Origin of the sequence: Marinobacter sp. MMG032 (assembly GCF_040112695.1) — a bacterium.
In the GTDB taxonomy this organism is placed as follows: Bacteria; Pseudomonadota; Gammaproteobacteria; order Pseudomonadales; family Oleiphilaceae; genus Marinobacter; species Marinobacter salsuginis.
The window spans coordinates 3,892,094-4,007,436 of the sequence record NZ_CP157802.1 but is presented as its reverse complement, the minus strand read 5'-3'; the positions used below and the strand labels follow the sequence as shown (position 1 = coordinate 4,007,436).

97 protein-coding genes, 6 tRNA genes and 1 pseudogene (1 of these 104 cut by a window edge) are annotated in these 115,343 nt (G+C 57.7%); 36 read left to right on the top strand and 68 right to left on the bottom strand.

What is annotated here, in order from left to right; translation table 11 throughout:
• Window positions 1-86: 86 nt before the first annotated feature.
• The 4 genes from ABNF92_RS18420 (at window position 87) to ABNF92_RS18405 (ending at window position 6,445) form a co-directional block, all read left to right on the top strand.
• Window positions 87-959: a MurR/RpiR family transcriptional regulator gene (locus ABNF92_RS18420; protein WP_069183306.1), complete on the top strand. Its 873-nt coding sequence runs from the start codon at window positions 87-89 to the stop codon at window positions 957-959.
• Window positions 960-1,234: 275 nt separating this feature from the next.
• A complete protein-coding gene (locus tag ABNF92_RS18415) occupies window positions 1,235-2,563 on the top strand; it encodes a carbohydrate porin (protein WP_291907034.1) in 1,329 nt (442 codons plus the stop codon).
• A gap of 217 nt (window positions 2,564-2,780) precedes the next feature.
• A complete protein-coding gene (gene pulA / locus ABNF92_RS18410; RefSeq protein ID WP_349342950.1) occupies window positions 2,781-5,945 on the top strand; it encodes a pullulanase-type alpha-1,6-glucosidase in 3,165 nt (1,054 codons plus the stop codon).
• Between the two features lie 71 nt (window positions 5,946-6,016).
• Window positions 6,017-6,445 carry a hypothetical protein gene (locus ABNF92_RS18405; RefSeq protein WP_349342949.1) on the top strand — a complete coding sequence of 143 codons (429 nt, stop codon included), beginning with the start codon at window positions 6,017-6,019 and terminating at the stop codon, window positions 6,443-6,445.
• 79 nt (window positions 6,446-6,524) lie between these two features.
• On the opposite strand, the gene ABNF92_RS18400 is transcribed toward ABNF92_RS18405, so the two are convergent.
• The 10 genes from ABNF92_RS18400 to ABNF92_RS18355 all read right to left on the bottom strand — a co-directional run bounded on the left by ABNF92_RS18400 (window position 6,525) and on the right by ABNF92_RS18355 (window position 15,812).
• Window positions 6,525-8,369: a SurA N-terminal domain-containing protein gene (locus tag ABNF92_RS18400; protein WP_305967344.1), complete on the bottom strand. Its 1,845-nt coding sequence runs from the start codon at window positions 8,367-8,369 to the stop codon at window positions 6,525-6,527.
• Window positions 8,370-8,525: 156 nt separating this feature from the next.
• Window positions 8,526-8,798, bottom strand: coding sequence for an HU family DNA-binding protein (locus tag ABNF92_RS18395; RefSeq protein ID WP_008174603.1), 273 nt, complete (start codon window positions 8,796-8,798; stop codon window positions 8,526-8,528).
• A 238-nt stretch (window positions 8,799-9,036) separates the two neighbouring features.
• Window positions 9,037-11,454 carry an endopeptidase La gene (lon, locus tag ABNF92_RS18390; protein WP_349342948.1) on the bottom strand — a complete coding sequence of 806 codons (2,418 nt, stop codon included), beginning with the start codon at window positions 11,452-11,454 and terminating at the stop codon, window positions 9,037-9,039.
• A gap of 161 nt (window positions 11,455-11,615) precedes the next feature.
• The gene (gene clpX / locus ABNF92_RS18385; protein ID WP_008174598.1) at window positions 11,616-12,899 is read right to left on the bottom strand and encodes an ATP-dependent Clp protease ATP-binding subunit ClpX; all 1,284 of its coding nucleotides are present in this window, start codon (window positions 12,897-12,899) and stop codon (window positions 11,616-11,618) included.
• A 76-nt stretch (window positions 12,900-12,975) separates the two neighbouring features.
• Window positions 12,976-13,611 carry an ATP-dependent Clp endopeptidase proteolytic subunit ClpP gene (gene clpP / locus ABNF92_RS18380; protein ID WP_349342947.1) on the bottom strand — a complete coding sequence of 212 codons (636 nt, stop codon included), beginning with the start codon at window positions 13,609-13,611 and terminating at the stop codon, window positions 12,976-12,978.
• A gap of 171 nt (window positions 13,612-13,782) precedes the next feature.
• Window positions 13,783-15,087, bottom strand: a complete 1,305-nt coding sequence (gene tig, locus ABNF92_RS18375; protein WP_209396949.1) for a trigger factor — start codon at window positions 15,085-15,087, stop codon at window positions 13,783-13,785.
• Window positions 15,088-15,310: 223 nt separating this feature from the next.
• Window positions 15,311-15,395 (bottom strand) — tRNA-Leu (locus ABNF92_RS18370).
• Between the two features lie 79 nt (window positions 15,396-15,474).
• Window positions 15,475-15,550, bottom strand: a tRNA-His gene (locus ABNF92_RS18365).
• Window positions 15,551-15,626: 76 nt separating this feature from the next.
• Window positions 15,627-15,703, bottom strand: a tRNA-Arg gene (locus tag ABNF92_RS18360).
• Between the two features lie 32 nt (window positions 15,704-15,735).
• Window positions 15,736-15,812: transfer RNA gene (locus tag ABNF92_RS18355), tRNA-Pro, on the bottom strand.
• Between the two features lie 233 nt (window positions 15,813-16,045).
• On the opposite strand from ABNF92_RS18355, the gene folD reads away from it, so the two are divergent.
• Window positions 16,046-16,903, top strand: a complete 858-nt coding sequence (gene folD / locus ABNF92_RS18350; protein ID WP_069183299.1) for a bifunctional methylenetetrahydrofolate dehydrogenase/methenyltetrahydrofolate cyclohydrolase FolD — start codon at window positions 16,046-16,048, stop codon at window positions 16,901-16,903.
• 84 nt (window positions 16,904-16,987) lie between these two features.
• Here the strand turns inward: folD and ABNF92_RS18345 are convergent.
• From ABNF92_RS18345 to ABNF92_RS18335, 3 genes and pseudogenes are all read right to left on the bottom strand, one after another.
• Window positions 16,988-19,167 (bottom strand): annotated as a pseudogene (locus tag ABNF92_RS18345) (malate synthase G).
• 150 nt (window positions 19,168-19,317) lie between these two features.
• The gene (cysS, locus tag ABNF92_RS18340) at window positions 19,318-20,706 is read right to left on the bottom strand and encodes a cysteine--tRNA ligase (protein WP_349342946.1); all 1,389 of its coding nucleotides are present in this window, start codon (window positions 20,704-20,706) and stop codon (window positions 19,318-19,320) included.
• A complete protein-coding gene (locus ABNF92_RS18335) occupies window positions 20,703-22,382 on the bottom strand; it encodes a glutamine--tRNA ligase/YqeY domain fusion protein (RefSeq protein WP_349342945.1) in 1,680 nt (559 codons plus the stop codon). Before ABNF92_RS18335 ends, cysS begins: the two co-directional genes overlap by 4 nt.
• Window positions 22,383-22,520: 138 nt before the next feature.
• Here ABNF92_RS18335 and ABNF92_RS18330 point away from each other — a divergent pair, with 138 nt between their 5' ends.
• Together ABNF92_RS18330 and ABNF92_RS18325 are read left to right on the top strand one after the other, a co-directional pair.
• The gene (locus tag ABNF92_RS18330; protein ID WP_069183295.1) at window positions 22,521-23,021 is read left to right on the top strand and encodes a peptidylprolyl isomerase; all 501 of its coding nucleotides are present in this window, start codon (window positions 22,521-22,523) and stop codon (window positions 23,019-23,021) included.
• Window positions 23,018-23,743, top strand: coding sequence for a UDP-2,3-diacylglucosamine diphosphatase (locus tag ABNF92_RS18325; protein WP_136631966.1), 726 nt, complete (start codon window positions 23,018-23,020; stop codon window positions 23,741-23,743). Before ABNF92_RS18330 ends, ABNF92_RS18325 begins: the two co-directional genes overlap by 4 nt.
• Window positions 23,744-23,781: 38 nt before the next feature.
• On the opposite strand, the gene ABNF92_RS18320 is transcribed toward ABNF92_RS18325, so the two are convergent.
• The 8 genes from ABNF92_RS18320 to ABNF92_RS18285 form a co-directional block, all read right to left on the bottom strand.
• On the bottom strand, window positions 23,782-24,492 hold the full coding sequence (locus ABNF92_RS18320) for an amino acid ABC transporter ATP-binding protein (protein ID WP_227514516.1): 711 nt from the start codon (window positions 24,490-24,492) through the stop codon (window positions 23,782-23,784).
• A gap of 98 nt (window positions 24,493-24,590) precedes the next feature.
• Window positions 24,591-25,676 carry an amino acid ABC transporter permease gene (locus ABNF92_RS18315; RefSeq protein ID WP_069183293.1) on the bottom strand — a complete coding sequence of 362 codons (1,086 nt, stop codon included), beginning with the start codon at window positions 25,674-25,676 and terminating at the stop codon, window positions 24,591-24,593.
• A complete protein-coding gene (locus ABNF92_RS18310; RefSeq protein WP_153633560.1) occupies window positions 25,676-26,863 on the bottom strand; it encodes an amino acid ABC transporter permease in 1,188 nt (395 codons plus the stop codon). Before ABNF92_RS18310 ends, ABNF92_RS18315 begins: the two co-directional genes overlap by 1 nt.
• A gap of 88 nt (window positions 26,864-26,951) precedes the next feature.
• Complete coding sequence (locus tag ABNF92_RS18305) at window positions 26,952-27,977, bottom strand: amino acid ABC transporter substrate-binding protein (RefSeq protein ID WP_069183291.1); 1,026 nt, start codon at window positions 27,975-27,977, stop codon at window positions 26,952-26,954.
• 260 nt (window positions 27,978-28,237) lie between these two features.
• Window positions 28,238-29,047 carry a hypothetical protein gene (locus tag ABNF92_RS18300; protein ID WP_227549551.1) on the bottom strand — a complete coding sequence of 270 codons (810 nt, stop codon included), beginning with the start codon at window positions 29,045-29,047 and terminating at the stop codon, window positions 28,238-28,240.
• 111 nt (window positions 29,048-29,158) lie between these two features.
• Window positions 29,159-29,551 (bottom strand): thioesterase family protein, encoded by a 393-nt coding sequence (locus ABNF92_RS18295; RefSeq protein WP_136631969.1) that lies wholly within the window; start codon window positions 29,549-29,551, stop codon window positions 29,159-29,161.
• 68 nt (window positions 29,552-29,619) lie between these two features.
• On the bottom strand, window positions 29,620-31,200 hold the full coding sequence (locus tag ABNF92_RS18290) for a PQQ-dependent sugar dehydrogenase (RefSeq protein ID WP_349342944.1): 1,581 nt from the start codon (window positions 31,198-31,200) through the stop codon (window positions 29,620-29,622).
• Window positions 31,201-31,311: 111 nt separating this feature from the next.
• Window positions 31,312-32,082 carry a ferredoxin--NADP reductase gene (locus ABNF92_RS18285; protein WP_069183288.1) on the bottom strand — a complete coding sequence of 257 codons (771 nt, stop codon included), beginning with the start codon at window positions 32,080-32,082 and terminating at the stop codon, window positions 31,312-31,314.
• Between the two features lie 145 nt (window positions 32,083-32,227).
• Here ABNF92_RS18285 and ABNF92_RS18280 point away from each other — a divergent pair, with 145 nt between their 5' ends.
• Complete coding sequence (locus ABNF92_RS18280; protein ID WP_349342943.1) at window positions 32,228-33,112, top strand: LysR substrate-binding domain-containing protein; 885 nt, start codon at window positions 32,228-32,230, stop codon at window positions 33,110-33,112.
• Here ABNF92_RS18280 and miaE read toward each other — a convergent pair.
• On the bottom strand, window positions 33,104-33,712 hold the full coding sequence (gene miaE, locus ABNF92_RS18275; RefSeq protein ID WP_349342942.1) for a tRNA isopentenyl-2-thiomethyl-A-37 hydroxylase MiaE: 609 nt from the start codon (window positions 33,710-33,712) through the stop codon (window positions 33,104-33,106). The two genes, ABNF92_RS18280 and miaE, sit on opposite strands and share 9 nt — an antisense overlap.
• A gap of 257 nt (window positions 33,713-33,969) precedes the next feature.
• Here miaE and ABNF92_RS18270 point away from each other — a divergent pair, with 257 nt between their 5' ends.
• Window positions 33,970-36,564, top strand: coding sequence for a bifunctional aconitate hydratase 2/2-methylisocitrate dehydratase (locus ABNF92_RS18270; RefSeq protein WP_069183680.1), 2,595 nt, complete (start codon window positions 33,970-33,972; stop codon window positions 36,562-36,564).
• Window positions 36,565-36,654: 90 nt separating this feature from the next.
• Here ABNF92_RS18270 and ABNF92_RS18265 read toward each other — a convergent pair whose 3' ends face one another.
• The 13 genes from ABNF92_RS18265 to ABNF92_RS18205 all read right to left on the bottom strand — a co-directional run bounded on the left by ABNF92_RS18265 (window position 36,655) and on the right by ABNF92_RS18205 (window position 48,165).
• Window positions 36,655-37,401, bottom strand: a complete 747-nt coding sequence (locus ABNF92_RS18265) for a sulfite exporter TauE/SafE family protein (RefSeq protein WP_153633564.1) — start codon at window positions 37,399-37,401, stop codon at window positions 36,655-36,657.
• 125 nt (window positions 37,402-37,526) lie between these two features.
• On the bottom strand, window positions 37,527-39,017 hold the full coding sequence (putP, locus tag ABNF92_RS18260; protein WP_222464765.1) for a sodium/proline symporter PutP: 1,491 nt from the start codon (window positions 39,015-39,017) through the stop codon (window positions 37,527-37,529).
• A 291-nt stretch (window positions 39,018-39,308) separates the two neighbouring features.
• Window positions 39,309-40,088 carry an AraC family transcriptional regulator gene (locus tag ABNF92_RS18255; protein WP_349342941.1) on the bottom strand — a complete coding sequence of 260 codons (780 nt, stop codon included), beginning with the start codon at window positions 40,086-40,088 and terminating at the stop codon, window positions 39,309-39,311.
• Between the two features lie 113 nt (window positions 40,089-40,201).
• Window positions 40,202-40,834 carry a dTMP kinase gene (gene tmk, locus ABNF92_RS18250; protein WP_136631974.1) on the bottom strand — a complete coding sequence of 211 codons (633 nt, stop codon included), beginning with the start codon at window positions 40,832-40,834 and terminating at the stop codon, window positions 40,202-40,204.
• Window positions 40,831-41,895, bottom strand: a complete 1,065-nt coding sequence (gene mltG, locus ABNF92_RS18245) for an endolytic transglycosylase MltG (RefSeq protein WP_069183281.1) — start codon at window positions 41,893-41,895, stop codon at window positions 40,831-40,833. Before mltG ends, tmk begins: the two co-directional genes overlap by 4 nt.
• Before the next feature lie 5 nt (window positions 41,896-41,900).
• The gene (gene pabC / locus ABNF92_RS18240) at window positions 41,901-42,719 is read right to left on the bottom strand and encodes an aminodeoxychorismate lyase (protein ID WP_349342940.1); all 819 of its coding nucleotides are present in this window, start codon (window positions 42,717-42,719) and stop codon (window positions 41,901-41,903) included.
• Window positions 42,720-42,727: 8 nt separating this feature from the next.
• Window positions 42,728-43,975 (bottom strand): beta-ketoacyl-ACP synthase II, encoded by a 1,248-nt coding sequence (fabF, locus tag ABNF92_RS18235; protein ID WP_209396942.1) that lies wholly within the window; start codon window positions 43,973-43,975, stop codon window positions 42,728-42,730.
• 130 nt (window positions 43,976-44,105) lie between these two features.
• Window positions 44,106-44,339: an acyl carrier protein gene (gene acpP / locus ABNF92_RS18230; protein WP_008174976.1), complete on the bottom strand. Its 234-nt coding sequence runs from the start codon at window positions 44,337-44,339 to the stop codon at window positions 44,106-44,108.
• A 134-nt stretch (window positions 44,340-44,473) separates the two neighbouring features.
• A complete protein-coding gene (gene fabG, locus ABNF92_RS18225; protein ID WP_069183278.1) occupies window positions 44,474-45,217 on the bottom strand; it encodes a 3-oxoacyl-ACP reductase FabG in 744 nt (247 codons plus the stop codon).
• Between the two features lie 18 nt (window positions 45,218-45,235).
• The gene (fabD, locus tag ABNF92_RS18220; RefSeq protein WP_291906953.1) at window positions 45,236-46,174 is read right to left on the bottom strand and encodes an ACP S-malonyltransferase; all 939 of its coding nucleotides are present in this window, start codon (window positions 46,172-46,174) and stop codon (window positions 45,236-45,238) included.
• A gap of 112 nt (window positions 46,175-46,286) precedes the next feature.
• Window positions 46,287-47,318 carry a phosphate acyltransferase PlsX gene (gene plsX / locus ABNF92_RS18215; protein ID WP_222464770.1) on the bottom strand — a complete coding sequence of 344 codons (1,032 nt, stop codon included), beginning with the start codon at window positions 47,316-47,318 and terminating at the stop codon, window positions 46,287-46,289.
• Window positions 47,319-47,331: 13 nt separating this feature from the next.
• A complete protein-coding gene (rpmF, locus tag ABNF92_RS18210) occupies window positions 47,332-47,511 on the bottom strand; it encodes a 50S ribosomal protein L32 (RefSeq protein ID WP_008174968.1) in 180 nt (59 codons plus the stop codon).
• 99 nt (window positions 47,512-47,610) lie between these two features.
• Window positions 47,611-48,165, bottom strand: a complete 555-nt coding sequence (locus ABNF92_RS18205) for a YceD family protein (RefSeq protein WP_349342939.1) — start codon at window positions 48,163-48,165, stop codon at window positions 47,611-47,613.
• A 137-nt stretch (window positions 48,166-48,302) separates the two neighbouring features.
• Between ABNF92_RS18205 and ABNF92_RS18200 the strand changes: the two genes are divergently transcribed.
• Entirely contained in the window at window positions 48,303-48,920 is a 618-nt protein-coding gene (locus ABNF92_RS18200) for a Maf family nucleotide pyrophosphatase (RefSeq protein ID WP_209396938.1), read from the top strand.
• Here the strand turns inward: ABNF92_RS18200 and ABNF92_RS18195 are convergent.
• The 3 genes from ABNF92_RS18195 to rluC are packed head-to-tail and all read right to left on the bottom strand — an operon-like array spanning window position 48,917 to window position 51,709.
• Entirely contained in the window at window positions 48,917-49,960 is a 1,044-nt protein-coding gene (locus ABNF92_RS18195; protein ID WP_349342938.1) for a S49 family peptidase, read from the bottom strand. The genes ABNF92_RS18200 and ABNF92_RS18195 overlap by 4 nt on opposite strands.
• Window positions 49,961-50,006: 46 nt before the next feature.
• On the bottom strand, window positions 50,007-50,654 hold the full coding sequence (locus ABNF92_RS18190; RefSeq protein WP_136631982.1) for an HAD-IA family hydrolase: 648 nt from the start codon (window positions 50,652-50,654) through the stop codon (window positions 50,007-50,009).
• Window positions 50,651-51,709, bottom strand: coding sequence for a 23S rRNA pseudouridine(955/2504/2580) synthase RluC (gene rluC / locus ABNF92_RS18185; protein WP_228744342.1), 1,059 nt, complete (start codon window positions 51,707-51,709; stop codon window positions 50,651-50,653). Before rluC ends, ABNF92_RS18190 begins: the two co-directional genes overlap by 4 nt.
• A gap of 595 nt (window positions 51,710-52,304) precedes the next feature.
• Here rluC and rne point away from each other — a divergent pair.
• A complete protein-coding gene (rne, locus tag ABNF92_RS18180) occupies window positions 52,305-55,430 on the top strand; it encodes a ribonuclease E (protein WP_349342937.1) in 3,126 nt (1,041 codons plus the stop codon).
• A gap of 3 nt (window positions 55,431-55,433) precedes the next feature.
• Window positions 55,434-55,976: a YecA family protein gene (locus ABNF92_RS18175; protein WP_349342936.1), complete on the top strand. Its 543-nt coding sequence runs from the start codon at window positions 55,434-55,436 to the stop codon at window positions 55,974-55,976.
• Here ABNF92_RS18175 and ABNF92_RS18170 read toward each other — a convergent pair.
• On the bottom strand, window positions 55,973-56,851 hold the full coding sequence (locus ABNF92_RS18170; protein ID WP_349342935.1) for a PHP domain-containing protein: 879 nt from the start codon (window positions 56,849-56,851) through the stop codon (window positions 55,973-55,975). The two genes, ABNF92_RS18175 and ABNF92_RS18170, sit on opposite strands and share 4 nt — an antisense overlap.
• A 131-nt stretch (window positions 56,852-56,982) precedes the next feature.
• Here ABNF92_RS18170 and ABNF92_RS18165 point away from each other — a divergent pair, with 131 nt between their 5' ends.
• From ABNF92_RS18165 to ABNF92_RS18155, 3 genes are all read left to right on the top strand, one after another.
• Window positions 56,983-57,282: a YciI family protein gene (locus ABNF92_RS18165; protein WP_349342934.1), complete on the top strand. Its 300-nt coding sequence runs from the start codon at window positions 56,983-56,985 to the stop codon at window positions 57,280-57,282.
• A gap of 126 nt (window positions 57,283-57,408) precedes the next feature.
• The gene (locus ABNF92_RS18160) at window positions 57,409-58,080 is read left to right on the top strand and encodes a TIGR04211 family SH3 domain-containing protein (RefSeq protein ID WP_069183267.1); all 672 of its coding nucleotides are present in this window, start codon (window positions 57,409-57,411) and stop codon (window positions 58,078-58,080) included.
• Window positions 58,081-58,084: 4 nt separating this feature from the next.
• Window positions 58,085-58,375 (top strand): PilZ domain-containing protein, encoded by a 291-nt coding sequence (locus ABNF92_RS18155; protein ID WP_069183266.1) that lies wholly within the window; start codon window positions 58,085-58,087, stop codon window positions 58,373-58,375.
• 51 nt (window positions 58,376-58,426) lie between these two features.
• On the opposite strand, the gene rraA is transcribed toward ABNF92_RS18155, so the two are convergent.
• On the bottom strand, window positions 58,427-58,906 hold the full coding sequence (rraA, locus tag ABNF92_RS18150) for a ribonuclease E activity regulator RraA (RefSeq protein WP_069183265.1): 480 nt from the start codon (window positions 58,904-58,906) through the stop codon (window positions 58,427-58,429).
• Window positions 58,907-58,936: 30 nt separating this feature from the next.
• Window positions 58,937-61,309: a phosphoenolpyruvate synthase gene (ppsA, locus tag ABNF92_RS18145; RefSeq protein ID WP_069183264.1), complete on the bottom strand. Its 2,373-nt coding sequence runs from the start codon at window positions 61,307-61,309 to the stop codon at window positions 58,937-58,939.
• A gap of 170 nt (window positions 61,310-61,479) precedes the next feature.
• On the opposite strand from ppsA, the gene ABNF92_RS18140 reads away from it, so the two are divergent.
• Window positions 61,480-62,295 (top strand): pyruvate, water dikinase regulatory protein, encoded by an 816-nt coding sequence (locus ABNF92_RS18140; protein WP_069183263.1) that lies wholly within the window; start codon window positions 61,480-61,482, stop codon window positions 62,293-62,295.
• A gap of 116 nt (window positions 62,296-62,411) precedes the next feature.
• On the opposite strand, the gene ABNF92_RS18135 is transcribed toward ABNF92_RS18140, so the two are convergent.
• On the bottom strand, window positions 62,412-65,336 hold the full coding sequence (locus ABNF92_RS18135; RefSeq protein ID WP_069183262.1) for an insulinase family protein: 2,925 nt from the start codon (window positions 65,334-65,336) through the stop codon (window positions 62,412-62,414).
• A 99-nt stretch (window positions 65,337-65,435) separates the two neighbouring features.
• Here ABNF92_RS18135 and ABNF92_RS18130 point away from each other — a divergent pair, with 99 nt between their 5' ends.
• From ABNF92_RS18130 to ABNF92_RS18120, 3 genes are all read left to right on the top strand, one after another.
• Window positions 65,436-65,897: a hypothetical protein gene (locus tag ABNF92_RS18130; RefSeq protein WP_069183261.1), complete on the top strand. Its 462-nt coding sequence runs from the start codon at window positions 65,436-65,438 to the stop codon at window positions 65,895-65,897.
• Window positions 65,898-66,012: 115 nt separating this feature from the next.
• Window positions 66,013-67,332, top strand: coding sequence for a PEGA domain-containing protein (locus ABNF92_RS18125; protein ID WP_349342933.1), 1,320 nt, complete (start codon window positions 66,013-66,015; stop codon window positions 67,330-67,332).
• Between the two features lie 52 nt (window positions 67,333-67,384).
• Window positions 67,385-68,479: a response regulator gene (locus tag ABNF92_RS18120; RefSeq protein ID WP_153633568.1), complete on the top strand. Its 1,095-nt coding sequence runs from the start codon at window positions 67,385-67,387 to the stop codon at window positions 68,477-68,479.
• Here ABNF92_RS18120 and ABNF92_RS18115 read toward each other — a convergent pair.
• A complete protein-coding gene (locus ABNF92_RS18115; RefSeq protein WP_349342932.1) occupies window positions 68,439-69,194 on the bottom strand; it encodes a nucleotidyltransferase family protein in 756 nt (251 codons plus the stop codon). The genes ABNF92_RS18120 and ABNF92_RS18115 overlap by 41 nt on opposite strands.
• Before the next feature lie 21 nt (window positions 69,195-69,215).
• On the opposite strand from ABNF92_RS18115, the gene ABNF92_RS18110 reads away from it, so the two are divergent.
• Window positions 69,216-70,067 carry a 6-carboxytetrahydropterin synthase gene (locus tag ABNF92_RS18110; protein ID WP_349342931.1) on the top strand — a complete coding sequence of 284 codons (852 nt, stop codon included), beginning with the start codon at window positions 69,216-69,218 and terminating at the stop codon, window positions 70,065-70,067.
• Window positions 70,068-70,190: 123 nt separating this feature from the next.
• Here ABNF92_RS18110 and ABNF92_RS18105 read toward each other — a convergent pair.
• From ABNF92_RS18105 to gltX, 3 genes are all read right to left on the bottom strand, one after another.
• A tRNA-Glu gene (locus tag ABNF92_RS18105) sits at window positions 70,191-70,266 on the bottom strand.
• Between the two features lie 7 nt (window positions 70,267-70,273).
• Window positions 70,274-70,349 (bottom strand) — tRNA-Ala (locus ABNF92_RS18100).
• A 113-nt stretch (window positions 70,350-70,462) separates the two neighbouring features.
• Complete coding sequence (gene gltX, locus ABNF92_RS18095) at window positions 70,463-71,947, bottom strand: glutamate--tRNA ligase (protein WP_349342930.1); 1,485 nt, start codon at window positions 71,945-71,947, stop codon at window positions 70,463-70,465.
• 187 nt (window positions 71,948-72,134) lie between these two features.
• Between gltX and ABNF92_RS18090 the strand changes: the two genes are divergently transcribed.
• A complete protein-coding gene (locus ABNF92_RS18090) occupies window positions 72,135-73,133 on the top strand; it encodes a zinc ABC transporter substrate-binding protein (RefSeq protein ID WP_349342929.1) in 999 nt (332 codons plus the stop codon).
• Here ABNF92_RS18090 and ABNF92_RS18085 read toward each other — a convergent pair.
• Window positions 73,110-74,024, bottom strand: coding sequence for an AEC family transporter (locus tag ABNF92_RS18085; protein WP_349342928.1), 915 nt, complete (start codon window positions 74,022-74,024; stop codon window positions 73,110-73,112). The genes ABNF92_RS18090 and ABNF92_RS18085 overlap by 24 nt on opposite strands.
• A 110-nt stretch (window positions 74,025-74,134) precedes the next feature.
• Between ABNF92_RS18085 and ABNF92_RS18080 the strand changes: the two genes are divergently transcribed.
• The 6 genes from ABNF92_RS18080 (at window position 74,135) to ABNF92_RS18055 (ending at window position 79,238) form a co-directional block, all read left to right on the top strand.
• Window positions 74,135-74,566 carry a BLUF domain-containing protein gene (locus tag ABNF92_RS18080; RefSeq protein WP_291906887.1) on the top strand — a complete coding sequence of 144 codons (432 nt, stop codon included), beginning with the start codon at window positions 74,135-74,137 and terminating at the stop codon, window positions 74,564-74,566.
• 121 nt (window positions 74,567-74,687) lie between these two features.
• Complete coding sequence (gene dusA, locus ABNF92_RS18075) at window positions 74,688-75,722, top strand: tRNA dihydrouridine(20/20a) synthase DusA (RefSeq protein WP_349342927.1); 1,035 nt, start codon at window positions 74,688-74,690, stop codon at window positions 75,720-75,722.
• A 128-nt stretch (window positions 75,723-75,850) separates the two neighbouring features.
• On the top strand, window positions 75,851-76,816 hold the full coding sequence (gene tal, locus ABNF92_RS18070; protein ID WP_349342926.1) for a transaldolase: 966 nt from the start codon (window positions 75,851-75,853) through the stop codon (window positions 76,814-76,816).
• Window positions 76,817-76,858: 42 nt separating this feature from the next.
• The gene (locus ABNF92_RS18065; RefSeq protein ID WP_291906878.1) at window positions 76,859-77,308 is read left to right on the top strand and encodes a TerB family tellurite resistance protein; all 450 of its coding nucleotides are present in this window, start codon (window positions 76,859-76,861) and stop codon (window positions 77,306-77,308) included.
• 11 nt (window positions 77,309-77,319) lie between these two features.
• Window positions 77,320-78,447: a 3-deoxy-7-phosphoheptulonate synthase gene (locus ABNF92_RS18060; RefSeq protein WP_349342925.1), complete on the top strand. Its 1,128-nt coding sequence runs from the start codon at window positions 77,320-77,322 to the stop codon at window positions 78,445-78,447.
• Entirely contained in the window at window positions 78,444-79,238 is a 795-nt protein-coding gene (locus tag ABNF92_RS18055; protein ID WP_136629788.1) for a glycerophosphodiester phosphodiesterase, read from the top strand. Before ABNF92_RS18060 ends, ABNF92_RS18055 begins: the two co-directional genes overlap by 4 nt.
• 72 nt (window positions 79,239-79,310) lie before the next feature.
• Here ABNF92_RS18055 and sthA read toward each other — a convergent pair whose 3' ends face one another.
• The 10 genes from sthA to ABNF92_RS18005 form a co-directional block, all read right to left on the bottom strand.
• Window positions 79,311-80,702: a Si-specific NAD(P)(+) transhydrogenase gene (sthA, locus tag ABNF92_RS18050; RefSeq protein ID WP_136629789.1), complete on the bottom strand. Its 1,392-nt coding sequence runs from the start codon at window positions 80,700-80,702 to the stop codon at window positions 79,311-79,313.
• 58 nt (window positions 80,703-80,760) lie between these two features.
• Window positions 80,761-81,009 (bottom strand): (Na+)-NQR maturation NqrM, encoded by a 249-nt coding sequence (gene nqrM / locus ABNF92_RS18045; RefSeq protein WP_349342924.1) that lies wholly within the window; start codon window positions 81,007-81,009, stop codon window positions 80,761-80,763.
• Window positions 81,010-81,021: 12 nt separating this feature from the next.
• The gene (locus ABNF92_RS18040; RefSeq protein WP_349342923.1) at window positions 81,022-82,071 is read right to left on the bottom strand and encodes an FAD:protein FMN transferase; all 1,050 of its coding nucleotides are present in this window, start codon (window positions 82,069-82,071) and stop codon (window positions 81,022-81,024) included.
• A 9-nt stretch (window positions 82,072-82,080) separates the two neighbouring features.
• Window positions 82,081-83,307, bottom strand: coding sequence for an NADH:ubiquinone reductase (Na(+)-transporting) subunit F (nqrF, locus tag ABNF92_RS18035; protein WP_136629792.1), 1,227 nt, complete (start codon window positions 83,305-83,307; stop codon window positions 82,081-82,083).
• Window positions 83,308-83,344: 37 nt separating this feature from the next.
• Entirely contained in the window at window positions 83,345-83,953 is a 609-nt protein-coding gene (gene nqrE / locus ABNF92_RS18030; protein WP_104320397.1) for an NADH:ubiquinone reductase (Na(+)-transporting) subunit E, read from the bottom strand.
• Window positions 83,953-84,618 (bottom strand): NADH:ubiquinone reductase (Na(+)-transporting) subunit D, encoded by a 666-nt coding sequence (locus ABNF92_RS18025; protein WP_153633578.1) that lies wholly within the window; start codon window positions 84,616-84,618, stop codon window positions 83,953-83,955. Before ABNF92_RS18025 ends, nqrE begins: the two co-directional genes overlap by 1 nt.
• Window positions 84,619-84,620: 2 nt before the next feature.
• Window positions 84,621-85,424, bottom strand: a complete 804-nt coding sequence (locus ABNF92_RS18020) for a Na(+)-translocating NADH-quinone reductase subunit C (protein ID WP_349342922.1) — start codon at window positions 85,422-85,424, stop codon at window positions 84,621-84,623.
• The gene (locus ABNF92_RS18015) at window positions 85,417-86,625 is read right to left on the bottom strand and encodes an NADH:ubiquinone reductase (Na(+)-transporting) subunit B (RefSeq protein WP_064228852.1); all 1,209 of its coding nucleotides are present in this window, start codon (window positions 86,623-86,625) and stop codon (window positions 85,417-85,419) included. Before ABNF92_RS18015 ends, ABNF92_RS18020 begins: the two co-directional genes overlap by 8 nt.
• A gap of 4 nt (window positions 86,626-86,629) precedes the next feature.
• Entirely contained in the window at window positions 86,630-87,976 is a 1,347-nt protein-coding gene (locus tag ABNF92_RS18010; RefSeq protein WP_069183241.1) for a Na(+)-translocating NADH-quinone reductase subunit A, read from the bottom strand.
• 269 nt (window positions 87,977-88,245) lie between these two features.
• Window positions 88,246-89,715, bottom strand: a complete 1,470-nt coding sequence (locus ABNF92_RS18005; RefSeq protein ID WP_291906853.1) for a glyceraldehyde-3-phosphate dehydrogenase — start codon at window positions 89,713-89,715, stop codon at window positions 88,246-88,248.
• Between the two features lie 221 nt (window positions 89,716-89,936).
• Here ABNF92_RS18005 and mfd point away from each other — a divergent pair, with 221 nt between their 5' ends.
• Window positions 89,937-93,470 (top strand): transcription-repair coupling factor, encoded by a 3,534-nt coding sequence (gene mfd / locus ABNF92_RS18000; RefSeq protein WP_349342921.1) that lies wholly within the window; start codon window positions 89,937-89,939, stop codon window positions 93,468-93,470.
• Window positions 93,471-93,499: 29 nt separating this feature from the next.
• Window positions 93,500-94,327, top strand: a complete 828-nt coding sequence (locus ABNF92_RS17995; protein WP_349342920.1) for a CsiV family protein — start codon at window positions 93,500-93,502, stop codon at window positions 94,325-94,327.
• On the opposite strand, the gene ABNF92_RS17990 is transcribed toward ABNF92_RS17995, so the two are convergent.
• Genes ABNF92_RS17990 through ABNF92_RS17970 form a run of 5 tightly spaced genes read right to left on the bottom strand, consistent with a single transcriptional unit; the run spans window position 94,302 to window position 98,515 of the window.
• Window positions 94,302-95,090, bottom strand: coding sequence for an S-methyl-5'-thioinosine phosphorylase (locus tag ABNF92_RS17990; RefSeq protein ID WP_305967306.1), 789 nt, complete (start codon window positions 95,088-95,090; stop codon window positions 94,302-94,304). The two genes, ABNF92_RS17995 and ABNF92_RS17990, sit on opposite strands and share 26 nt — an antisense overlap.
• The gene (locus ABNF92_RS17985; RefSeq protein WP_069183236.1) at window positions 95,087-96,310 is read right to left on the bottom strand and encodes a mechanosensitive ion channel family protein; all 1,224 of its coding nucleotides are present in this window, start codon (window positions 96,308-96,310) and stop codon (window positions 95,087-95,089) included. The genes ABNF92_RS17990 and ABNF92_RS17985 overlap by 4 nt, the downstream gene beginning before the upstream one ends.
• A 24-nt stretch (window positions 96,311-96,334) precedes the next feature.
• Entirely contained in the window at window positions 96,335-96,829 is a 495-nt protein-coding gene (locus ABNF92_RS17980; protein WP_349342919.1) for a L,D-transpeptidase, read from the bottom strand.
• A 54-nt stretch (window positions 96,830-96,883) separates the two neighbouring features.
• Window positions 96,884-97,561, bottom strand: coding sequence for a TetR/AcrR family transcriptional regulator (locus ABNF92_RS17975; RefSeq protein WP_069183234.1), 678 nt, complete (start codon window positions 97,559-97,561; stop codon window positions 96,884-96,886).
• 60 nt (window positions 97,562-97,621) lie between these two features.
• Window positions 97,622-98,515 (bottom strand): hypothetical protein, encoded by an 894-nt coding sequence (locus tag ABNF92_RS17970; protein WP_222464836.1) that lies wholly within the window; start codon window positions 98,513-98,515, stop codon window positions 97,622-97,624.
• 156 nt (window positions 98,516-98,671) lie between these two features.
• Here ABNF92_RS17970 and ABNF92_RS17965 point away from each other — a divergent pair, with 156 nt between their 5' ends.
• On the top strand, window positions 98,672-99,292 hold the full coding sequence (locus ABNF92_RS17965; RefSeq protein WP_209396905.1) for a riboflavin synthase subunit alpha: 621 nt from the start codon (window positions 98,672-98,674) through the stop codon (window positions 99,290-99,292).
• 13 nt (window positions 99,293-99,305) lie between these two features.
• Here ABNF92_RS17965 and ABNF92_RS17960 read toward each other — a convergent pair whose 3' ends face one another.
• The 5 genes from ABNF92_RS17960 to ABNF92_RS17940 form a co-directional block, all read right to left on the bottom strand.
• Window positions 99,306-100,454, bottom strand: a complete 1,149-nt coding sequence (locus tag ABNF92_RS17960; RefSeq protein ID WP_349342918.1) for a methyltransferase — start codon at window positions 100,452-100,454, stop codon at window positions 99,306-99,308.
• Window positions 100,455-100,619: 165 nt separating this feature from the next.
• On the bottom strand, window positions 100,620-101,666 hold the full coding sequence (locus ABNF92_RS17955; RefSeq protein ID WP_349342917.1) for a class I SAM-dependent methyltransferase: 1,047 nt from the start codon (window positions 101,664-101,666) through the stop codon (window positions 100,620-100,622).
• A gap of 124 nt (window positions 101,667-101,790) precedes the next feature.
• Window positions 101,791-101,964, bottom strand: a complete 174-nt coding sequence (locus tag ABNF92_RS17950; protein WP_167352692.1) for a hypothetical protein — start codon at window positions 101,962-101,964, stop codon at window positions 101,791-101,793.
• Window positions 101,965-102,084: 120 nt separating this feature from the next.
• Complete coding sequence (can, locus tag ABNF92_RS17945) at window positions 102,085-102,768, bottom strand: carbonate dehydratase (RefSeq protein WP_349342916.1); 684 nt, start codon at window positions 102,766-102,768, stop codon at window positions 102,085-102,087.
• 65 nt (window positions 102,769-102,833) lie between these two features.
• Complete coding sequence (locus ABNF92_RS17940; protein ID WP_222464839.1) at window positions 102,834-107,720, bottom strand: NAD-glutamate dehydrogenase; 4,887 nt, start codon at window positions 107,718-107,720, stop codon at window positions 102,834-102,836.
• A 163-nt stretch (window positions 107,721-107,883) separates the two neighbouring features.
• Here ABNF92_RS17940 and ABNF92_RS17935 point away from each other — a divergent pair, with 163 nt between their 5' ends.
• The 6 genes from ABNF92_RS17935 to ABNF92_RS17910 are packed head-to-tail and all read left to right on the top strand — an operon-like array spanning window position 107,884 to window position 114,848.
• A complete protein-coding gene (locus tag ABNF92_RS17935; RefSeq protein WP_349342915.1) occupies window positions 107,884-108,846 on the top strand; it encodes a MoxR family ATPase in 963 nt (320 codons plus the stop codon).
• Between the two features lie 37 nt (window positions 108,847-108,883).
• Window positions 108,884-109,825: a DUF58 domain-containing protein gene (locus ABNF92_RS17930; protein WP_136629802.1), complete on the top strand. Its 942-nt coding sequence runs from the start codon at window positions 108,884-108,886 to the stop codon at window positions 109,823-109,825.
• Entirely contained in the window at window positions 109,822-110,292 is a 471-nt protein-coding gene (locus tag ABNF92_RS17925; protein WP_069183225.1) for a DUF4381 domain-containing protein, read from the top strand. Before ABNF92_RS17930 ends, ABNF92_RS17925 begins: the two co-directional genes overlap by 4 nt.
• Entirely contained in the window at window positions 110,286-111,317 is a 1,032-nt protein-coding gene (locus tag ABNF92_RS17920) for a VWA domain-containing protein (protein ID WP_349342914.1), read from the top strand. Before ABNF92_RS17925 ends, ABNF92_RS17920 begins: the two co-directional genes overlap by 7 nt.
• The gene (locus ABNF92_RS17915) at window positions 111,307-113,118 is read left to right on the top strand and encodes a VWA domain-containing protein (protein WP_349342913.1); all 1,812 of its coding nucleotides are present in this window, start codon (window positions 111,307-111,309) and stop codon (window positions 113,116-113,118) included. The genes ABNF92_RS17920 and ABNF92_RS17915 overlap by 11 nt, the downstream gene beginning before the upstream one ends.
• Window positions 113,112-114,848 (top strand): BatD family protein, encoded by a 1,737-nt coding sequence (locus ABNF92_RS17910; RefSeq protein WP_349342912.1) that lies wholly within the window; start codon window positions 113,112-113,114, stop codon window positions 114,846-114,848. Before ABNF92_RS17915 ends, ABNF92_RS17910 begins: the two co-directional genes overlap by 7 nt.
• Before the next feature lie 3 nt (window positions 114,849-114,851).
• Here the strand turns inward: ABNF92_RS17910 and ccmI are convergent, their stop codons facing one another.
• Window positions 114,852-115,343, bottom strand: partial view of a c-type cytochrome biogenesis protein CcmI gene (ccmI, locus tag ABNF92_RS17905; RefSeq protein WP_349342911.1) — the end only. It continues 777 nt past the right edge of the window; the window shows 492 of its 1,269 coding nt (coding positions 778-1,269); its start codon lies off the right edge, out of view; its stop codon occupies window positions 114,852-114,854.

Here is a 115,343-nt window from a genome sequence, read left to right as displayed (position 1 = left end):
TTTTACTACCCCAAAACCGGTAAAAAAGCGGTATAATCACCGCGTTTTCAAGACACCGACCGCCCATGATTCAGGGAGTACCATTGATGGCCGCGAACCAGGCGCACCGTGACGACAATCTGCTTGAGGACATCCAGTCCAGGCTGGACAGCCTTAACAAATCCGAGCGCAAAGTGGCCGAGGCCATTCTCCGCGACCCCAGCGCGGCCACCCGTTACAGCATAGCTGCACTGGCCAGAGCCGCCGATGTAAGCGAGCCAACGGTCAACCGCTTCTGCCGGGGTTTCTCTGCCACGGGCTTCCCGGATTTCAAAATCCGCCTCGCCCAGAGCATTGCCACCGGCACCCCTTACATCGGCCAGAATGTGGAGCCGGATGACACCGTTGCCGAATTCGCCGACAAGATCATGCTCAGTACCATTGCCAGCCTGGACAAAGCCCGGCAGGCGCTCGACCCGAAAGCCCTGGCCACCGCGATCGATTACCTGATCCAGGCCAAGCAGATCAATTTCTTTGGCATGGGCGGATCTGCGGCTGTGGCCATGGACGCTCAGCACAAGTTTTTCCGCTTCAATATCCCGGTGATGTCTTACGACGACGCCTTGATGCAACGTATGGTTGCGGCCGGCGCCAACGTCGGTGACGTAATCGTCCTTATTTCCTATACGGGCCGCACCCGGGAAACTGTCGATATCGCGCAACTGGCGCGGGCAAACGGCGCCACTGTGATTGGCATCACTAACCCCGACTCACCCCTGGCGGAAAGCTGCACGGTGGTACTGGGCGTGACCGCTCCGGAGGACACCGAGGTCTACATGCCAATGTCTTCACGCATCATTCACCTCAGCGTTATCGACATCCTGGCAACCGGTGTAACCCTCAAACGCGGCGCGGATTTCCTCGGGCACCTCAAGAAGATCAAGGAAAGCCTCAAACCAACACGCTTTCCGCCGAGCTGAATACAACCAAAAGAAAGATAGCAAAGCGAACAACAGAGGGGCTCCTCCTCCTACGCCCCTCCTCCCCCTGAAAACTCCCCCCCCAAATTCTTCGGGGCGGATGATGTACTACCTCCTAGGTTACAACACTATGAAATCCGGTTTCCCAATGTCTGATTGGCAGAAGCTGCAATCGCGGGAACCGGAAGCCTGATCCGGCCATTGCCAATCCAATCTCGGCATCCGGAGATTCCGCTTCCCTGACATTTAAAAAAGATAAAAAGCACAGGACACAGATGATGCAAAACAAAATGCGCTTTACCGCAAACAAGCTTCCCCTGGCTGCCGCAATCACCGCCGCAGTCCTGGCAACGCCAGCCGTTGCTGTCGATTTCCATGGCTATGCCCGGGCCGGCGTGTCCACCAATATTGGCAGCGGTGGCGAGCAAACCTGTTTCGGCAGCGGTTCCACCGGCCACTATGTTGGTCGCCTGGCCGATGAGTGCGACACCTATTCTGAACTGTCACTGGGTGATGAACTCTTCAGCCAGGACGGCAAAACCTTCCGTTTTGATTCCATGCTGGCCTACAGTGCCAACCGCCAGGGCAACGACTACCAGGCCCTGAACGGCTTCAACAACATCAACAACGTGGATTTTGGTAACCAGGAAACCACGTCGAACAGTTCCGACCCCTACGGCGGTGGTGATATTGCACTTCGCCAGCTCTATGTATCCGCCAATAACGTGATCGAATCACTGCCCGGGGCCACCCTGTGGGCCGGTAAGCGATTCTACAAGCGGAAGGATATCCACCAGCTGGACCTGTTCTATGTCAGTAACGCCGGCTACGGTGCCGGTGTCGAAAACATCACCGCGGGCCCCGGCCAACTCTCGCTGGCCTATACCAACTCCGATACCAGCGACGGTGACAACTTTGTCCAGAACAACAAGGTCGACGTGCGCTATTCCTTCCCTCTCGCAGGCGGCAACAATCTGGAGCTGATCGGCATCTACGCCATGGCCGACCTGACCGACGCCCAGGAGGACGCCGGAATAAATGATGAGAACGGCTATTTCTTCACTGCCGAGTTCTCTTCCGGCGTGATGGGCGGTTTCAACAAGTTCGCGGTTCAGTACGGCGCCGATTCCATGGGCTTTGCGCTGGCAGAGAATGCCAGTGGCGGCCGGGTAGACAACGGCAACGTGGCCGGCTACTTCGAATCCAGCTGGCGCGTACTCAACCACGGTGTGATCAAGCTTGGCAAAGGCTGGGACCTCGGCCACTCAGTTGTCTACGAGCAGGCTGAATCTCATGACCCGTCCGCCAAAGACGGCGAACGCCTGAGCATCGTTGCCCGCCCGATCTACAACTGGTCGCCAGTCATGAGCACCGCAATCGAAGTGGGCTACAGCGATACCGACCGCCCCTGGTTCACCGAATCCCAGGATCTCGGTAAATTCGCAATCGCCCAGCAGTGGCAAGCTGGCCCCGGATACTGGGCGCGCCCGGTCATCCGTGCCTACGCCGCAACCTTCTTTGGTGACGAAGCCGAAGGAGCCCGCGGTGGTGAAGGTGTCGATGGAGATATCCAGATCGGCGCCCAGATCGAAGCCTGGTGGTAAGGCTCTAAAACCCACACTCTCGTTGGACCTCCTCTGGGCCGGCTTTTGCCGGCCCCTTTTTTTGCCTGCTGAACCCTTTCTACTACCCCAGCACTATTCCATCTACGCCCCGAAAAATTGCCCGCCGAAGGATGTCCTTCCGGCCTTATCACGCAACTATGAATCTGACCCAAAAGGGTTCAAAGCCAAACAAAAACAATGGAAAAGGGGATTTCCCATGCCTGAGCAAAAACTGGTTGCAGGCAGCCTTGCACTGGCGTTTTCGCTGGTGCTGGCCGGCTGCAATTCCGGAAGCGACAACCCTGCGCCGGACGACGGCACCGGTGGTGGCGGCCAAACCGATGCACTCCTCGAGCCGGGCGAAAACGAAGCGCTGCTCTATTACAAACGACCTGACGAAAACTACAGCGGCTGGGGCCTGCACCTCTGGAACAACCCGGCGGACGGCTGCGACGGCCTTGCCGAAGGCGTTCCCACAGAATGGAGCAGCCCCCGGTTGCCCGATGGTATCAGCGACACCTACGGTGCCTGGTACCTGATCCCGATGCGCGAAGCCGGAGAGTGCATGAACTTCATCATGCACAAAGGTGATGAAAAAGACCTTGGCGGCATTGACCACCGCTGGCACTTCGGTTCCCTTGACGATCGCATCTTTACCCTGAGCGGCAGCCAGGAATTGTCGCAGACTCCGATTGAGGCAGAGGCTGTTACCATCGCCGGAGCCAAGGCTCATTGGCTTGATGAAACCACGGTAGTGATCAAGGACGCAGGCAGCCTGGCCCGGGTTGAACTGAGGCATGACCAGAATGCGCAAATCACCGTTACCGAAAACGAAACGCTTGACGGCGGACAGCCACTGGCACTCTCGGCAACCTCTCTTGCCCCTGCTCTTGCGGAGAAATTCCCGCACCTGAGTGACTGGCCGGCCTTTGAGGTTCAGGCAGGCAACTCTGACATCAAAGCGGCCCTGAAAGGCCAACTGGTCGCCGCAGGCTTTAACAGCAGCGACGATCTGGTTATGGCCACCGGCGTCCAGATCCCGGGGGTGCTGGACGATCTGTTTGCCTATAACGGAGAGCTGGGTGCCGTGATAAACGGCGCAGACGTGGACTTCGCCGTCTGGGCGCCCACCGCACAGTCATTGCGCCTGCATGTTTTCGACAATTCAGGCACGCTGCTTCCGGGCTATCCCGTCAGCATGTCTGAGGCCGATGGCGTCTGGACGCACAGCGGAAATTTTGCGGAACTGGACCAGAAGTTCTACCAGTACGAAGTGACTGTCTACCATCCCAGAACCGGCGCCATCGAGACCACGATGGTCTCAGACCCCTATGCACTCAGCCTCTCAACCAACGGCCAGTATGCCCAGATTGTGGACCTCGCGAGCAACCACAAGCCGGCAGGCTGGGACTCGCTGTCAACACCGGCCATGCTGGCTCCGGAGGACGTGGTTGTCTATGAAACCCACATTCGTGATTTCAGTGCCACCGATGAAACCCTCGATCCGGCACTGAGAGGCAAATACCGTGCATTCACCGCGCCCGCAGATGGCAGCGTCGACAGTGTCGCGCACCTGAAGTCCCTGGCCGATGCCGGCGTCACCCACCTGCATCTGCTCCCCGCTTTCGACATTGCCACCGTCAACGAGGACCCCACCGGGGTTGTCGACATCGACGATGACTTCAGCCGCCTGTGCGATCTGTCCGACGAGGCTGCCAGCGCCTATCAGGCATACTGCGCCAGTGGCAAAACCATTCGTCAGGTGCTGAGTGAATTCGATCCGCTGACTGGCGATGCCCAGGCCCTCTACAACACCTTCCGTGACTTGGACAGCTTCAACTGGGGGTACGACCCGGTTCATTTCACCGTTCCGGAGGGCAGCTATGCCTCCGATGCAGACGGCAGCCAGCGCATTCTGGAATTCCGGGAAATGGTGCATGCGGCCACTGCACTTGGCCTGAACGTGGTCATGGATGTGGTCTACAACCACACCAACTCATCCGGGCTCGCAGAAAATTCTGTCCTCGACAAGCTGGTTCCCGGTTATTACCACCGCCAGAATCCGGAAACCGGAGCGGTTGAACAGTCCACCTGCTGCGAGAATACCGCCAGCGAGCACGCCATGATGGAAAAGCTCATGGTGGACTCACTGGTAACCTGGGCGGACCAGTACAAGATCTCCGGCTTCCGCTTCGATCTTATGGGCCACCATATGCTCAGTAATCTGGAAAAAGCCCTCGCAGCGGTAAAGGCGGTCGATCCTGACACTTACTTTTACGGAGAGGCCTGGAACTTCGGCGAAGTGGCCAACAATGCCCGGGGCAAAAATGCCATCCAGTCGAATATGGCAGGCACTGGCATCGGGTCTTTCAACGACCGGCTCCGGGATGCCGTCCGTGGTGGCGGCCCGTTTGACGGCGGCGATGCCATCCGCGCCAATCAGGGCTTCGGCAACGGCCTCTTCACTTTTCCAAACGACCGCAACAGTGGCAGCGACGACGAAAAAAACCGCCTGCTTCAGGTCAGTGACTGGGTGCGCATCGGTATTGCCGGCAGTCTGAAGGCGTTCAGCTTTGAAACTGGCAACGGCGAAATCCTGAGTGGCGCCCAGATTGATTACAACGGGCAGAATGCTGGCTACACCGACGACCCAGAGGAAATCATCAACTACGTATCGAAGCATGACAACCAGACCCTGTGGGACAACAACCAGTACAAGGCAGATTTTGCCGCGACCACCATGGAGCGGGCACAAATGCAGGTGATCAGCCTGGCCGTGCCCATCCTCAGCCAGGGCATCCCGTTCCTGCACATGGGTTCGGAGTTGCTGCGCTCAAAATCCATGGAACGGGACAGCTACGACTCGGGTGACTGGTACAACGAAGTGGACTTCAGTTACCAGAGTTCTGCCTGGAACAGGGGTCTGCCTCGCCAGGACAAGGACGGCTCGAACTGGGATCTGATCACCGAAGTGATTCAGTCAACAGGGGCGAGTGCGGCGCCTACGCCTGAAGCGATTGCCTACACCAACGAACAGGTCCGCGAGCTTCTGACCGTCCGCACGGACAGCCCGCTGTTCCGCCTGCAAACGGCCGAGGCCATCCAGAACCGGTTGCGGTTTCTGAATACCGGCACGGGGCAGATTCCGGGAGTGATCGGTTACAGCCTGCTGGATGACACTAGTAACGGCCTCACCGACCTGGATGCCGCCAACGATGAGATTGTCGTTGTTATCAACGCCAGTAATAGCACCCAGACCCTGAGCACGGGGCTGAGCGGCACCTTTGCTGTTATGGCGGACACATCACCAACAGAGACTGCGAGCGCATCGGGCGGCGATTTCTCCGTTCCGGCGCTTTCCGTTGGCGTCTTTGCCCGCTAAGCGCGGCTGCTCAGACAACGATACAGCCGCCGGGCCAACCGGCGGCTTCTACAAAAAGAAGGAGAATACCCATGAACATGAAACTCCATACTCTCGCGCTGGCTTCCGTTCTGGCCGTCACCGGTTGTGCGACCACCGGAGGCGAGCGGGATTATAGCGAATCCCTCTATCTCAGAGGCCAGTTTGCCTGGTGGGACGCACTGCCCGAGTACAAAGTGAAGAAAGTCGACAGCGGACTGTACCGGACTGAAGTGGAACTGAAAGCGGACGGTCAGCCTTACGAGTTCAAGTTTGGCGATGCCAACTGGAGCAGTGGCACCAACTGCGGCTATCTTTCAGAGGCCGACGACAAGGTGGTTGAACTCGACAAGCCGGTTAACGCCAACTGTTCCGCCGTGTTCGAGAACTTCCGCTTCACGCCGCCGGAGTCGGCGGTCTACGGTTTTTACTTTGACACCACCGGCGAAGTGCCACAGGTTTATATCAAGAAGGCCGAATAACTAAAAAGCCCGGGCATGTGCACCGGGCTTTTCATCGCTCGCGGGGCGCCTTTCGGCGCCCTTTTTTATGGCAGAGAAATCAAGGTCTCTCGACTTCTGCCCGGTTCCTCAGAAACTGCTGGTAGGCGGCGTATTCACGCTGGCCTTCAAGCGACGCCAGGAACTCACGGAGCTGGTTCAGCTCGGTGCTTTCTTCGGCCACCTGACCGTCGGTAACCTCGTCCAAAGCGATCACTGCAGCTGAATTCGGCGTCACAGCCTTGCCGTAACGGGCATCGTCGGCAGGACGGGGCAGAGAGAAAACCTGTTGCATGATGGCAGGCCCAACATCCGAGGCGTTCCTGGCAAGACCCTCATAGCTCGCCCACTCTCCAATACCCTCGGGGGTATTGCCAGCTTCAAGCTCAGCGATAATCGTATCGGCCCTTTCGGAGAGCGCTTCACGGGTCTTGCGTTGCTCAAGCGTGGCACGGATCTGATCACGAACCTCGTCCAGCGGCAACTGCTCGGCCTCGTGGTACTCACGAACCCGCGCGACAACGGAGACGTTGTCACCCACATCAATCAGCTCGGTATTGTAGCCGGCCTCCAGGACATCCTCGGAGAACAGCTGTCGAACCAGGCCGGCATGATCAAATGGAGCCTGGCCACCGTCACGGGTGATGCCCGTGGCCTCTCGCACTTCCAGACCCAGTTCTTCCGCAGGGCCGGCCAGGTCATCGGCTGCATAGGCAGAGTCGGCAAGTTCGGCACGGACTTCCGCAAAACGCTCCCTGGCCTGTTCGCGAGCCAGTTCACGACGGAGTTGCTCTTCCATTTCAGCCAGAGACGGCACCTCGGACTCTCTAACATCTTCCAGACGGATCAGATGGACACCGAAGGACGTACGAACCGGCTCGGAAATCTCCCCTTCCTCAAGGGCAAACAACGCCTCCTCAAAGGCCTCGGCGTAAATACCGCGGCCAGCGTAACCTAGATCGCCGCCGTCCTCCGCAGAGACGGTGTCAATCGAATACTCCCGGGCCAGATCGGCAAAGGATTCACCGGCCGCCAGGCGCTCCTGGATCGTCGCCATGGTTTCGTCTGCTTCACTGCCGTCTTCGATCAGGATGTGCGACGCACGACGCTCCTCGCTCGCCAGATCAGCCGACCGCCGCTCGTAATAGGCCTGAAGCTCCGCATCGTCAATTTCGATGCTCTCAGCGAGGGCACCCTGGGACAAGGTAATATAAGCGGCATCGACCCGCTCCGGCTTCTGGAACGCCCCTGAATTCTCTTCATAGAAGGTTTCGATGTCGGCGTCCGTAACCGAGATGCTATCCGCCACGGAACTGGCGGGAATATCCAGTACCCGGAAGCTGCGGGTCTGATTCTGGATCTGGAGCAGTTGCTCGGCATTCTCATCCGCCACCAGACCACTCTGGACGATGCCTGCACGGATCTGATTTACCACATACTGCTTGCGCATGGCTTCGCGGAACTCACCGACACCCATACCCATGTTGCGCACTGTAGAAACGAAACGGTCACGGTTGAACTGTCCATCCACCTGGAACTGTGGCATCTGGGTGATCAAGGCATCGATATCCGCATCGTTGAGTTCCAGACCCTGGGCATTGGCGTCCTGGATCAGGACCTGCTCCTGGATCAGGGAATCCAGTACATCCGTGCGGATCTGGTCTTCATTGAGCATGGAAGGATCGGGGGTTTCCATTCTGGATAGCCGGCGCTGACTCTCCATCTGCACCACGCGGAGAAACTCCCGCTCGGTAATATCCTCGCCGTTGACCGTTGCCACCTCTGGCTCGCCAGAGAAGCCGCCAACAATGGCGTCCATTCCCCAGATGGATAGCGACACAATCAGAAGACCAATGATGATCTTGGCAATCGTGCCCTGGGCATTTTCCCGAATATCTTGAAGCATGTTTCTCCCGGATCCCTGTTCAAGGTCGTGCAGTGTTATTCGTTTCAGCGCGCTGTTACGGGCGGACCTAACGTAAAAAGGCGCACCCTGATTGGAATGCGCCTTGAATTCTTCTTGGGTGGCTCCCTGTGACAGGAGCCACCGGAGAAAGAACCGTTACTTAACGGCGTCTTTCAGGGCCTTGCCTGCTTTGAACCCAGGCACTTTGGAGGCCGGAATCTTGATCTCGGCACCAGTCTGCGGGTTACGACCAGTACGAGCAGCACGCTCTTTAACGGAGAAGGTACCAAAACCGATCAGAGTTACCTGATCGCCTTTTTTCAGGGCACCGGTGATGGAGTTGGTCATTGCGTCCAGAGCACGGCCAGCGGCGGCTTTGGAGATATCTGCGGACTCTGCAATTGCATCGATAAGTTCGGACTTGTTCACACTAAACCCCTTCGATTTCAGGTTGAAGATGTTATAGGTTGGTTTGTTTTTTCTCGGACGTTCTCGACTATCGCATAAGCGGTCAGAGAATTCCATTCTTCAGTTTTCTTATTCCTTTCGGCTTTATACCGGCATTCGGAATAGGCACTAACTGCGCGGGAGCCCTTGGTATTGGCTGCTTCACGGCGAAACAGTTATACCAATGGGCTCTCAGGCATGTCAACAACTCATCAAGGCTTTAATGTGTATTTATGCGTTCTGACGCGTCACCGTCTTCGTCACGCGGCTTACCAGACCCGGTTTCCGGGGACGAATCCTCGGCCCTGGGCTCGGGTGGATACGCCAGCGCAATATCCAGCACTTCGTCAATCCACTTCACCGGGCGAATCTCCAGCGATTCCTTGATGTTCTCCGGTATCTCTTTGAGATCCCGGACATTTTCATCAGGAATAATCACTGTCTTGATGCCACCCCGATGCGCCGCCAACAGCTTTTCCTTCAGACCGCCGATGGCCAGTACACGACCGCGCAGAGTGATCTCACCGGTCATCGCAACGTCGGCGCGAACCGGAATCTTGGTCAGTGACGAAACCAGTGCCGTGCACATACCGATACCCGCACTCGGACCGTCTTTCGGTGTAGCACCCTCCGGTACGTGGACGTGCAGATCGTGTTTCTCGTGGAAGTCATCCGCGATACCCAGACCGGGCGCGCGACTGCGTACCACCGTCAAGGCTGTCTGGATGGACTCCTGCATCACATCACCCAGGGAACCGGTCTTGACCACCCGGCCCTTGCCAGGCGTAAGCGCGCATTCAATGTGCAGCAGTTCGCCGCCCACCTGGGTCCACGCCAGACCGGTCACCTGACCAATCTCGTTCTTTTCCTCGGCGAGGCCGTACTTGAATTTCTTGACCCCGGAGTAGTCTTCAAGCATGTCCTTCGTGAGAGTCACAGACGCCTTATCGCCACTCTCCACGTGGTCACGCACCACCTTGCGGCAGATTTTCGCGATCTCGCGCTCCAGGCCACGCACACCGGCTTCACGGGTGTAGTAGCGGATCAGGTCGCGAAGGGTATCCTCAGGCAGCTTCAACTCGTCCTTGCGCAGCCCGTTTGCCTTGATCTGCTTGGGCAACAGGTACCGCAGCGCAATGTTGACCTTCTCGTCCTCGGTGTATCCGGGGATACGGATGATTTCCATCCGATCCAGCAGCGCCGGCGGAATGTCCATGGAGTTGGAGGTGCACACGAACATCACATCGGAGAGGTCGTAATCAACTTCCAGATAGTGATCGTTGAACGTGTGATTCTGCTCCGGATCCAGAACCTCAAGCAGCGCTGATGCCGGGTCACCACGGTGATCCATGCCCATCTTGTCGATTTCATCGAACAGAAACAGCGGGTTTTTCACCCCCACCTTGGACAACTTCTGCAGAAGCTTGCCCGGCAGCGCACCGATGTAGGTTTTCCGGTGACCACGGATTTCAGCTTCATCCCGAACGCCGCCCAGGGCCATGCGGGTGTATTTCCGATTGGTAGCGCGGGCGATGGACTGCCCGAGTGAGGTCTTACCGACACCAGGAGGTCCCACCAGGCAAAGCACCGGGCCTTTGACCTTCTTCACACGACTCTGAACCGCCAGGTATTCCAGAATACGCTTCTTGACCTCATCCAGGCCGTAGTGATCTTTATCGAGGATCTCCCGGGCTTTCTCGATGTCGTGACGGACACGGCTCCGCTTTTTCCAGGGAATGGCCAGCATCCAGTCGATATAACCCCGAACGACGGTCGCCTCCGCAGACATCGGCGACATCATCTTGAGCTTGTTCAGTTCAGTTTCGGTTTTCTTGCGGGCCTCCTCCGGAAGACCGGCTTCCTCGAGCTTCTGTTCCAGCTCTTCGAAGTCGTTATTGCCTTCGCCCAGGTTACCCATTTCCTTCTGGATAGCCTTCATTTGCTCGTTCAGATAGTACTCGCGCTGGCTGCGCTCCATCTGCTTCTTGACGCGGCCACGGATGCGTTTCTCGACCTCGATCAGATCGATTTCGCCGTCGAGCTTGCCCAGCAGAAGGTCCACACGCTTGCGGATATCCAGCGCTTCCAGGAGCTCCTGTTTTTCAGGAATACGCATTTCCAGATGCGCGGCCATGGTGTCGGCCAGTCGCTCCAACTCTTCAATACCGGTAAGCGCATTGGAGACTTCAGAGGGTACCTTCTTGGAGAGTTTTACGTACTTTTCAAACTCATCCATCAAAGTCTTTACCAGAACCTCCTGCTCGCGCTCGGGCAAGCCTTCTTCATCCATAAGGACTGCGCCACCGGACAGGAATTCGCCCTCGGTGATGTCGCTGATGGTGGCTCGGGCGTTGCCCTCTACAAGCACTTTGACTGTGCCATCGGGCAGACGGAGCATTTGCAGGACCGTGGCCAGGGTGCCCATCTCGAACACATCCTTCGGGCCGGGTTCATCGGTGGAAGCGTCTTTCTGGGCAACCAGGAGGATTTCCTTGCTTCCTTCCATTGCGGCTTCCAGAGCCTGAATGGATTTTTCTCGGCCCACGAACAGCGGGACCACCATGTGCGGAAACACCACTACGTCACGCAGCGGAAGCAGCGGGTACTCTTGCACAGCATTTTCGGGTATACGGGTCATTGGGAATCCTCTGACGGTATTTCTTTCAGCATATCACCCTTCATTGGGGCGCCCGCAAAAATTGCAATCTTTTTACCAAACGAAACAGGGCAGGAAACTCGGGATACAAAACGCGAAAAGGGGCGTCACCGCCCCTTTTCATTTGAACCACTGAACAACGCTCAGTCTTCAGGCACAGCCTTGGCGTGATCACTGCTCGCGTAGATCTTGAAGGGCTCGGAATCCCCGCTGATTACGCTCTCGTCGATCACCACCTTGGTGACGTCATGCTCCGAGGGAATCTGGTACATGGTATCCAGCAGCGTCGCTTCCATAATGGAACGTAGACCACGGGCACCCGTCTTGCGCTCCATGGCCTTACGGGCAACGGCCCGCAACGCGTCTTCGCGAAAATCGAGCTCGACCCCTTCCATATCAAACAGCTTCTGGTACTGCTTGGTCAGGGAGTTCTTGGGCTCGGTCAGAATCTGCACCAGCGCTTCCTCGTCCAGTTCGTTGAGGGTTGCCACCACAGGCAAACGGCCCACGAACTCTGGAATCAGGCCATATTTCACCAGATCCTCAGTCTCCACGTCCTTGATGACGTCGCCCGTGTTCTTGGCATCATCCTGACTGGCGACAGATGCAGAGAAACCAATACTGTTCTTTTCAGTACGCTCGCGAATCACCTTGTCGAGGCCCGCGAAAGCGCCACCGCAGATAAACAGCATGTTGCCGGTATCAACCTGCAGGAATTCCTGCTGCGGATGTTTGCGACCACCCTGCGGCGGGACCGACGCAACCGTGCCTTCGATCAGCTTCAGAAGTGCCTGCTGAACACCCTCGCCGGAGACATCCCGGGTAATAGACGGGTTGTCTGACTTGCGGGAAATCTTGTCAATCTCATCGATATAGACAATACCGCGCTGGGCCTTGTCGACATCGTAATCGCACTTCTGCAGCAGCTTCTGGATGATGTTCTCGACATCCTCGCCCACGTAACCGGCTTCCGTCAGCGTGGTAGCGTCGGCAATGGTAAAGGGAACATTCAGCATCCGCGCCAGGGTCTCTGCAAGCAGCGTCTTACCACTGCCGGTCGGGCCGATCAGCAGAATGTTACTCTTGCCGAGCTCGACATCACCCTTGCCCTCGCCGTAACGAAGACGTTTGTAGTGGTTATAGACCGCAACAGACAACACAACCTTGGCCCGGTCCTGACCGATGACGTATTCATCAAGGGTATTGCGGATCTCGGCCGGTGTAGGAAGGCGATCGCTCGGCTCTTCCTGCGCGTTCTCCTGGATCTCTTCCCGGATAATGTCGTTGCACAGGTCGACGCACTCGTCGCAGATGAACACCGAGGGCCCTGCAATGAGCTTTCGGACTTCATGCTGGCTCTTTCCACAAAACGAGCAGTAAAGCAACTTGCCGTTATCGTCGCCCCTGCCGTTTCTTTCATCTGCCATTGAAATACCTCTGATCTCGTTTTGCCGGCGTCACTGCCTGATACGCCGGCCAAGTATGATGCGATTACTTCCAGTATTATTTATTCGGTACGCGCTTATCAAGTATTGAATCAATCAGCCCATACTCTTTTGCCTGGCCCGGATCCATAAAGTTGTCACGGTCGGTATCCTTGGCGATCGTCTCCAGATCCTGCCCGGTATGGTGGGCCAGGATGGAGTTCAGGGTATGCCGGATCTTCAGGATTTCCCGGGTGTGAATCTCGATGTCCGTTGCCTGCCCCTGGTAACCACCCAGCGGCTGATGAATCATCACGCGGGAGTTGGGCAAACAGGCCCGCTTTCCGGCCGCACCGCCGGCGAGCAGGAATGCACCCATGCTCGCAGCCTGACCTACACACAGGGTCGCGACGTCCGGCTTGATGAACTGCATGGTGTCGTAGATGGACATACCCGCAGTGACCGAACCGCCCGGGCTGTTGATATAAAGATGAATGTCCTTGTCCGGGTTCTCAGACTCGAGGAACAGGAGCTGGGCCACGATCAGGTTCGCCATGTGGTCCTCTACCGGGCCCACCATGAAGATTACCCGCTCCTTGAGCAAGCGGGAATAAATGTCGAACGACCGCTCGCCGCGAGCTGTCTGCTCGATAACAATCGGCACCAGTCCTGAATTGGTAACCATTGCGGGACCATCGATTGATTTCTGCGTCATGATGCGCCTGAACTCCTTATGGACAATGGGTCGTGGACTCGCTCCACGGCAGTTTCAAAAGTATTGCACCTTATACTTTGCCAGCAGCGGCCCCAGATGAAAACAGCCGGACATGCCGGCTGTTCTCTGGGTCGGCCATCGGGACCGGCTTTTGACCGATCCCGGGCAAAATCAGCGCTGGGGCTGACCGGCCTGAACGGCCTCTTCGTACTTGACCTTCTTCTCTTTGACCTTCGCCTGCTCCAGCACATGGTCAACAACTGCATCCTCCAGAACAGAAGACTCGATCTGGCTCTTCTGCTCCGGGTTGCTGTTGAAGTGAGCAACAACCTCTTCAGGCTGTTCATACGTAGACGCGATTTCCTGGATCTTTTCGTCTACTTTTGCCGGATCGGCCTTAAGGTCGTTCTTCTTGACCACTTCCTGGAACAGCAGGCCGGTCTTCACGCGACGCTCCGCCTGCTCCTGGAAAATTTCCTTCGGCAGCTGCTGGAAATCAACCTGGCCGCCAAAGCGCTGAACGGCATCCTGACGCAGGCGATCGATTTCCTGGTCAACCAGAGCAGACGGAATATCCAGCTCGGTGGTTTCCAGCAGTCCGTCAACAACGTCGTTCTTGACCTTGTTAGAAACCGCCTGCTTGAGCTCACGCTCCATGTTCTTTTTGACTTCTTCGCGGAAGGTCGCTTCGTCTTCAGCATCGATACCGAACTTCTTGAAGAATTCGGTGTCTAGTTCGGGCAACTGCGGCTCTTCGACCTTGTGAATCTTGATCTCGAACTTGGCCGGCTTACCTGCCAGCTCTTCGTTGTGGTAATCCTCCGGGAAGGTCACCTCGATTTCCATGTCTTCGCCGGCCTTTCCACCAACGATGGCTTTCTCAAAGCCCGGAATCATCTGGCCGGAGCCCAGAGTCAGGCGATGGCCTTCAGCGGCGCCGCCTTCAAACTCTTCACCATCGATGAAACCCTTGAAGTCAATGGTCAGCACGTCCTTGTTCTTGGACTTGCGCTTGACTTCTTTCATGGTGGCCTGCTGACGACGCAGGTTGTCGATCATGTTGTCGACGTCTTTGTCGGTAATCTCGGAAGTGAGCTTCTCAACAGAAATCTTGCTCAGATCGCCCAGTTCGATTTCCGGCAGCACTTCGAAGATGGCAACGAATTCCAGATCCTTGCCCTCTTCCATCGTCTTGGGCTCGAACTTTGGCCAGCCCGCCGGGTTGATATCCTGCTCCTGCAGTGCCTTGATGTAGTTGTCGCGCATAACCTCGCCAACGATTTCCTGGCGGACGCTGTCACCGAAACGACGCTTGACGACGCTCATGGGCACCTTGCCCGGGCGGAAACCGTTCAGGCGCACGGTACGCGCGGTTTCCTGCAGGCGTTTCTGGACCGCCTGGTCGATTTCCTGGGCGGGCACACCAATCGTCATGCGACGCTCGATGTTGGAGGTCGTTTCAACAGACACTTGCATGGAAGATCCTCAAATTACAGGTTCGGTATGTGAATGAAATTAAACCCAAAAGTCCGATTTCGGGGCAATGCCCGAGAAAGGACCGAAAATTAAAAGCCGGTAGTTTATCATGCTTTGCACCGCCGAGAGAATCACCCCGCAGCGCAGTTTGGTATCCCTTGCACACACGGCCTACGAATCCAATGGGAAGAGGTATGGGGACGAAAAGGCAAAAAGAAAGGGGTGGTGCGCGAGGAGAGACTCGAACTCTCACGGGTTGCCCCACTGGAACCTAAATCCAGCGCGTCTACCAGTTCCGCCACTCGCGCACAACAGAATGAAGAATGCCCGATGGCCAGACTGCCATCAACCTATTCAACAAACGCGGAATCAACTCTGAAAGAAAAGTGGGGTGGACGAAGGGGTTCGAACCCTCGACCGCAGGAGTCACAATCCTGAGCTCTACCAACTGAGCTACGTCCACCACATCGGGACATGCCTTTTACTTTTCAACTTTGCTGGTTACGGTCGCTCCGGCGCGGACCAAGCCGACGACTTGATGGCGCGCCCGGCAGGACTCGAACCTGCGACCATCCGCTTAGAAGGCGGATGCTCTATCCAGCTGAGCTACGGGCGCTTGACCGTTCGCCCACCTGAACATTCAGAAAATGGTCGGGGTAGAGAGATTCGAACTCCCGACATCCTGCTCCCAAAGCAGGCGCGCTACCAGACTGCGCTATACCCCGTTTGAACTGAACAACAAGTGCCTCAGCAAAGTTGGCGCGCATATTACCGGCGCCGGAGGGTTCCGTCAACACGGATTTCCAAATTCCCTGAAACAACAGCCTCTTCAGTGACAAAGTGCGGTGCCGAAAGTTCCTCCGCGCCCGGTCAGGCGCCCGTTCAATTGGAGTTCGCCTGGAAGCATGAGACAATGCCCCACCTCCAATTTACCGATGCCCAACCGACAAGACGAGACATGACCGCCAAACTGATCAACGGAAAAGAGATTGCCGCCGAAGTAAGACAGCAAGTCGCCGCAGGGGTGGAAGCACGAACCCAGCAAGGCCTGAGAGCCCCCGGGCTGGCCGTGGTACTGGTCGGCAACGATCCCGCATCCCATGTATACGTAGGCAACAAACGCAAGGCGTGCGACCAGGCCGGAATTCTCTCCCTCTCATACGATCTGCCGGAAGACACTTCCCAGGAAGCACTCGAGGCGCTGATTGATGAGCTGAATGAAAACCCGACCGTAGATGGAATCCTGGTACAGCTTCCATTGCCTGCTCATCTGGATGCAGACCCGATTCTGGTCAAGATCCGCCCGGACAAAGACGTCGACGGCTTTCACCCGTATAACATCGGCCGCCTGATGCAGCGCAAGCCCACCCTGCGCCCATGCACACCGGCTGGCATTATCACCCTGCTCGACAGCATTGATACGCCTTACAAGGGCCAGCATGCCGTGATTGTCGGCGCTTCCAATATTGTCGGTCGCCCCATGAGCATGGAGCTGCTATTGAAAGGTGCCACGACAACGGTTTGTCACCGCTTCACACCAGATCTTGAGAAGTTTGTCCGGGAAGCCGACATCCTGGTCGCTGCAGTCGGCAAGCCCGGCCTGATCAAGGGCGACTGGGTAAAGCCGGGAGCAACTGTGATTGATGTGGGCATCAACCGGATGGAAGACGGAAAGCTGCATGGCGATGTAGATTTCGCAGCGGCTTCAGAGCGCGCCGCCTACATCACACCGGTTCCCGGTGGCGTCGGGCCGATGACCATTGCCACCCTGCTGCAGAATACACTGTATGCCGCGGATGTTCTGCACAAGGACTGAGCCGAGGTGTTGGATTACGGCTCCGCCTAATCCAGCAAGCCACAAAAAACCCCGCCGAGGCGGGGTTTTTTTTATGCTTAGCGCTTACTGTCCGTACTTGGCTTTCGCCTTCAGACGGTAGGCGTGCAGCAGCGGCTCGGTGTAGCCGTTGGGCTGCTCGCGGCCCTTGAGAACCAGATCCAGCGCTGCCTGGAAGGCGACACTATCATCAAAGTTCCCGGCCATTGGGCGGTAGGCCGAATCACCGGCGTTCTGCTTGTCGACCACCGCAGCCATGCGCTTCATGGTTTCCATGATCTGCTCTTCGGAGCAGATACCATGATGCAGCCAGTTGGCCAGCAACTGGGAAGCGATACGCAGCGTGGCGCGGTCTTCCATCAGGCCCACATCATTGATGTCAGGTACCTTGGAGCAGCCAACGCCCTGATCGATCCAGCGAACAACGTAACCGAGGATACCCTGGGCATTGTTGTCCAGTTCCTGCTGGATATCTTCAGCACTCAGAGAGGCCGGATCATCCATTACAGGCACTGTCAGAATGTCCTCCAGTGCTGCACGAGTGCGGCTTTCCAGCTGCTTCTGGACATCAGCCACGTTCACCTGGTGGTAGTGAGTTGCATGCAGCGTGGCCGCCGTGGGAGACGGAACCCAGGCTGTGTTCGCGCCGGCCTTCGGATGGCCGATTTTTGCTTCCAGCATGCCGGCCATCAGGTCAGGCATGGCCCACATGCCCTTACCAATCTGGGCAACACCACGGAAACCGGTTTCCAGGCCAATGTCCACGTTCCACTGCTCGTAGGCGTTGATCCAGGTTGCCTGCTTCATCGGGCCCTTGCGGATAAACGGACCCAATTCCATGGAGGTATGGATCTCGTCACCGGTGCGGTCCAGGAAGCCGGTATTAATGAATACGGCGCGCTCTTTGGCGGCATGGATACAGGCTTTCAGGTTAACCGTGGTACGACGCTCCTCGTCCATAATGCCAACCTTCAGGGTGAAGCGCGGCAGACCAAGCGCATCTTCAACACGGCCGAAGAATTCGTTGGTGAACGCCACCTCTTCCGGTCCGTGCATCTTCGGCTTCACGATGTACATGGAGCCTTTGGTGCTGTTCTGGAACTTGCCGTTGCCCTTCATGTCGTGAATGGCGATCAGCGAAGTGATCAGACCGTCCATCAGGCCTTCCGGCACTTCGTTGCCGTCCTTCAGCAGGATGGCGGGGTTGGTCATCAGGTGGCCGACGTTACGGATAAACATCAGGCTTCGGCCTTTCAGGCTCAGCTCACTGCCGTCGGCTGCCGTGTAGGTGCGGTCAGCGTTCATCTTGCGGGTCAGCTGCTCGCCACCTTTTTCAAAGGTTTCCTGCAGATCACCCTTCATCAGGCCAAGCCAGTTGCGGTAAGCCAGTGCCTTGTCGTCAGCGTCTACGGCCGCTACCGAATCTTCGCAGTCCATGATGGTGGTCAGAGCAGACTCCATCAGCACGTCTTTGACGTTAGCGCCGTCGTCTTTGCCAATCGGGTGGCTGGCGTCGATCTGGATTTCGAAGTGCATGCCGTTCTTGACCAGCAGCACGCCCGTGGGCGCGTCGGCAGCACCGGTGTAGCCAACAAAGCCGGCTTCGTCTTTCAGACCGGTGGTCTCACCGTTCTGCAGCTTGACGACCAGCTTGCCACCTTCAACCAGATACTTGGCAGCATCTTTATGGCTGCCAGAGGCAAGAGGCGCGGAGCTGTCGAGCAAGTTACGGGCCCATTCGATAACTTTGGCCCCGCGAACCGGGTTGTAACCACGGCCTTTGTCGGCGCCGCCTTCTTCGGAGATCGCATCGGTACCGTAAAGGGCATCGTACAGGCTACCCCAGCGCGCGTTCGCCGCGTTGAGCGCAAACCGGGCGTTCATGATCGGAACCACCAGCTGCGGGCCGGCCATGGTGGCCACTTCCGGATCCACATTGGAGGTGGAGATCTTGAATTCGGAAGGCTCGTCAACGAGATAGCCGATGTCTTTCAGGAAGGACTTGTACTCGGCCATGTCCAGCTTCTACCCTTGTGATCACGGTTCCAGCTGTCCATTTTTTCCTGGATCGCATCACGCTTGGCCAGCAGCTCGCGGTTGCGTGGCGCCAGCTCGTTCACGATCTTGTCGAATTCTGCCCAGAATTTATCGGCATCGACCCCTGTGCCCGGGATCGCTTCATTGTTCACGAAATCATACAGATTCTTTGCGACCTGAATGCCGCCGATTTGTACGCGTTCTGTCATCGTTGTCTGCCTCAGTGGGTTACGTTTCCCGACTCCCCCTTCATCTTGAGGGGGCATTCTAATTTGAGCGCCGCATTGTAAGGGAAAATCCTTACAAGATCATGCCTGCACGCGCAAAACTGGTCTGACCAACCAGCATCTCCCGGAAATTCAGGCTTTACGCCAGCTCGTCCCCTCTCGGGAATCGTCCAGAATAATACCCTTCTCGAGTAGCTCGTCGCGGATCCGGTCGGCCTCGGCAAAATTCTTCGCCTTTCGGGCATCGGCCCGGGCCTGGATCATCGCTTCAATGTCTTCGGCGCTGAGCTCACCACCGGTGTCCGCCTGGAAAAACGCCTCGGGGTCCTGTTGCAACAGCCCCAGGACACCGCCGAGCCTCACCAGAATCGCCGCAGTACGTTTGGCATCCTCTTCGCGACCATCGCGACGATGCTGGTTGATTTCGTTGGCAACCGCGTGGAGGACAGCAATGGCGCCCGCAGTATTGAAGTCATCGTCCATCGCCTCGGCAAACCGCTCATCATGCTCGGATTCCGGCACATCGGCGGCCTTGGCGGGCACGATGCCTCTAAGGGCATGATACAGCCGAGTGAGCGTGCGGCCGGCCTCGGCCAGATTTTCCTCGGAGTAGTCCACCTGGCTGCGGTAATGGCTGGACACCAGGAAGTAACGGACCACTTCCGCCGGGTACTTCTCCATGATCTCGCGGATGGTGAAGAAGTTGCCCAAAGACTTGGACATCTTTTCCTTGTTCACCCGGATGGCGCCCGCGTGCATCCAGGTGTTCACAAAGGTGTGGCCAGTGGCACACTCGGATTGGGCAATCTCGTTCTCGTGGTGCGGGAACAACAGGTCCGGCCCGCCGCCGTGAATGTCAAACGTATCCCCCAGGCAGCATGTGGACATCGCCGAGCACTCAATGTGCCAGCCGGGACGACCATCGCCCCAGGGCGAGGGCCAGCTGACCTCCCCTGCCTTGGCCGCTTTCCACAACGCAAAATCCGCCGGACTGCGTTTGGCTTCCTGCACGTCAACTCGCGCGCCCGCCAGCAGATCCTCCAGTTTTTTCTTGCTGAGCTTGCCGTATTCCTCGAAGGAATCAACGGCAAAATAGACATCACCGTTATCCGCCGCATAGGCGTGGCCACTGGCAATCAGCTTATGGATCATCGCGATGATTTCGTCAATGTACGCAGTCGCCCGGGGCTCTTCGTCCGGAGACAGCACACCAAGACGAGCTTCATCTTCGTGCATCGCCCTGATCATCCGGTCGGTAAGCTCGTTATAGGGCTCACCGTTCTCATCCGCACGGCGCAAGATCTTGTCGTCAATATCGGTGATGTTGCGAACGTAGTTTACGTCGTAGCCGCGATGGCGCAGGTAACGGGTAATCACGTCAAAGGCCACCAGCACCCGTGCATGGCCCAGGTGGCAGTAGTCGTAGACGGTCATACCGCAGACATACATCCGCACCTTGCCCGGCTCAATCGGCCGGAACTCTTCCTTTTGCTGGGTCAGCGTGTTGTAGATGCGGATCACTTGCCCCCCTTACCCCAGGAATCCCTGAGCGTAACCGTGCGGTTGAACACCGGCCGACCGGCAGACTCGGTATGGGCCTGATCGCAGAAGAAATAGCCTTCCCGCTCGAACTGGTAGGGAAGATCTGTGCGGGGCGCGGCAAGACTCTTCTCTACCCGGGCACCCTTCAGGACCACCAGTGATTCCGGGTTCAGGTGATCCATCAAATCACCTTCCTTGTCACTGTCCGGGGACTCATGGTTGAACAGGCGGTCGTACAGATTAATGTCCGCCTCCACGCTATCGGTGGCAGACACCCAATGAATCACGCCATTGGGTTTGTAGCCTTCGGGATTGACACCCAAGGTGTTGGGATCGTACTCGCATTTCAGCTCCACGATCTCACCGTTGTCATCACGAACCACTTCGCGGCAGGTCATCACGTAACCGCCCCGCAGACGCACCGCCTGATCCGGCGCCAGCCGCTTCCATTTGCGCGGCGGCTCCATTTCAAAATCTTCCCGATCGATAAAAAGCGTCTGGGTCCAGGGCACTTCCCGCTCGCCCATATCGGGGTCCTGCGGATGAACCGGCAGGATCAGGGTTTCACTCTTGTCGGCCGGGTAATTGGTCAGTGTGACTTTCAGCGGGCGCATGACACACATGGCTCTCGGTGCGCGAGTGTTCAGATCTTCGCGAATAGCGTGCTCCAGCATGCCCACATCCACGGTACCGCCAGCCTTATTCACGCCAATCATGTCGCAGAAGGTGCGGATGGACTCCGGCGTATAACCGCGCCGGCGCATGCCCGAAATGGTTGGCATCCGGGGATCGTTCCAGCCATCAACCACGCCCTCATCCACCAGTCGCTTGAGCTTGCGCTTCGAGGTGATGGTGTAATTCAGGTTCAGACGGGCAAACTCGATCTGGCGTGGGTGACAGGGGCCGGAGATGTTATCCAGAACCCAGTCATACAGCGGCCGGTGATCCTCGAATTCCAGGGTGCACAGGGAATGGGTAATCCCCTCCATGGCGTCTGAAATCGGATGCGTGAAGTCATACATCGGGTAGATGCACCATTTGTTACCGGTCTGATGGTGCTCTGCGTAACGGATACGATAAAGAATCGGATCCCGCATGTTGATGTTCGGCGAGGCCATATCGATCTTGGCCCGCAGCACCAGCTCACCGTTCTGGTACTTGCCATCCCGCATGTCGCGGAACATCTGCAGACTCTCTTCCACCGGGCGGTCCCGGTAGGGGCTGTTTCTGCCAGGCTCTTTCAGGCTTCCGCGGTACTCAGCCATTTCGTCGGCTGTCAGGGCGCACACATAGGCCTTGTCCCGGGTAATCAGTTCCTCGGCAAATTCATAGAGAGCATCAAAGTAATCCGAGGCATAACGGACGTCCCCGGCCCACTCGTAGCCAAGCCACTCCACATCCTGTTTGATGGCGTCGATGTATTCCTGGTTTTCCTTTTCCGGGTTGGTGTCGTCAAACCGCAGGTTGCAGTCGCCGGAAAAGGTCTCGGCGATGCCAAAATTCAGGCAGATCGATTTGGCATGACCAATATGCAGGTAACCGTTGGGCTCCGGCGGGAATCGGGTGACCACCTTGCCGGTATGCTCTCCGCTGGCGATGGCGTCTTCGATCAGGCTCTGGATAAAGTTGTGGGCTTTCTTCGACTCGGCGCTCATACAATCTCTGTTAAAAGGGGAGTGAATCTTAAACCGCGTATTATACTCACAAATCCTTGCCGGACTCATGCATAGCAGGAAACTCTTGAGTACAATGGGCCCTGTAACGTACCTAACCTTTCTGAACAGGAAAACCTGATGATTCTGCTGACAACCAACTACGGTGACATCAAGCTGGAACTGGACTATGACAAGGCACCGGAAACCGCCAAGAATTTTGAACAGTACGTTCGCGACGGTTTTTACGATGGCCTCATTTTTCACCGTGTGATCAGCAATTTCATGATTCAGGGCGGAGGCTTCGAGCCCGGCATGACGCCGCGCAAAACCCGCGATTCCATCCAGAACGAAGCCGATAACGGCCTGAGCAACATGCAGGGCACCATCGCCATGGCACGCACCATGGACCCGCATTCCGCTACCGCCCAGTTCTTTATCAACGTTGAGAATAACGGCTTCCTCGACCACACCGCCAAGAACGCGGAAGGCTGGGGCTACTGCGTGTTCGGCAAGGTTGTCGAGGGCATGGACACGGTCAACGCAATCCGTGCGGTCCGCACCACCATGCGAGCGGGCCACCAGGACGTGCCTGCCGATGACGTGGTTATCGAAAAGGCTGAGGTTCTGGAGGACGCGTGACCACGCTGTTTATTTCAGACCTTCACCTTGAGGAATCCCGCCCGGATATTACTGAGGCATTTCTGGGGTTTCTCGACGGGACAGCCAGCGGCGTTGATCAGCTCTATATCCTCGGTGATTTCTTCGAGGCCTGGATCGGCGATGACGAACGCACGCCGCTCCAGGAACAGATTGCTGCTGCCCTGCGCAAACTGAGGGATAGCGGCACCGACATCTTCCTGATGCACGGCAATCGGGATTTTCTGATTGGTGAGGATTTCTGCAAGCGGGCCGGCGCAACCCTTCTGGACGACCCCACGGTAATCGATCTGCACGGCACCCCTACCCTCCTCATGCATGGCGACAGCCTGTGCACGGCCGATGTGGAGTACCAGAAGTTCCGGGCCAACATGCGCAACCCTCAGTGGCAACAGATGATACTCCAGCGTCCTCTTGAGGACCGCCAGCAGATGGCCCGCCAGCTGCGGGAAATCAGCATGGCGAAAAATCAGGGCAAGGAAGAGTTCATCATGGACGTAACGCCGGAGGAAGTGGTCAAGGACATGGAAGCCCACGGTGTCCAGCGCATGATTCATGGCCACACCCACCGCCCCGCCGTGCATGAGCTCATTGCCAACGGCTTGCCGGCAAAACGGATTGTCCTGGGCGACTGGGACAAGAACGTCTGGTGGCTCGAGGCGGAACCTGGCAAAGAGCCCGAGCTGAAGAAACAACCGTTATAAAAAAACCGGGCAAATGCCCGGTTTTTTTAGCCTTGGCTTCAGTGCGCCAGTATCTGCTGGAGAAACTTCTGGGTCCGAGCTTCCTGCGGGTTTGTAAAAAACTCGTGCGGTGGTGCTTCCTCCACAATCTCACCACCATCCATGAAGATGACTCTATCGGCCACGGTTTTGGCAAAGCCCATCTCATGGGTTACACAAAGCATCGTCATGCCGCTGCCGGCGAGCTCAATCATTACATCGAGCACTTCCTTGATCATCTCGGGATCCAGCGCCGACGTTGGCTCATCGAACAGCATGATTTTCGGCTTCATGCACAGCGCCCGGGCGATCGCAACCCGCTGTTGCTGGCCACCGGACAACTGTCCGGGATATTTGAGAGCCTGGTCGGGGATCTTTACCCTCTCCAGATACTCCATGGCCGTCGCTTCCGCCTCTTTGCGAGGAATCTTGCGGACCCAGATTGGCGACAGGCAACAGTTCTCCAACACGGTCAGGTGCGGGAACAGGTTGAAATGCTGGAATACCATGCCGACTTCCCGGCGAACCGTATCGATCTGGCGCACATCATCCGTCAGCTCAACGTCGTCGACGATGATTTTGCCTTGTTGATGCTCTTCCAGCCGGTTAATGCAGCGAATGAACGTCGATTTACCGGAGCCGGACGGCCCGCAGATAACAATTCGTTCGCCCTGGGCCACTGTCAGGTTCAGGTCCTTCAGTACGTGAAAATCCCCGTACCACTTGTGCATCCCTTCCACGCGGATGATATCGGGTTTCTTGTCGGTGCCACCCTGCCCGGAGGACGTCACGTTGGATGTCTGGGTTTGTTCTGTCATTGGATTACCCATCAGGTTTTATGACCGGTGTCGAGTTTGCGTTCAAGGTTCTGACTGTAGCGGGATATGCCGAAGCAAAAGACCCAGAAACAGAAAGCGACAAAGACATAGCCTTCGATGGCAACGTTTTGCCACGCGGGGTCAGTCACAGTGGACTGGACCGTACCAAGCACATCGAAGAGGCCGATAATCAGAACCAGCGTGGTGTCCTTGAACAGTGAAATGAAGGTATTCACGATTCCCGGAATCACCATTTTCAGCGCCTGGGGAAGAATAACGAGCCCCATCTTCCGCCAGTAGCCGAGCCCGAGTGCATCAGCTGCCTCATACTGGCCCCGCGGAATGGCTTGCAGACCACCCCGGATGACTTCCGCCATATAGGCAGACTGCCAGAGTGTGATACCAATCAGGGCCCGTGCCAGTTTTTCGAAGTTGACGCCTTCAGGGAGGAATAGCGGCAGCATCACCGAGGCCATAAAAAGCACTGTGATCAGGGGCACCGCCCGCCAGACCTCGATGAACACCACGCTCAGACCACGAATGATCGGCATCTCCGAGCGCCGTCCAAGGGCCAGTAGAATGCCAATAGGCAGAGAGGCGAGGATGCCGATGTATGCGAGAATCAGGGTCAGCATCAGGCCGCCCCATTTTGTGCTCTCGACAACCTCAAGGCCGAACGTGCCGCCGGGTATCAGGAAATACCCGATGATGGGCAAGCCGGTCATGCCGAAAATCCCGAGCCATTTGCGGCCAGGGAACCGCTCGATGAACTGGGGTACAAACGCAATGGCCAGCAGCAGGAACATGGCGTCCACACGCCACTGCAGCTCATCGGGGTAGAACCCGTAAATGAAGAAATTCAGACGCTGACTGATAAACAGCCAACAGGCGCCCGCGCCAGTACAGTCACTCGCATCCTGGCCCTGGAAGTTCGCTTCGAACAGCAACCAGTTCAGCAGGGGGCCTACACTGGTCACCAGCAAATAGCCAACCGCCAAGGTCAGCAAGGCGTTGTACCAGGTTGAGAACAGGTGCTCTCGCATCCACTTGATCGGACTGAGCGCCTTCTTGGGTGGTTTCATGGTTGACTCAGTCATCATCGCTCCTTAATCGCCACAGCCCGGTTGTAGATATTCATGAACAGCGAGATCGAGAGGCTGATCGTGAGATAAACCGCCATGGTGATCGCTACAACCTCGACCGCTTGCCCGGTCTGGTTAAGGGTCGTGCCCATGAAGACTGCAACGAGATCCGGATAGCCGATGGCCGTCGCAAGGGATGAGTTCTTCGCCAGGTTCAGGTACTGACTGGTTAATGGCGGGATGATGACGCGCATTGCCTGCGGTATCACAACCAGGCGCAACGTAAGTCCGTTAGGGAGTCCCAGCGCTTTGGCCGCTTCCGTCTGGCCCTTGCTCACTGACAGGATACCGGACCGAACTATCTCTGCGATAAAACTGGCCGTGTACAGCGACAACGCCACCCACAGGGCGGCAAGCTCGGGAATGATGGTAATACCACCACCAAAATTGAAGCCCCTCAGTGCGGGTACTTCCCATTCGAGCGGGCTGCCTGCGGCGAAGTAGGCAATTGCCGGCAACAGGACCAGTAGTGCAACACCAACCTTGAAGGTGGGAAAGATCTGGCCAGTAGCGAGCTGCCGCTTTTTGGCCCAGATTCGAATGCCAACAACTGCGGCAATGGCGATTGCCAGAGCCCCCCAGACCAGCCCAAAACCGTCCTGTGCCAGGGGTTCCGGGACATAAAGCCCGCGGTTGTTGAGAAACATGGTACCGCCCACATCGATACTCTGGCGCGGCGAAGGCAAGGCGCCCAGAACGGCGAAATACCAGAAAAAGATCTGCAGCAGTAACGGGATATTCCGGATGACCTCGATGTAAACGAGGGACACCTTGGCAACCAGCCAGTTACTGGACAGACGGGCCACGCCGATGATGAATCCGAGAATCGTTGCAGCAACGATGCCCATTGCGGAGACCAGGAGGGTATTGGTCAGGCCAACCCAGAAGGTTCGGCCATAGGTCATGGTGGCATCGTAAGGGATCAGGCTCATGATGATGCCGAAACCGGCAGTCTCATCAAGAAAGCCGAAACCGGTGCTGATGCCCCTGCTCTCCATGTTGGCGAGCGTGTTTTCTACCAGTGTCCAGCCAGCCCAGAAAACGAGGGCTATGGCGACAACCTGGAAAAAGAGTGAACGTACCCGGGGGTCATACCAGGGCTTGGGCCCCGCAGGTCTTGAATCAATTGTTTGTTTTTTCATGCAATGTTCCGAAAGGCTTCCCTGCAGCTGACTTCATCAGAGATCACCGGAGCGCCGCTTGCGAGGCGCCCAGGTGTGCTTTCAGGTGTTACCGGACTGGCGGGGCATACATGATGCCGCCATCGGTCCACAGGGCGTTGATACCCCGATCCAGACCGAGCGGTGTGTCCGGACCTACATTGCGGTCGTACATTTCGCCGTAGTTACCCACGAGTTTCACAACCTTGTGACCGAAGTCGTCAGGCAGACCAAGCTTGGCACCCATGTCGCCATCCGTGCCCAGCAGGCGCTGAATGTTCGGATTATCAGACTTCAGCATGTCGTCAGCATTGGCGCTTGTGACGCCCAGTTCTTCGGCGTTGATCTGCACTGAAAGCACCCACTTGACGATGTTGAACCACTGGTCATCGCCCTGACGGACGACCGGACCGAGAGGCTCTTTGGAAATGGTGTTCGGGAGGATCGTTGCCGCGCTCGGGTCCGGCAGTTTGGAGCGCAGTGCCGCCAGCTGGGAGCGGTCAGACGTCAGAACGTCGCAGCGTCCCGCAGAGAAACCCTGAACGGTTTGCTCGGATGTGTCGAACACGATCGGCTTGAATTCCATGCCCTTGGCACGGAAGTAGTCGGACAGATTGAGTTCTGTGGTGGTGCCCGCCTGGATACAGATTGAGGCACCGTCAAGCTGGGTTGCATCGGTAACCCCGATATCCTTGTTGATCAGGAAACCCTGGCCGTCGTAGTAGTTCACGCCCGCGAAGTTGAGACCCAGCGAAGCGTCACGGGTCAACGTCCAGGTGGTGTTCCGGGAGAGCATGTCGATTTCACCGGACTGCAGTGCGGTAAAACGCTCTTTTGCAGTGAGGGGCGTAAATTCGACTGCGGAGGCATCACCAAAGATCGCTGCAGCTACGGCGCGGCAGGTATCAACGTCGATACCGGTCCAGTTGCCTTTTTCATCAGGCTGGGAGAATCCCGGAAGACCGGTGGTAACACCACACTGCAGGTGCCCCTTCTCCTTGACGTTCTCCAGAGTCGTGGCGGCCATCGCACCAGTAGCCGAGAAGGTACCTACGGCCAGAGCAATCCCCAGGGCAATCGATTTCGTCTTTCTCATTGTCTTTTCTCCGAACATCAGTTGGTTTTTCGAGACGCATGGACTCAGCAATTTGCGAGCCATACATCTTAAACCCATGATTTGTATTGTTTTTATCCGCCACCAGGGCGTTACAGACAGATCTGAAACGAGGTGACGCTGCTTCATGCACTGATACAGTGCCCTCATTGCGACTCCATGCGCCAGAAAAAGGCAGCATTGGAGCCGTGCCCCTTAAAAGTAGAACAAGGTTCGGTAAATGAACTAGTTTTTATGCAAATTTATTCGGAAATTTTGAAGACGGGTGGCTCTTCATAGGTTTCGAGGCGTTTCAACCAGCCTGGCAGCCAGCGCTCTCGTTCGATGGGATCTTTTGCGTTCTCAGCTCTACGCGTGAGAACAGTAGCGGCCGCCTCCCGAAGCTGCTCGAGGGCACTGCGGTCAGGCGAGCCCGACATTTCCAGCAGCACCTGCAGTAGCCCCCAGCCCTGATCGTTGTAGCGTTCCGTGGGTGAGAGCCCCTCTCCCTTGAAATTCACATAGTCGATGATGGCGTAGACGCCGCCGGGGGTCTGACTGAGCGCTTTCACCCTGTTAGCCACTTCTGACTTTCGATCGTCCGGAGCGGACTCAATGATTTTTCCAAGCGACTGCCTGGCCCGCCGGAATATAAATTCAGCCTGGATCCCCTGGGTGCCGGCCAGAAACTCCCGCAGTTCCGCCAGCCGGGGCGAGTCTTCGACGGCCACGAATTCCGCTTTTTCGCTCCAGGGAGCGTCGAACGGCTCCAGAGCCAGCAACCATTCGGGAATATTGACTTGCCGTTGCTCCATGTATTCCATCAGCGCGGGAAAGCTCTCGACAAACCGACCTTCAACGCCCTTCGGATACCAGATGAAGTGCCCGATACCGAGCGAAGGGAACGCTTCACCATCGTTCCAGTGGACCAGGCACTGGAAACGACCTGCGCATTCGTTCCGGAAAATCTGTTGACCGACCCAGTCCAACTGCGCGGAGGTCAGCGCCAGGGAAACATCTACATCGGGACTCTCCGACGCGGACAGATCCTGGGACTCAGGACCGGGATCCATAGCCTCATTCGCAGAGTCACAACCAACGAGTGCGAAAGCCGTGATCAAACCAAATAATGCAAACGATCTACCTAACACCAGCGCCTCCGGGAAGGTCAAAATTGCTAGCGATCACTCTACAGCATGTTCGGCCAGTCTTGCTTTGATGTCCTCTGGAATCGGCAAGGCTTTCTCTGTTTCATAGTCAAAATGGATCAGCACGGCGACGCCCCGCGCTATCTGCTTATCGCCCTGCCAGGCTTCCTGAACCACATGGAACGAGGAATTGCCGATTTTGCCGATACCCGTTTTGATCTTGACCGGAATATGCCAGTAGCTCTGGGCCAACAGGTCGATTTCCAGGCGCGCAATGATCAGCGGCCAGGTCTCCGCCTCAAGGGTGGGATGGAAAATCCGGAAAACCGGCGTTCTGGCCTGCTCGAACCAGACTGGCAGACTGGTATTGCTGATATGCCCAAGGGCATCGGTATCGCTGAAACGTGGTTCCAGTTCCAGATGAAACATGGTGGCTTCCCCTTTTCTGAAAACCGCCTACTATACACCGGCCACACGCAAACAACCCAGATCTCCGACTAAGGAACGATACGCAGAAGCTGCCCGTCGGCGCTGTCGGTAAGCAGATACACTGCGCCCTCAGGTCCGGTGGCAACATCCCGAATCCTCTCGCCACGCTCATGGAGCATCGTTTCCACGTCGCTTGCTTGCCGTCCGGAGAGCCTCACCCTGTGCAGACTTTTCTCCGCCAGCGCTCCGACTAGCAGGTCACCCTGCCAGCCCGGAAACAGTTCGCCCCGGTAGCGGGTCATCCCTGAGGGCGCGATAGAAGGCGTCCAGTGCAGCAGAGGTTGCTCCATACCCTCCCGTTCAACAAAGGGCGTGATCATTGCACCGGTGTAGTCTATGCCGTGAGTGATCACCGGCCAGCCATAGTTTTTTCCCGGCTCTATCAGGTTAATCTCATCCCCACCGCGCGGGCCGTGTTCATGGGCGATCAGCAGGCCCTCAACGGAATCGTAGACCAGCCCCTGAACGTTGCGGTGCCCGTAACTGTAGATTTCTGGTAGAGCGCCTTCCTGGCCGACGAAGGGATTATCCGCGGGGGCGGAGCCATCCGCATGAAGGCGGACAATTTTGCCCAGATGACTGGAGAGGTTCTGCGCCTGCTCACGGTAGTCGAAACCGTCGCCCAGAGTCACAATCAACGTACCATCGGGAAGCCAGGCCATACGGCCGCCATAGTGCGCACTTCCCTGTTTGGCGGGTTGAGCCCGGAATATCTCGACAACATCCGTCAGCGCGGACCCCTGCAACCGACCCCGGGCAACGCAAAGGTGATTCGCAGAGGCGGTGCCGCAGGCATAGGCGAGAAAAACCTCCCGGTTGATCTCGAAGTCTGGCGACAGCAGGACATCAAAAAGGCCAGCCTGGGCATCATTGTAAACCGGCGGCACTCCCGTAATCGGCTGCTCGCTCAAGGCCCAATTAGCGGCGATTCGCCGCAGTCGCCCTGCCCGCTCGGTTACCAGGGCGCCACCGTCTGGGAGAAATGCCAGGGACCAGGGATGTTCAAGGCCCGACACCAGGGTTTCAACGGAATAGCCGTCGGCAGACTCGGCCTCAACCGGCCCCGACTGCCAACCAAGGCCAACGGTCAGAAAGCAGACCGCGACAACGGGAACTGAGAAGCCGCCGGTCGCTGCTCTGCGAGGTTCCGTCAAACGGGCAAAGAGCCAACCGGCGAATGCCGCTGTCAGCAGCATTGCGAACAGTCCACCGGTGGTTCGGGTTGCCGCAACGAGCGTCGGCATTGGCAAGAGTGCGTTGACAGTTGCAAACGCAACCCACAAACCGGCGCCTCCCGCCAACACAAAAAGCGGAGATCGCGAACCCGGCCCCACCAGACGGGCAAGGCCTGCCGCAGTCATCTGGGAAACCAGGAAACTCACTCCAAAGAGGATCCCGTAGACAGGCGCGAAGGATCCCAGGTCATGAATCGTGGCGGAGAGTCGTGCCTTGGCGTCGATCTGAACCCCCAATTCCTGAAGCGCCAGCAGGTTGAGCTGAGTCTGCACCAGGGTCCCGATAACGACACCGACCACGAGCGCAATGACAAAGCTCACCAGGTTTCTTTTGTTTTTGTGTGTGCCAGCCATCCTGTCGCCTCCGGAGTTTTACCCTTTATACGAACCATTCTGTCAGATACAAACACAAAAAAGCCGGAGCATCACGCTCCGGCTTTTTGGCGGCAGGTTCACCCTGCACATTTACTGCTCCACAAAGGCCCGTTCAATCACGTAATGCCCCATGTCGCCGCCCCGGGCTTCCTTGAAACCCATATTGTTCAGGATGGCGCAGGTGTCCTTGAGCATGCTCGGGCTGCCGCAGATCATGAACCGATCGTTTTCCGGATCGAAGTCCGGCAAGTCCAGATCACGGGTAATCTTCCCGGTTTCCATGGCATCGGTCAGCCGGCCCCGGTTGCGGAACTCTTCGCGAGTGACGGTGGGATAGTAAACCAGCTTGCCCTTGACCATTTCGCCGAAGTATTCGTTCTCCGGCAATTCCTCAATTTCCTTCTGATAGGCCAGCTCGGACACGTAACGAACGCCATGGGTCAGGATCACCTTATCGAAGGCCTCGTAAACCTCTGGATCCTTGATGATGCTCATGAAGGGGGCAAGCCCGGTACCGGTGCTGATCAGCCAGAGGTTCTTGCCCGGCAGCAGGTTATCCAGAATCAGGGTACCCGTTGGTTTGCGGCTTACCAGAATTTCGTCGCCCACCTGAATCTTCTGTAGACGGGATGTGAGTGGGCCGTCCTGCACCTTGATCGAGAAGAACTCAAGCTCTTCCTCGTAGTTCGCACTGGCAATACTGTAGGCGCGCATCAGCGGCTTGCCCTCGGTCTCCAGACCGATCATGACGAAATGACCGTTTTTGAAACGAAAGCCCGGATCACGGCTTGTGGTGAAGCTGAACAGGGTATCGTTCCAGTGATGGACGCTGGTAACTTTCTCTTTGATCAGGTTGCTCATGTAAACCTCTTGCCTGTTCGATACGCTGTTTTAAGGCGAATGATTTAACTTTGGATTGCGCTCAGTCTAACCCGGCACTAACCTATCGGGAAAATGGGATATTCTCATAACCTTATTCGAGTAAACCGATTAAGAGCGAAAAGTTATGAAATACAGTTTCCGACAGCTGGAGGTTTTCCTTGCAGCGGCACACTTCCAGAACATTACCCGGGCCGCCGAATCGCTGGCCATGTCGCAGTCAGCAGCCAGTAGTGCACTTAAAGAACTGGAGAATCAGTTCGATATCCAGCTCTTCGATCGCGTTGGCAAACGGCTTCAGTTAAACGAACTCGGGCGACTTTACCGCCCCAAGGTGGAAGCCGTCTTGGCCCAGGCGAACGAACTGGAACAGGCCTTCAGCAAGCACACGGAAGTGGGTGCGCTCAAAGTAGGTGCCACGCTTACTATCGGAAACTATCTGGCCGTGGGTGTCATGGCCCAATACATGAATACCCCTACACACCCCAGAGTCTCTCTGGAAGTGGCCAACACAAGCACCATTGCCAGACGAGTCAAGGACTTTGAGTTGGACATCGGGTTGATTGAAGGCGAATTACAGTCACCTGAGCTGGATGTGTTGCCCTGGCGAGGTGATGAACTGGTGGTGTTCTGCTCTCCGAGCCATCCTCTTGCCGGCAAGAACTCTCTCTCCGACGAGGACCTGCGCAGCGCCACCTGGATCATGCGGGAGCCAGGGTCAGGAACCCGTCAGAGCTTTGAACGTGGCATGCACGGGCTGCTGCCGGACCTGAACGTCCTGCTGGAACTTGAACATACGGAAGCCATCAAGCGGGCGGTAGAAGCAGACCTGGGCATTGGCTGCCTGTCTGAAGTGGTGCTGGCCGATGCCTTCAAGCGAGGCAGCCTGGTACCACTGACCGTGCCCGAACACCGGCGATTCGATCGGCAGTTCTACTTTATCCTGCACAAGCAGAAATACCGCAGCGCCGGCATTGACGCCTGGATAGAGCTCTGCCGGCAGTTACGCTGAAACCGGCCCACTGTGGAACCGGAACTCCGTATCCGGCTCTTCAACCAATGCTTTCTCAAGCGCCAGAAAATCCCCCACGCGCGCCTCAATCGGCCCACCTGCAGCCTGCTCGGCCAGCGCGAGGTAATCCTGATAATGGCGGGCTTCGGATTTCAGCAGGCTGGTGTAGAAGTCCGCCAGCTTCTCATCCAGAAATGGCGCCAGGGCAGCAAACCGCTCACAGGAGCGCGCCTCGATGATTGCGCCCACGATCAATACATCCACCAGACGTCCGGGATCTTCGGTGCGAACTGCCTGTCTCAAACCGGCAGCGTAGCGGGCCGGCGTCAGGTGACAATACTCCACGCCCCGCTTTTTCATGATCGCCAGCACCTGCTCGAAATGCCTCAGCTCCTCACGGGCCAGCCGGGACATCTTGTTCAACAGGTCGGTGTTGTCGACATAACGGTACATCAAACTCAGCGCTGTGGAGGCGGCCTTTTTCTCGCAGTGGGCGTGATCAATCAGCATCAGATCCTGATTCGCCAGGGCGTTGTCGATCCATTGTTGCGGGGTCCGGCACGGCAGGAAGTTGTGAATCTCTTGCAGGGCGTCGTTCATGGCTAAGCACATTGGTTAATTGGCGGCGGGCGAGTATATCGCACTTAACAGATTCCTCCGACCTCTGTCCAACTTAACTTTATAAGGGGTTTCCTATAGAATGCAGCGCCAGATTGAGGAGTCTCTGAATAAACCCTGAAACCCCATCGGTGATTTGAGGCATTATTCAGAGGCTCCTGCGGCCTTTCCGCCAAAAACCGCCCGCCAAGGCATGAAGCCAACGGCGCGGGACATTCCAACTGATGAGGGTCCATATCGTGTTAGAAGCCTATCGTGAACACGTTGCTGAACGTGAAGCTCTGGGTATTCCTCCCAAGCCCCTGAACGCCGAGCAAACCGCTGCTCTGGTCGATCTGCTGAAAAACCCGCCGGCCGGCGAGGAAGATACCCTGGTGTATCTCCTGGAAAACCGTGTGCCGCCAGGTGTGGATGAAGCCGCCTACGTGAAGGCCGCTTTCCTGACCGCCATTGTGAAAGGCGAAGCGTCTTCTCCGCTGCTGGACAAGCAGACAGCGGTCAAGCTGCTGGGCATGATGCAGGGTGGCTATAACATCGCGACTCTGGTCGACCTTCTGGATGACTCCGAACTGGCCGAACTGGCCGGTGAGCAGCTCAAGCGTACCCTGCTGATGTTCGACGCCTTCAACGACGTGAAGGAAAAGATGGACGCAGGCAACCCCGTTGCCAAGGCAGTCATTGAATCCTGGGCCAACGGCGAGTGGTTCACCAACAAGAAGAAGGTACCCGAGAGCACCAAGATGGTGGTGTTCAAGGTTACTGGCGAAACCAACACCGACGATCTGTCACCGGCTCCGGACGCCTGGTCACGCCCCGACATCCCGCTGCACGCCCGCGCTGCCTACAAAATGGAGCGCGACGGCCTGAAGCCGGAAGAGCCCGGCGTTACCGGCCCCATGAGCCAGATCGACGAAATCAAGTCCAAGGGCCTGCCCGTTGCCTTTGTTGGTGATGTTGTCGGTACCGGTTCTTCCCGTAAGTCCGCCACCAACTCTGTTCTGTGGTTCTTCGGTGAAGACATCCCGGGCGTGCCCAACAAGCGTGCCGGTGGTGTCTGTATCGGTAACAAGGTTGCTCCGATCTTCTTCAACACCATGGAAGATGCCGGCGCCCTGGTTTTCGAGGCTCCCGTTGACAACATGAACATGGGCGACGTGATCGAGATCCGTCCGTACGAAGGCAAGATCCTGAACGAAGCCGGTGAAACCATCTCCGAGTTCAAGTTCAAGTCTGATGTGATCCTGGACGAAGTTCAGGCCGGCGGCCGTATCCCCCTGATCATTGGCCGTGGCCTGACTGCCAAGGCTCGTACAGCACTGGGCATGGGCGCGACCGACCTGTTCCGCCTGCCGAAAGATCCCGAAGCCGGCACCAAGGGCTTCACCCTGGCCCAGAAGATGGTCGGTAAGGCCTGTGGCCTGGAAGAAGGCAAAGGCGTTCGTCCGAACACCTACTGCGAGCCGCACATGACCACCGTAGGTTCCCAGGACACCACCGGCCCGATGACCCGGGACGAGCTGAAAGATCTGGCATGTCTGGGCTTCCAGGCTGATCTGGTTATGCAGTCCTTCTGTCACACCGCTGCCTACCCGAAGCCGGTTGACGTGGAAATGCAGCACACCATGCCGGACTTCATCCGCACCCGTGGCGGTGTTTCCCTGCGCCCGGGCGACGGCATCATCCACTCCTGGCTGAACCGCATGCTGCTGCCGGACACCGTCGGCACCGGTGGTGACTCCCACACCCGTTTCCCGATGGGCATCTCCTTCCCGGCCGGTTCCGGCCTGGTTGCGTTTGCCGCTGCCACCGGCGTAATGCCGCTGGATATGCCGGAGTCTGTTCTGGTTCGCTTCAAGGGCGAAATGCAGCCCGGCATCACCCTGCGCGACCTGGTACACGCCATTCCGCTGTACGGCATCAAGCAGGGCATGCTGACCGTTGAGAAGAAAGGCAAGATCAACGAGTTCTCCGGTCGCATCCTGGAAATCGAAGGCCTTGAGCACCTGACCGTTGAGCAGGCGTTCGAACTGTCTGATGCCTCTGCCGAGCGCTCCGCAGCCGGTTGTACCATCAACCTGTCTGAAGACTCCGTAGCCGAGTACCTGCGCTCCAACATCACCATGCTGCGCTGGATGATTGCCGAAGGTTACGGCGACCCGCGTACCCTGGAGCGTCGCGCCCAGCAGATGGAAGAGTGGCTGGCTGATCCGAAGCTGATGCGTGCCGACAAAGATGCCGAGTACGCCCACGTTATCGAGATCGACCTGGCTGACATCAAAGAGCCGATCGTATGCTGCCCGAACGACCCGGACGACGCCAAGTTCCTGTCCGAAGTGGCAGGCGACAAGGTGGACGAAGTCTTCATCGGTTCCTGCATGACCAACATCGGTCACTTCCGTGCCGCTGGTAAGCTACTTGAACAGCACAAGGGTCCGCTGAGCACCCGCCTGTGGATGTCTCCGCCGACCAAGATGGATCAGGCCCAGCTGATGGAAGAAGGCTACTTCAACACCTACGGCACTGCCGGTGTTCGCACCGAAATGCCGGGCTGCTCCCTGTGCATGGGTAACCAGGCGCGTGTAGCACCGAAGTCGACGGTTCTGTCCACGTCCACCCGTAACTTCCCGAACCGCCTCGGTGATGGTGCCAACGTGTACCTGACCTCTGCGGAACTGGCAGCTGTGGGTGCGGTTCTGGGCAAACTCCCCTCCCCTGCGGAGTACATGGAGTACGCCAAGGACCTGAACAGCATGTCGAAAGAGATCTACAAGTATCTCAACTTCGACCAGATGGAGAACTACACCAAGAAGGCTGCCGAGGCGAACGTTGCCTAAGCGCTGACCTTCAGGTCTAGCTCCACAAAAACGCCAGCCCTCGGGCTGGCGTTTTTTATGCCTGCTTACATACCCGGGACGCCCACATACTCAGTCGATAATAAGCCTCACCAGAATCGCAGCCACCATAACGAGGGTAATCCCCTTGATCCAACGTGCGCCGCGTTTGCTCATATTGACCCGGGTAGCGATAAACGCACCGGTAACGTTGCCCAGTGCCAGGGTCAGGCCCACGCCCCAGCGCACCTGATCGTTAAGGGCGAACACTACCAGTGCTGCAAAAGTAAATGGCAGCACGATCGAGACCTTGAGAACGTTCACCTGGCGCAGGTCGATCTTGAGCATGTGGTAAAGCACCACAAGGAAAAGCACTCCGACACCAACCTGAATGAATCCGCCGTACATGCCAACCACGAACATCGCCAGGTAGACAGCCGGACCCAGGCGCTCAGGCGTCAACGGACGGGTATTGAGAACGGGCTGCGGCAACAGCATGAAGACAGAGGCGCAAATCATGGCCGCCACGAGCACCCATTCGAACACCGTATCGGAAACCCAGGTAGCGACCCAGGCACCCACAAGGGAGCCCAGAACCGCTGGAATCGCCAGGTGCAGGCTGACAACAAGGTTGCCATGCCCCATGCGGTAGAAGCTGCCTACCGCAGTGACACTCTGCAAGGTTATCGCCACCCGGTTCGTGCCGTTGGCCACCTGGGGCGGCAGACCGAGAAACATCAACAGGGGCAGGGTCAGCATGGAACCGCCGGCTGAGAGAACATTAATAAAACCGGCAATGCCGCCGATCGTCAGCAAAGCCCCGATTTCCAGAACAGTCACTCAGCGCGCTCCATCCAAGCTTGGGGGATACGACAGTAGACCCCTCGATAAGGAATCATTATGACTAAAAAAAGGACTCCCGAAGGAGCCCTTTTCACTTCTGATAACGCTTTTCAAGCGTTTTTTTACCGTTCGATGTGCTGGTACTCACCGGCATCGGCGGTTACCGAGCTCACTACCAGGATTGCGATGAACGCCGCAATGAAGCCCGGAATAATTTCATAGACACCCGGGCCACCCATGAACGAGCCGTTCCAGCCCAAGGAGATCCAGATAATGACCGTGGCGGCACCGACAACCATACCCGCAATCGCTCCCGCACCATTGGTGCGCGGCCACATCAGCGACAGGATGATCAGCGGGCCGAATGCAGCACCAAAGCCTGCCCAGGCGTTGGCAACCAGCGCAAGAACCTGAGAGTCCGGGTCGGAGGCGATGAAGGCTGCGACGAGACCGACGAGGACAACGCACACCCGACCAATATTCACGCATTCCTTATCGGTTGCTTCCTTACGCAGGAACAGGCGATAGAAGTCTTCTGTCAGCGAGGAGGAAGACACCAGCAGCTGACTGGAAATTGTACTCATAACCGCCGCCAACAAGGCTGCATACAGGAAGCCAGTAATCAGGGGATGGAACAGCATATCGGACAGAATGATAAAGATGGTCTCAGGATCCTGGATGTCCATACCATTGCGAATGGCGTAGGCGCGACCAAAGACACCCAGTGAGATCGCACCGATCAGGGAGATCAGCATCCAGCTCATGCCGATGTTCCGGGCAACCGGCACATCCTTCAGGGTACGGATGGCCATAAAACGCACGATGATATGGGGCTGACCAAAGTAACCCAAACCCCAGGTAACCGCAGACAGCCAACCTATGAAGGTCAGGCCTTCCGTCCAGGACAGCAGTGTCGGATCGACTTCATTCAAAGTTTGTGACGCCTGGGCAAAACCACCGCCACCTTCGCCAAACAGCACAACGGCCGGCATAATCACCAGCGCCAGCATCATGATGCAGCCCTGCACAAAGTCCGTCATGCTCACGGCCAGGAAACCACCTACCACGGTATAGGCCAAAACCACACCCAGGGTGATGACGATACCAACTGCGTAATCACTCAAGCCACCGAAGTTGAAAATCCCGGAGAACGCGCTTTCGAACAGCTTGCCACCGGCAACCAGACCTGACGCCGTGTACACTGCGAAAAAGATAACAATGACGATCGCAGATACTGTTCTGAGGGAAAGTGCCTGCGTCGGGAAGCGGTTCGCCAGGAACGATGGAATGGTAATGGCATTTCCGTAGTGAACGGTCTGCTCACGAAGCCGTGGCGCAACCAGCGTCCAGTTAAAGAATGCCCCCACGAGCAGGCCAATACCGATCCAGGCCGATCCGAGACCGGAAGCAAAAAGCGCCCCTGGCAGCCCCAGAAGCAACCAGCCACTCATATCAGAAGCGCCGGCTGAAAGCGCAGCAACCTTCGGACTGAGGGCTCGACCGCCCAACATATAGTCCTCGGATGAAGAGGTAGCTCTGCGCATGGCATAAACGCCAATGGCGATCATGAGCGCAAAGTAAGCAAATAGACTGATCCAAACACCAATAGCCATAAGGGCTCCTCCGGTTTAATGAGTCGGAATAGATCCGCTCGCAAAGCACATGGCTGACCTTCTGCCAACTCGCTGCACTATTCTTCTTTTGTTCCCGAATTCCATCTCAATTGAAGCAGGGATTTTTCCTTGTGGTAATTCCCTGAACCTGAGTGCGCAAAGGGCATTTGCGACTCTCACCCCGCACCGGGCTTCAGTCGCTATAAGTTAGTATTAGTGCGGATTTCAGGCTTACGAAATCCTACGATTCTTTTGCACAATCCTACGGGACTAATGAACTGAGGGGCCAAATCAGGCCACACTCTCGCCAACCTGTAATCGTGACGGCGTGGTCCCCTTGTATTTCCGCAAGGCATTTGTCAGCGCGCTTTGCGACGAGAAACCGGTTCGATAACTGATTTCAGACACCGTAAGGGTCGTTGTTGCGAGAAGGTGCGCCGCCTGATCCAGGCGCGTCTGTAACAGAAACTGGTGCGGCGTTATGCCTGCCAGGTCCCTGAACACCTCATGGAACCGGCTGACACTGAGGCAAACCTCTCCAGCCATGTCTTCAACGGTGATCTTCTTATGGAGATTTCTGAGGATGAAGCGGCGGATTGCATCAGGGCTGATCGCATTCCGGTTTGACGTGAAGGACTGGCCATCCGTGATCCGGTCAGCCATGCAGTAAAGAATGCTTGAAGCCAGGTGCTGCTGGAGCGTTACATGATTGGGCGCGCGATCAAACTCGCCAGCGGCGAACTGGACAAGACCGTGCAGGCGACTATCCATCTGCAAGGTTCGCGGCTTTTCAAAGACCCGCATCATGCGCTCATAGTCGGCGTGAGCCGGAGAATTAACGGCGGGTGCAAGCGGATCCAGATTGATGACCAGAACATGGTTCTTGTCATTACCACGATAATCGTGTCGGGCCTCCGTAGGCACCAGATAAGCCCGCCAGGTGTCCAGGTAGGCCCCTGCTCCATCAACGCTCAACTCGGCTTCTCCACGCACCCCGATGACAATCTGGTGGTGCTCATGCCAGTGCTGATGCGCGGCCGTGGGAAGCTTCAGAAGTTTCGCGTTAACCATTAAAACTGCCAGCGTTTAACTGAGAATGTTCCTCAATTAAAGCAGAACATTACAGAAAGTGCACGAATGGAACAAAAACGGCGGCAAAACCAGAGCATTTGTCGGACTTGAAACTATTGACCATTGACCCACCGGTTCAAAAGGCCCGACACCTGATCAGACACCTCTGAGAGCGGACGAGCGGCATCAATCACGTGATACCTGGCGGGCTGTGCCGTCGCCCTGGCAAGATAGGCATCCCTTATTCGCTGGAAAAAATCCAGATCTTCCTGTTCAAAGCGATCCAGTTCACCCCGCTTGCGAGCTCGGGCCATGCCTGTGTCCACGGGGGCATCCAGAACGATAACGTGGTCCGGACGAATGTCACCCTGAACAAGGGTTTCAAGCAAGGCGATTCGTTCTTCGGGAACGCCCCGACCACCACCCTGATAGGCAAAGGTCGCATCGGTAAAACGGTCGCACAGGACCCACTGGCCTCGCTCCAACGCTGGAAGGATCCGCGTGTGGAGATGCTGCGCTCTGGCCGCGAACATCAGCAGCAGCTCGGTAATTTCATTCACCGGCTCGTCCCGGGGTGCCAGTAGGAGCTCGCGGATGGCCTCAGCCATGGGCGTGCCTCCTGGCTCACGGGTAACAATATAATCAAGACCCATCTGATCCAGTGTGCTGGCGGCGTTGGTCAACTGGGTCGACTTGCCAACGCCCTCGGTGCCCTCAAATGTTATGAACTGTCCCCGCGACTTCATCCGGCATCCTCATCAGAATCGGCATCCTGTGGCGCCGGCGAGGAACGGTAATCCTCACGTCGGTTTAGCTGAAACTCTCGCACCGCCTTCTGGTGCTCCGAGAGTGTGCGAGAGAACTTGTGGGTGCCATCACCCCGGGCGACGAAGTAAAGTGCATCGCCTTTGTCCGGGTGTAGCGCTGCGTGAATGGATTCACGCCCCGGGAGGGCTATGGGCGTGGGAGGTAATCCATTGATTCGGTATGTGTTGTAAGGCGTATAGGTACGCAGATCCTTACGACCAATCCTGCCCTGATAGCTGTCACCCATGCCGTAAATGACCGTGGGATCGGTTTGCAGCCGCATCCCCTTCTGAAGACGACGAACAAATACGCCCGCAACCTGATCCCGCTCATGGGGCGCCCCGGTTTCGCGCTCCACGATCGAGGCCATGATCAAAGCTTCATAGGGAGTGTCGTAAGGGAGCCCTTCTTCCCGCGCTGCCCACTCTTCGGCCAATACGGTTTCCATCCGGTTGAAGGCCCGCTTCAGAAGATCAAGATCCGATTCGCTACTGGTGAAAGCGTAGGTATCGGGAAAGAACCGACCCTCGGGATGCTCGCCTTCGGCGCCAACAGCCGCCATGATCTGCTCAGTGGTCCACTGGCCGGTCACTTTCTCCAGCCGCTCGGCCCGGGCCAGTGCTGCTCGCATATCCTTGAATGTCCAACCCTCGATAAACTGCACATACCAGTGTTTGGTATCGCCGGACACCATGGCACCGATCATGTCCCTGGGGCTCATGCCGTCGACAAATTCGTACTCGCCAGCCTTGATCCTGGTTTGTCCAGGCTCAAGCCGACCATAGAGCCTGAGCCACAACCGGTCTGAAACCAGTCCTTTAGACTCAAGTCGGCCAACTACTTCAATAAAAGAACTGCCCTGGGGAACGTTAAAAAGCAGCGGCTCTTCGAGCATCACCGGCTTGTTCAGGCCTTGCAGACCCTGCCACACCCAGAGACCGGTTCCTGCCGAGGCAAGGACGGCGACACAAACGCACGCAAGCAATAACTTCTTGAGCAAACGATTTATTCCAGTGTTTCGAGAGGATTGAAGATTGTCGCAAGTCCGCCATCGACAGGCAAATCATGACCGGCGATAGTGCGAACCGGAACAATACCCAGCACGCTGTTGAGCAGAAACAGTCCCTGGCAATCTGGACCAAGCACATCGTTTACTGTTACTGGACGCTCTGTCACCGTATCCCCTCTTTGCCTGAGACGCTCCAGAAGCCACTGTCTGAGCACACCGGCAACCGCCAGGCTCGATGCTGGCGGTGTCACCCAGCAACCACCCCGGCGAAGCAGAAGATTGGTGCGGGTGCCTTCGACCAGATTGCCGTCGCGGTCCGCCATGATCACCTCGAATAGAGAAGGCCCGAGATCAGAGGCCGCCAGGACCTGTTCTATCCGGTTCAAAGACTTGATCCCCGCCAGCAATGGATTAACGGTCAACGGCACTTTGGAGACATCAACCGCAACACCGGCTGGATCAGGCACAGGTGGCAAAGGTGAGGCAGAAACCATCAGGTTAGGCTCCATGCCAGGGTCCGGGCGATACCCTCGCCCGCCACTGCCGCGGGTCAGCGTCAGTTTCAGAACCCAGTCTTCCGAATTGAAACGATCAGCGAAACGTTGCGCCGCCTCGACGCAAACGTTGGCGAGTTCCTTCCGGGAAACCTCGATTCCAAGGCGCGCGGCGTCACGAACCATTCGCTCCAGGTGGCGGGATAAAAGTACACCCCTGTGCTTGGACATCCGGATAGTTTCGAACAGCCCGTCACCATAGGCCAGACCACGATCACCGGCAGGCAGGCCGCCCTCATCTGCCCAGTAAAGACGAAACACGACGAGTGTCAGCCTTCGTAGCGACGGAAAATCAGGGTTCCGTTGGTACCACCGAATCCGAACGAGTTGGACAGCGCCACTCGAACATCGGCCTGACGACTCTTGTGGGCCACAAGATCCAGATCGCATCCTTCATCAGGATTATCCAGATTGATGGTGGGCGGCAGCACGCCATCGCGTATGGCCAGTACCGAGAAGATCGCCTCAACAGCACCGGCTGCGCCAAGAAGGTGCCCGGTCATTGATTTGGTACTGCTCATGGCCAGCTTTTCAGCATGTGCGCCGAATACTCTCCGAACAGCAGCCACTTCGGCGACGTCTCCGACCTGGGTGGAGGTGCCGTGGGCGTTGATATAGTCAATCTCGTCGGCGTCGAGGCCAGCGTCACGCACGGCATTGGCCATGGAACGGGCCGCGCCCTCGCCATCCTCCGGCGGCGCGGTGATGTGGTGGGCATCATCGCTCATGCCAAAGCCGACCACCTCGCCGTAGATCGTGGCGCCCCGCTGTTTCGCGTGCTCAAGTTCCTCAAGAACCACCACGCCGGCACCGTCACTGAGTACGAAGCCGTCCCGATCTTTATCCCACGGTCGACTGGCCTTTTCCGGCTCATCGTTTCGCGTGGACAGGGCCCGGGCGGCGGAGAAGGCAGCCATGCCGGTTCGCGTGGTCGCCATTTCAGACCCACCAGCCAGCATGACTTCGGCGTCACCGTAAGCAATCGTACGGGCAGCGTAGCCAATGTTGTGGGTGCCGGTGGTGCAGGCGGTGACAATCGCAATGTTCGGACCGCGATAGCCAAAGCGGATGGCAGCATTACCGGAGATCATGTTGATAACAGAGGCCGGCACGAAAAACGGGGAAACCTTTCGAGGACCGGACTTGTCCATGGTAAGAACGCTTTTCTCGATGTACTCGAGGCCACCGATGCCAGAGCCAATGGCAATACCGACGCGCTCGCGGTCAAGCCTGTCAAAAGATTCGAGGCCACTGTCGTCCACCGCCTGTTGGGCGGCAATCAGGCCGTAATGGATAAAGGCGTCGAGTTTCCGAGCATCCTTGGGGGACAGGTAGGGCTCCATATCCAGATCCCGGATGGCCCCTCCAATCCGTGTGTTGTACGCCGATGCGTCAAAGCGGTCGATCATACCAATCCCGCTACGTCCGGCCTGGATGGCTTGCCAGGACGACTCCACGCTATTGCCGACCGGAGACAGCATGCCCATGCCTGTGATGACAACTCGCCGTTTAGTCATAACCTGTTACACCTGATCTTGTCCGAATGAATCTGAACGCAGATTGAACCTGATTTTCAGCCAATAAAAAAGCCGTCCCTCGCTGTTTCACAAGGACGGCTTTTTGCCTGGCTTTCTTAAATGCAGAGTATCAGGTGTGCGCGACGATGTAGTCGATCGCGTCCTGAACACTTGTCAGCTTCTCGGCTTCCTCGTCAGGGATCTCGGTTTCGAATTCCTCTTCCAGTGCCATAACCAGCTCAACGGTGTCCAGTGAGTCAGCGCCAAGATCCTCTACAAAAGAAGATGAGTTCTGAACTTCGGACTCTTTAACGCCCAACTGTTCACAAACGATCTTCTTCACGCGCTCTTCAACTGTACTCATAATGTCCTCACTTTGTGTGTCAACCAAGCAACTCAAGTGCTGCCAGTTTAGTTTAAACCCTACCTGCAAACAAGCAGGGATTCTGATAAACATGTTGTGCGACAAGGAGTTGCGCACAGACCCCCACAGGGGGTTTATCCCATGTACATTCCGCCGTTCACGTTGATGGTTTCACCCGTCACGTAACCGGCTGCATCGGATGCCAGGAAGGCGACCACGGCGGCCACCTCTTCCGGCTCACCCAGACGACCCGCGGGTATGATTTCCAGCATAGCCTCGCGCTGCTTGTCGTCCAGTTTTTTTGTCATATCAGTGTCAATAAATCCCGGAGCCACGCAATTCGCGGTGATACCCCGATTCGACATTTCTTTGGCCAGGCTTCGGGTGAATCCTTCAACGCCGGCCTTGGCAGCGCAATAATTGCCCTGCCCCGGATTGCCCATGCCGGCAACCACGGAACTGATGTTAATGATCCGACCCCATTTCGCCTTGGCCATGCCGCGCAGAACAGCCTTGCTGGTGCGGTAGACGCTGGACAGGTTGGTTTCCAGAACCGACGCCCAGTCCTCGTCTTTCAAACGCATCAGCAGGTTGTCGCGGGTAATACCGGCATTGTTGACCAGAATCAGAGGCGCACCTGACTTCTCCGTCAGCGCCTTGAGGCCTGATTCAATGCTGGCAGGATCTGCAACGTTCATGACCATGCCATAGCCTTTGAAACCGGCCGACTGGAGGTCTTTGGTGATGGACTCGGCACCGGCCTCGCTGGTTGCGGTGCCAACAACTTCAGCGCCCTGCTCGGCCAGCGCACGGGCAATCGCCTGGCCAATGCCACGGGTCGCACCGGTTACCAGTGCAGTTTTACCTTCCAGAGACATGAATAACTCCCTTTCGTTTCAGGACTGACCGAAGGCGTCCAGCGCCTTAGTCAGCGAGTCCGGATCTTCGATACCGTGTACGGCCAAAGTCCGGTCGATGCGTTTGGCAAGTCCCGCCAGCACTTTGCCGGTGCCGCATTCAACAGCGACCTCAACACCATTGGCAACAAGAGTACGTACAGAATCCGTCCATAGTACCGGTGAATAAAGCTGCTTGAGCAGATTGGACTTCAGTGTAGCGGATTCGGTCTCGGCGGCAGCGTTAACATTTTGTATGACCGGGATGACAGCATCATTAAAACGCACATCTTCCAGGGCTTTGGCCAACTCTTCAGCAGCGCCTTTCATGAGTGCGCAATGGGATGGCACGCTTACAGGCAATGGCATGGCCTTCTTCGCGCCTTTTTGCTTGCAGGCTTCAATAGCCCGATCGACTGCGGCTGCCGAGCCAGCAATAACCACCTGACCAGGGGCATTAAAGTTTACCGCAGATACCACATCGCCCTGCGCCGCATCCTGACAGGCGGCCACAACGGCATCATCCTCAAGACCAAGGATGGCTGCCATCTTCCCTTCTCCGGCCGGCACAGCGTCCTGCATGAGCTCACCACGCAGGCGAACCAGTTTGACCGCTTCAACAAAATCGAGGCTCTCTGCCGCCACCAGGGCGCTGTACTCTCCCAGACTGTGACCGGCGAGAAAATCGGGAGAACCACCGCCGGCAACAAACCACTGCCGCCAGAGGGCAATACTGGCAGTCAGGAGCGCAGGCTGCGTCACCATGGTTTTATTCAATTCCTCCGCAGGCCCCTTCTGGCAGAGATCCCAGAGGTCATAGCCGAGAACATTGGAGGCTTCGGAAAAGGTTCTATCGATAATGGGCCAAGCTTCAGCGGCTGCTGAAAGCATACCCACCGATTGCGACCCTTGTCCTGGAAAAATAAAGGCTGATTTCATAAGCGGGATCTTATCGTCATTGGGTGGTTACGTGAGATTAGCCAATAGTACAAGTTAGGCCAATTATCCGCGAATGCGTGGCCAAACCGGGACAGACTTTAGTCTCAGGCACTCAAAGCATGAGATCGTCGAGACGCTCGTTGATACGGCGGGGCACTTCCAGCTCAACCTCCCTGACAGCCTGACGAATAGCCGACAGCATGGCGCGCTCATTGGCATTTCCATGGCTCTTGATCACCACACCCTGGAGGCCGAGCAGGCTGGCACCGTTGTGCCGGGAAGGATCCATCAATTGCAGAAGCCGACCAACAATCGGCCGGGCCAGCAGGCCGACCAGCCTGCCGTAGAGGTTCCGGGTGAATGCCTGCTCCATCAATTCGATCAGCAGACCTGCAACGCCTTCCCCGGTCTTCAGGGCGATGTTGCCAACGAAGCCGTCGCAGACAACTACATCGGCCACATCGCGAAACAGATCACTGCCTTCCACATAACCAATGTAGTTAATGCTGTCGCACTGGGCCAGCATATGAGAGGCCAGACGGACCTGCTCATTACCCTTGATCTCTTCTTCGCCAACGTTCAGCAGTGCAACCCGCGGCTCTGCCTGGCTGCAGATGGCAGAAGCCATCAGTGACCCCATCAGCGCGTACTGATAAAGATTTTCGGCAGTGGAGTCGACGTTGGCACCAAGATCAAGAACATGGCAACGTCCACGAAGCGAAGGAATCAGTTTGGCAATGGCCGGGCGCTCGATACCCGGATACATTCGGATAATGGTGCGACCAAAGGCCATCAGCGCGCCGGTGTTACCGGCACTGACACAGCCCTGCGCCTCGCCGTCCCGGACAAGACCCAGCGCAATGGCCATGGAGGAATTTTTCTTGTGGCGAAGTGCGTGGGAGGGCCGCTCGTTCATTCTGACCACATCCGCCGCTTCGACAATGCGGATTCTGGCATGCCCTTCACGCAACAAAGCCTCAAGCTCGCTCCGGATTCCCACCAGAACGATGCTCAAGGCTTCGTTTTCACGCACCGCCTGCAATGACGCGGCAACCACAACGGCTGCGCCGCGGTCGCCACTCATGGCGTCAATCGCGATGGTGACCGGCTTCACCGTTCTGCCATCCGATTCCTGGCGATGCATAGCGGCAACGAGATTACTCGTCGCGTGCTTCGATTACCTGCTTGCCACGGTAAAAGCCGTCCGGAGACACGTGGTGACGACGATGTACTTCACCTGTGGTCGCATCAGTGCTCAGAGCAGCGGCGCTCAGGGCGTCGTGTGAACGGCGCATGCCACGCTTGGAACGGGTCTTACGGTTTTGCTGTACAGCCATGATTATGCTCCTGACCTGTTAACGTAAACTTTGTCTTGCTGAACAAGTAACGTCTGTTCGTTAAATGTGCGCCGGCTTCCCAAGGGAGACCGCGCCCGGTTAATGCTTTGTCTTTTTGAGTTCCGCCAGAACACTGAACGGATTCTCGCCCGATTTTCTTACCGGCTCTGCCTCGGAGCCATCAGGCTCAAATGCTTCCAGATCTTCCCGAGCAGGGCATTCATCCCGTTCGTGAAGCGGAAATGGTGGCAACACCAGCAACAACTCGTCTTCCACCATGGACCAGAGATCCGCGGTGAAGTCATCGGTCAAAAACGGCTCAAGCTCTTTCGGTAGCTGTTGGGCCTGCTCGTCACTGGAGACCAGCCCCAGGGTGAACCCGGACTCCAGAGTCACACTCATAGGACCCATACACCGCTGACATTCCAGATCCACGGGAGCGGTCAGCTCACCCGACACCACGCGACGCCGTTCACCATCCATAAAGAAAGACAGTTTTACCCGGCACGCGGCACCTTCCGAGAACCCGAGAACCGCTTCGCGAAAACGGCCTAGCCCGCTGATAGGAATCTCTCCCTCCAGTGTGCTGTTCTGTTCCGCTAACCGGTAAGGATCAACAGATTTGGGCAACTCGGCGTTGGACGCGTTTGACATAGGCGCGCAATTTTAGGGGCGCAGCCCTCTGGTGTCAAAGACTTCGTTGCTTTTTCACGGGGGTTCCCGTGCAGATAGGTGTAATTTACGATAACCGCATCTCAATTACTTGGGCCAGGCACTCAAAGGACCTATCGATGACCCGAAAACCGCTTCTACTCGCGTCTTCATCACCCTACCGGAAAACGCTTCTGGAACGGCTGGGCCTTCCGTTCACCTGCGCCAGCCCAGACATCGACGAATCGCCAAAACCAGACGAATCCGGAGAATCCCTGGCCACGCGCCTGGCCGTAAACAAGGCCCGTGCACTGGCGGACCGCTTTCCCGGGCACTGGATCATCGGCTCAGACCAGGTGGCTTGCCTACCGGACGGCTCGGTGCTGAGCAAGCCCGGCGGCCATGAACAGGCAGCGCACCAATTGCGTCAGAGCAGTGGCCACAGAGTCTTGTTTCTGACAGGCCTGGCACTGCTCGACGCCGATTCCGGAAAGCTCGAAAGTCTCTGCGAACCTTACAATGTCCGGTTCCGTGAACTGACTGACACGGAGATAGAAGCCTACCTGCAGCAAGAAAAACCCTACGACTGCGCCGGCAGCTTCAAGATGGAAGGCCTGGGCATCACACTGTTCGAAGCGCTTGAAGGCCGGGACCCTAACAGCCTGGTAGGGCTACCGCTGATCGCACTGAACGACATGCTTCGGCGCTGGGGCCGGAATCCCCTGCTGGAAAACCGGCCTGAGCCCGAAAAAACTTAACGCAGCTCGAGACGGGACTCGACCAACTGACTGGCGAACCCCTCGCCAAAGGCGACACCAAGCTGATCGACAATATCCTGGAATGGCGACTTGCGACGACTGTAGTCCACAAGCTTTTCCTGCCCGATGATCTGCCGAGCCACGTGTGAAGCACTGCCTAACCCATCGGCCAGACCAAGCTCAACGGCTTGCTCGCCACTCCACACCAGACCACTGAACAGTCTTTCGTCATCTGACAGGCGATCACCACGCCCCTGCTTTACGGCTGCAATAAACTGTTGATGGGTGTTTTCCAGCACGCTCTGCCAGAACGCCACCTCCTCTTGCTCCTCCGGAGAGAACGGATCCAGGAAAGCCTTGTTCTCGCCGGCGGTATAAAGACGGCGATCCACACCGATTTTTTCCATAACCCCGGTAAACCCGAAACCGCCAGCCACAACGCCAATGGAGCCAACGAGGCTGGCACGGTTGGCGTAAATTTCATCCGCTGCGGCCGCGATATAATAGGCTCCGGAGGCACCAATATCGGAGATCACGGCGTAAACCTTTTTCTCGGGGTATTCCTCCCGCAAACGCTTGATCTCGTCGTAAACATAACCCGCCTGAACCGGACTGCCGCCCGGACTGTTGATGCGCAGAATCACGGCCACAGAGTTCGGCTCCTCGAAGGCCGTTCGAAGGGAACCAACGATGTTATCAGCGCTTGCCAGCTCGCCCGCGGCGATCGGACCATTTATTTCAACCAGAGCAGTATGCTCCCCTGCCACACCTTCCAGAGAGTCGCCGATGGGAAACTTGAACATGAACAGCAGGGCGATCAGATAACCAAAGGTCAGAAATTTGAAAAAGATGCCCCAGCGCCGACTTCTTCGCTGCTCGGCCTGAAGCGACATCACCAGCTTTTCAATCAGCTTCCAGTCACGGCCGGATTCCGGCGGAAGTTTCGGCGATTTACGCCCGAACAGCGGCTTACCCTCCTTCTCTGGCTCTACCGGCTTATCCCCCCAATCGGCAGGCTTGTCAGATTCCCAGTCACTCATGCACGCATCCTGTCAGCAAATTCGATGAATTCGGTCTGTCTACAACCTACAACCCCAGCACCCGACGAAGGTCAGGCACCGAATCAACAATGGCGTGCGGCGAGTAATCGCCCAGCACGTCCCGCTTGTGGACACCCCACTCAACCCCGATGGAAGGCATGCCAATACGCCGGGCCATTTCCAGGTCATATCGGGTATCACCAATCATCACCGCCTCTTCCGGCTCAATGCGGTAGAACCGAAGGATCTCCTCAAGCATCGCCGGATCAGGTTTTGAGCGGGTTTCATCGGCGCATCGGGTAATTTCGAAGTGGTCACCCAGGCCACTGGAGACTAGAGCAAAATCCAGCCCGCGCCGGCTCTTGCCAGTAGCAACGGAACAACTTCGCCCGGATCCACGAAGATCTGCTACCACCTCGGCCATCCCTTCAAACACATTCTGGGGTGTTGTCACCTTGCTGAAGAAATAACGCGCGTAACCTTCCCGGATATTATTCATTTCCTCACGACTGATGCCCGGGTAGAGTTTTTCCAGCGCCTCGACCATGCCAAGGCCGATAATATCCCGGTAGGCCTCTCGCTCCAGGGCCGGATAGCCCAACTCGGTCGCAGCCTGGTGCAGACTGTCGGCAATGTGCTCAACCGAGTCCACCAGGGTCCCGTCCCAGTCAAAAATAACCACTCTGACGTTCATTGATCGGATCCTTTAAGACGCCCCGAAAGCTTCCTGAGCACGTCGTTGAATGCATCGTCGTAAGGCGCCTCCAGGCGCATCGACTCACCGGTGACCGGCAAGGTGAACTCCAGGGCGCGGGCATGCAGCATTAATCTCTGCCCGCCAATGGAGCGGAATGCTTTGAGGCTGACATCATCCATATACTTGTCGTCACCCGCAATCGGATGACCGGCCCAGGCACTGTGAACCCGGATCTGGTGTGTCCGCCCGGTAATCGGCGAGGCCTCCACCAGACTGTAGCCGGCAAAGCGTTCCAGGCAGCGAAAGGTCGTCAGGGACGCTTTCCCAGAGTCATCAACCCGAACCCGGCGCTCTCCGTTTGGCATTTCATAGCGCAGCAGGGGCACATCGACCCGGTCGATACTGGCTGGCCAGTCGCCGGCAACCAGCGCATGATAGTGCTTGCGAATGCGCTTCTGTCGCAGCTCATCCTGCAAGAAACGCAGTGCCGATCGCTTCTTGGCCACCATGACCAGGCCGGATGTATCGCGATCCAGACGATGAACAAGCTCCAGGAATTTTGCTGACGGACGAGCCGAACGAAGCACCTCAATCAACCCGAAGCTCAGCCCGCTGCCGCCGTGAACCGCAATACCGGAGGGCTTGTTGACCACCAGCATCTGGTCGTTCTCGAACACAACGGCCGCCTCCATGACGCCCTGAACCCGGGAACCTGGCGCCACCTGCTCCGGTTTTTCCTTGCGGGTAATCGGCGGTATGCGCACCTGATCACCGGTATTCACGCGGGTATCCGGCTTCACACGCCCCTTGTTCACCCGAACCTCGCCCTTGCGGATTATTCGATAAATAATGCTCTTGGGCACACCACGCAGCTGGGCAAGAAGAAAGTTATCCACCCTCTGACCGTCGTTATCCTCATCCACGGTAACCCACTGAACGCCCAGACGAACTTCGCCTCGGGCAGCAGCATTCCCACCGCCAACCTCACTTGTCCTGACCGGCTTATCGGGCCTGGTCCGGGGTGGCTTTTTGCTGGCTGACTTTCGGGACATGAAGTTCCTTGGATGATGGAGTAGCTACAGGATTGAACGGGTGCATGAATACTGTTATATTCCGGCGTGCTCTGCCGTTTGTCTACGGCCTGACCAACTCAAGTCAGAAGCCGGAGCGGCAGAAGTATACCGACACTATTCGAGAGTTTGAACGCCGTGCACCCAATCACTACCGGGAACGGCGAGAGAAATGCTCCCGGAGGACCAGGACAGATCTTCACAAGACTGCATCCTGTACCCGGGAGAAAGAAAAACCGCGCAGAAAACCGCGGGCGACATCGCGAAGAATCATTGCCACCCAGGGCCGGGCCGTCCAGCATACGAATACGACGTGAGACCCAGGCACCTGAGTGAACCTGAAAACGGATAACATGCGTCAACAGACACGAACCTTACACGACCTCTCCCTGCCTACAGGCAGACGGATCGTCGGCGTTGGTCTCAGACCGACAGGATCACACCCCCGAAGGGTCTGATTCGTCTGGCCGCCGGTCCGCCCTTGATGTAACAGGGCCCGCGGCACGCACATCCTGCTTCGCTGATGCGATCCACTCTGGTTTTCTGTCAAATTAAACGACAGGAACTCTTTCTTTCCATGAAAAGAATGCTCATTAATGCAACTCATCCTGAAGAGTTGCGCGTCGCCCTCGTTGACGGCCAGCGTCTGTTTGATCTTGATATCGAATCCAGCTCCCGCGAGCAGAAAAAGGCGAACATCTATAAAGGCCGCATTACCCGCGTTGAGCCCAGCCTTGAAGCCGCCTTTGTCGATTTCGGTGCCGAGCGCCACGGTTTTCTTCCGCTCAAGGAAATTTCCAAGGAATACTTCAAGAAATCTCCCGGCCAGATCGAAGGCAAGATCAACATCAAGGACGTAGTGTCCGAAGGCCAGGAAGTAATCGTCCAGGTGGACAAGGAAGAGCGTGGCAACAAGGGCGCGGCCCTGACCACCTTCATCTCCCTCGCCGGCCGCTATCTAGTGCTGATGCCCAACAACCCCCGTGCCGGCGGTATTTCACGCCGCATTGAGGGCGATGAGCGGGCCCAACTCAAAGAAGCCATGAACGATGTCCAGGTGCCCAAGTCCATGGGCATCATCGTCCGCACCGCCGGTATCGGCCGCAGCACCGAAGAACTCCAGTGGGATCTGGACTACCTTGTGCAGTTCTGGGAAGCCATCACCCAGGCCGCTGGTGAGCGCAAGGCGCCCTTCCTGATTCATCAGGAAAGCAACGTCATCATTCGCGCCGTTCGCGACTACCTGCGCCAGGATATCGGCGAGGTGCTGATTGACGCCAACGGGGTTTACGAGGACGTCCTGAATTTCGTCCGCGCCGTCATGCCCACGTTCGAAAACAAGATCAAGCTGTACAAAGATGAAATCCCCCTGTTCAGTCGCTACCAGATTGAAGGCCAGATCGAGACGGCGTTCCAGAGGGAAGTAAAACTGCCCTCCGGCGGCTCCATCGTGATTGACCCGACCGAGGCCCTGGTTTCCATCGACATCAACTCCTCCCGGGCCACCAAAGGCCAGGATATCGAGGAAACCGCACTCCAGACCAACCTGGAGGCGGCCGAGGAAATCGCCCGCCAGCTGCGACTGCGTGACATGGGTGGCCTGATTGTCATCGACTTCATCGACATGACGCCGGCCAAGCACCAGCGGGAAGTGGAACAGAAGATGCGGGAGGCCCTGGAAATCGACCGGGCCCGGGTTCAGGTCGGCAAGATCTCCCGTTTCGGCCTGCTGGAAATGTCCCGTCAGCGCCTGCGCCCCTCCCTGGGAGAGACCCGCAGCGAAGTCTGCCCCCGGTGCGAAGGACAGGGCACGATTCGCGGTATCGAGTCCCTCGCCCTCAGCATCATGCGGCTGATCTACGAGGAATCCTCGAAGGACAAGACCGGCGAAGTACGGGCCGTTGTGCCGGTATCAGTTGCCACTTTCCTGCTGAACGAGAAGCGTAAGCAACTGGCGGACATTGAAGCTCGCCAGGAAGTCAGTGTTGTCGTGGTGCCAGTACCACACATGGAAACGCCACACTTTGAAATCATCCGGATGCGTCAGGATGAGACCACGCCCGAGCATATCTCCAGCCACCAGGTGGCCCAGGAATACAGCGAGCGCGAAGAGGAAATCTTTGAGGCTCCGGCCCCTGAAAAGCCGGTTCGAGAGCAGGCCGCTGTGAAGGCCATCCGGCCCAGCGCGCCCGCGCCCACTCCGGCAGCACCGAAAGCAGAGGAAACAGCCGATCAGGAAGAAGGCCTGTTCCGCCGGCTCGGTCGTAAGATCTCCGCCTTCTTCAGCGGCGAAGAAGAGCAAAAGACCGAAATTCTCGACCAGGGCAAGAACCAGCGCGAAGACCGCCGAAACCAGGGACGGCAGGACCGTCGCAAGTCCCGGGTAGCCCGCGGTGACGAACAGCGCTCCGGTGGCAACCGCAGTGGTAACGACCGGCGCCAGGGCGGCCAACAAAGCCGTGGTGACGACAACCGCGGGCGCGGACGCAACCGCAGTGATGACCAGAGCCGCGGCAACCAGAACCGTCAGGGGGCTGACAACAAAGGCTCGGACAATCGCGGAGGCGATAACAAGGGCGGAGACAACAAAGGCTCTGATAATCGCCGTGATAACCGTCGCGATAACCAGGGCCGTGGCCGCAACAGGCCGCAGCGGGACCAGAAGGACAACCGCGACCAGAAGGACCAGAAGGATCAGGGCCCGCAGGATAACGCCACCAAGTCCGGCTCTGACGAAAAGCGTCGCAAGCCACGTCGCCAGCGTAATCGTGACGGATCGCCCGCTGAGACACCGGCCTCCTCACCGGCGGACCGTAAAGCAGCCCGCAGCGAGAAGCACCAGAAGGACACCCAACCTGAAAAAGGTCGGGACGAGAGCAAGGCGGAAGTAAAAGCCGAGCAACCGATGGAGCCTTCAAACAAGGCGCCCGCAAAGTCTGAGAAGTCCGAATCCCGGACTGATACAGCGTCAGCGGCCAATGAAGCGCCGAAACCAGCTGCAGCCCAGGAACAGCCCACAAAGGAGCCGAAGCCTGAGCAGACGCCTTCAGCCAGGGCACCCTCTGACAGCAAACCGCAGGCCCAGTCAGAAGAGACGGCAAAGGCCAGTGGCAAGCCAGTTGAAAAGCCTGAAGCTGATCAGTTGAACGCTGAAAAGGCCGAAAAGGGTGGGGCCGCCAAAACGGAAAAGAGCTCCGAACCTCGCCCGAAGCCGCAACAGGCTGGCGCAAAGGCCGCCGAGCAGGCTCAGCAAACAGACACCAAGCCAGAGCCGGAACCCAAGACCGCAGCCGGAAGCGAGCAGGCACCGGAAGCCAAAAAGCAGCCTGCTGAATCAAAAGAGGCAGCCGCGCCCAAGGCCAAACCCGAGCCGGCAGCCAAATCAGAGGCGGCAGCAGAGCCCGGAAAAGCTAAGGAGCCTGCGGAGGTGAAGGCGGCAGCCGGAGTCCAGGCCCCGGAAACCCAGCCGGAACCGAAGCAACCGGCACCGGCAAAAGCCGAGGAAAAGAAGGCCGAGCCTGAAAAGGCAGAAGCTGAAAAAGTCGAAAAGCCCTCTGCTCCGGAGCCTGCAGCGAAGGACACGCCCACCGAGACTCCGACAGTCGACGTGCCGGTGACACCGGGTCGCGCCTACAACGACCCCAGAGAGGTCCGCAAGCGTCAGAAAGCTGCGGAAGAGGCCAAGAAGGCCGGGAGTAACTAACTGATGCTATCGAACTCCGACATTGAAGCGCTGGAAGACATCCTCTTCGCGGAACCCTGGGGGGAGGATGCCCTGGACTTCTTCGGCTTCCACGGGGTGGTCTGCGCCAGCGTCGTCGGCCCGGCCGAACTGAGTGCGGAAGACATCTTCCGCCTCGCCACTGGCGCCGATCAGTTGCCCGACACCGGGGTTCCCGAGGTGTTCAGGCGCTGTTCCGCCCAGTTGGCAAATGACATGGCCCATGCCCTGGATATGGGGCAGGCCCTGGAATTGCCAGAGCCCGAGGACGGCGACCCGATGAACGCTCTGGAAAACTGGTGCGCCGGGTTTGTGGACACTTTCCTTGAACATGAAGAGGAATGGTTGGAGGCATCCAGCGAGGAAGAGACCGCCGATCTGATGGTGCCTATGCTGACCCTATCGGGACTGTTCGACGACGAGGACTTCCAGAAAGTTCGCAACAGTGAGAAGTTGTCCCGGCAAATGGCCGATGCCATTCCGGACTCACTGACCGACCTGTACCTTCTGTTCCACGCGCCGGATTAACACGTCGCAGACCTCGAAATGGGTTGCCTGAATGAATGCCAGACCGGCTCAAGCCCGTCTGGCATTTTCATGATGCGGCCAAGCTCACACCAGGGCGCACCCGGAAAGTGAAAATCACTGCCCTGGGACGCCAGTAACTTCTCTTTCCTGCACAGCTCTGCCAAAAAGCCCAGGTCGCCGCTGGACTGCCCGGAGGTGGACACCTCGATGGCTTGCCCCCCTGCCCTTCGGAAATCCGAGGTCAGCTCCCTCAGTTTGGTTGCCGTCAGCTGATATTTCCGGGGATGGGCAAGAACCGCAACGCCGCCCGCCTCGATAATCCAGCGAACGACCTCCGAAAGCTCCGGCCAGAAGGCCTTTACATCACCCGGCTTACCGGCGCCCAGATACCGTTTGAATGCCTGCCCGGTATTATTGACCACACCAGCCTCTGTCAGAACCTGGGCGAAGTGCGGGCGTCCCGGCACGTCCCCGCCGGCGGCCTCCGATGCCCTGGCCAGCAGATCATCAATACCAAGCTTGCCCAGGCGCTCGGCGATCATTCGCGCACGAGCCCAGCGATTCTCGTTCTGCCGCTCAAGCGCCTGCCGAAAACCCTCGGCAGCGGGATCAAAATCCAGGCCCACGATGTGGATCGTGCGGCTTTTCCAGAGGCAGGAGAGTTCAACGCCGGGGATCAGCTCGATGCCCTGTACCTGTGCAGCAGTTTGCGCTTCGGCAAGGCCGGCGATCGTGTCATGGTCGGTCAGGGAAAGATGGGTGACGCCGCGACCGGCAGCCCGCTCAACCAGCGCGGCCGGTGATAGCGCGCCATCGGAAGCCGTGCTGTGGCAATGTAGATCAATGCACAAATGCGGGTCTTGCGGTATAGTCACAAAATATCCTGAATCATCAGATAACTGGCGGCGTGCCGCGGGCTTACAGTGTACCAGCCAACCCTTGCGCGACACGACCGCTGATTGTCTGGCTGTTCACCCCGGTTATGAGTGTCATTACGGAGAGCTGAATGTACTACGCGATTATCAGTGAAGACGTCGAGAACAGCCTGCCGTTGCGTCAGTCCGCGCGACCTGCTCACATCGAGCGGCTGCAGGCATTGAAAGCCGAAGGCCGGTTACTTGTTGCCGGTCCTCACCCGGCGCTCGACACACCAGAGCCTGGAGATGCCGGCTTTACCGGCAGCCTGGTGGTCGCGGAGTTCGACTCCCTGGAAGCAGCCCAGGCGTGGGCAGATGCCGACCCTTATGTGGATGCAGGCGTCTACCAGAAGATTGTGGTGAAGCCCTTCAAGGCTGTTTTGCCGTAAGCGATGCCATGGGGCTCTATGAGTTTATTGTAATGATGGCTCGCTTGCACGGCGGGGCATCTGTGACAAAATTGCGCTTTTAATCACGCTCAGATTTCAATCGCAGAACTTCAGGGAACGTAACCAGTGACGCTTTTTCGTCTCGCCATCAGTGTCTTGTTCGCAGTGTCGTCCATTGCCGTTGCCCAGGCCAAAACTGTCTGGGTGGACGACCAGTTGTATCTTCCGGTGAGATCCGGCGCGGGCTCCCAGTTCCGGATCATCGAGAACGCGGTTCCCAGCGGCACACCGCTGGAAGTGATCGAGGCGTCCGATTCCGGGTATACCCTTGTTCGCACGCCCAAGGGCACTGAGGGCTGGGTTTCCAGCCAGTACCTGAGCGAAACGCCTATCGCGGCAGACCGCCTTCGGACAGCCAATCGCCAGCTGGAAGAAACCCGCGCTGAGTTGGCCCAGGTAAAGGAGCAGTTGTCCAACGTCGTCAATGAACGTAACGCCCTGGAAAGCTCTGAAGCCTCTCTTTCTGACCGCTCCCAGGAGCTCCAGGAAGAGCTCCAGCGGATCAAGAGTATCGCCGCAGATTCCATTAACCTGGAACGTCGCAATCGCGAGCTCCGTGAAGAAAACCAGAAGATTCGCAACGACCTTGAGGTACTGACGGCCGAAAACGAACGTCTTGAAGCCAGCAAGGAATACGACTTCATGTTGCTGGGCGCCGGCCTGGTTCTTGGTGGTGTGCTGCTGGCACTGATCATCCCCATGCTCAAACCGACAAGAAAAACCGACAACTGGGCCTGATGCCATGAAAGACTATTCGGAAAAACGCGACTTCCACCGTATGCAGGTAAACTCTGAGATTGAGATCACCGATAGCCAGGGCAATAGCTTCAAGGGGGTGTGTCGCGACCTGAGCGCCACCGGCATGCAGCTTTACGTCGATCGGGAAGTAGCCGTGGGAGAGGAGCTCCAGACGGTTCTTCATCCCAGCAGTGATCAATTCCCGCCGCTTGAGGCGGTTTGCGAAGTGATTCGCTGCGAGGCGGAAGGCGACGGATTCCTGCTGGGAACCAACATCAGCGAAGTTACTCGCTGAACGAAAAACGGCGGCCATTGGCCGCCGTTTTTGTCTGTGCCCGCAGAAGCCTCAAACCAGAGGCTTTTCCGAGACGATAATGCCGTTGTTGTCGGCATAGACATAGTGCCCGGGGTGGAAGGTAACGCCGTGGAAAGTGACCGGAACATTCAGGTCTCCCAGGCCACGCTTCTCACTTTTTCTGGGATGAGTGCCAAGGGCCTGTACACCCAGGGCGGTGTTGCCAATCTCATCCACGTCGCGCACGCAACCATAGATAATAAGACCGGCCCACCCGTTGCTCGCCGCTTTCTCTGCCAGCATGTCACCCAGCAGTGCGTGACGCTTTGAAGCGCCACCGTCCACGACCATCACACGACCGTTTCCAGGTTGGCCAACCTGCTCTTTCACCACGGAGTTATCTTCGAAGCACTTCACGGTGACAATCTCACCGCCAAAGGCCTTGTTGCCGCCGTAGTTGTTGAAACCGGGCTCTACCACCTGCACTTCCGGAAATTCGTCGCACAGGTCCGGGGTAATTATTGTCGTCACGTTGCCGCTCTCCTTATCCTGGAAATAAACTCAGTCGATTTTTTCGTCGGCCAGGAAGAACCAGGTATCCAGCACCGAATCCGGGTTCAGTGACACCGTATCAATGCCCTGATCCATCAACCATTTGGCAAGATCCGGATGATCCGATGGTCCCTGCCCGCAGATACCAATATACTTGCCGGCTTTCTTACAGGCCTGAATCGCGTTGGACAACAGGGCCTTGACCGCATCGTTACGCTCATCAAACAGGTGGGCGATGATGCCCGAGTCCCTGTCCAGGCCCAGTGTCAGCTGGGTCAGGTCATTGGAGCCGATAGAGAAGCCGTCAAAGTGCTCAAGGAACTGATCCGCCAACAGCGCGTTGGCCGGCAGCTCGCACATCATGATCACTCGCAGGCCGTTGTCACCGCGCTTGAGTCCGTTCTCCGCCAGCAGATTCACAACCTGCTCTGCTTCACCCACCGTGCGAACAAACGGAACCATGACCTCCACGTTGGTCAAGCCCATCTCGTTGCGCACTTTCTTCAGGGCGCGGCATTCCAGCTCGAAGCAGTCCCGGAAAGTGTCAGAGATGTACCGGGAGGCGCCCCGGAACCCGAGCATCGGGTTTTCTTCGTCCGGCTCGTAGAGGGTACCGCCGATCAGGTTGGCGTATTCGTTGGATTTGAAATCCGACAACCGCACGATCACTTTCTTGGGTGCAAACGCAGCCGCCAGAGTGGAGATGCCCTCAACCAGCTTGTCGACATAGAAATCCACCGGCGAGCTGTAGCCGGAGATGCGCTTCTCGACCGTCTGCTTGATATCCCGCGGCAGCCCGTCGAAGTTCAGCAGTGCCTTGGGGTGAACGCCGATCATACGGTTGATGATGAACTCCAGCCGTGCCAGGCCGACGCCCTCGTTCGGCAGCGCCTGGAAATCAAAGGCCCGGTCCGGGTTGCCCACGTTCATCATGATCTTGAACGGTATGTTGGGCATGGAGTCCACGGTGTTTTCCCGCAGCTCGAAGTCCAGAGCACCCTCATAGATCATACCGGTATCACCTTCGGCGCAGGAAACAGTGACTTCCTGGCCATCGGTCAACAACTCGGTGGCATCGCCGCAACCGACCACGGCCGGAATGCCAAGCTCGCGGGCAATGATCGCCGCGTGGCAGGTACGACCACCACGATCAGTCACGATGGCGGAGGCCCGTTTCATGACCGGCTCCCAATCCGGGTCGGTCATGTCGGTGACCAGCACATCGCCGGCCTGAACACGATCCATTTCCTTGATGCTGGTAATGATCTTCACGGGACCGCTACCAATCTTGTGGCCGATACTCCGGCCTTCCACCAGTACCTTGCCGGTTTCTTTGAGGAGATAACGCTCCATTACATTGGCGGAAGCACGACTTTTCACCGTCTCAGGGCGAGCCTGAACGATATAGATTTTGCCGTCGTCCCCATCTTTGGCCCACTCGATGTCCATCGGACGCTGGTAGTGCTTCTCGATGATCATCGCCTGGCGCGCCAGGTCTTCCACCTCGGCATCGGTGATGCAGAAGCGGTTGCGCTCTTCCTGCTCCACCTTGACGGTTTCAACGAATTCTCCCTCGCCGGGCTTGGTGTGGTAGACCATCTTGATGGCTTTGCTGCCCAGATTGCGGCGAAGCACAGCCGGACGGTCCGCTTCCAGTGTCGGCTTGTGTACGTAGAATTCATCCGGGTTCACAGCGCCCTGAACGACCGTCTCACCCAGGCCGTAGGAAGCGGTCACGAAAACCACGTCGCGGAAACCGGATTCGGTGTCGAGGGTAAACATCACGCCACTGGCTGCCGTTTCACTCCGCACCATTTTCTGGATGCCCGCTGAAAGCGCGACCATTTTGTGGTCAAAACCGTGATGTACGCGGTAGGAAATAGCGCGGTCATTAAACAGCGATGCGAACACTTCCTTCACCGAGGTGCGAACCTGCTCCAGGCCCACCACGTTCAGGAAGGTTTCCTGCTGACCGGCGAACGACGCGTCCGGCAAGTCTTCCGCGGTGGCAGAGGAGCGAACCGCAACCGCCATGTGTTCATTGCCATCCTGCAGGGCGGCGAACGACTCCTTCAGGGCATTTTCCAGAACGTCCGGGAATGGTGTCTCGATGATCCACTGGCGAATCTGCGCACCTACCCGGGCCAGCTCGTTTACGTCATTGATGTCCAGAGCGTCCAGAGCATTGTCGATCCGCTCCTTCAATCCGTCCGTGGCGAGAAATTCGCGATAGGCGTGCGCTGTGGTGGCAAAACCACCCGGAACGGTAACACCTGCGTTGGCGAGATTACTGATCATTTCGCCGAGTGAGGCGTTCTTGCCGCCTACCCGATCGACATCGGACATTCCCAGGTGATCAAACCAGATAATGTAATCTTCCAAAGCATGTCTCCCTTGAGTCTGTGAAGCTAAGAGCAAAATCGGGCCAGCGGTAAAAGTAGGCAATATCCACTGCGGAGTCTCGAACTTGGCGTGTATGATACTGTAACCTGCGGAAATTACCTAGGCCACCAGGCCAGGAATCAAGGAACCATGGAACCGGACGATACAGCATGAAACGCACTGCTTTTTTCATTTCTGATGGCACCGGCCTGACAGCCGAAGCACTGGGGCACAGCCTTCTGGCCCAATTCGAAAAGATCGAATTCGAACGGGTCACCGTTCCCTATATTGCGGACGAAGAAAAAGCCCGGGAAATGGTCAAACGGATCAACAAGGCGGCCGAGACCGATGGCGCACGCCCGCTGGTGTTCGACACCATTGTAAATAGCGATATCCGGGAAATCATCGCCACCGCCGAAGGCTTCATGGTGGATATTTTCGGGACCTTTCTCAAACCCATGGAGGAAGAGTTGCAGTCCTCTTCCTCATATACCGTGGGTAAATCCCATGCCATCAATAACGAAGGGAGCTACGAGCGCAGGATCAATGCGGTCAACTTTGCTCTGGATAATGACGATGGCGCACGCACGCGGCATTACGATGAAGCCGATCTGATCCTCGTGGGTGCCTCTCGTAGCGGGAAAACACCCACCTGCCTCTATCTGGCCCTACAATATGGCGTGAAGGCTGCCAACTATCCGATTACGGAAGAAGACCTGGCAGACCAACAGATCCCCAAAGCACTCAAACCTCATAAAGAGAAGATCTTTGGGCTGACCATTGATCCGGAACGCCTAGCGACCATACGCAACGAGCGCCGGCCAAACTCCCGCTACTCCTCCATCAAGCAGTGCATGCACGAAATCGAGGAAATCGAGTTGATGTACAAGCGTGAGCGGATTCCTTACTTGAACACCACGGCCTATTCCGTAGAGGAAATCTCCACTCGAATCATGGTAACAACCGGGCTGAAAAGACACCGCTGAACATCGCAGGGCGTCAGGGAAATGACCGGGTAACTGAAAAGGGGTCATGTGAAAAGGGGTCAGATGAACATTTCATCTGCCCCCTTTTTCATAGCGCCTTTTTGTGAAGCCGGGCTCTAGAGTTCTTCGATAGCCAACCCAAGTTTCTCGGCCCTGGCCCGATTCTCCGGGCTGGTTACCACTGCGGTACTGGCTTTTTCGGGCACCAGCCAGGTTCTGGCCACGCGTTTCAGGTCATCCAGTGTGACCGACAGCACTCGCTCCCGGAACCTCGCCCGCTGTTCCAGGGTGCGGCCAAACAGCTTGTTGTGGAAAGCATGCCGAGCTGCACCGGCCGGGGACCGGGGCCTGTCGAGTTGGCCAATCACACCAAGAATCGACTCTTCAAGCTCCTGATAATCATGGTCGTTGTCCTGCAACCACGCCAGGGCGGCATCGAAATCGTCCAACGTTTCCTCCAGGCGCGGATCCCGGTAGGAGAAGAACCGGAAGGTACCATTCACGCTGTCCTGGCCAGCGCCACCACCGTAAGCACCGCCCTTTTCACGGATGGCACGGTGTAAATAACCGTTGCGCAGGAAACCACCAAGCACGGTCAGTGCCGCCGCATCCGGATGGTCCACCGCTACCGTGCTGTAGGCTTTGGAACAGAAGTTGACCTGGGTAGAGGTCAGCCACGCCTCGCGGGTTGTGTAATTGACCGACTCCATTTTCCAGTCAGAAACGGCTGCTTCGGAAGCATCGCGCCAGCAGGACTTCAGGTCATCAACCATCGCCGGAAGCTGCTCGTCCTCACCGATCACCAGGAACTCACGCCCTTGGTTGCGAATTTTCTCATGCAACGCAGACAGTCCGTCACACAGAGCCGCCAGCTCCTCCGGATCCTTCAGGGCCTGATCCAGCTGCTTGGTACCGCGAATACCGGCAAGACCACCGAGCCGGAAAGACAGCCAGGCTCCCGGGCTCATGCCCTGAGACGCCGCGCCCATGGCCAGCGCATGACCACTGCCGGTCACCGCCTGCTCTCGACGAGCCCGAATCTGGGCAATAATTTCCCGGATCCGTTCTTTCTCGTCAAAGCGGGCGCTGGTGTAGACATCCCGCAGAAGACGGGTCAACTCACTGCGGTTACGGGCCAGCGCCTTGCCATTAAAGATGATGTATCCGGACAAATCCTGAACATCATCAATACGGCCTTTGGCGCTGAACGCCGCCCCGATACCACCGGATTCCGCAGAAATACGATCCTGCATCTGCAGGTAGTCCAGATCACCACAGCCCACTTCGGAAATCAGGGTGGTGTAATAAGGCACCAGCAGAAGCTCTTCTTCTGTCAGAGCCGGAACCGGGACAATAATCTGTTCGTAGACCAGACCGTTGGTGCCACGGGCATAAACCGTCGCCGAGATATCGCCGTCATAACGCCCTTCCGGCTCTGGCATCTGCAGGGGCACGTCGGACAGATCCACTTTTGGCAGGATGGAATCGTCATCCTTGTGCATCTGGCGCTCTTCCAGAGCCTTGGCCCGATCCACGATCATCCGGACTTCTTCGTCGGTCAGCTCGGCCTTGCGACGGGCCAGGGCTTCACGGATGGCCTCCTGCCGGCGGGACTCGAGCTTTTCGTCCGGTCGCAGGGTCAAAGTGACCCGGTGTGGGTTCTCCAGTAGCTTGCGGCGGATCAGGTTTGGCACATACTGCGGATCCCGAATTTTCTCCCGGAGCGTTGCCAGCACCGGCTCCAGGTCAAGCAGTTCGACAGGATCACCACCGTGCACCATGGGTGCGATGGCGCTCATGATCAGTTGCAGTCCGTATGGGAACTGGTCACCAGCGATTTCCCGCTGGTGCAGTTCGAGCTGATGCAGGATGGCCTCGAGACGTTCCTCGCTGACGCCCTCCTCCACCACCTTCAGAAGCGTGGATTCGAGCAGCGCTTCCAGATCCTTGTGCTTGTCGGGTTCGCTGCCTTCGATGCCGCAGACAAAGGTCATCTCACGGTTGGAATCTTCCAGCCCGCACATGGGCGACGGTGCATGCCCCAGATCTGTGGTTTCCAGGGCCCGCATCAGCGGCGAGGCACTGTTTTCAAGCAGAACGGCGGACAACAGCTGCCCCTCCAGGTTCTCCTGAAGATCAAAGCTGTGGCCCAGAAGCCACCCCACCACGATGTGGGTCTTGTTGTCGGTACCCTCACCCTCGTTCACGGCGTAGCCCTGCTCCACACGAACGGGCGCAAACATGCGCTTCTCGTCGCGGACCGGCAGATCAATATCCAGTCGGTCAAAACGTTTCAGTGCCAGCTCTTCAAACTTTTCATGATGCTCATGGGCCGGGATATTGCCGTACGTGGCAAATATCGCATTGCTGGGGTGGTAATGATGGCGATAGAACTGAAGCAGGTCGTCGTAACTGAGGTCAACGATGTGGTCCGGCTCACCACCACTGTTGTAGTGATAGGTCGTGGTCGGGAACAGATGGCTGCTCAGGTTCTGCCACAGCTGGGAGGTCGGCGAACTCATCGCGCCTTTCATCTCGTTGTAGACAACGCCCCGATAGACCAGATCGGTCGAGGGATCCTCGGGTTTGTCGAATTCCAGGCGGTGACCCTCCTGGGCAAAATCCAGTGGGTCAAGCTTGGAGAAAAACACGCAATCGAGGTAGACCGACAGCAGATTGTCGAAGTCTTTCCGGTTCATGCTGGCGAACGGATAGGCAGTCCAGTCGCTGCTGGTAAAGGCATTCATGAAGGTGTTCAGCGACCGCCGGATCATCATGAAGAATGGGTCGCGAACCGGAAAACGCTCACTGCCGCAAAGCGCGGTATGCTCGAGAATGTGAGCAACGCCGGTGGAATCCATCGGGAAGGTTCGAAGCGCCACGAAAAATACGTTCTCGTCGTTATCTGCGGCCAGGTGCAGGTGCCGGGCGCCGGTTTTCCTGTGACGATACTCCTCAACCTCAAGGTTGAGCGTGTCGATCCGGTGACTGCGAAGCTTCTCAAAGGCCGGATGGGTTGCGTTGTCGATCACTGCAGCCATTCAAACTATCCTGTCTTTAAACAATTGGAGAATTGTAGGGTAACACGTAGTATCGCTTATCATGCATCACTCCAGTAGCTAAAGGGTACCTCGCCGTCCATGACAACTCCCGCTCCTCAGACAAAGGCAGTTGACGCTCCGGAAGTCGCCGCTTATTGGGCAGAACGACGAAATTACCTTGACCGGATCCGGAAGGTACCGGAAATCAGACAGCGCTTCTGGCGGGAAGTTGCCATATACCTGCTGCGTCGCCTGCTCTGGTCTTTTGGATTTTTCCCGGTTTTTATCGCTTTCTGGGTTCCATTTGTGATGGCCAGCTTCAATCCCGTTGTGCTGGCTTCAGATCTGATCCCACTGTTGCAGGATTTCGTTGATTCCAATCCAGAGGTGCAAGCGACCACCATCAGTACACTGGTCATCGCCTGGGCCTCCATCGGGTTCTTCTTCCTGGTATTTGACTTCGTGCTGACCCCCTTCAAATCACCCTATGAATACGAAGCCGACGTGTACATGAGATCATGGGAACAACTCAACCATGATCAGCTTCCGGATAAAGTGTGATTTGGCCTGCATTCTCGGTAACTGCCGGACACTTTCTGTTACATAGTGTTGCAGTCACTGGGTAAGATGAAGCGGTAGACAGAATTCCAAGAATGCAGGATCACGAGGTTCCGTCATGGTCGATTTCAGACCGCTTCTGTTCATAAATGCCCTGGCACTTATGCTGTTGGTTACCGCCGGGTTCGCATCCGTGCGGGATGACCTTCGAATGACGGAAACCTTCGAGCCACCCGCCGTCGAGCAGGTGATCACATCCGGCCCTGATGAATCAGAGATCAGCGCGCCGCCTGAACCTGCCGCCACGGCGCCCACCATACCGGAGCCAGCTCCCCAGCAATCCAACGCGCCCGTGGTCGACGCCACCCCGTTCACCATTCCGCCCATGCCTGAGAATCCGGAGGTTCTGGCAGTGGCTGAACCGCCGGCAGCCATGGCAACCCGGACTGACACAGCCAAGGCAACCCGGGAAAAACCGGCAAAACAACAGCAGCCAGAGCGACCAACGCAGGCTCTGCTGGTGCTCCGCTCCAATGTGGTCGGCGATCAGGTGACGATAAACGGAAAGCAATACGGCGCCACTCGCCTGGACCTGGAGCTGGACCCGGGCCGGTATGAGGTCACTATCAGCAAGCCCGGCTTCAAGCCCTGGAATCGCACGGTGGCCCTTGAAGCCGGCAACGAGATGACCCTGGTGGGCGAACTGGAAGCCTTTACCACGGTAAATTTCCGGGACGGGACCTGGGTCGGCGGCGTGAAAACCGGTGACGGCACCTATCAGGATGCGGACGGCCTGCGCTACGAAGGCCACTTCGTGGACGGTGAATTCCACGGTCAGGGCACTGTCTGGTATCCAGACGGCAGCCGCTACGAGGGAGACTGGGCTGCCGGACAACGCGAGGGCGAAGGCGAATGGCGCAGCGCTGACGGGTCCAGGTACTCAGGAGAATTCCGGACCGACCAGTTCAATGGCAAAGGCACCCTGACATTGGCAAACGGAGACATACTGACCGGACACTGGCAGGACGGGCAACTCAATGGCCACGGTTCCCTGACCACTGCGGACGGCATGCTCTATGTGGGCGGATTCCGGAACAACGAATTTCATGGCAGTGGCACACTGACCTACCCTGATGGAAGGCACTACGAAGGCGAATTTTCCAACGGCGCTTTCCACGGCACAGGAACCGAGGTCTTCGCCAGTGGCAAGAAATACGAAGGTCAGTACATCGAAGGGAAGTTTCATGGCAGGGGTTTGCTGAAAAACCCCAACGGCAGTTCAATCGAAGCCACTTTCCGTCATGGCGAGCCTTACGGACAGGTGCGCCTGACCACGGCGGCAGGGGAGATTTTCACTGCCCGAACCACTGAACCCGGTGTCTGTTATCGGGACAAGAGCTACCGGGCCACAGAGTGCCCGAAACTGGAAGGCTGGTAATCCCGGCAGCCCGATAACAAACGCGTTTGCAGTAAACGATTGAGGTAGTGACATGGCGATCAAAAACGCTCTGCTGGTAGATGACTCCAAGGTGGCACGATTTGCCCTGAGCAAACTGCTGGAGAGTCGCGATATGGAAGTCAACATGGCTGGCTCGGCCGAAGAGGCCCTGGATTTCCTCAACAGCCATGGCCGCCCGGATGTCATCTTCATGGACCATCTGATGCCCGGAATGAATGGCGTTGAGGCCACCAAGGCCATCAAGGGCAATCCGGAGACCGCCAGCATTCCCATCATCATGTGCACATCCAAGAAATCGTCCTCGTTTATGGAAGAGGCGCGAAACTTTGGTGTCTACAACATCCTGACCAAGCCGCCACAAACCGAAGGACTCAAAGAAGTTCTGGACCAACTGGCCAGCGATGTCACAGGGGGAACCCTGCCAGAACCGCCCACTGAATCAGCGTCCGCCTACGTCGACGAGGATGAATTACTGAACGTCCCGGCGGATGCTTCGGTGGAACTGTCTCCCAAAACAGGCGATTCCGCCGGTCGTGGTAACCCTCAGGCCAACGTGGTTCCCCTGACCAGCGAGCTTATCGAGCAGATTGCCCGTTCTGCGGTCAAAACCCACATCAACAATCGGCTGCATGAACTGCTCAGCTCGCTCTTTGATGAACAGTTCGACCACCTGAAGCGCGCGCTGGACGAGTCTCGCAGCAAGCAGGACGCGGCTATCGAGGAGCGCCTGAACGCAGTGACTGAAATGGTCGAGGAGCGAACCAGAAGCCTGCGCGACGACGTCGCCGCCGAAGTCAATCTCAACCTCGGCAGCGAGCTGGCAGTTCTCAAGAAGGAGCTGAAAAAGAATTCCGGCTTTACCAGCGATCATATGGCTGAGCTGAAAGATCACATCACCAGCGTTCAGACGATCGATACCGAGTTCTGGCAGACCCTTCAATCCGAGGCCATTCAGCAGGCCCATGAAATTTCCCGGGAAACCGCTGAAGACATCGCCCAGCGGACAATCGATCTGTTCGTTGCCCAACAGCGTTCTGCAGCCTCTCGAGTCTACACCATTGGTCTTGCCGTAAGCCTCGGGATCTTCAGCGTCGGGATTGCCTGGCTGTCAGGCCTTTTCGGCTAAGCAGCGCCCGGATTCTGCGCCAGTCTGCCGGGGTGTCCACATCGTCGTGGACCCCCGGAATATCGACCCGGGTGGCCCGCATCTCTGCCAGCAGCTGCCCAGCGCCCTTATCCCCCTCCAGATCAAGCACCAGAGGCCAGAGCCAGCGTGGAAGGTAGGCAGGCACGCCCGGCCTCCCCCCATAATCTGCGGCAATCGGCTGATCCGGCACATAGCGCGCGGCCTTGCCAAAAGCCTCAAGGGCATTCAGATCCAATAACGGTTGGTCCGCCACCAGAACGAAAGCCCCTTTCGCAGCGGGCCCCAGGCTTCGAAGCCCTGCAGACAGCGACGCTGAAATCCCATGCTGCCAATCCGGCGCTCTCAGCCATAACGATGGTTGGCGTCGGCAACGAAAGCGGATCAAGGGGTACCAGGCACCGCACACAACCCGGACGTCCGGGCTCAATACTCGGCCCTGGCCAATGGCTGCATCCAGGAGAATACGGTTGCGGGAATCGGTTACCTCCGGATCCCGGGGGCCCAGAGGCAACAGGGCTTTGGGCCGGCCAAGGCGGCTGGAGGCACCGGCAGCCAGTACCAGTACCGGGAATTGCTGATCGTTGAGCTTGTCGAAGTTTAAGATGATGAAACCCGTACAGTAAGAAATGGAGCCCGGGGAATCCGCCAGACTGCTGTATTCGATGATTTTTGCTAGAATTCCGCCATCAATCAATCATACCCGCCTGGAAATTTGATGAACCATCTGTTTGTAGACAACCTGACCGTTATCGATTTCGCTTACCTCGACCCGACCCGGGGGTTGGTGGGTGAAAGCTGGATTGCGGATGTGGTGCTTGGCGGGGAGCTGGACGAACAGGGTATGGTGTTCGACTTCAGCAACGTAAAACGCACCATCAAGCGGGTCATTGATGAGCGAGTGGACCATCGCCTGGTCATTCCCCGAGGTTACCACGGATTGTCATGGAACGAGGAAGAGCCAGACACCTTCAACTGGTCGCTGACCGATGGCAGCCAGATCACTCACCGGTCGCCGGACGAAGCCATCGTCTGGCTGTCCGCCGACCGGGTTGTGCCATCAGCTGTTGCCTCGCTGCTGGAACAGGAAATCAAGGCGGTGCTTCCCGCCAATGTAATTTCCGTGGAGATCAACCTCCGGGAAGAAGAAATCGACGGCGCCTACTATCACTACGTGCACGGCCTGAAGAAACACCTGGGCAACTGCCAGCGCATCGCCCACGGTCACCGCTCGCCGATCCGTATCGACCGTAACGGGCATCGCGATTACGACCTGGAACGCCGTTGGGCGAAACTCTGGCGCGACATCTACGTGGGTTCAGAAGAAGATGTGGTGCGTCGGCATGTGGGTGAAGACGGCGTTCGCTATGTGACCTTCGAATACGAAGCCAACCAGGGCGAGTTTGCGCTGACCCTGCCAGAGGAGCGCGCGTACATGCTGGATACCGACACGACGGTAGAGCTGATTGCCGCCCACATGGCTGACAAGCTCAAGGTGGAGTTTGCGACAGACACCATCCGGGTGAAGGCCTATGAAGGTGTTGGCAAAGGGGCCATTGCGGAGCGTTGATTGAAGTCCTGAAAACGGGATCAGAAGAACTTTTCTACTGATCCCTGGTTTACAGGCACAAAAAAACCGCCCGAAGGCGGTTTTTTTGATGGCTTTCCGGTGGACTAAACCGAAAAGCCTAATTGGCGTCCCCTAGGGGGTTCGAACCCCTGTTGCCGCCGTGAAAGGGCGGAGTCCTAGGCCACTAGACGAAGGGGACTAGAAATTGGTGGAGCCAGGCGGGATCGAACCGCCGACCTCAACACTGCCAGTGTTGCGCTCTCCCAGCTGAGCTATGGCCCCTCAACGGCTGCGTATATTAAGGATCCGCCCTATGGGCGTCAACCTCTGAATCACACTTTTTTTCAGTTTTCTGAACATCCCTGTTCGAGCCGTTTATTAATTCACCAAAGCGGTCAATGAATACCCAGAGCCGCGTATTCCTTTTCCACTTTCTTTGTTTCTTTCTTGGAAAAGCCACCCATAACTTCCAGCGCATACCGAAGCCTTGAACGGGTCATGTCCGGGCCCAGAAGCGCCATGGAATCCATCACGGACCAGGAGTTCGGCGTACCAGCCACCGCCACAAAGATAGAGAACATGAAATCACCCATCTTCAGCTCCATGGCCTTGGCCAGGGCCTTGATGTCCGCGAAGATGGTTTCCTTGCTCCAATGGCGCTGGGCTTCAAGCTTCCACAATGTAAACTGCAGAACCCGCTTGATCTGAGCTTCCTCCAGTTTGTTGTGGGCAAAGTCTTCCGGCTTCAGGTTGAGCATACCGGAGAACATGAACTGAGCCATGGGCGCCACATCCGAAAATACCTCTGCCCTGCCCTTGATGTGGGGCACCAGAGCACGCAGGGCATCCTCGTTGAACCACCACTGGCGCATGCGCTCCATGAACTGCTCTTCGGTCAGCTCTTCACGCAGCCACTGGCCGTTCAGCCAGCGAAGTTTCTCCACATCGAACACCGGGCCACCAAGGGACACACGCTGGATGTCGAAATTCTCGATCATCTCGTCCAGGGTGAACTTTTCCCGCTCGTCCGGCATTGACCAGCCCATACGCCCCAGGTAATTGGTCACAGCCTCCGAAAGAAAGCCCATGCGCTCATAGAAGTTGATGCTGGTGGGGTTCTTGCGTTTGGACAGCTTGCTCTTGTCCGGATTACGCAACAGCGGCAGGTGACAGAGCACCGGCATCTCCCAGCCAAAATACTGGTACAACAGCTTGTGTTTGGGCGCCGAGTTGATCCACTCCTCACCACGCAAAACATGGGTAATTTCCATCAGGTGATCATCAACCACATTCGCCAGGTGATAGGTGGGCATGCCATCGGACTTGAGCAGAATCTGGCAGTCCACCTGAGCCCAGTCGATCTCAATGGTGCCCCGAAGCGTGTCGTCGATCTCGCAGACGCCCTCATCGGGCACTTTCATGCGAATCACATATGGCTCGCCTGCATCAAGGCGGCGCTTCACTTCATCCTCAGGCAACTCCAGATCGCCCTTGATGCCCGGATTCAAGCCCTGAGCCTTGCGCTCTTCCCGAATGGCTTCGAGCTCTTCCGGTGTGCGGAAGCAGTAAAACGCATGCCCGGCCGTGACCAGGTCCTCGGCATACTGGCGGTAGGAGTGCTTGCGCTCGGACTGGCGATAGGGGCCGTGAGGACCACCGACATCGGGGCCTTCGTCCCAGTTCAGACCAAGCCAGCGAAGCGCCTTTAGAATGTCCTGCTCGGACTCCGCAGTACTGCGGGCCTGGTCAGTATCTTCGATACGCAGGATGAACTGCCCGCCGTGCTGACGGGCAAAACACAGGTTGAACAGGGCCACGTAGGCGGTACCAACGTGAGGGTCACCCGTAGGTGACGGAGCAATTCGGGTACGTACAGTCATGAAACCTTCCTGAAAAATCGGTGGCCGTTTTGTAAAGCGGGCATTATACCGGCCATCGTCGGGTTTCGCATGATCAGCAAGTTAACAGGCGCACCATAGACTGCCAGTAGAAAGTTTCTTTTGCCGACCCCACACCAATTTGTTACATTATAACATTACACAATCGCATTGCAGGATCTCATCTATCATGCGCGTTCCCGAAAAGGCACTTTCTCTGGCACTTGGTGCCGGCACCCTTTTGATCAGCGGCGCACTTCAGGCCGAGCCCCGTATTGTTACCTCCATCAAACCGGTGGAACTGATTGTCAGCGCCATCGCAACGGACGACATGCAGACGACCACCCTGGTTCCACCTGGCTCCAGCCCCCACAACTACACCATGAAGCCATCCCAGCGTCGGGCACTGGAAAACGCCGACGTGATTTTCTGGGTCGGGCCCGACATGGAAACCTTCCTTAATCGCCTCCTGGCCGGGCAAGAATTCAGTGGTCGAACGGTCGCGCTCATGGATGCCGAAGACGAACCCGCAGAAGTTACCCACGATGAACACGCCCACGACGACCACGCGGACGATCACCATGGCCATGCTCATGAAGAGCAGACCAAGAAGGAAGAGCACCACAACGAGGGACATGGACACGGCCATGATCACGGAGACGGCGAAGACCCGCACATCTGGCTGGATCCCGAACTGGCCATCGAAATGGCCGGGACGGTCCGCGATGCTCTCTCAAGACTGGAAGGTGTTGACGCTGGCGCGTTAAACGAGAATTTCGAGCTGTTCAAAGCCAGCGTTCGAGAAACCGATGCCAATATTCGCGACCGCCTTGCACCGGCCCACGACATCAGCCTGTTCGCCTATCACGACGCCTTTACCCGGTTTGCCGAACACTATGAACTCAAACTCGAGGGCGTTCTGACCCTGAACCCGGAGCTGTCGCCGGGGGCACGGCATATCGCGGAGGTGCAGGAAAAACTACGCAACGCCAACCACCCATGCCTGCTGACCGAACCGCAGTTCAACCGGCAGTGGTGGCGTTCGATCACGGAGAATTTGAACGTCACCTTCAGCACCTGGGACCCCCTTGCCACCGATATTGAGGCAACGGCCCAGGGCTACAACAACTTCCAGCACAGCATTGTCGACGCGGTACTCAACTGCCTACCAGAGGATACTGAGCATTAACGGAATGGTGACGATGGCCAGCAAGGTCTGGCCACTGATGATGCCCGCCATCAAGGGGGCATCACCACCCAGTTGCCGCGCCAGGATGTAGGCAGAGGTGGCCGTGGGGAGCGCTGCCAACAGAACCGCCACCTGCACCAGCATTCCTTCTAGACCCAGCAACATTGCCAGTCCGGCGGTCATCATCGGAAACCCGATCAGCTTCAACGTAGACGCGACAATAAATGGCAGGGTCGCACCTCGCAGGGCTTTCAATTGAAGCCCGGCACCGACCGTCATCAGCCCCATCGGCAACGCCAGATTACTGAGCGGCTCGAGAATGCCGCCGATCAGCGGATGGAATCCGATCTCGAAAAAGCTCCAGACCACACCAATCACCGAGCCTACGATCAGCGGATTGGTCACAATCGCCTTGAAGACCGGCACCAGCCTCACCGGCCCTTCCGCGGCCACCAGCGAGAACATCAGTATGCAGAGCAGGTTCAGCAACGGCACCATGATGGCCACGGCAATTGCGGTCAACGAAAGTCCCTGATCCCCCAGCAGCATGCCGCCAGCCGCCAGCCCCACATAGGAATTGAACCGGATTGCCCCCTGGTAAACCGACGAGAAGACCGGCCCGGACCAGCCCCAGAACCATTGAGCAAATGCCAGAACCAACGTCATCGCGATCAGCATGGCCCCGATCAGCAAGGCAATATCGCCATAGGCGGAAGCCGGCAACCGCGCCTGCCCCAGCTTGAAAACAAGCATGGCCGGGAACAGCACGTAGTAGGTAAAGCGCTCCGCCTGCGGCCAGAAATCGCCACCGGGAAAGTCAATGCGGCGGAACACATGCCCGAGCATGATCAGGACAAATACCGGCAGCAGAGCCTGCACCATCAGGGGCATACGTTCAAACTCCAGGGCAAGGTTGTTAACTTGGGTTTTATGGGAGTACAGTTAAAGAAGCATGAAATCATAGCAGAAGGAGTGCTTCTCCTTCAGGGAGGATTTTTGCTATGGACGCATCAAAGCCCAGACTTTGCAGGCTTATCTATTTCAGCAGCGTTTCTTCACATCTGCAGGAATCAGATCTAGACGACATCCTCGCGGAATCCATCAAAAGAAACGAGCGGGACGGCATCACCGGCTTGCTGGCTTATGATCAATTCAATTTCATGCAGGTTTTGGAAGGTGAGGAAGATGCCGTCAACAGACTCTATCTTGGCATCACTGCCGATCCTCGCCACCAGGATGTTCGGCTGATCCAGTACGAGCAAATCGATCATCACCAGTTTGACGATTGGGCAATGGCTCTCGCGAAGCTTCCCGAGGTTCCGGGCAATTACATCAACAAACTTTATGGTGGATTCAAGCCCCAGCTGTTCTCCACTAGAGACGCTCTAATCTATTTCAATTTTCTCCGCAACTATTTGAAACGCGCTGCCTGAAGCCCGTTATAGATTTCGCCAAAGCCTTACGGAAATCGGAAACCAATGCCTGTTAAACTACGACTCTTGTTTTCAGCGTCGTACTTTTATAACCCGTTTTTTGTCGACAACAGGTATCGCAATGTCTGGAATACCATCTCAGGAAACCATGCTGCACAACTCCGGCCCCTCCCGCCGCTTCTGCGTGGCCCCGATGATGGATTGGACCACCAGCCACTACCGTTATCTGGCGCGCCAGCTCAGCCGGAACACCCTACTCTACACCGAGATGGTCACCACCGGGGCGTTGATCCACGGTGATACCGCACGTTTTCTGCGCCACGATGAGGCCGAATACCCATTGGCCCTTCAGCTTGGCGGCAGTGACGCCGGCGAACTGGCGCACTGCGCCGGGCTGGCCCAGCAATACGGGTTTGATGAGGTTAACCTGAACGTCGGTTGCCCCAGCGATCGGGTGCAGAACAACATGATTGGCGCCTGTCTGATGGGCCACCCCGACACGGTGGCGGAGGGCGTTCGGGCCATGATTGAGGCAACCGACCTGCCGGTCACTGTGAAGCATCGGATCGGTATTGATGGCCGGGAGTCCTGGGACGATCTCTGCGAGTTCGTGGAAAAAGTGTCTGATGCGGGTTGCCGGACGTTTATCGTGCATGCCCGAATCGCGATCCTTGAAGGCCTGAGCCCCAAGGAAAACCGTGAAGTCCCACCGCTCAAATACGATTGGGTATATCGGCTGAAAGCGAAATACCCGCACCTGGAGATCATCATCAACGGCGGTATAAAGACCTTCGATGAATGCCACGAGCACCTGCGGCATACCGACGGCGTGATGCTGGGCCGGGAGGCCTACCACAACCCCTGGCTGCTGGCAGGTGTCGATCCGGAGTTTTTCGGGGAGGCAGCGCCGGTGGAAACCCGGCATCAGGCGCTTAGGGCCATGCTTCCGTTCATCCAGAGCGAACTCGAGCGGGGCGTATACCTCACCCACATGACCCGACACCTGCTGGGCCTGTTCCACGGCCAGCCCGGTGGCCGGCAGTTCCGTCGCTACATCAGTGAGAACGCCCATAAAACCGGCGCAGGCCTGGAAGTTATCGAGACCGCGCTGGAAAAGGTGCGTGAACCGTCAATGCCGGAGATTGCCGAAGCTTAACCGCAGGCAATTTGCCCCCATACCTTTTGTTGTCTTGTTCCTGTCAGAGCAGCCCGTTATTGTAGGCGTATAGCCAGCGCCCGGGATTCGGGCGCACCAATAACAGATCAACCGGGACGACAGGACGAATGACCAGCAAGCTCGACCAACTGAAAACCATGACCACGGTAGTGGCGGATACCGGCGATATCGAAGCCATTGCAAAGTGGCGGCCGGAAGATGCCACCACCAACCCATCCCTGCTCCTCAAGGCGGCCGCTTCCGATGCTTATCGTCCCATGTTGGACAAGGCTGTGACGGAAGCCCGCCGCCATGGCGGCTCAGACGCCGAGCAGTTAACCATGGCCACCGATATGCTGGCCGTGCTCGCTGGCCGGGAAATCCTGAACCTGATTCCTGGTGTGGTATCCACCGAGGTCGACGCCCGGTTGTCCTTCGATACCGCCGGCACGCTGGAGCGAGCCCGCCGCCTGGTTGAGCTGTACGACAAACAGGGTGTCGATACCAGCCGCGTGCTGATCAAGATTGCTTCCACCTGGGAAGGTATCCGGGCTGCCGAGCAACTGGAGAAGGAAGGCATTCGCTGCAACCTGACACTCCTGTTTTCCTTCATCCAGGCGGCCGCCTGCGCCCAGGCCGGTGCCTTCCTGATCTCTCCGTTCGTTGGTCGTATTCTGGACTGGCACCTTGCCAACACGGGCCGCGACAGCTACCCGGCGGCGGAAGACCCCGGTGTGCTGTCCGTCTCTCGCATCTACAATTACTACAAAGCCAACGGTTTCAAGACGGTGGTGATGGGCGCGAGCTTCAGAAATACCGGCGAAATCGAGATGCTGGCCGGTTGCGACCGCCTGACCATCAGCCCGGCCCTGCTGCAGGAGTTGCAGGACGACCAGGGCGACCTGCCTCGTCGTCTGATGGCTGATACCGCCAGCTCACCGGATCAGTTTGGCACCATTGACGAAAAGCTGTTCCGTTGGGAGTCCAACGAGGACGCCATGGCGACCGAAAAGCTGGCCGATGGCATTCGCCGGTTCACAGCCGACCAAATAGAGCTGGAAAACCGGGTTCGGCAGCTCGCCAGGGCCGCCTGAAACCGGGCCTCAAACCAAACACAGGAGTGGGATTGTCCGATCATGATCGAGAGCCTGAAAAAACTCTTTGCGGCACCGGAAGCTGAGAGCGAGAAACCGGATTCTCACCAACTGGCCGTGGCTGCAACCGCGTTGATGGTTCAGGTTTCACGGATCGACCAGCACGAGGACGAACGCGAGCTACAGGCCATTGTCGACGGGGCTGTGAAAGCGCACCAGGTCACCCGGGCCGAAGCAGAGGAAATTCTGCAGGATGCCCTGAACCACGCAGACGATGCCACATCACTCTACGAATTTACCGGCCAGATCAACGAGCACCTCGACCAGGAAGGCAAGCAGGCCCTGCTTGAAAGTATCTGGCGCGTGGCTTTTGCCGACGGTCGCATCGACAAGTACGAAGAACATCTTATTCGCCGCATGGCAGACCTGCTGCATCTTAATCACCGGGAGTTCATGCAGGCGCGGCACCGGGCGCAAGACGCCGGTTCTTGAAAGGAGACAGCATGCTAGCGATTCTTCATCCCAATACCTCCCTGGACAGCGAGGAATACAGGCAGACCATGCACTACCTCGAGAATCTCCCGAACGTCACGGTTCGGGTTCACGAGGTCCAAGGTGCCACCCAGAGGTTGACCGAAATCTATCTGCTCGGGGATACCAAACCCCTGAACAAGGAAGAGATCGAGGCCTTGCCAGCGGTTGAACGGGCGATTCGTATCTCGGAAGACTACCGTATTCTGGGCCGTCACCGGGATGATCGCCGGCAAAGCGGTTTCACCTACAACGGTGTCGAGTTCAACCAGTCCAATCTGAACATTTTTGCCGGCCTTTGCGCGGTCGATGTGCCCGAGCACGTCGAAATGATGATGCAGGCCCTTGAGGACAACGGCGAAGTCTGCACCCGGATGGGCGCCTACAAGCCGCGCACCAACCCCTACTCGTTCCAGGGGCACGGCAAGGGCTGCCTGCCCTGGGTGTTCGAGAAGGCTGGCAAGCACGGTATCAAGGTGATCGCCATGGAGATCACTCACGAGAGCCACATCGAGGAAATCGACACCTGCCTGGAGAAACTGGGCAGACCCACCGGCGTCATGCTGCAGGTCGGTACCCGAAACACCCAGAACTTCGAACTGCTGAAGGCCATCGGCCGCCAGAGCACCTATCCGGTACTCCTCAAGCGCGGCTTCGGGATTACCCTGAACGAATCCCTCAACGCCGCGGAGTACCTCGCCAGCGAGGGCAACGCGAATGTTATTTTCTGCCTGAGAGGCATGAAAACCGAAGCTGGGCAGCCGCATCGGAACATGGTGGATTTTGCCCATGTGCCTGCGGTAAAACGGCTCACCCGTATGCCGGTGTGCGTAGACCCGTCCCACTCGGTTGGCAGCCGCGAACAGTCTCCAGACGGAATTCTGGATGTCATGCACGCCACCGCACAGGGCGTGATAGCGGGCGCCAACATGGTGCTGGTGGACTTCCACCCCAAACCGGAAAAGGCGCTTGTAGATGGGCCCCAGGCGCTTCTCATGCAAGAATTGCCGGCCTACCTGGAAGATATTCGCCTTTGCCATGATACCTGGAAGAAGCGCCAGGCCATTTATGAACGCCTGAAGGATGACGCAGCGGAATGATTGTCTACGGACACAGAGGCGCAAAGGGAGAAGCCCCGGAAAACACCCTCCCGGGATTTGTTCATGCTCATCGGCACGGTATCCGGCATTTCGAGCTGGATCTGGTGCTGTCAAAGGACGGCAAGCCGGTTCTTGTGCATGACCTTTCGGTGGACCGCACCACCAGTCAGAAAGGCAGCATCAGCCAGTACACAGCGGCCGAACTTGCAGCCATGGACGCTCGTCGGAACACCAGCTCCTGGCCCAAACCTACAGGGATCCCCGCCCTGGAAGACCTTCTCGATCAGTTCGACGACATCGAACACCTGCAACTGGAGGTCAAGAAGGATACGCGTCAGCGGCTGAACATCCTGAGCAATCGGCTGACCGAGGTGATCCAGCGTCGCAACCTTTACCAGACGGTGGCGATAACCTCGTCAGATACCTGGTTCCTGAAACAGATCCGGAGGCGTAACACAAACATCCGCATCGGCCTCGTAGCGGAACGAAAGTTTCCACGGCCACTGAGCATGGCAAACCGGCTTGGCTGTGACTACCTCTGCATCAATTGGAAGCTGTGCTCAAAAATGCTGGTTGAACAGGCCCACCGCAGGGGTATGCATGTGTCCACCTGGACAGTGAACCGGATTCACGACATGCTGCAACTGGAAGCGATGGGGGTGGACAGCATCATCACCGATTATCCGACAAGCACACGCATGTTTTTCGATAATCGCGCCAGATCGGCGCTGTCGCTCCCCCAGAGTCAGGACGGAGTTACCCCGAACCAGGAGGCCGTCTCGGCGGGTTGAGAGCAAAAAATTGAATCAAAAGAAAACGGGGTCGGAGGAATGCTTTCCTCGGACCCCGTTTTCTATAGCAGCCTAGAAAATTCGATTCAGGCCATTCAATGCGGCAACCCGGTAGGCTTCCGCCATGGTCGGGTAATTGAACGTGGTATTGATGAAGTAGTTCAGAGAGTTGGCCTCTCCTTCCTGATTCATGATTGCCTGGCCGATGTGAACGATTTCTGCGGCCTGGTCACCGAAACAGTGGATACCCAGAATCTGGCGGGTCTCCCGGTGGAACAGGATTTTCAGCATGCCTACCGCTTCTCCGGTAATCTGCGCGCGGGCCAGATCCTTGAAGAACGCCTGTCCAACCTCGTAAGGCACCTTGGCTTCAGTCAGTTCACGCTCGGTTTTCCCCACGGAACTGATTTCCGGAATGGTGTAGATCCCGGTCGGCACATCGGACACAAAGCGGAAGTACTCGTCATCAACAATGTCTGAAGACGCCGAACGGCCCTGGTCATAAGCCGCGCTTGCCAGACTCGGCCAGCCGATCACATCACCCGCCGCGTAGATGTTCTCCACCTCGGTGCGGTAGTGCTCATCAACCGCCAGTTGACCCCGACCGTTGGGCACCAGGCCAATGTTCTCCAGCCCCAGCTTCTCGGTGTTGCCACTGCGCCCGTTGCACCAGAGGAATGCATCCGCACGGATTTTCTTGCCGGACTGCAGCGACAGCACCACGCCGTGGTCATCACCCACAACCGACTCGTACTGCTCGTTGTGGCGCACCAGAACGCCGTTATTGCGCAGGTGGTAACTCAGGGCATCGGAAATTTCGTCATCCAGGAACGACAACAGCCGGCTACCCGGGTTGATCAGGTCGACCTTCACGCCCAACCCAGCAAAAATCGACGCGTATTCTGAGCCGATAACGCCAGCGCCATAGATAATCAGGGTTCTGGGAGTATGGGACAGGTTCAGGATGGTGTCCGAGTTATAGATACGGTGGTGACGGAAATCCACATCTGGCGGCAGATAGGGCCTGGACCCTGTGGCGATAATCGCCTGCTTGAAGTGAAGGGTCTCGGAGGACTTGCTGCCACGGACCTCAATACGGTTCTGGTCGATGAAAAAAGCCCGCCCGTTGATCAGATCCACCCGGTTGCGGGAATAGAACTGGGTTCGGAGCTTGACCTGCTTGCCAATGACCTTCTGGGCGTTCTGAAGTACCCGGGGGAAGGAGAACCAGCGGGGCTCCCCGATGTCCCGGAACATCTGATTGGTGTTGAAGGTAATGATCTGTTTGACGGAGTGGCGCAGCGCCTTGGAGGGGATGGTGCCCCAGTGAGTACAGTTCCCGCCGACGGTAGGCTTGTCCTCGATGATCGCGACACGTTTGCCATGTTTCGTCGCATTCATCGCCGCGCCTTCGCCGGACGGGCCGGCGCCGATAACGACGACGTCGTAATGATGTTCTGCCATGCGCGCAGTGACTCCTTATCTACGTCGTGAAAAGTTGATTGTAATTATCAGAAACAGATCAGTGCTTGCTGGTATTGCTGGCGTCGTAAGCCAAAGCCTCGGGCTCTTTGCACTCGTTGGCCAATCGCTCATTTTCTTCTTCGCACTTCTGGGTGTTGCCGCCGCAGATATCACAGGACTGGCTGATACCGAGCGCGCCAATCCCGCCGCAGGTTCCACTGATGGGCTTGCGGCCCAGAATTACGCCGATGGACATGGCTGCAACCAGCAGCACTACAATAAACAGAACCAAAAGAAAGGTACCCATATTGCCCTCCCCTCATTGAGTCACGTAGGACGAAAAAGCCGGCGTCTGGTGTGTCTCGAAGCCCTCTTCCGTCCTGACAATAAAATAGGCCGGGATGTTTTCCCTCACCGCAAGCTCATTGGCCTGCTCATAGCCCATCACGTTAAAGCCGGTCGCAAGGGCGTCCGCTGTCATACAGTCGTCTGCGATAACGGTTACCGACGCCAGCCTGTGCGCAATCGGTTTACCGGTTTCAGGGTCTATTGTATGGGAATAGCGACGCCCTTCCGATTCGTAATAGTTACGATAGTCACCCGATGTTGCCATAGCACGGGATTCGAGCGCCACAACCCGGTTCACCTCGCGCCCCTCAGACACCGGTTGCTCGATGGCCAGTCGCCAGGTGCTGCCATCCGGTTTGCGGCCGTTTACCCGAACCTCGCCGCCAATTTCCACCAGATAAGCCTCGATACCCTCGTTTTCCAGGAAACGGGCTACCGCATCCACTCCGTAGCCTTTGGCAATCGCCGAAAGATCCACGTATTGCGGTGGTGTCGCGCGCACGGCGGGCGGATCTGCCCGCAGTTCAAGCTTTTCGTAGCCAGTGGCGGCAAGAGCCATGGCAAGCGATTCTTCCGACGGCACCTGTTCTGGCCTTGCCTGGGGCCCGAAACCCCATAGATTCACAACCGGACCGATGGTTACATCAAAAGCGCCGCCAGTCATCGAGGAGATCTCCCGGGCTTTCTGGAGCACCTCAAACAACCCGGCTGAAACGGGAACCCATTCGGATTGATCGTTCAGTTGGTTAAAAAGGGACAGCTCAGAATCATCGCGCCAGGTCGACATTGACGCATCGACGTCTTCAAGCACCTCATCGATGCCACTGGCCAGAGTTTCGAGCTTCTCCGGATCCTCGGTCAATACGACATTGATGTGGTAGCTGGTGCCGAACACGGGGCCGGAGATTTCCCAGATTTTTTCTTCTGGCTGAAACGAACAACCCGCCAGAACGGCAAAGACCAGCGCTGTGAAAGCGCTGGCCAGGGCCACCCTGGCGGGTCGTACCATGCGGGATGTCATCAGGACTGCTTAGCCTCCAAAGTCATCCAGCATGATGTTTTCATCCTCAACACCAAGATCCTTGAGCATCTTGATGCAGGAAGCGTTCATGATTGGGGGCCCACACATGTAGTACTCACAGTCTTCCGGAGCCGGGTGGTCCTTCAGATAGTTTTCGTACAACACGTTATGGATAAAGCCAGTCGGCCCTTCCCAGTTGTCCTCGGGCAGCGCGTCGGAGAGCGCAACGTGCCACTCGAAGTTTTCATTCTCTTCCTGCAGCCCGTCGAAATCTTCCACGTAGAACATCTCGCGGACGCTCCGAGCGCCATACCAGAAGCTGATCTTGCGCTTGGAGTTCAGGCGCTTGAGCTGATCGAAGATATGAGAACGCATGGGCGCCATACCGGCACCGCCGCCGATGAACACCATTTCAGCATCGGTCTTCTTGGCGAAGAACTCACCGAACGGCCCCATCACGGTTACCTTGTCACCCGGCTTCAGGTTGAAGACGTAGCTGGACATGATGCCCGGCGGGTGATCGGTGCCCGGAGGCGGCGTGGCGATACGAATGTTGAACTTGAGAACACCCTTCTCTTCCGGGTAGTTCGCCATGGAATAGGCCCGGATGGTCTCTTCCTTGTTAATCGCCTTGTAACGCCAGATGTTGTGCTTGTCCCAGTCTTCGTGGAACTCTTCCTCGATATCGAAATCCTTGAAGTCGATCTCGTAGGGAGGGCACTCGAGCTGAACATAACCGCCGGCCCGGAAGTCCACTTCCTCGCCTTCGGGCAGCTTGAGCACCAGCTCCTTGATGAAGGTGGCCACGTTGTGGTTGGAGATAACCTCGCATTCCCACTTCTTGACGCCGAAGAACTCTTCCGGCACTTCAACCTTCATGTCCTGTTTCACAGGAACCTGGCAGGACAGACGCCAGCCTTCTTTCTCTTCACGGTTGGTGAAGTGGGTCTTTTCCGTCGGCAGCATGGCACCGCCGCCTTCCAGCACCTTGCATTTGCACTGTGCGCAGGTACCACCGCCGCCACAGGCAGAGGACAGGAAAATACCGCTGTTTGCCAGGGTACCGAGCAGCTTGCCGCCGGCTTCGGTCTTCAGCGTGTGTTCAGGATCATCGTTGATCTCAATGGTCACGTCACCGGTGCTTACCAGCCTGGACCGGGCCGCAAGAATCACTGCGACCAGGGCCAGAACGATAACGGTGAACATGACCACGCCGAGAATAATTTCTGTATTCATGGTCTCGCCTTTTCGTTAAACCGAATCACCGGGTGAATTACAGTGAGATACCGGAGAAGGACATGAAGCCCAGGGACATCAGACCAACAGTAATGAAGGTGATACCCAGGCCACGGAGGCCTTCCGGAACGTCACTGTATTTGAGCTTCTCGCGGATACCTGCCAGCGCAATGATGGCCAGAGCCCAGCCGAGGCCGGCGCCAAAGCCATACACCACACTCTCGCCAAAGGTGTAGTCACGCTCCACCATGAACAGCGAGGCACCCAGAATGGCGCAGTTCACCGTGATCAGTGGCAGGAACACACCCAGAGCGGCGTAGAGCGCCGGGATATACTTGTCCAGAACCATTTCCATGATCTGGACAATAGCCGCGATTACACCGATATACGTCAGCAAGCCGAGAAAGCTCAGGTCTACGTTGGGCAGGCCTGCCCAGTCCAGGGCCCCTTCCCGCAGAATGCTGTTGTACAGCAGGTTGTTCACCGGCACGGTTACGGTCAGTACCACCACCACGGCAATACCAAGACCCGTCGCCGCCTCGATCTTCTTGGAGATAGCCAGGAATGTACACATCCCCAGGAAGAAGGCCAGCGCCATATTCTCAACGAAAATAGCCTTCAGAATCAGGCTGATATAATGTTCCATCAGAAAGCCTCCTTGGCGACATGGCGGGACATTTTATAGTCCGGCTCTTCAACCTGCTCCGGCTTCCAGGTCCGCAGACCCCAGATGGCCAGGCCGATAATGAAGAACGCACTCGGCGGCAGCAGCAACAGACCGTTCGGAATGTACCAGCCGCCTTCGTTGACCACCGGCATCAGGGATACGCCGAACAGGGAGCCGGCACCCAGAAGCTCGCGGAAGAAGGCAACGAAGATCAGGAGTACGGAGTAGCCCAGACCATTGCCAACGCCATCCAGGAAGCTCAGCCAGGGGCCATTCTTCATGGCGAAACCTTCCGCGCGGCCCATGACGATGCAGTTGGTGATGATCAGGCCAACGAACACCGAAAGCTGCTTGGAGATCTCATAGGCATAGGCCTTGAGCACCTGGTCAACCACAATTACCAGAGAGGCGATGATGGTCATCTGCACGATGATCCGGATGCTGCCCGGGATCTGTGTGCGTACCAGAGACACGGCCAGGTTGGAAAATGCGGTAACGGCGATAACCGCCATACACATAACCAGAGTGACGTTCATGCTGGTGGTTACCGCCAGCGCTGAACAGATGCCCAGAATCTGCAGGGCAATCGGGTTATTGCTGAAGATCGGTTCGAAGAGAACCTGTTTGGCTGATGCATCTGCCATGATCAGACCTCCCCTTCACGAAGTTTTTGCAGGAACGGCGCGTACCCGCGGTCGCCCATCCAGTAGTTGACCAATTGTTCAACGCCACGGCTTGTCAGGGTCGCACCAGAAAGAGCATCAACCTTGTGCTCCTTATCCTGGGCATCGGCGCTGACGCCGCCCTTGACCAGTCGCACCTGGGGTTCGGAACGGTCTTCGTTGTAGACCTCCTTACCAACCCACTGGCGCTTCCAGCGCGGGTTGTCCACCTCACCGCCAAGACCCGGGGTTTCTGCGTGCGCATAAAAGCCCAGACCTTCGATGGTGTTCAGATCGCCCTCGAGGGAAATGAAGCCGTAAAGGGTGGACCAGAGACCGTAGCCGTGGATCGGAAGAACCACGCGATTGATCTGGCCGTTCTCACTCATGGTGTAGACCTTGGCAACATTCGGACGGCGCTTGATACCAGCCTTGTCTTCAGAAGACGGAATGTTGGTGGACATCTGAGGGTCCGAAGCGGCCTTGTACATGTCGTACTTCATGGGGTCCTGGACACCCACGTTGGAAGGCTCGACGAATTCACCTGTATCCAGATCGACCAGCCGGACGTCAAAACGCGCAAACGCCTCTTCGATCTGCTCAGCGCTGGAGCCAGACTCCAGCATGCCAGCGGCAGACAGAATGTTGGTCTTGATATCCAGGTTCTGGTTCTGGATCTGGGCCGGGCGAAGCAGAACCGCCGCCGTGGAGACCACGACGGAGAATACAATACTCAGCACCAGTGCAACGATCAGCGTACGGGAGACAGTTTCTTTAGCTTTAGCCACGAGCAAGCCTCCGTTTGATGTTGGCCTGAACCACATAATGGTCCATCAGCGGCGCGAACAGGTTAGCGAACAGGATGGCCAGCATGATGCCTTCCGGGAAGGCCGGGTTGATCACGCGGATCAGAACCGTCATTACGCCCACCAGAATACCGAAGCACCAGCGGCCGGTGTTGGTCATTGCCGCAGAAACTGGATCCGTTGCCATGAACATCATGCCGAAGGCGAATCCGCCCATGACCAGATGCCAGTGCGCCGGAATGGCGAACATCGGATTGGTTTCAGAACCGATAATGTTCAGCAACAGGGACATACCGATCATGCCGATCAGCACACCGCCAACAATCCGGTAGCTGGCGATTTTCATGGCCAGCAGGATCAGACCGCCGATCAGTACCGCAAGCGTTGAGGTCTCACCCATGGAGCCCTGAATGGTGCCCATGAAGGCGCTCATCCAGCCAATTTGCGCTTCCAGGGCTTCCAGGCCGCCACTTGCAGCCCAGCTCAGCGCGGTGGCACCACTGAAACCATCAACCGCGGTCCAGACGGTGTCACCGGAGATCTGCGCCGGGTAGGCAAAGTACAGGAACGCACGGCCGGTCAGGGCCGGGTTCAGGAAGTTCTTGCCAGTACCGCCGAACACTTCTTTACCGATGACGACACCGAAGGTGATACCCAGGGCCACCTGCCAGAGCGGAATGGTGGGCGGGCAGATCAGTGCAAAGAGTACAGATGTAACGAAGAAGCCTTCGTTCACTTCGTGACGACGCACAGTGGCAAACAGGACTTCCCAGAAACCGCCGACCACGAAGGTCACGAAGTAAATGGGCACGAAGTAAGCCATGCCGTACACGAAATTATCCCATACGCCAGCACCGGCGCCGGTAATGGCAAGCGCCTGGATAAAGGCAGTACGCAGGCCGCCGTCAGCGACCATGGCATCCGGGTTAGATGCCAGGAAACTGTTGGCCTGATAGCCGATGTTCCACATACCGAAGAACATCGCCGGGAAAGTACACAGCCATACCGTGATCATGATGCGCTTGAGGTCAACGCCGTCACGCACATGGGCAGTGGTTGAGGTTACCTTGCCGGGAGTGTAGAAAATGGTATCCACGGCCTCATACAGCGCGTACCAGCGCTCGTACTTGCCACCCTTTTCAAAGTGATGCTCGATTCCATCGAGAAACTGTCTGATAGCCATCGTATTAGCCCTCGATCTCGATTCGGGTCAGGTTCTCGCGGAGAATCGGACCATATTCATATTTGCCCGGGCACACGAATGTGCACAGCGCCAGATCTTCTTCATCCAGCTCCAGCGCACCAAGCTTCTGTGCCATCTCTGTGTCACCGACAATCAGTGAACGCAGCAGCTGCGTCGGCAGGATATCCAGAGGCATGATCTGCTCGTAAGCGCCAACCGGGACCATCGCCCGCTCACTACCGTTGGTCGTGGTGGTGAAGTTGAAAAGCTTGCCACTGGCGAGCTTGGACAGATATATGTTCAGCACCGAGAAGCGGTTCGGGCCCGGAGACAACCAGCCCATGAACTCACGCTTGTTGCCTTCTTCAAGCACGGATACCTGATTGGCAAAGCGGCCAAGGTAGGCGCAGGGGCCGTCGCCACGGCGACCACCGAACACGGAACCCGAAATCGCGCGGACCTCGCAATCCGTGGCAACTTCGCCGTCCAGAAGCTCCTCAAGGCTGGCACCCAGGCGGGTACGCACCAGGCGCGGCTTCAAAGCCTTGGGGCCACCGATCGCGACAATACGTTCAACCGGCACTTCGCCGGATTCAAACAATTTGGCGATGTCGATGACGTCCTGGTAATTGATGCTCCAGACGGTCTTGCTGCCGGATACCGGGTCCAGATGATGGATGTGGGTACCAACATTACCCGCGGGATGCTTGCCATCGAACTGGTGGACTTCAACGGCGTCGGTCTTGGGAACCGCCACGTTGGATCCTGGCTTGCCGGTAACAAAGACTTTGCCTGCGGTCAGCTTGGTAAGCAGTTTGAGGCCGTTTTCAAATGCCTGACTGTTCTCGCCAATGATGACCGTCGGGTCCGCTGCCAGCGGATTGGTGTCCATGACCGACACAAAAATGGAGTTGGGCGCGGAGTCAATCGCGGGAACCTTGCTGTAAGGCCGCGTCTTGAACGCCGTCCAAAGCCCGGATTCCACCAGATTGTCTACCACCTGCTGGCGTTCCAGGCCGGCAAGATCCGCGTCGCTGTAGCGCGCAAAGGTCTCAGCCTCATCGCCATCGATTTCGATAACGATCGACTGAAACACACGACGCTCACCACGGTTAATCTCTTTCACCACGCCGGCGGCGGGTGAGGTATAACGAACGCCTTCGGTCTTCTTGTCCGTGAACAGCAGCGTACCGCGCTTGACACGGTCTCCCTCTTTCACAGCCATCGTCGGCTTCATGCCGATGTAGTCAAAACCGATCAACGCCACGTGGCGAACGGGTTTGCCGTCTGTAATGGTCTGTTCGGGAGCGCCGCTGATGGGAAGATCCAGGCCTTTTTTGATCTTGATCATTAGCCTCATCCAATCATCAGAAACTTTTCAATGGATTCGTAACGCCCGACACCTGCGGCCCAGAAAAACCATGAGAAACGGAGTGCCAGACGTACCCAAAATCGCGCCAATTATAGAGATTAAGGAATCCTATTTCCACCAGAACTCGGAACAGGTTAAGTGTCGACATCGAAATACCCCGACGACATTGCCTGTAAAAACAAAAACCCCGACAGCACTTGCCATCGGGGTTTTCAGGACCTTCACTTCACCAGATCGGCGCGATCGACTCAGTCTCTCGCACGTTTGGGGAAGATCGGGTAACTTACACCGGCCATCTGGTTGACCACGCGGATAACCTGAGCGCTATAGCCAAACTCGTTGTCGTACCAGACGTACAGGATCAGACGCTTGCCGCTGGCGATGGTTGCCTGCGCGTCAACGATACCGGCATGACGGGAACCGACGAAATCGGTGGAAACCACTTCCGGAGAGTTCACGAAGTCGATCTGCTTCTGGAGCTCTGAATGCAGCGCCATATCCCGCAGATAGTCGTTCACACTTTCCGCATCGACTTCTTTCTTGAGATTGAGATTCAGAATCGCCATGGACACGTTCGGCGTCGGAACGCGAATCGCATTGCCCGTCAACTTGCCTTTGAGAACGGGCAGCGCCTTGGCAACGGCCTTGGCGGCACCTGTCTCGGTAATTACCATGTTCAGGGCAGCGCTGCGCCCGCGACGACTTCCCTTGTGGTAATTGTCGATCAGGTTCTGGTCATTGGTGTAGGAGTGCACTGTCTCGACGTGACCGTCTTCAATGCCATACTCATCCTCAATCGCTTTCAGCACAGGGGTGATGGCATTGGTGGTACAGGAAGCCGCCGACAGGATCTTGTCTTCGTTGGTGATCCAGTCGTTGTTGATACCATAGACGATGTTCTTGATGTCGCCCTTGCCCGGCGCAGTCAGGATAACGCGACTGACGCCCTTGGACTTCAGGTGCAGACCAAGCCCGGCCTCGTCACGCCACTTGCCGGTGTTGTCGATCACAATGGCGTTGTTGATGCCGTATTCGGTGTAATCTACCTTGTCCGGACCGTCAGAGTAGATCACCTTGATGTAGTTGCCGTTGGCAATCAGGGCTGATTCTTTTTCATCGACGGTAATGGTGCCATCGAACGGTCCGTGTACGGAATCGCGGCGAAGCAGGCTCGCACGCTTCTCGAGATCGTTCTCTGCACCACCCTGACGTACAACAATCGCGCGCAGGCGCAGGTTGTTACCACCACCGGCTTTCTCGATCAGGATACGCGCCAGCAGACGGCCGATACGGCCAAAGCCGTACAGAACCACATCCTTGGTATCGTTGTGGGCGTCTTCTTCGGACTGAGCGGCGTATTGGCCAACTACCGGACCGATTTCACGCTTGAGGAACTCGGTCAGGTCACCGCCTTCCTCTTTGAACTTGACCGCCAACTTGCCGATATCGACGTGAGCGCGGCCCAGATCAAGTTTGTCCATCGCCTGCAGGATCGGCAGGGTGTCGTGAACAGAAAGCTCGCTGTCTTCAACCTGGCGCACGAAACGGTGAGCGCGGATGATATCAATGACCGACTGGTTGATGATGGCGCGACCATAGACAGAAGTAACCACATTGTTTTTGCGGTAGAGGCGGCCGATCAGCGGAATCATGGCTTCCGCGGTGGATTCTCTTTCTGTCCAGTTGGACAGGTGCTGATTGATCTGTTCGTGACTCACGCTTGAACCTCTGCAGTTGGCACTTGGAAAATGGGGCGCATATTATCCAACTTAATCCGGCTGACCGCAAATACACCAGACCATGACCTTCGTATAGAACCCGCCCGTCGATTAAGCAAGTGTCAGCCACGGCTTCAGCGCCATGACAGTGCCAGTCGCGAGCGTTAGAATACGCGCCACACCGCCGCCCGGACACCCAAACCAGGAGAATCAGACCGCCCATGAGCCAAGGTGCCAGCACACGCCCGTCACTCCGATCCATGATTGCCCCGGAATTCCCTTCCCGAGCGGCTGATCACAGGACATGGGGCCAATTGCATGGCAGCAGTGATGCGCTGGCCATCTGTGAAAGCGCCCGCGCCCACAAAGGCCTGACTCTGGTAATAACCCGGAGCACCGCCGATGCCATCCGGCTTGAACAGGCGATGCGGTTCTTTCTCGGGCTGCCTCCTGAAGAGGATGGCCCCGCCATCAGCGAAGACGGATTGGAGCTGCTCTCCCTGCCGGACTGGGAAACCCTGCCCTACGATCTGTTCTCTCCCCATCAGGACATCATCTCCCGGCGAATCCGGACACTGCACCGCTTGCCCTCGACCAGCCATGGGGTTCTGGTGGTTCCTGCAAGAACCCTGATGCACAGGTTGCCGCCGGTTAACTACCTCCAGGGCAATACTCTGCTTCTGGAAATCGGGCAGTCCCTGGATATAGAAAACTGGCGCATGCAGCTGGAGGCGGCAGGCTACCGGCACGCCGAGAACGTCTACGAACACGGTGAATACGCTGTTCGCGGCGCGATACTGGACATTTTTCCTATGGGCGCCAGCCTCCCCTACCGGATTGACCTGTTCGATGATGAAATCGAAACTCTCCGGACCTTCGATCCCGAAACCCAGCGTTCGATTGACCGGATAGATCGGATCGAACTGCTGCCTGCTTTCGAATTTCCGTGGCACAAGGAGGCACGGTCGGGCTTCCGTAGCCGCTGGTTCGAGCAGTTCCCGGACGCTGACAAGGACACGCCCATATACCAGGACGTGACCCAGGGCATCACGCCACCGGGGATCGAGTACTACCTGCCCCTGTTCTTCGACGAGACGGCAACCCTGTTCGATTATCTGCCTGGGGCGACCCATGTCTTTACCGCCGACGGGCTGAACGACGCGGTCAGCCATTTTGACAGCGAAACCCGTAACCGTTACGAAGACCGTCGCCACGATCGACTGCGGCCGATACTGCCACCCACCCGGCTGTTTCTGCAGCAGGAGGAGCTGTTCAGACACCTGAAAGCCTTTCCCAGGGTAACCATCTCCTCCGATTCCCAGGAGGCCACAGGATCGGTCAATTGCCCGACAAGAACCCTGCCGGATATCGCCATGGATGGTCGTGCCGCTGATCCTGCCGGCCGTCTCAAGCGGTTTCTCGGTGACTTTGACGGCCACGTACTGATCTGCGCAGAGTCATCCGGCCGGCGGGAAGCCCTGCTGGAGAATCTTGGCGAACAGGGCCTTGAGCTGAAAACCCTGGCCGGCTGGCAGGCTTTTCTGGACGATCACGAAACCCCGCTGGCCATTACCATTGCCCCGATGGAGCAAGGCCTGGTACTACCCGAGCATTCCATCGCCCTTATTACAGAAACGGCTTTATTTGGCGAGCGGGTATTGCAGCGACGTCGCCGGGAGAAGCCCACAGAAACCGACGATGCAGGTTTTCGGGACCTGTCGGAATTGCGGATCGGTGCACCGGTGGTTCACATCGACCATGGGGTGGGCCGCTATCTGGGCCTCGAAACCATAACCGTTGAGGGCGAGGCCAGCGAGTTTCTGATGCTGGAGTACGCCGGTGGCTCCAAACTCTATGTGCCGGTGTCCAGCCTGCATCTGATTTCCCGTTATGCCGGCAATGACACCGAGCACGCGCCACTGCATAAGCTGGGCACGGATCGCTGGAGCACAGCGAAACAGAAAGCCCTTGAGAAAATCCGCGATACCGCCGCAGAGCTTCTGGACGTCTACGCCCGCCGGGAGGCGCGCAAGGGTTTCAGCTTCGAGGATCCGAAGGAGGCGTACCGAGCGTTTGCGGCCGGCTTCCCCTTCGAGGAGACGCCCGACCAGCAGGTGGCCATTCAGTCGGTATTCGAGGACATGACCAGTGAGCGACCGATGGACCGCCTGGTCTGTGGTGATGTCGGCTTCGGGAAAACTGAGGTCGCCATGCGCGCCGCCTTCCTGGCCACATGGTCCGGCAAACAGGTGGCGGTTCTTGTGCCCACCACCCTGCTCGCCCAACAGCACTACGAGTCCTTCCGGGACCGCTTCTCAGACACCCCCGTGCAGGTCGAACTGCTCAGCCGATTCCGTACCGCCGGCCAGACCAGCAAAGCCCTCGAGGCGGTGGAGAATGGCAAGGCCGACATCGTGATCGGCACCCACAAACTGCTTCAGGGTGACATCAAATTCAAGAATCTCGGCCTGGTCATCATTGATGAAGAACACCGGTTTGGCGTCCAGCAAAAGGAAAGATTGAAAGCGCTGCGGGCCGAAGTGGACATGCTCAACCTCACCGCGACTCCGATCCCGCGGACCCTGAACATGGCCATGGGGCATCTGAGAGATCTCTCGATTATCGCAACACCTCCGGCCCGGCGACTCTCGGTGAAAACCTTCGTGCGCCAGAAAGACAATGCCATGGTCAAGGAAGCCATCTTGCGGGAAATTCTCCGCGGCGGTCAGGTGTACTTCCTGCACAATGATGTGGCAACAATCGAGAAAACCGCCGAGGATCTGCGGGCACTGATTCCCGAAGCCCGCGTGGGCGTCGCCCACGGCCAGATGCGGGAGCGGGATCTCGAGAAGATCATGTCGGACTTCTACCACAAGCGCTTCAACGTGCTGGTGTGCACAACCATCATTGAGACCGGCATCGACGTTCCCAGCGCCAACACCATTATTATCGAGCGGGCAGACAAGTTCGGCCTGGCCCAGCTGCACCAGCTTCGGGGTCGCGTTGGCCGGTCACACCACCAGGCCTATGCGTATCTGCTGACGCCACCGCCGAAATCGATTACGACCGACGCCAAAAAACGGCTGGACGCCATCTCGGAGGCGCAGGACCTCGGCGCTGGCTTTATGCTGGCCACCCATGACCTGGAAATCCGCGGCGCCGGTGAGCTGCTGGGCGAGGAACAGAGCGGGCAGATCGAAAGCATCGGCTTTACCCTCTACATGCAGCTGCTGGACGAGGCCGTCAAGGCTATCCGGGAGGGCCGGACACCCAACGCCGACCTGCCCCTGAGCCACGGCACCGAGATGAACCTGAGAATTCCGGCATTGATTCCAGAAGATTACCTGCCGGATGTTCATAACCGCCTGATGCTCTACAAGCGAATCGCCAGCGTCGACAGCCCGGATGCATTAAAAGAACTTCAGGTTGAAATGATTGACCGGTTCGGATTGTTACCGGATCCGGCCAAGAACCTAATCCGCCAGACCGAGCTTCGGCTCCGGGCAGAAGGCCTGGGTATCGTGAAAGTTGACGCTGGCAAGGAATGGGCGCGCCTCGAGTTTGGCAGCTCGACGCCGGTGGACCCTCTGGTTCTGGTTAAAAAAGTGCAATCTGCACCGGACCAATACCGGCTCGAAGGTGCCAACAGCTTCCGTTTTCGGCTGAAGGATGCCACAACCGGTGGTAAACTCGACGGCATTTCCCGGATGCTTGGCGAGCTGGAGCCTGCGAAAAGTCACGCATCCGGCTCATGAACGGCCGACCAACATGTGGAGTACGACCCTTGCAGACTGACGGAATTCGCTGGTGCCGATACCCGACCCGGGCCTTTCTGGCCGCCCTCCTGCTGAGCTTCGCGGCCACAGGGGCTGCCCAACAGCCAGACCGGGCAACACTGCCCCTGGAGCCCGGCACCCCCATTCCCGACGATTACTACCGGGCCGAGTTCGTGATTCTTGAGCGGATTATAGAGCCCGAGGCCGTGAATGAGCGTATGTCTGGCCGCACGGTAGAGGAGCCGATAGAAACGGAGGAGGTTCTCTGGTCTGCGCTGGAGGATGGCACCACGGAAACCACCCTGGAACTGGCGCCCCGGGAAGACCTTCACCTTGCCAGCGCGGCGGCGCGACTTGAGCGCAGTGGACGGTACCGTGTGCTCCTGGCTGCCGGTTGGTATGAGGCGTTCCCGCCGGATTACGAGGGCACGCCCCTGCAGGTGGAAATTGGTGATTGGATTGACAACGCCCGTACCAGGGAGGTTGAAGGCCACATTACCATCGACCGGCAACGCTACCTGCACGTGAACGTTCACCTCAACCACTGGCAGCTGGCGGAAGATGCTCAAGCCCTGCCTGAAGACGAGACGACCGAGTTGTCACAGGAGACGCCCCCGCCTGCAGGGGCGACCGGCGCTGAAGACACCGCACCCTCTTCAACGACACTCGACGAATCTGCCGCTCAGCCACTTGCTGCAATGGCTCAGCCCGCCCCGCTGGAGTTATTGACCTGGATCCGGGAAACCCGGCGTATGCGCAGTGAGGAAATCCACTTCCTGGACTCCCCCACGATCGGCGTACTGGTGTTCTTCAAGAAGATTGAGGCAACGGAGTAAGCACTCCAAGGCCGGCCATCGACACTGCGAGAATCCGTTTAACACCGGACATTCCCTGCTCGATGGCCGCCTCGATCTCTTCCATCGTGATGATGTGATCGGATTTGCCAGCCGCCCAATTGACCACCAGCCCCAGACAGACATAACGCATCCCCAGTTCCGCTGCCAGCGCGGCCTCCGGCATGCCGGTCATGCCCACCAGGTCGCATCCGTCCCGTTCCATCCGGATGATCTCGGCTGAAGTTTCCAACCTTGGCCCCTGGGTTGCGCCATACACCCCGAAACCGGAAAACGGCACGCCCTCTGCGCCTGCGGCATCAATCAGGATCTGACGGGCACTCTCGTCATAGGGCCAGGTGAAATCTATATGGGTCACCGACTCCAGGTCACCCTCGAAAAAGGTGCTGGCACGCCCCCAGGTGTAATCAATAATCTGATCGGGAATAACGACGTGGGCAGGCCCCATATCCGGGTGGATACCACCGACGGCGTTGACACCCACTACCGTCCGGACACCGGCATCGTAAAGGGCCTTCAGATTCGCCCGATAGTTCACCTGATGGGGTGGAATACGGTGCGGATTACCATGTCGCGACAGGAAGATAGCGGGCTGATCGCCAAGCCGCCCTTCCACCAGCGGCGCCGATGGACTGCCCCATGGCGTGCCAACCTGCTTTTCACCGGTGATTTCCAGGCCCGAAAGGGTGGTCAGGCCGGTGCCGCCAATAATGCCAACAGGGTGCATTTTCTCCGGTGACGTCATTCTGCCTCTCCTGAATCTTCTACATCTCCAGTGGTCTGGCGATTCTGCGACTTGCCGGAGCTCTTGCCGGATGAATCCGCCGCGCCCTTGTCTGAGGAACCCTCGGACTGTGATCCGGACAGCCTCACGCCCTCCGGAAGATGCAATGTGCGGGTCGGGAAAGCCACCTCGGCACCGTAACCCTCAATGATGTCACTGATTTTCAGCAGCACATCCTGCTTCACCTCGTGGAACCGGACCCACTGGGTTGTCTTGGTAAAGGTGTACACCATGATATCCAGCGAGGAGGCATTGAACGCGAGGAAGTTCACGATCAGGGTCTCATCGCTGTCAATCTCTTCATGCTCTTGAAGCATGGCCTTGATGTCATCAACGATGGACGCCATCTGCCCGACATCGGCATACCGAATGCCGATGGTTTCGTAGATCCGGCGATTGGTCATGCGCGATGGGTTCTCCACCGCGATGGTGGTGAACGCGGCATTGGGCACATAAAGCGGCCGTTTATCGAAGGTTCGGATGGTGGTGAGGCGCCAGCCGATGTGCTCCACCGTACCCTCGATATTGCGATCCGGTGAACGTACCCAGTCCCCTACCTTGAACGGCCGGTCCAGATGGATAATAAAGCCGCCGAAAAAGTTGGCCAGCAGGTCCTTGGCAGCAAAGCCAACGGCAATACCGCCCACGCCGCCGAACGCCAGGACACCGGAAATGCTGTAGCCCATGGACTGCATCGCAATAAGCACTGCAGTAATGATGACCACCGCCCGGGACAATTTGCTCACCGCGTTGACGGTGGTGTAGTCCATGGGCTGCTTCATTTTCAGAGGCGATACCAGTATCCCCTCAGCTTCCTTGATCAGTCTCAGAACGGCCCACACCAGAACAAAGATGAAACCGATCTGAAGGACGGACTCGTTCGCCTTGAATATCTCTGCTTCCGAGTATTTATGAGCCACTTCCGCAGCCCAGTAGACCCCTTGCAGCCAGACAAACGCTACAACCGGTTTGCGGGCCGCGTGCAATAACGCATCGTCAAACAGGTTCTTGGTCTGACTGAATTTACGCTCCAGGGCAGCGATGATATGGCTGGCGATATACGCCACCGTGGCTGTCCCGAAAACCAACGCAAACACGACAATTCCGACGCGCCAGGCTTCAGACAGCAGCCCGAAATTCTCGATCCAGCCATTCACCATGGCCATAACATCTCCGATCATCGGATCCCTCTGGTCTCGAAAGGTTTATCGAATGGAAACGGCCGCTCCCGGCGCGACGCGATCAAACAGATCAATAATGTCTTCATTGCGCATCCGCACACAGCCGTGGGACAGCGGCACTCCCATCGGCTCACTGTCCGGCGTGCCGTGAATGTATATGAAGCGACGGAAAGTATCGACACCCGGCCCCCGGTTTTCGCCCCACTGGCGGCCGCACAACCAGAGAATCCGGCTCAGGATCCAGTCGCGGTCAGGGTGCTGACGGGCAAGTTCGGAGCTGTAGATTTCTCCGGTGGGGCGCCGTGCCCGGAATACGGTTCCAACGGGAAGTCCTGCCCCGATACAGGCCCGGACATAGTGCTCTCCCCGGGGCGTACAGCCACTGCCATCGCTCTCTCCCGGCCCGTTCAACGCGGTGGAAACCGGATAGGAAGCAACAAGCTCTCCGCCTGCGGTTTCAAGCCGCAGGCGCTGGAGGCTCAGATCTATATCAATGCGGACTGATGCAGGATGCGTCAAAACCGGCCAGGCTCCCTTGGGGTAAAGGAGGAAGCCTAACCGAGAGAGTGGAACTCAGGCAACCGAGACCTTGCTGCCAACCGGTGGAACCAGCATGGCGTCTTCCGCCTGCATGCCGGCGGCCAGGAAGGGGACCAATCGAGCGGCAATTTCCTGAACTGTGGTTTCCACACCCAACTTGTTCTGAAGGATGTCTCTCAATGCATCGCTGCTGGACATGGTGAAGGCTGTTGCTCCCAACATGAACTGGATGCGCCAGTATCTATCCACCGACGACAGCTGGGGAGTCGCTTCCTTGAGCAACCGCATGAAACGGCTGAAGGGCTCGCTGTATTCCTGTTCCAGGAACTTGCGCAAATGCCCCTGGGACTGGGTGTAGGCAAGCCCAAGCAAGCGCATGAAGATCGAGATGCCCTTCTCGTTGCGTTGAGGCATGCGCACCGCACTTTCGGTAAGCGCCCAGAGCGTCTGATTCAGCGTTGGCGGTTTGCCGTCACAGCGTTCCTCAAGCTCATCAAAGGCGTTCTCCAGGGTTGCAGAAAACGGCGTCAGAAAGCGTGCGAAAACGGCGTGAATCAGGGCGTTCTTTGAACCAAAGTGGTAATTGACAGCGGCCAGATTTACTTTAGCCTTACTGGTAATCATTCGGAGCGAGGTTTCCGAAAAACCCCGGTCGGCGAACAGCTCTTCGGCTGCATCGAGAATCCGGTCAACGGTATCAGACTGCGCCATTTTGTTATCAATGCCTCTAGCAAACGTCTGTTTGAAACATACGTTTGAAGCGCATCCGTGTCAAGTTCTGGGCTCAGGCTCTGCCGCCACTTCCTCCCAACCCCGGTCAATTGCTTCCTGGTTACCCTCGAAAAAGGCCTTCTGGACGCGGCTGTACGCCTTCTCTGCTTCCAGCAGATAGATCAGGTACAGACGCACATGCTCCCTGCGCGTCAACTGTCGGGACAGAACCCGGCTCTCGGACAACTTCAGGAGATGACTGAACCGGGTATTCTTCAGCGCAGGATTAAAATCTGCCATCCGGGCGCATTGCCAGATCAGGCCGTCCGAGCCTTCAAGGTGGGCAACGTGCTGCCGCGCTTCACGGATCATCCTCTGGCGGGTCATGATCAGGTCAAGATAGGAAGGTTTGGTGGTATAGATTCTGCGTACCGCCGGTATTCCCAGCAACAGAATGATCACGAAGGCGCCGAAGCCGCCGCCTGCAATCCAGGCAGGGACAAACCCGGTCAGCCCGCTCAGAAAGATGGCTGCGGCAATCAAGGCGCTGAACAACCACAGATCCCGCCCACGACGGGCTTCAGCCAACGTAAAGTTATCCGGCCAACCGTTCATGGCCAGCAGATCAAAATCCATCAGCAGAACCCGATCACATTGCCGCAGCATCAGCCGGAGCTTGCGCTGCCGGGATTCTGCCATCACTCTCTCGGCCCCGCTGCTACCTGCCTCCCGGGATTCCTGACCAGCTGACGCGTTATCGGGCTCTGAACCGGTGTCCGGGCCCTGCTCGGACGGTGCACCTTTGTCAGCCTGACTGTCGGATACTGGAGCCGAAGGCTGGGCATCCGCCGTTCTGGGGGCCGGCACAGGATCGGCCGCCCGCCCCGGCCTCAACACCGGCGCCTGCACCGGCTCATTCGCCTGGGTGGCAGCCTTACTCTGATTTTCAGCCATGGCAGATTGTCCGGATTAAAGGGTTTAAACAGGTATCGACCGTCACATCGGATACTTGAATCCCTGCCCCGATCTTGGCATTCGCCAGTCCGGTCGCTATCCTTGGCGCACCTGCCAGAAAGGCATCCGAACACCACACTTTACGAGGTCAGGATTATGTTCACAGGCATTGTCCAGGGCATTGCAACCATCGACGACGTCAAGGCCGAGCCCGGACTGAGCACGTTTGCTATCCGGCTGCCCGCAGACAAGGCGAGCGGCGTGTCGATTGGCGCATCGGTCGCAATCAACGGCACCTGCCTGACCGTGACACGCCAGGAAGACAGCGTGCTTTACTTCGATGCCATGCAGGAAACCCTGAGACTGACTACCCTGGGGGATCTGAAAACCGGAGACCAGGTGAATTTCGAACGGGCCGCCCGTATCGGCGATGAGATTGGCGGTCACCTGCTGTCAGGACATATTCATACAACCGCCCGGATTGTCGAAATCCTGAGACCGGAAAACAACGTCACCCTGTGGTTCGAAGTTCCCGACGAGTGGACACGCTACATCTTTCCCAAAGGCTACATTGCCATCAATGGCGCCAGCCTGACCATCGGTGAAGTGCGGGGCAACCGGTTCAACATCCACCTGATTCCGGAAACTCTGAGGGCCACAACCTTCGGCACCTGTGAAGAGGGTCAACGGGTTAACATCGAAATAGATAGCCAGACCCAGACCATCGTGGACACCCTGGCCCGACTGGGATACGACCGCCCGGCCCCGACGCTCTGACTCATATGGCATTTCAGCGGTTGCCGGCCCAGAACACCACGAATTTGGGGCTGGCATCCAGCTGTTCTACCTGCGAAAAATACCGCCGCAGGCTTCGGTGATAACCCAGGTGGCGATTACCAACCATGAGCAAGCGCCCTCCTGGCTTCAGGTGCTTCGAGGCCTGCTCAAACAACCGCAGGGCAATATGATCACCGACCACGCCGCCCTCGTGGAACGGTGGATTCAGAAGGATCAGCTCGAAAGAGCCCGCACCGACATCAATGCCATCGCAGTGCGAAAAGAACGCGCTGGCCTCCGGGAAAGCCTGTTCGACATTATGTCGGGCACTGAGCACAGCGTGGCTTGAAACGTCACTGAAACCCAACTGCACATCCCCTCTCTCCGCGAGCGCCGTCAAGCCCAGCACGCCGTTGCCACAGGCCAGATCCATCACAGAGCTCCCAGCCTGCAAGGAGGATACCTCTCTCGCCACGTGCGGAAGGAGCAAGCGGCTACCGATATCCAGCTTTTCCCTGGCGAACACCGCGGGCAATGCCTGGACTGCCAGCTCACCGTTCCTGCCGGATAGTGCATACCCCTTCCAGCATCCCGGCCAGCCCGCCAGACTCTCAGTACCTTTCCGACACCGAATGACCCGAGCCTTTTTTCGTGCGGGAAGCACCTGTTCCGTCTGCACCGCTTCGCCAAATACCTCGACACTTTTGGACGGCAAATGCTTGATCATCCCGCCTGCCAGCAAGACACTGGAATCAGTTATCACGCCATTGAGCCAGCGCAGCAACCAGGCCAGATAGTCAGCCTGGCGCGGTATCCGCAACACCACCAGATCGAATGGGCCCGCAGGCGGATCGATCCAGCTATAAACCTGCTCTGCTGAAGAAAACGCGGGATTCAATGCAGCATTGCTTACCAGTGCGGCGGGCAGCACAGCACTATCGGCAACAACGATGGGCGACAGTCGCGAAAGCCCCAACGCAAGGGCCCCGAACTGATCGTCCACCACCAGGACCCGGGGCTCTTCTATACCCGCCGCAACGTCAAGAGCCTGTTCCAGCAAAAGCTCGTCAGCAGCATCCCACGCTCTCAGCGTCGGATCATCGGTCCCCGGGCGGGCCAGAATCAGCCTGCCTTCGGAAAAAACGAGTTCTGCAGTTGTCATTTCAGGCATCCTGGAGGCTTTTTGTCACAAAAGCGCCATTCTAGGCTGTTTATTCTAGAAATTAATCCTAACGTTGGAGGTGTTCACGCTGAACATCCCTTTTCCGGTTGGCTCCGTTGTTCTGGACGCAAACCTTTTGCCCCTCACCCCAGGGGCTTTTTTCGTTCAGGAACGCCGAAAAGCGCGATAAACCGAAAACCTGCGGTCTTCTCTCAGGCGCTCAACCGGGCCGATGCAGCGCTTCATCAATGGCTCATAGGGCAGAAAGCTGTTCGCGACCAGACGCACCTCACCACCCGGCGCCAGATGTCGCCCAACTTCCCGGAGAAAGCGCTCGGTCATCGACATGTCCGTTCTGACACCGGTATGAAAGGGGGGATTACTCAGAATAACGGGCCAGGTGCCCTCAACTGCGGAGAGACCATCCGAGGCCAGGATGCGTCCGGAAACGCCATTGCGCTCATAGGTAGCCCGGGCACAGACGACGGCCTGGGACTGAACGTCGATTCCGTCGACTGTGACCCGAGGTTGGTTCTGCTGCTCGTGCCAGCGGTGCAACCAGGCGCCAAGGACTCCGGCGCCACAGGCAAAATCCAGCACAGGGCCAGACCGCAATGGATTTTCGTCCAGCGTCTCCAGCAGCATGCGAGTACCCTCGTCCAGCTCGCCGAGGCTGAAAATGCCCGGCAGTCCCGCGACTTCCAGATGCACCGCTTTGCAGTCAATGCCGGTCCAGCTCATCCATTGCTCAAGCGAGAATTCAGGCAGTGGTTCGATCTGACCAGCACACCAGACCTGGCAGTGTCTTGCGCTATCGACCTTAGTAGCCCCAGGGGCCACAGCCTTGAGCTGTTTGACGGCGCCGGCAATCCCTTCTTTTTTTTCACCAACAAGCACCAGCCGCGCGCCCGCCGCCGCCAGCCAGCGCGCCAGGGCAAGACGTAGATCAAGTTCGGCCCGGGCCTTGGGCAGGAATACAACCAGGGTGTCGAAAGCGCCGGCTGCCAGTGCCGGATCATCGTAGCCGAAACAGATCTGCCAGCCCGCTTGCCCGGCGAGCGAGGCACAGACCCCGGCATGCTCGCTCATGGCCATGCCACCGGCAGGCAGGTCGGCCAGCAGCCCGGTGGCGGCCATGCCCAACAGGGCAACCCGCCCCTGCAACAGTTGGCGGTTTCGCAATAAGGCTTCATGGGAATTGGGCAATGACATTGATTAGCTGGTTCCGCGTGGTTGGTTCGCAAGCGGGATACTCTAACCGGAATGAGCCCTCGCGTCTCCCCTGCAAGGCAGAGGCTGGAGGGCTTTCAGAGGGTAACTACCACGGCAAACTCGGTCACTTGTAGCGGGCAACGGTGCCAACCCGCAAGGCATCTTCAGGGGACATACCCCAGTCTTCGGACTGGCTGGCATCAGAAGGTTTCCGCCCCCGCCCCTGTTGCTCCGCGCCGGCCGAGATGTCTTTACGCTGGCTCAGTACTGTCAGGGCTTTTTGCATCAGTTCTTTCATGGTCTACCTCCTCGCTTACTACAGGATCCACTTTAGCAAAGCGGGAGGCGACCAACTGTGATGACGCCGCGGGTCAGGAAGTGACGCTCATCACGAATTTTTGACGCAATTTTACATTCTTTATTGGACGACTTTCTGACGCCCCGACCTTACCGGCCTTTGCACCAATTCGTCGATACTGTTCTGCCGGACCCGTTCACGATCCTCCTCGCTGGCGACCGATAGTCCCATATCCCGGAGAATCCCGTCGGCAACGTCATAAACAAAACCGTGGACCGCTAGTGGCTGGCCCCGCCTCCAGGCTTCCTGAACAATGTTGTTCTGGCACACATGCCCTACCTGCTCAACGACGTTGAGCTCGCAAAGCCGATCCACCCGATCCTGCACGTTAGGCAGATTATCCAGCACCTGCTGATGACGGTCCCGGACATCCTGAACATGACGAAGCCAGTTGCTGATCAGCCCGAACCCTTCATTGAGCAAGGCCGCTCTTACACCGCCACAACCGTAGTGACCAACCACCAGGATGTGCTTCACCTTCAACACTTCGATAGCGAATTGCAGCACCGACAGACAGTTAAAATCCGTATGGACAACCACGTTGGCCACATTTCGGTGTACAAACAGTTCCCCCGGCAGAAGGTCGACGATCTGGTTGGCCGGCACGCGACTGTCCGCACAGCCTATCCACAGGTATTCCGGTGCCTGCTGGTTCGACAGGCGGTGAAAAAACTGGGGATCCTGGGCCTTGATGCCATCCGCCCAGGCCCGGTTTTTTTCAAGAAGATGGTCAAGCTGACCCATTATCCCACTCCATTTGATGGTTCCCGATCAGCGATTGAACGGGAATGCGGGTTTCAACGCAATACTCAGTTGGTCTCAACCTCTGCCTCAGCGTGCGGCTGATGCATTGTGCTCTGGGCCAGATCCAGCAATTCTCGCAATGCCACCGAGAACATGGCGTATTCCGGCTCCCGCACACCCTTGAGTTCGGACAGCATGGACTTCCAGCGCTCAATCATCTGCTGATGACGCGAGAGCCAGTTCTCAACAGAGGCAGGGACGTCCTCCGGCTTTTCCGCGAGCTTCAGAACACCGGTGGTCAGCGCGCGCTGCTGCCAGTCGAGGTCCTCACGGAAACTCTCCCTGGCCAGTGCCTGCCAGTGGGAAGCCGGTTTGAGCGCAGCAATGGCGTTGGCAAACCAGTTCAGGTCCAGACGATCACCCAGCTCATAATAGAGGTTGGCAACGGTTTTCAGCGGCATGCCAGAGGCTTCGTGGGCCTCAATAATGCCCAGGGACGAATACAGGTGTCCTGTACCCGAGACCACGGATGCCAGCTCCGAAGGCAGACCGGCATCCACGAGAGCCTGATGCCGTTTCTCCCAGTTGGTCCTGGCCTGATCACCCAGGTACTCAGGCAGCCCCGCAGTAATCGCCCAGACGCTGTCGGCAAAACGCTCCATATGGTGCTGGATGCTAAGCTCCGCTCGACGGTTGCGCAGCAGCCACCGCACCGAACGACGCATCAGACGCATCAGGTCCTGCATCAGTTCCATCTGCAGCTGGGCCGGCACATGAAAATCCAGGGCCTCAATCCTGTCCCACCAGTTATCGATGCGGAACACATCCCGGGCGATGATCCAGGCCAGGGCAATGGAAGCCGCATCGGCGCCGGTAGACTGATTCAGACGCTCCACAAAGGTAATCCCCATGTGGTTGACCATGTCGTTGGCAATCTGGGTCGCGATGATTTCACGGCGAAGTTGATGCTCTCCCAGCTCCTTCGAGAATTTCTGGGTCAGATCCCTAGGAAACACCTTGTACATCTCGCCGGCCAGCAGCGGATCGTCAGGCAGAGTGCTGTCGATCAGGGTCTGCTTCAGATCGCCTTTCACGTAGGAAATCAGAACCGACAGTTCAGGCCGGGTCAGTCCCTTCTTGTCGAGCTTGCGCTCGGACAGGGTTTCATCATCCGGCAGGAATTCCAGGGTGCGGTTCAGTTTGCCCTCGCCCTCGAAGGTGTTCATCAGCCGGCGATATTCCTCCAGCCGCGTCGCGGCATCCTCACTGGCAATACTGATCGCCTGGGTCTGCCGGTAGTTGTTCTTCAGCACCAGCTCTGCGACATCGTCGGTCATCTCCTCAAGCATGACGTTGCGCTGCTTGTTGGTGAGATCGCCCATGGCCACGGCCCGGTTGAGCAGGATCTTCATGTTGACCTCATGGTCAGAACAATCCACGCCACCGGAATTATCGATGAAGTCGGTGTTCAGACGCCCGCCCCGCAGGGCAAATTCAATCCGGCCAAGCTGTGTCAGGCCCAGGTTGCCACCCTCGCCGACCACCTTGCAGCGCAACTCCGAACCATTGATCCGCAGCCCGTCGTTGGCCTTGTCACCCACGTCACCGTGAGACTCGCTGGCGCCTTTCACATAGGTGCCGATACCACCCACCCAGAGCAGGTCGACCTGGGCCTTGAGGATGTGCGAGATCAGCATGTTTGGTGGCACCCGATCCGATTTAATACCCAGCAGTTTCTTCATTTCCGGACTGACGGGGATCGATTTCGAATTCCGGCTGAATACCCCGCCGCCCTTCGATATCAGCTTGCTGTCGTAATCGGTCCAGGCGGATCGTGGAAGCCCGAACAGGCGCTTGCGCTCCTTGAAACTTTTCTCCGGATCCGGCGAGGGGTCAATGAAAATATGCACGTGGTTGAAGGCCGCAACCAGCTTGGTCTTCTCCGAGCACAGCATGCCGTTGCCGAACACGTCGCCGCCCATATCACCAATGCCGATGGCGGTAAATTCATCGAGCGCAGGGTTGATGCCCATCTCCCGGAAGTGTCGCTCTACCGATACCCACGCGCCCCGGGCGGTAATGCCCATTTTCTTGTGATCGTAACCATTGCTGCCACCGGAGGCGAAGGCATCGCCCATCCAGAAGCCGTATTCCGCGGCCAGTCCGTTGGCAATATCCGAGAAGGTGGCGGTGCCTTTGTCAGCGGCCACAACCAGATAATGGTCATCTTCGTCGTGGCGAATAACCCGTTCAGGGGCCACGATTCCCGAATCCACCAGGTTGTCGGTAATATCGAGCAACCCCCGAATGAACGTTTTGTAGGCCTCGATGCCCTCAGCCTGGAACGCTTCCCGGTCTGACGGGTCCGGCAGGCGCTTGGCCACAAAACCTCCCTTGGCACCAACCGGCACGATGACGGCATTCTTGACCTGCTGGGCTTTGACCAGGCCCAGAATCTCGGTGCGGTAGTCCTCGAACCGGTCTGACCAGCGCAGGCCGCCCCGGGCGACCTTGCCACCCCGCAGGTGCACACCCTCAACACGCGGCGAATACACGAAGATCTCGAACATCGGCATGGGCAGAGGCATGTCCGGAATGCGGGACGGATCGAACTTCACACTGATGTAGGGTTTGGGGCCACCTGCCTCGTCCAACTGGTAGTAGTTGGTGCGCAGGGTGGCCTGCATCAGCTCCAGGTAGAGCCGAAGCACCCGGTCCTCACTGAGATTCTCAACGTTCTCGAGACCGGCATTGAATTCGATTTCCAGTTTCTGCTGGGCCGCCTGGCTCTTGCCGGGACTCTGGTAGCGCTCCGGGTTGAAGCGGATCTCGAAAAACTCCAGCAACAGACGGGTCAACTCAACATGGTTGACCAGCGTGTTGGAAATAAACGTCTGACTGTTGGAGAACCGGATCTGACGCATGTAGCGGGCATAGGTCCTCAGCAGCGCAATTTCCCGCCAGCTCATGTAGGAGGAAAGCAGCATCCTGTTGAAGGCGTCGTTCTCCGCTTCGCCGTGCCAGACCCGACGGAACAGCTCCTCAAATATTGGCCGGATGCGATGGATGTCGACAACACTGCCGGTGTGGGCCTGGAGGGTGAAATCGTGGATCCAGACGGTTTTGTTGTGCCTGTCGGTCACCTCGAAGGGGTGTTCACCAATCACCCGGAAGCCCAGGTTATCGAATATCGGCATCACATCCGACAGGGGCAGCGGCTCGTCGGGATAGAAGAGTTTGAAATGCAGCGTGCTTTCATCCTCCTCCAGGGCCCGGTAGAAGCTCATGGCCAGATCGTGATTGTTGGCCGATGCCGCAATGTGGTCCAGATCGATGGCCGCCCGCCTGGGCGAGAACATGTCGGTATAACTGGCCGGGAATCCACCTGCCCACAGCCGGTACAGCTCATTACCCTGTTCTTCGCCATAAGCCTCGCTCAGGGCTTCGGAAAGTCCGTCGCGCCAGGACTGCGCAAGCTCAATAACCTTCTCGCGAATCTCGGCTGTGGGCAGTTGGCGGTTTTCAACCTGGGGGACCCGGATGGTGAACTGGACCCGTGCCAGTACCGACTCGGAAAAGTGCGTTACGAACTCCACGTCCTCGGCTTCCAGCCGGTCTACCAGCACCTGCTCTACCTTGAGTCGCAACTCGGTGTTGTAGATGTCCCGTGGGAAGAACGCCAGGCAGGTAACAAACTGGCCGTACACATCCTCCCGCATGAACAGCTCGATCCGGCGGCGCTCCTGAATATACAGAATGCTTTTCGCCACCTTGAGAAGTTCTTCCGGTTCAATCTGGAACAGCTCGTCGCGGGGATACACCGTGAGGATCTGTTCGAGCTCCTTGCCGGCGTAATCATCGCGAAGGAACCCGGACCGCTTCATGACACTCTGGAACTTGCGACGCAGCAAGGGAATCTCGTCGGGCCGCTCGTTGTAGACCCGGGCGGTATAAAGGCCGAGAAAACGGCGTTCGCCGACCACCTCGCCCTTGTTGTTGAATTTCTTGACGGCAATGTAGTCCGGGTATGCAGGCCGGTGGACCCGCGAACGTTGGGCCGACTTGGCGAAGATAAAAATATCGTCGCTTCGGGTCATTTCATGGCGGGTGCGCTGGGGCAATTCATTCAGGCGAACCCGGTCCGGGCGCTCGTTATTGACGCGGAGAATGCCCAGTTCCGAGTTCTCGACCCGGCGAACAACCATTCCGCTTTTGTCCTTGGCGAAGTCGTACTCGTCATAACCAAGGAAGGTAAAATGATCCCGGGCCAGCCATTCCAGAAATGCCCGGGCTTCCTCTTTCTGTTCGTCATTGATGCCCGCCGTGGTGCTGTCCAGCTCGCCCAGGATCTCGTTTACCTTTTCGGTAACGACCGGGAAGTCGCTGACGGCAATCCGAACCTCATGGAGGACATTCTGGAGCGTGTCCTCCAGGTCCCGGAGATCTTCCGGATCACTGTGTCTGTCGATCTCGAGGACAATGAACGCTTCGTAGTCCGAACCGGAGGCCTTCTTCTTGGTGGTGTGCAGTTTCTTCAGCTTCCCATCGCTCTGTCTTTCCACTTGCAAAATCGAGTGCTGGATAGAGTGGGTACCAATCTCCCGCTGGTTAATGGCGATACGAAGGGAATCGATCAGAAACGGGATGTTCGGGTGCAGAATAAAAACAACGGTGTGCGTCGACTGCCAGCCATCACTCTCCAGATCAGGATTGAATACGGCAACCGGCGTTTCTTCGGCAGACCGCTTCTGCAGAAACTGCCATGCGGCAAGAACTGCCCCATAGGTGTCGCCGAATCGTCGACTGACCAGTTCTTCAAGTGGGATATGCGCATAATGCTGCTTGGCAAATTCGCTGATTTTCTTGGCTTCGGTTTTTGAAATCTTCTTCGCGAAAGCGTCAGCCAACTGTTCAAAGAATTGATCCTTGCTGGCCACTGTCAGCGCATTCATGGTCGACCTCAGTTAGTGTGAAATAAACGTAATCGGCGTATCGTCACATAAGCATAGTCAAACCCTTGATTTTTGCCGGCCAGACGCCAAAACTTCGGCAACTACCTACGCACGATACGGGTTTCTCCGGAAAATCTTCAGATACAGAGAGCAGTCATTTCCAATGTCGCTACAGCATACGTTCGGTGAGTTACGGGAACAGTTAGCCAAACGGATAATCGGACAGGAAAAACTGGTGGATCGTCTGCTGATCGCGCTGCTTGCCGACGGCCATCTGCTGGTCGAAGGCGCACCGGGTCTGGCCAAAACCACCGCCATCAAAGCCCTTGCCGACCACCTGGACGGTGATTTCCACAGAATCCAGTTTACCCCGGACCTGCTGCCTTCCGACGTCACTGGCAGCGAGATTTACCGCCCGGAAACAGGGCAGTTCGAATTCCAGCGCGGTCCCATATTCCATAACCTCGTGCTTGCCGATGAAATCAACCGGGCACCCGCCAAGGTCCAGTCCGCACTTCTGGAAGCCATGGGCGAGCGACAGATCAGCGTAGGCATGCGCACCTTTCCGTTGGACCGGCTGTTTCTGGTCATGGCCACCCAGAACCCCATCGAACAGGAAGGCACCTACCCGCTGCCCGAAGCCCAACTGGACCGGTTCCTGATGCATGTGGTCATCCATTACCCGTCGGCGGAGGCTGAAAAGGCCATTCTGCAACTGGCAAGGAACGATTATCGGCATGGCCTGCCCAAGACAGATCTGCGCCTGACGGCAGATCAGGTGTTCGAAGCCCGGGCGGACGTCGCCAACATCTACATGGCAGAGCCTGTTGAGCAATACCTGCTGGCGCTGGTGCTGGCCACCCGTGATCCGGCCGCCCTGGACCCGGAACTGGCCCGCTGGACCGCCTTTGGCGCCAGCCCCCGCGGCACCATTGCCCTGGATCGTTGTGCCCGGGCACTGGCCTGGCTTGATGGCCGCGACTACGTCACCCCGGATGATGTACGTGCCATGGCCTTCGACGTGCTCCGACACCGCATCCTGCTGACGTTTGAGGCAGAGGCCGAAGGCATGACCGCTGATACCGTCATCGAGCGGCTGATCGAACGTGTTCCGGTGAGCGCCTGAAGCCATCGACGGAAGCAATACACGGGAGCCGTCAGGCATGGGCCACAGCGAAGCCATTACCCACATCAGCCTACCGGACCTGATCCGCTTGCAGGCGGACGCCCGGGCATTGAAGCTGCCCTCCGCCCGTCCAGTGCGCTCACGCCAGGCCGGTTTGCAACGCTCGCCCCAGCGCGGCCGCGGCATGGCGTTTGCGGAAGTCCGGCTGTACCAGCCCGGAGATGACATCCGCAGCATCGACTGGCGGGTCACCGCCCGCCGCCAGGAGCCACACACAAAGCTCTATGAGGAGGAGCGGGAAAGGCCCGTGCTGCTCCTGTGCGATCTCGGCCCCAGCCTTTTTTTTGCCAGCACCGGCGCCTTTAAACAGGTCCGCTGTGCCCAGATCGCTGCCATTCTGGCCTGGCTTGCGCTGTGGTCGGGAGACCAGGTGGGAGGCATCGTATTCAATGATGAGACCCTGAGTGTTCTTCGCCCTGCCCGTCGTAAAAAATCGGTGCTGCGGTTGCTGGACACGCTGGACGAACAGCAACGACGGGACAACCAAGCGCCGGCACAGGACGAGCAACCCGCCCAGTGCAGGCTGGACATGGCACTTACCGAGGCCCGCCGGGTCGCCCACACCGGCAGCCGGATTTTCGTGATCAGTGATTTTCTGGATATTTCTGCAGAAACAGGCACGCTGCTCGGGGCCCTGGCCCGCCACAATTCAGTCAGCGCCCTGAGAATCGTCGACCCACTCGAAAAGGAGCTGCCAAAAAGTGGACGCTTCGCGGTTGCCGGCCCGGACGGTCCCGTGTGGTTCGACGCCGGAAACCCCCGGTTCCAGCGCGCCTGGCATGAGAAAGTCACCAACCACGAACACCGGTTGGAAGACTGTTTCCGAACCTCCGGGGTCACCATGGCAGAGGTGTCCACGGCGGAAGATCCGGCGGCGACCCTGAAACTACTGCTTGGGCCGGGAGGGCGCATCGGATGAACCCGCAGGATCCGCTCAGCCAGCTCCGGGACATACACCTGCCCGAGACTGGTGGTTTCTGGCCACCCGCTCCTGGCTGGTGGATGCTGGCCGTCCTGGTCATTGCGGCACTTGCAGCGCTGATCTGGCTTATCCTGAAGCGACGGAAACGAAACCGGTGGCTTCGATCCGCCCGCGCCCAGCTGGCGAGACTGGAAGGTTCAGCCAGCTCCGACCCCGCGTGGTTTGCGCAATTGAATACCCTGCTCAAACAAGCCGCCCGGGAGCGCTACCCTGACCAGCATCCGGAAGCGCTGACTGGTGATGCCTGGGTGAACTTCCTTCTGTCTACCGCCCCAAGGGACCGGGTTGCCTCCAGGCCGGTTGCCGAGGCACTGGTGCAGAGTGCCTGGCGGCCGACGGTTTCGGCGGAACCCGCCGAAGCACTGGCGTTCGCCCGGTTGTGGCTGGGAGGTCAGAAATGCTGACACTTGCCTGGCCCTGGCTACTGCTTCTCGTACTGATACCGCTTATCGTCAAATGGCGGAAGCCTGGGGGGCAGTCGGTGGATGCGCCGGTGCTGCCGGTCGGTCACTGGCTGTCGGACTTGCCCGGTGTCAGTCGTCGCGGCAATGCCGTTCCACTGTGGCAGCAGCTGTTACTATTCCTAATGTGGACGCTTCTGGTGATTGCCCTGGCACGCCCCCAACACGTGGGCGAGCAGGTGCAAATGCCGGTTTCCGGCCGGGATCTGATGCTGGTTGTCGACATATCCCCCAGCATGGACGAACAGGATATGGTTCTTCAGGGCCGGAGCATCAATCGCCTGCAGGCGGTCAAGCGGGTGCTTGATGACTTCATTTCCCGCCGCCAGGGCGACCGGCTCGGTCTGATCCTGTTCGGCACTGAGCCCTATGTTCAGGCCCCACTGACCTTCGATCTTGAAACCGTCAGGACCCTGATGCGGGAGGCGGGTCTTGGCATGGCCGGGCGCGCCACTGCCATTGGCGACGCGGTGGGTCTGGCCACCAAGCGACTGAGAGACAGGCCCCAGGACCAGCGCGTTGTAGTCCTGCTGACCGATGGCGCCAACACGGCCGGGGAAATCACTCCGGACAAGGCTACCGAGATCGCCGCCGCTGCCAGTATTCGGCTTTACACCATCGGCATTGGGGCCGAATCCATGGTTCAGCGGGGCTTGCTGGGCTCACGGCGGGTAAACCCATCCAGGGACCTGGATGAAAACCTGCTGACCCGGATGGCCCAGCAAACCGGCGGAGAGTATTTCCGCGCGCGAAGCCTGCCGGAGCTGGAACTGATTTATGAGAGCATCGACCAACTGGAACCGATCGAGCTGGAGGGTAGGTTTTATCGGCCTGTGACCGAGCTTTATGTCTGGCCTGCCGGCCTGGCGGTCCTGCTATGGCTGGCCCTGTTCCTTGTTCGCTACGGGCATGCGCTGGCTGCCGACTCCCGGCGCAGCAGGAAGGAGGAGGAAGCGAATGTGGGCTGACTTTCACTTTCTGCGGCCGTTCTGGCTCTTGCTGCTTCTGCTGCTGCCGATCCTGTACCTGGCGTTCCGGCAAATGCGCCTGGGCGACAGCGGCTGGTCACGGCTTATTCCGGCCCGCTTGCTGTCGCCGCTGATTCGTCACAACGACAGCTCGGGGAAAACGGCAAAGTCGCCTCTGGCCCCGGCCACCGCCGCCCTGATCATCCTGTCCCTGGCTCTGGCCGGCCCCGCTTGGCGGGAGGCACCCACCCCGCTGAAACAACCGGGCGACAGCCTTGTGATTGCTCTGGACCTTTCCCTGTCCATGCTGGCCACAGACGTTGAACCTGATCGCCTGACGCAGGCCAAACGAAAAATCCGGGATATCCTTGCGCTGCGGGAAGGCAGCCTGACCGGTCTGCTTGTCTTTTCCGGCGACGCCCACGTGGTCACCCCGCTCACCGATGATGGCCGCACGATTGAGGGCATGCTCAATGTGCTGGACCCGGTCATCATGCCGGCCACAGGCAACCGGGCCGACCTGGCGGTTGCCCGGGCAAAAGAGTTGTTGCAGCAGGGGGCCCCGGGCGAGGGCCGGATCCTGCTGATCACTGACGACATCAACGATCGCTATACCGGGATGATCCGGGACACGCTCTCCGGGACCGGTTACGCCCTCAACACTCTCGTTGTCGGCACCGAGGAGGGTGGCCCAATTCCCCTGGCCCGGCGCGGATTTATCCGTGAAAACGACGACATCGTTATCAGTCGGGCCAACCCGCAAGCACTATCGCAACTCGCTGGCAGCACCGGCGGCCGAAGCCACGAGCTGACCCTCGACGATACCGATATTCACTCCCTGAACCTGAGCCCGAAGGACAGCGACGACTGGCAGGAATCAGAGGAGGGCCTGACGGTCAGTCGCTGGCAGGACGACGGCTACTGGCTGCTCTGGCTAGCCCTTCCCCTGGTTCTGCTTGGCTGGCGCCGCGGAGCATTCAGTGCCCTCGCACTGATCCTCCTGCCGGTCTGGCCACAGCCCGCTGCTGCCATAAGCTGGGATGATCTCTGGCAACGGGAGGACCAGAGAGCTCCGAAACTGATCGAGAAAAGTCCTGAGGCGGCTGCCCGGCAGCTGGAAGACCCGGAATGGCGAGGATCCGCACTGTATCGTTCCGGGCAATTCGAGAGCGCCGCCCAGGCATTCGCCCGGTCGCAGGGCCCACGTGCCAGTTACAACCGTGGCAACGCGCTGGCCCGTGCCGGCAAACTACAGGAGGCTTTGGCCGCCTACGATACCGCCCTGGAGCAAGCACCCGACATGGAGGATGCCCGACACAATCGCAAGATTGTCGAAGAGCTGCTGAATCAACAGCAGCAGGATCAGGAAGGCGGCCAGCAGGATTCGTCTGACTCCTCCAGCAACGAGGAAAACCAGGGCAATCGGCAACAGAGCCGCCAGAACCAGGACGGCAACGGTGAAAGCGAATCTTCCAGCGGTTCGGGAAACAATCAGCAGCGAGATCCCCGGAACGGCCAGACCGCGTCCGGAAACGAGGATTCAGCAAACAATCAGGGCGATGAGCAGAATCAGCAGGAGCCAGGTGAGCAAGGCAATCCCGAGCAGGCATCCGGCGAGGGGGAATCTACCGCAGGCCAGGCACAGGCGCCCGCCCCTATTTCCGAAACGCCGCTGACCCAGAGCCAGGAACAATGGCTCAGACGGGTACCTGATAACCCGGGCGGCTTGCTGCAGCGCAAATTCCTGCAGCAGTATCAACAACGCCAGACTCCATCCGATGAGGGCGATACACCATGGTAAAACGGCTGATTACACCCGCCGTCTGTCAATTTCTTTTAGCCATGCTTCTGACGGCAATCTGGCTGCCGGCCCAGGCACAGTCACAGCAGCTGACGGTCGAACCCGACCGTACTCGCCTCTACGAAGGCGAGGTGCTGACATTGACTGTGAAGGGTAGCATGGAGATCGATACCAACCTGGGCAACCTGTTTGACTTTGACATGTCCAGCCTGCCCAAGCCGGATATCGAGAAAGTGGAGCCGGATTTTGAAATCCTGGCCCAGAACCAGCAATACAGCATCCGCACCGTGAACAGTCAGATGGTGGGCGAGATTACCTGGACCTACCAGCTTGCACCGAAGCGCACCGGCGAGCTGACTATCCCGGCGCTCACCTTTAAAGAGGCAGTATCAGCGCCGGTTACCATAGAGGTGGTGGATGGCTCACCACCGGATCAGGCCAGTCCCGGTCGGGACAGCTTTATCGAATTGTCTGCCGACAAAGATGAAGTGTATGTCCAGGAGCAGTTGATCCTGACGGTCCGGCTTTTCTTCCGGGGTAACCTGATTCGCGGAGAGCTCTCCGAGCCCACCCATCCCCATGTCATTATCGAATCCCTGGGCAGGCAACAGGAATTCTCCCGCTATCGTGACGGAGTCCGATACCGTGTTGTAGAACGCCGGTATGCGATCTTCCCTCAGCGTGCGGGTACCCTGAAACTGCCGGCGATCCGTTTCGAGGGCCAGGCCAGGGACGCTTCCGGCAACCTTCGTTTTCTGCGGGACAGCGAGGAGCTGTTTGAAGTTCCGGTGAAGGATGTGCCTGCACAATTCAGTGGCGAAACGTGGCTGCCGGCAACCGGCGTGGCGCTTGAGGAGTCCGGGCTTCCGCCATCGCTGGAGGTGGCCACCGGTGAAAACATGACCCGCGAAATCAAGCTGACGGCAGCGGGCCTTCCCGGGGAGGCACTACCACCGCTGCCCGATGCGGTACCGGACGGATTAAGAAGTTACCCCGAAGAGCCGGAACGACAGACCGAGACCACACTCGCTGGCCTCACATCCTCACTGACCCAGTCTGTGGCCCTGGTACCCGTGGAGCCCGGCCAGATGACCCTGCCGGCCATACGCATTGTCTGGTGGGACACGGAAGCCGATCAGGAGCGGGTAGCCACGATTCCACAGACAACACTGACGGTGAAAGACCCGACTACCGCTGCCGCGAGCCCATCCCCGCAAAACGATCAGGGCAATGCAGGCCCGGAACCCGATGTCAGCAGCACGGAATCTTCGGCTAGCCCGGCGTCCGACCGAACCCGGCTGTGGCAGTGGTTCGCCCTGCTGCTGGGAATACTCTGGGCAGGCACGCTAGTGGCATGGTGGTGGTCAGGAAAAAGCAGGAAAAGCACGCCAGCACAAACTGACAACCGGGACGAAGATGCCGCGTTCGACCGTCTGATCAGGGCGGCGAGGGGCGGCGCCGCGGTAACACCGGAACTGGTCGTGGAATGGGCCAATCTCCACGTGCCCGGCCACGGCTTCCGCTCGGCGTCTGACGTTGTGGATCATTTCGATGACGAGACGCTGGCAGCAGAACTCAGAAGGCTTCAGGCACGGCTTTTTGCGCCCGGCCACAAGAACGACAGCTGGGACGGCCAACCACTGGCGCGGGCCCTTGAACAGCTCCGGAGGCACCGGCGGACGGAAACCAGCGCCGATCTCCCTCCGCTCTACCCCAAAGGCCTGTCCTGAGGATCAGTCGATAAGCTGCTGATCAATCACAACGGCGACCGGCGCGTCCTGACCTTCATTGACCGCGATGGGCAGGTCGGTGCTGCCCTGCCAGTCACCCGCCTTGGCGCTGACACTGCCGGAACGACTGAGACGGGCCGTCACAACAACCTCATCAACACTGGAAATGGTAGCCTGGGGTGACATCGCATAGCGGTCGTCCAGACGGATTTCCACCGGCAGTTGCTCGGCCGTAAGCCGCGCCACGGCGAGTGGCGGACCCTGCCGGACATTGGCTTCGCGGGCGAACAGGAATAGCGTCGTGTCAGCGGGCACCTGATCGCGCAGGTCCTCGGCAAGCGTCACACGAACGGTGACTCCGGCTCCGGATGCTTCGGCTTCCGCCACCGATGCCGGAGGCTCCTCCCCGAGACGCGTGTAAGCTTCGCGAATCCCCTCGCGAATGGAGCCAATCTGCGGGTGATCCGGAGCAACCGTTTCGATTCGCTCCCAGTA

Bases quoted from the DNA above. Each gene is read 5' to 3' on its own strand.
- gltX (WP_349342930.1), bottom strand. From the start codon at position 71,947: ATGACTGTACGTACCCGAATTGCTCCGTCACCTACGGGTGACCCTCAC.
- nqrE (WP_104320397.1), bottom strand. From the start codon at position 83,953: ATGGAACATTATATCAGCCTGATTCTGAAGGCTATTTTCGTTGAGAAT.
- ABNF92_RS18015 (WP_064228852.1), bottom strand. From the start codon at position 86,625: ATGGCTATCAGACAGTTTCTCGATGGAATCGAGCATCACTTTGAAAAG.
- rpmF (WP_008174968.1), bottom strand. From the start codon at position 47,511: ATGGCTGTACAGCAAAACCGTAAGACCCGTTCCAAGCGTGGCATGCGC.
- ABNF92_RS17955 (WP_349342917.1), bottom strand. From the start codon at position 101,666: ATGTCATTGCCCAATTCCCATGAAGCCTTATTGCGAAACCGCCAACTG.
- sthA (WP_136629789.1), bottom strand. From the start codon at position 80,702: ATGGCAGAACATCATTACGACGTCGTCGTTATCGGCGCCGGCCCGTCC.
- ABNF92_RS18085 (WP_349342928.1), bottom strand. From the start codon at position 74,024: ATGCCCCTGATGGTGCAGGCTCTGCTGCCGGTATTTGTCCTGATCATG.
- ABNF92_RS18420 (WP_069183306.1), top strand. From the start codon at position 87: ATGGCCGCGAACCAGGCGCACCGTGACGACAATCTGCTTGAGGACATC.
- ABNF92_RS18080 (WP_291906887.1), top strand. From the start codon at position 74,135: ATGGACGCATCAAAGCCCAGACTTTGCAGGCTTATCTATTTCAGCAGC.
- ABNF92_RS18165 (WP_349342934.1), top strand. From the start codon at position 56,983: ATGTACTACGCGATTATCAGTGAAGACGTCGAGAACAGCCTGCCGTTG.
- ABNF92_RS17975 (WP_069183234.1), bottom strand. From the start codon at position 97,561: ATGGCGCAGTCTGATACCGTTGACCGGATTCTCGATGCAGCCGAAGAG.
- ABNF92_RS18405 (WP_349342949.1), top strand. From the start codon at position 6,017: ATGAACATGAAACTCCATACTCTCGCGCTGGCTTCCGTTCTGGCCGTC.
- clpP (WP_349342947.1), bottom strand. From the start codon at position 13,611: ATGACGCAGAAATCAATCGATGGTCCCGCAATGGTTACCAATTCAGGA.
- ABNF92_RS18010 (WP_069183241.1), bottom strand. From the start codon at position 87,976: ATGATCAAGATCAAAAAAGGCCTGGATCTTCCCATCAGCGGCGCTCCC.
- ABNF92_RS18135 (WP_069183262.1), bottom strand. From the start codon at position 65,336: ATGGCTGCAGTGATCGACAACGCAACCCATCCGGCCTTTGAGAAGCTT.
- can (WP_349342916.1), bottom strand. From the start codon at position 102,768: ATGGGTCAGCTTGACCATCTTCTTGAAAAAAACCGGGCCTGGGCGGAT.
- ABNF92_RS18285 (WP_069183288.1), bottom strand. From the start codon at position 32,082: ATGAGCAACCTGATCAAAGAGAAAGTTACCAGCGTCCATCACTGGAAC.
- dusA (WP_349342927.1), top strand. From the start codon at position 74,688: ATGTCTGGAATACCATCTCAGGAAACCATGCTGCACAACTCCGGCCCC.
- clpX (WP_008174598.1), bottom strand. From the start codon at position 12,899: ATGGCAGATGAAAGAAACGGCAGGGGCGACGATAACGGCAAGTTGCTT.
- ABNF92_RS18120 (WP_153633568.1), top strand. From the start codon at position 67,385: ATGGCGATCAAAAACGCTCTGCTGGTAGATGACTCCAAGGTGGCACGA.
- ABNF92_RS18290 (WP_349342944.1), bottom strand. From the start codon at position 31,200: ATGGCTGGCACACACAAAAACAAAAGAAACCTGGTGAGCTTTGTCATT.
- ABNF92_RS17950 (WP_167352692.1), bottom strand. From the start codon at position 101,964: ATGAAAGAACTGATGCAAAAAGCCCTGACAGTACTGAGCCAGCGTAAA.
- ABNF92_RS18200 (WP_209396938.1), top strand. From the start codon at position 48,303: ATGACCCGAAAACCGCTTCTACTCGCGTCTTCATCACCCTACCGGAAA.
- ABNF92_RS18190 (WP_136631982.1), bottom strand. From the start codon at position 50,654: ATGAACGTCAGAGTGGTTATTTTTGACTGGGACGGGACCCTGGTGGAC.
- pulA (WP_349342950.1), top strand. From the start codon at position 2,781: ATGCCTGAGCAAAAACTGGTTGCAGGCAGCCTTGCACTGGCGTTTTCG.
- mfd (WP_349342921.1), top strand. From the start codon at position 89,937: ATGAGCCAAGGTGCCAGCACACGCCCGTCACTCCGATCCATGATTGCC.
- rluC (WP_228744342.1), bottom strand. From the start codon at position 51,709: ATGTCCCGAAAGTCAGCCAGCAAAAAGCCACCCCGGACCAGGCCCGAT.
- ABNF92_RS18295 (WP_136631969.1), bottom strand. From the start codon at position 29,551: ATGTTTCATCTGGAACTGGAACCACGTTTCAGCGATACCGATGCCCTT.
- plsX (WP_222464770.1), bottom strand. From the start codon at position 47,318: ATGCATCGCCAGGAATCGGATGGCAGAACGGTGAAGCCGGTCACCATC.
- ABNF92_RS18155 (WP_069183266.1), top strand. From the start codon at position 58,085: ATGAAAGACTATTCGGAAAAACGCGACTTCCACCGTATGCAGGTAAAC.
- ABNF92_RS17940 (WP_222464839.1), bottom strand. From the start codon at position 107,720: ATGAATGCGCTGACAGTGGCCAGCAAGGATCAATTCTTTGAACAGTTG.
- ABNF92_RS17965 (WP_209396905.1), top strand. From the start codon at position 98,672: ATGTTCACAGGCATTGTCCAGGGCATTGCAACCATCGACGACGTCAAG.
- ABNF92_RS18055 (WP_136629788.1), top strand. From the start codon at position 78,444: ATGATTGTCTACGGACACAGAGGCGCAAAGGGAGAAGCCCCGGAAAAC.
- fabG (WP_069183278.1), bottom strand. From the start codon at position 45,217: ATGTCTCTGGAAGGTAAAACTGCACTGGTAACCGGTGCGACCCGTGGC.
- ABNF92_RS18175 (WP_349342936.1), top strand. From the start codon at position 55,434: ATGCTATCGAACTCCGACATTGAAGCGCTGGAAGACATCCTCTTCGCG.
- nqrF (WP_136629792.1), bottom strand. From the start codon at position 83,307: ATGAATACAGAAATTATTCTCGGCGTGGTCATGTTCACCGTTATCGTT.
- ABNF92_RS17985 (WP_069183236.1), bottom strand. From the start codon at position 96,310: ATGATCGGAGATGTTATGGCCATGGTGAATGGCTGGATCGAGAATTTC.
- tal (WP_349342926.1), top strand. From the start codon at position 75,851: ATGACCAGCAAGCTCGACCAACTGAAAACCATGACCACGGTAGTGGCG.
- ABNF92_RS18330 (WP_069183295.1), top strand. From the start codon at position 22,521: ATGATTCTGCTGACAACCAACTACGGTGACATCAAGCTGGAACTGGAC.
- acpP (WP_008174976.1), bottom strand. From the start codon at position 44,339: ATGAGTACAGTTGAAGAGCGCGTGAAGAAGATCGTTTGTGAACAGTTG.
- ABNF92_RS18280 (WP_349342943.1), top strand. From the start codon at position 32,228: ATGAAATACAGTTTCCGACAGCTGGAGGTTTTCCTTGCAGCGGCACAC.
- ABNF92_RS18040 (WP_349342923.1), bottom strand. From the start codon at position 82,071: ATGACATCCCGCATGGTACGACCCGCCAGGGTGGCCCTGGCCAGCGCT.
- lon (WP_349342948.1), bottom strand. From the start codon at position 11,454: ATGACCCGTATACCCGAAAATGCTGTGCAAGAGTACCCGCTGCTTCCG.
- ABNF92_RS18310 (WP_153633560.1), bottom strand. From the start codon at position 26,863: ATGAAAAAACAAACAATTGATTCAAGACCTGCGGGGCCCAAGCCCTGG.
- ABNF92_RS18205 (WP_349342939.1), bottom strand. From the start codon at position 48,165: ATGTCAAACGCGTCCAACGCCGAGTTGCCCAAATCTGTTGATCCTTAC.
- rne (WP_349342937.1), top strand. From the start codon at position 52,305: ATGAAAAGAATGCTCATTAATGCAACTCATCCTGAAGAGTTGCGCGTC.
- ABNF92_RS18090 (WP_349342929.1), top strand. From the start codon at position 72,135: ATGCGCGTTCCCGAAAAGGCACTTTCTCTGGCACTTGGTGCCGGCACC.
- ABNF92_RS18400 (WP_305967344.1), bottom strand. From the start codon at position 8,369: ATGCTTCAAGATATTCGGGAAAATGCCCAGGGCACGATTGCCAAGATC.
- ABNF92_RS17920 (WP_349342914.1), top strand. From the start codon at position 110,286: ATGCTGACACTTGCCTGGCCCTGGCTACTGCTTCTCGTACTGATACCG.
- ABNF92_RS18335 (WP_349342945.1), bottom strand. From the start codon at position 22,382: ATGAGCGCCGAGTCGAAGAAAGCCCACAACTTTATCCAGAGCCTGATC.
- ABNF92_RS17990 (WP_305967306.1), bottom strand. From the start codon at position 95,090: ATGACGTCACCGGAGAAAATGCACCCTGTTGGCATTATTGGCGGCACC.
- ABNF92_RS17925 (WP_069183225.1), top strand. From the start codon at position 109,822: ATGAACCCGCAGGATCCGCTCAGCCAGCTCCGGGACATACACCTGCCC.
- ABNF92_RS17960 (WP_349342918.1), bottom strand. From the start codon at position 100,454: ATGACAACTGCAGAACTCGTTTTTTCCGAAGGCAGGCTGATTCTGGCC.
- ABNF92_RS18025 (WP_153633578.1), bottom strand. From the start codon at position 84,618: ATGGCAGATGCATCAGCCAAACAGGTTCTCTTCGAACCGATCTTCAGC.
- ABNF92_RS18195 (WP_349342938.1), bottom strand. From the start codon at position 49,960: ATGAGTGACTGGGAATCTGACAAGCCTGCCGATTGGGGGGATAAGCCG.
- ABNF92_RS18110 (WP_349342931.1), top strand. From the start codon at position 69,216: ATGAACCATCTGTTTGTAGACAACCTGACCGTTATCGATTTCGCTTAC.
- ABNF92_RS17915 (WP_349342913.1), top strand. From the start codon at position 111,307: ATGTGGGCTGACTTTCACTTTCTGCGGCCGTTCTGGCTCTTGCTGCTT.
- nqrM (WP_349342924.1), bottom strand. From the start codon at position 81,009: ATGGGTACCTTTCTTTTGGTTCTGTTTATTGTAGTGCTGCTGGTTGCA.
- tig (WP_209396949.1), bottom strand. From the start codon at position 15,087: ATGCAAGTGTCTGTTGAAACGACCTCCAACATCGAGCGTCGCATGACG.
- folD (WP_069183299.1), top strand. From the start codon at position 16,046: ATGACCGCCAAACTGATCAACGGAAAAGAGATTGCCGCCGAAGTAAGA.
- ABNF92_RS18140 (WP_069183263.1), top strand. From the start codon at position 61,480: ATGAAACGCACTGCTTTTTTCATTTCTGATGGCACCGGCCTGACAGCC.
- ABNF92_RS18255 (WP_349342941.1), bottom strand. From the start codon at position 40,088: ATGGTTAACGCGAAACTTCTGAAGCTTCCCACGGCCGCGCATCAGCAC.
- ABNF92_RS18415 (WP_291907034.1), top strand. From the start codon at position 1,235: ATGATGCAAAACAAAATGCGCTTTACCGCAAACAAGCTTCCCCTGGCT.
- fabD (WP_291906953.1), bottom strand. From the start codon at position 46,174: ATGAAATCAGCCTTTATTTTTCCAGGACAAGGGTCGCAATCGGTGGGT.
- ABNF92_RS18305 (WP_069183291.1), bottom strand. From the start codon at position 27,977: ATGAGAAAGACGAAATCGATTGCCCTGGGGATTGCTCTGGCCGTAGGT.
- ABNF92_RS18315 (WP_069183293.1), bottom strand. From the start codon at position 25,676: ATGACTGAGTCAACCATGAAACCACCCAAGAAGGCGCTCAGTCCGATC.
- miaE (WP_349342942.1), bottom strand. From the start codon at position 33,712: ATGAACGACGCCCTGCAAGAGATTCACAACTTCCTGCCGTGCCGGACC.
- ABNF92_RS17910 (WP_349342912.1), top strand. From the start codon at position 113,112: ATGGTAAAACGGCTGATTACACCCGCCGTCTGTCAATTTCTTTTAGCC.
- ABNF92_RS17930 (WP_136629802.1), top strand. From the start codon at position 108,884: ATGGGCCACAGCGAAGCCATTACCCACATCAGCCTACCGGACCTGATC.
- putP (WP_222464765.1), bottom strand. From the start codon at position 39,017: ATGGCTATTGGTGTTTGGATCAGTCTATTTGCTTACTTTGCGCTCATG.
- ABNF92_RS18320 (WP_227514516.1), bottom strand. From the start codon at position 24,492: ATGCACAAGTGGTACGGGGATTTTCACGTACTGAAGGACCTGAACCTG.
- ABNF92_RS18060 (WP_349342925.1), top strand. From the start codon at position 77,320: ATGCTAGCGATTCTTCATCCCAATACCTCCCTGGACAGCGAGGAATAC.
- ABNF92_RS18065 (WP_291906878.1), top strand. From the start codon at position 76,859: ATGATCGAGAGCCTGAAAAAACTCTTTGCGGCACCGGAAGCTGAGAGC.
- ABNF92_RS18300 (WP_227549551.1), bottom strand. From the start codon at position 29,047: ATGGATCCCGGTCCTGAGTCCCAGGATCTGTCCGCGTCGGAGAGTCCC.
- ABNF92_RS18130 (WP_069183261.1), top strand. From the start codon at position 65,436: ATGACAACTCCCGCTCCTCAGACAAAGGCAGTTGACGCTCCGGAAGTC.
- ABNF92_RS18125 (WP_349342933.1), top strand. From the start codon at position 66,013: ATGGTCGATTTCAGACCGCTTCTGTTCATAAATGCCCTGGCACTTATG.
- fabF (WP_209396942.1), bottom strand. From the start codon at position 43,975: ATGACTAAACGGCGAGTTGTCATCACAGGCATGGGCATGCTGTCTCCG.
- tmk (WP_136631974.1), bottom strand. From the start codon at position 40,834: ATGAAGTCGCGGGGACAGTTCATAACATTTGAGGGCACCGAGGGCGTT.
- ABNF92_RS17970 (WP_222464836.1), bottom strand. From the start codon at position 98,515: ATGGCTGAAAATCAGAGTAAGGCTGCCACCCAGGCGAATGAGCCGGTG.
- ABNF92_RS17935 (WP_349342915.1), top strand. From the start codon at position 107,884: ATGTCGCTACAGCATACGTTCGGTGAGTTACGGGAACAGTTAGCCAAA.